General features: G+C 66.4%; 113 protein-coding genes, 1 tRNA gene, 1 pseudogene and 1 riboswitch (1 of these 116 cut by a window edge). Of the genes and pseudogenes, 61 read left to right on the plus strand and 54 right to left on the minus strand.

Translation table 11 applies throughout. From position 1 onward, the window contains the following. Positions 1 to 122: 122 nt before the first annotated feature. Positions 123 to 1934, plus strand: coding sequence for a peptidoglycan L,D-endopeptidase MepK (locus VGV58_RS19640; protein WP_326875710.1), 1812 nt, complete (start codon positions 123 to 125; stop codon positions 1932 to 1934). 13 nt (positions 1935 to 1947) lie between these two features. Here VGV58_RS19640 and VGV58_RS19645 read toward each other — a convergent pair whose 3' ends face one another. Both VGV58_RS19645 and VGV58_RS19650 read right to left on the minus strand, forming a co-directional pair. Next, positions 1948 to 2556: a glutathione S-transferase family protein gene (locus VGV58_RS19645; protein ID WP_326875711.1), complete on the minus strand. Its 609-nt coding sequence runs from the start codon at positions 2554 to 2556 to the stop codon at positions 1948 to 1950. A 78-nt stretch (positions 2557 to 2634) separates the two neighbouring features. Continuing rightward, positions 2635 to 3615 carry a LysR family transcriptional regulator gene (locus VGV58_RS19650; protein ID WP_326875712.1) on the minus strand — a complete coding sequence of 327 codons (981 nt, stop codon included), beginning with the start codon at positions 3613 to 3615 and terminating at the stop codon, positions 2635 to 2637. Positions 3616 to 3812: 197 nt separating this feature from the next. Between VGV58_RS19650 and VGV58_RS19655 the strand changes: the two genes are divergently transcribed. The 3 genes from VGV58_RS19655 (at position 3813) to VGV58_RS19665 (ending at position 7727) form a co-directional block, all read left to right on the plus strand. Next, positions 3813 to 4400, plus strand: a complete 588-nt coding sequence (locus VGV58_RS19655) for a nitroreductase family protein (RefSeq protein ID WP_326875713.1) — start codon at positions 3813 to 3815, stop codon at positions 4398 to 4400. A 308-nt stretch (positions 4401 to 4708) separates the two neighbouring features. Further along, positions 4709 to 6283 carry a Re/Si-specific NAD(P)(+) transhydrogenase subunit alpha gene (locus VGV58_RS19660; protein ID WP_326875714.1) on the plus strand — a complete coding sequence of 525 codons (1575 nt, stop codon included), beginning with the start codon at positions 4709 to 4711 and terminating at the stop codon, positions 6281 to 6283. A 10-nt stretch (positions 6284 to 6293) separates the two neighbouring features. Further along, entirely contained in the window at positions 6294 to 7727 is a 1434-nt protein-coding gene (locus VGV58_RS19665; RefSeq protein ID WP_091836415.1) for an NAD(P)(+) transhydrogenase (Re/Si-specific) subunit beta, read from the plus strand. 112 nt (positions 7728 to 7839) lie between these two features. On the opposite strand, the gene VGV58_RS19670 is transcribed toward VGV58_RS19665, so the two are convergent. From VGV58_RS19670 to pcaF, 3 genes are read right to left on the minus strand one after another with little or no spacing between them, the layout of a single operon-like run. Further along, the gene (locus VGV58_RS19670; protein WP_326875715.1) at positions 7840 to 8502 is read right to left on the minus strand and encodes a 3-oxoacid CoA-transferase subunit B; all 663 of its coding nucleotides are present in this window, start codon (positions 8500 to 8502) and stop codon (positions 7840 to 7842) included. Continuing rightward, positions 8502 to 9212 (minus strand): CoA transferase subunit A, encoded by a 711-nt coding sequence (locus VGV58_RS19675; RefSeq protein ID WP_326875716.1) that lies wholly within the window; start codon positions 9210 to 9212, stop codon positions 8502 to 8504. Before VGV58_RS19675 ends, VGV58_RS19670 begins: the two co-directional genes overlap by 1 nt. 46 nt (positions 9213 to 9258) lie before the next feature. After that, entirely contained in the window at positions 9259 to 10467 is a 1209-nt protein-coding gene (pcaF, locus tag VGV58_RS19680) for a 3-oxoadipyl-CoA thiolase (protein ID WP_326875717.1), read from the minus strand. A gap of 171 nt (positions 10468 to 10638) precedes the next feature. On the opposite strand from pcaF, the gene pcaQ reads away from it, so the two are divergent. Continuing rightward, on the plus strand, positions 10639 to 11604 hold the full coding sequence (gene pcaQ / locus VGV58_RS19685; RefSeq protein WP_326875718.1) for a pca operon transcription factor PcaQ: 966 nt from the start codon (positions 10639 to 10641) through the stop codon (positions 11602 to 11604). A gap of 145 nt (positions 11605 to 11749) precedes the next feature. Continuing rightward, positions 11750 to 12052, plus strand: coding sequence for a hypothetical protein (locus VGV58_RS19690; protein ID WP_326875719.1), 303 nt, complete (start codon positions 11750 to 11752; stop codon positions 12050 to 12052). Between the two features lie 137 nt (positions 12053 to 12189). Here the strand turns inward: VGV58_RS19690 and VGV58_RS19695 are convergent, their stop codons facing one another. Further along, positions 12190 to 12432 carry a DUF2312 domain-containing protein gene (locus VGV58_RS19695; protein WP_152011935.1) on the minus strand — a complete coding sequence of 81 codons (243 nt, stop codon included), beginning with the start codon at positions 12430 to 12432 and terminating at the stop codon, positions 12190 to 12192. Positions 12433 to 12511: 79 nt separating this feature from the next. Then, the gene (locus VGV58_RS19700) at positions 12512 to 13297 is read right to left on the minus strand and encodes an N-formylglutamate amidohydrolase (protein ID WP_414644046.1); all 786 of its coding nucleotides are present in this window, start codon (positions 13295 to 13297) and stop codon (positions 12512 to 12514) included. Between the two features lie 235 nt (positions 13298 to 13532). Here VGV58_RS19700 and VGV58_RS19705 point away from each other — a divergent pair, with 235 nt between their 5' ends. The 4 genes from VGV58_RS19705 to pncB all read left to right on the plus strand — a co-directional run bounded on the left by VGV58_RS19705 (position 13533) and on the right by pncB (position 18321). Next, a complete protein-coding gene (locus VGV58_RS19705; RefSeq protein WP_414644026.1) occupies positions 13533 to 14840 on the plus strand; it encodes a glycerate kinase type-2 family protein in 1308 nt (435 codons plus the stop codon). A gap of 8 nt (positions 14841 to 14848) precedes the next feature. Further along, the gene (locus VGV58_RS19710; RefSeq protein ID WP_326875722.1) at positions 14849 to 15283 is read left to right on the plus strand and encodes a DUF1036 domain-containing protein; all 435 of its coding nucleotides are present in this window, start codon (positions 14849 to 14851) and stop codon (positions 15281 to 15283) included. A 92-nt stretch (positions 15284 to 15375) separates the two neighbouring features. Continuing rightward, positions 15376 to 16815: a pyruvate kinase gene (pyk, locus tag VGV58_RS19715; RefSeq protein WP_326875723.1), complete on the plus strand. Its 1440-nt coding sequence runs from the start codon at positions 15376 to 15378 to the stop codon at positions 16813 to 16815. A gap of 201 nt (positions 16816 to 17016) precedes the next feature. Continuing rightward, the gene (gene pncB / locus VGV58_RS19720; RefSeq protein ID WP_326875724.1) at positions 17017 to 18321 is read left to right on the plus strand and encodes a nicotinate phosphoribosyltransferase; all 1305 of its coding nucleotides are present in this window, start codon (positions 17017 to 17019) and stop codon (positions 18319 to 18321) included. Between the two features lie 150 nt (positions 18322 to 18471). On the opposite strand, the gene VGV58_RS19725 is transcribed toward pncB, so the two are convergent. Continuing rightward, the gene (locus tag VGV58_RS19725; RefSeq protein WP_326875725.1) at positions 18472 to 18894 is read right to left on the minus strand and encodes a putative quinol monooxygenase; all 423 of its coding nucleotides are present in this window, start codon (positions 18892 to 18894) and stop codon (positions 18472 to 18474) included. Between the two features lie 17 nt (positions 18895 to 18911). Next, positions 18912 to 19757 carry a VOC family protein gene (locus tag VGV58_RS19730; protein WP_326875726.1) on the minus strand — a complete coding sequence of 282 codons (846 nt, stop codon included), beginning with the start codon at positions 19755 to 19757 and terminating at the stop codon, positions 18912 to 18914. A 340-nt stretch (positions 19758 to 20097) separates the two neighbouring features. Between VGV58_RS19730 and VGV58_RS19735 the strand changes: the two genes are divergently transcribed. Continuing rightward, complete coding sequence (locus VGV58_RS19735; RefSeq protein WP_326875727.1) at positions 20098 to 21036, plus strand: AraC family transcriptional regulator; 939 nt, start codon at positions 20098 to 20100, stop codon at positions 21034 to 21036. A 203-nt stretch (positions 21037 to 21239) separates the two neighbouring features. On the opposite strand, the gene VGV58_RS19740 is transcribed toward VGV58_RS19735, so the two are convergent. Next, the gene (locus tag VGV58_RS19740; protein WP_326875728.1) at positions 21240 to 21770 is read right to left on the minus strand and encodes a dihydrofolate reductase family protein; all 531 of its coding nucleotides are present in this window, start codon (positions 21768 to 21770) and stop codon (positions 21240 to 21242) included. 221 nt (positions 21771 to 21991) lie between these two features. Further along, positions 21992 to 22136, plus strand: a riboswitch (FMN riboswitch). Positions 22137 to 22212: 76 nt separating this feature from the next. Here VGV58_RS19740 and VGV58_RS19745 point away from each other — a divergent pair. Further along, positions 22213 to 22647 (plus strand): 6,7-dimethyl-8-ribityllumazine synthase, encoded by a 435-nt coding sequence (locus tag VGV58_RS19745; RefSeq protein ID WP_326875729.1) that lies wholly within the window; start codon positions 22213 to 22215, stop codon positions 22645 to 22647. A gap of 56 nt (positions 22648 to 22703) precedes the next feature. Here VGV58_RS19745 and VGV58_RS19750 read toward each other — a convergent pair whose 3' ends face one another. The 5 genes from VGV58_RS19750 to ykgO all read right to left on the minus strand — a co-directional run bounded on the left by VGV58_RS19750 (position 22704) and on the right by ykgO (position 25760). After that, a complete protein-coding gene (locus VGV58_RS19750) occupies positions 22704 to 23504 on the minus strand; it encodes an endonuclease/exonuclease/phosphatase family protein (protein WP_326875730.1) in 801 nt (266 codons plus the stop codon). 19 nt (positions 23505 to 23523) lie between these two features. After that, complete coding sequence (locus VGV58_RS19755; protein ID WP_326875731.1) at positions 23524 to 24234, minus strand: RES family NAD+ phosphorylase; 711 nt, start codon at positions 24232 to 24234, stop codon at positions 23524 to 23526. After that, complete coding sequence (locus VGV58_RS19760; protein ID WP_326875732.1) at positions 24231 to 24644, minus strand: MbcA/ParS/Xre antitoxin family protein; 414 nt, start codon at positions 24642 to 24644, stop codon at positions 24231 to 24233. Before VGV58_RS19760 ends, VGV58_RS19755 begins: the two co-directional genes overlap by 4 nt. A 181-nt stretch (positions 24645 to 24825) precedes the next feature. Further along, the gene (locus VGV58_RS19765) at positions 24826 to 25467 is read right to left on the minus strand and encodes a tetratricopeptide repeat protein (protein ID WP_326875733.1); all 642 of its coding nucleotides are present in this window, start codon (positions 25465 to 25467) and stop codon (positions 24826 to 24828) included. Positions 25468 to 25634: 167 nt separating this feature from the next. Then, entirely contained in the window at positions 25635 to 25760 is a 126-nt protein-coding gene (gene ykgO, locus VGV58_RS19770; protein ID WP_038363015.1) for a type B 50S ribosomal protein L36, read from the minus strand. Positions 25761 to 25991: 231 nt separating this feature from the next. On the opposite strand from ykgO, the gene VGV58_RS19775 reads away from it, so the two are divergent. Beyond that, positions 25992 to 26921 carry a tellurite resistance TerB family protein gene (locus VGV58_RS19775; protein WP_326875734.1) on the plus strand — a complete coding sequence of 310 codons (930 nt, stop codon included), beginning with the start codon at positions 25992 to 25994 and terminating at the stop codon, positions 26919 to 26921. 70 nt (positions 26922 to 26991) lie between these two features. Then, positions 26992 to 28305, plus strand: a complete 1314-nt coding sequence (locus tag VGV58_RS19780; RefSeq protein ID WP_326875735.1) for an MFS transporter — start codon at positions 26992 to 26994, stop codon at positions 28303 to 28305. On the opposite strand, the gene VGV58_RS19785 is transcribed toward VGV58_RS19780, so the two are convergent. Together VGV58_RS19785 and VGV58_RS19790 are read right to left on the minus strand one after the other, a co-directional pair. Next, positions 28289 to 28624 (minus strand): NIPSNAP family protein, encoded by a 336-nt coding sequence (locus VGV58_RS19785; RefSeq protein WP_326875736.1) that lies wholly within the window; start codon positions 28622 to 28624, stop codon positions 28289 to 28291. The two genes, VGV58_RS19780 and VGV58_RS19785, sit on opposite strands and share 17 nt — an antisense overlap. A 2-nt stretch (positions 28625 to 28626) precedes the next feature. Further along, the gene (locus VGV58_RS19790) at positions 28627 to 29811 is read right to left on the minus strand and encodes a pyridoxal phosphate-dependent aminotransferase (protein WP_326875737.1); all 1185 of its coding nucleotides are present in this window, start codon (positions 29809 to 29811) and stop codon (positions 28627 to 28629) included. 228 nt (positions 29812 to 30039) lie between these two features. Between VGV58_RS19790 and VGV58_RS19795 the strand changes: the two genes are divergently transcribed. The 11 genes from VGV58_RS19795 (at position 30040) to denD (VGV58_RS19845) (ending at position 40004) form a co-directional block, all read left to right on the plus strand. Further along, positions 30040 to 32100 carry a C1 family peptidase gene (locus VGV58_RS19795; protein ID WP_326875738.1) on the plus strand — a complete coding sequence of 687 codons (2061 nt, stop codon included), beginning with the start codon at positions 30040 to 30042 and terminating at the stop codon, positions 32098 to 32100. A gap of 342 nt (positions 32101 to 32442) precedes the next feature. Continuing rightward, on the plus strand, positions 32443 to 34266 hold the full coding sequence (locus VGV58_RS19800; RefSeq protein WP_326875739.1) for an IlvD/Edd family dehydratase: 1824 nt from the start codon (positions 32443 to 32445) through the stop codon (positions 34264 to 34266). A 22-nt stretch (positions 34267 to 34288) separates the two neighbouring features. Continuing rightward, positions 34289 to 34504 carry a hypothetical protein gene (locus VGV58_RS19805; RefSeq protein ID WP_326875740.1) on the plus strand — a complete coding sequence of 72 codons (216 nt, stop codon included), beginning with the start codon at positions 34289 to 34291 and terminating at the stop codon, positions 34502 to 34504. Between the two features lie 29 nt (positions 34505 to 34533). Beyond that, positions 34534 to 34791, plus strand: coding sequence for a hypothetical protein (locus VGV58_RS19810; protein ID WP_326875741.1), 258 nt, complete (start codon positions 34534 to 34536; stop codon positions 34789 to 34791). A gap of 122 nt (positions 34792 to 34913) precedes the next feature. Next, positions 34914 to 35753, plus strand: a complete 840-nt coding sequence (locus tag VGV58_RS19815; RefSeq protein ID WP_326875742.1) for an isocitrate lyase/PEP mutase family protein — start codon at positions 34914 to 34916, stop codon at positions 35751 to 35753. Then, entirely contained in the window at positions 35750 to 36076 is a 327-nt protein-coding gene (locus VGV58_RS19820) for a hypothetical protein (protein WP_326875743.1), read from the plus strand. Before VGV58_RS19815 ends, VGV58_RS19820 begins: the two co-directional genes overlap by 4 nt. After that, on the plus strand, positions 36073 to 36747 hold the full coding sequence (locus VGV58_RS19825; RefSeq protein ID WP_326875744.1) for a GNAT family N-acetyltransferase: 675 nt from the start codon (positions 36073 to 36075) through the stop codon (positions 36745 to 36747). Before VGV58_RS19820 ends, VGV58_RS19825 begins: the two co-directional genes overlap by 4 nt. Position 36748: 1 nt before the next feature. After that, entirely contained in the window at positions 36749 to 37195 is a 447-nt protein-coding gene (locus VGV58_RS19830; RefSeq protein ID WP_326875745.1) for a GNAT family N-acetyltransferase, read from the plus strand. A gap of 38 nt (positions 37196 to 37233) precedes the next feature. Further along, on the plus strand, positions 37234 to 37980 hold the full coding sequence (locus VGV58_RS19835) for an SDR family oxidoreductase (protein ID WP_326875746.1): 747 nt from the start codon (positions 37234 to 37236) through the stop codon (positions 37978 to 37980). 19 nt (positions 37981 to 37999) lie between these two features. Beyond that, entirely contained in the window at positions 38000 to 38992 is a 993-nt protein-coding gene (gene denD, locus VGV58_RS19840) for a D-erythronate dehydrogenase (protein WP_326875747.1), read from the plus strand. A gap of 28 nt (positions 38993 to 39020) precedes the next feature. Further along, the gene (denD, locus tag VGV58_RS19845) at positions 39021 to 40004 is read left to right on the plus strand and encodes a D-erythronate dehydrogenase (RefSeq protein WP_326875748.1); all 984 of its coding nucleotides are present in this window, start codon (positions 39021 to 39023) and stop codon (positions 40002 to 40004) included. 46 nt (positions 40005 to 40050) lie between these two features. Here denD (VGV58_RS19845) and VGV58_RS19850 read toward each other — a convergent pair whose 3' ends face one another. The 3 genes from VGV58_RS19850 to VGV58_RS19860 all read right to left on the minus strand — a co-directional run bounded on the left by VGV58_RS19850 (position 40051) and on the right by VGV58_RS19860 (position 42797). Then, positions 40051 to 40866 (minus strand): AprI/Inh family metalloprotease inhibitor, encoded by an 816-nt coding sequence (locus tag VGV58_RS19850; protein WP_326875749.1) that lies wholly within the window; start codon positions 40864 to 40866, stop codon positions 40051 to 40053. Then, entirely contained in the window at positions 40851 to 41825 is a 975-nt protein-coding gene (locus VGV58_RS19855; protein WP_326875750.1) for a 2-hydroxyacid dehydrogenase, read from the minus strand. Before VGV58_RS19855 ends, VGV58_RS19850 begins: the two co-directional genes overlap by 16 nt. A gap of 177 nt (positions 41826 to 42002) precedes the next feature. Next, positions 42003 to 42797, minus strand: a complete 795-nt coding sequence (locus VGV58_RS19860; RefSeq protein WP_326875751.1) for a FadR/GntR family transcriptional regulator — start codon at positions 42795 to 42797, stop codon at positions 42003 to 42005. Positions 42798 to 43008: 211 nt separating this feature from the next. Here VGV58_RS19860 and VGV58_RS19865 point away from each other — a divergent pair, with 211 nt between their 5' ends. The 5 genes and pseudogenes from VGV58_RS19865 to VGV58_RS19885 form a co-directional block, all read left to right on the plus strand. Further along, a complete protein-coding gene (locus VGV58_RS19865; RefSeq protein ID WP_326875752.1) occupies positions 43009 to 44061 on the plus strand; it encodes an ABC transporter ATP-binding protein in 1053 nt (350 codons plus the stop codon). 106 nt (positions 44062 to 44167) lie between these two features. Next, positions 44168 to 45475 (plus strand): ABC transporter substrate-binding protein, encoded by a 1308-nt coding sequence (locus VGV58_RS19870; protein WP_326875753.1) that lies wholly within the window; start codon positions 44168 to 44170, stop codon positions 45473 to 45475. A 59-nt stretch (positions 45476 to 45534) separates the two neighbouring features. Continuing rightward, positions 45535 to 46488 carry a carbohydrate ABC transporter permease gene (locus VGV58_RS19875; protein ID WP_326875754.1) on the plus strand — a complete coding sequence of 318 codons (954 nt, stop codon included), beginning with the start codon at positions 45535 to 45537 and terminating at the stop codon, positions 46486 to 46488. Next, a complete protein-coding gene (locus VGV58_RS19880; RefSeq protein WP_326875755.1) occupies positions 46481 to 47386 on the plus strand; it encodes a carbohydrate ABC transporter permease in 906 nt (301 codons plus the stop codon). The genes VGV58_RS19875 and VGV58_RS19880 overlap by 8 nt, the downstream gene beginning before the upstream one ends. 13 nt (positions 47387 to 47399) lie before the next feature. Then, a pseudogene (locus tag VGV58_RS19885) lies at positions 47400 to 48326 on the plus strand (NAD(P)-dependent oxidoreductase); the annotation flags it as partial. A gap of 7 nt (positions 48327 to 48333) precedes the next feature. Here the strand turns inward: VGV58_RS19885 and VGV58_RS19890 are convergent. Continuing rightward, a complete protein-coding gene (locus VGV58_RS19890; RefSeq protein ID WP_326875756.1) occupies positions 48334 to 49419 on the minus strand; it encodes a LacI family DNA-binding transcriptional regulator in 1086 nt (361 codons plus the stop codon). Positions 49420 to 49523: 104 nt separating this feature from the next. Here VGV58_RS19890 and VGV58_RS19895 point away from each other — a divergent pair, with 104 nt between their 5' ends. Further along, complete coding sequence (locus VGV58_RS19895; RefSeq protein WP_326875757.1) at positions 49524 to 50426, plus strand: NAD(P)-dependent oxidoreductase; 903 nt, start codon at positions 49524 to 49526, stop codon at positions 50424 to 50426. 143 nt (positions 50427 to 50569) lie between these two features. Here VGV58_RS19895 and VGV58_RS19900 read toward each other — a convergent pair whose 3' ends face one another. From VGV58_RS19900 to VGV58_RS19920, 5 genes are all read right to left on the minus strand, one after another. Beyond that, a complete protein-coding gene (locus tag VGV58_RS19900) occupies positions 50570 to 51487 on the minus strand; it encodes a DMT family transporter (protein WP_326875758.1) in 918 nt (305 codons plus the stop codon). A gap of 104 nt (positions 51488 to 51591) precedes the next feature. Next, positions 51592 to 52065, minus strand: a complete 474-nt coding sequence (locus VGV58_RS19905; protein WP_326875759.1) for a MarR family winged helix-turn-helix transcriptional regulator — start codon at positions 52063 to 52065, stop codon at positions 51592 to 51594. An 81-nt stretch (positions 52066 to 52146) separates the two neighbouring features. Continuing rightward, positions 52147 to 52740: an NAD(P)H-dependent oxidoreductase gene (locus VGV58_RS19910; protein ID WP_326875760.1), complete on the minus strand. Its 594-nt coding sequence runs from the start codon at positions 52738 to 52740 to the stop codon at positions 52147 to 52149. A gap of 8 nt (positions 52741 to 52748) precedes the next feature. Continuing rightward, a complete protein-coding gene (locus VGV58_RS19915) occupies positions 52749 to 54176 on the minus strand; it encodes an FAD-binding oxidoreductase (protein WP_326875761.1) in 1428 nt (475 codons plus the stop codon). Continuing rightward, positions 54173 to 55501, minus strand: a complete 1329-nt coding sequence (locus tag VGV58_RS19920) for a cytosine deaminase (protein ID WP_326875762.1) — start codon at positions 55499 to 55501, stop codon at positions 54173 to 54175. The genes VGV58_RS19915 and VGV58_RS19920 overlap by 4 nt, the downstream gene beginning before the upstream one ends. 223 nt (positions 55502 to 55724) lie before the next feature. Between VGV58_RS19920 and folD the strand changes: the two genes are divergently transcribed. Both folD and VGV58_RS19930 read left to right on the plus strand, forming a co-directional pair. Beyond that, complete coding sequence (folD, locus tag VGV58_RS19925) at positions 55725 to 56579, plus strand: bifunctional methylenetetrahydrofolate dehydrogenase/methenyltetrahydrofolate cyclohydrolase FolD (RefSeq protein WP_326875763.1); 855 nt, start codon at positions 55725 to 55727, stop codon at positions 56577 to 56579. Between the two features lie 101 nt (positions 56580 to 56680). After that, positions 56681 to 57472, plus strand: coding sequence for a class I SAM-dependent DNA methyltransferase (locus tag VGV58_RS19930; protein ID WP_326875764.1), 792 nt, complete (start codon positions 56681 to 56683; stop codon positions 57470 to 57472). 47 nt (positions 57473 to 57519) lie between these two features. Here the strand turns inward: VGV58_RS19930 and lpdA are convergent, their stop codons facing one another. The 11 genes from lpdA to VGV58_RS19985 all read right to left on the minus strand — a co-directional run bounded on the left by lpdA (position 57520) and on the right by VGV58_RS19985 (position 70268). Beyond that, entirely contained in the window at positions 57520 to 58920 is a 1401-nt protein-coding gene (lpdA, locus tag VGV58_RS19935) for a dihydrolipoyl dehydrogenase (RefSeq protein WP_326875765.1), read from the minus strand. Between the two features lie 21 nt (positions 58921 to 58941). Then, positions 58942 to 59373: a VOC family protein gene (locus VGV58_RS19940; protein ID WP_326875766.1), complete on the minus strand. Its 432-nt coding sequence runs from the start codon at positions 59371 to 59373 to the stop codon at positions 58942 to 58944. A gap of 20 nt (positions 59374 to 59393) precedes the next feature. Beyond that, positions 59394 to 59777, minus strand: a complete 384-nt coding sequence (locus VGV58_RS19945; RefSeq protein WP_326875767.1) for an MAPEG family protein — start codon at positions 59775 to 59777, stop codon at positions 59394 to 59396. A gap of 9 nt (positions 59778 to 59786) precedes the next feature. Beyond that, positions 59787 to 61016: a 2-oxoglutarate dehydrogenase complex dihydrolipoyllysine-residue succinyltransferase gene (odhB, locus tag VGV58_RS19950; RefSeq protein WP_326875768.1), complete on the minus strand. Its 1230-nt coding sequence runs from the start codon at positions 61014 to 61016 to the stop codon at positions 59787 to 59789. Between the two features lie 39 nt (positions 61017 to 61055). Further along, positions 61056 to 64013 (minus strand): 2-oxoglutarate dehydrogenase E1 component, encoded by a 2958-nt coding sequence (locus tag VGV58_RS19955; RefSeq protein WP_326875769.1) that lies wholly within the window; start codon positions 64011 to 64013, stop codon positions 61056 to 61058. 129 nt (positions 64014 to 64142) lie between these two features. Then, on the minus strand, positions 64143 to 65027 hold the full coding sequence (gene sucD / locus VGV58_RS19960) for a succinate--CoA ligase subunit alpha (RefSeq protein WP_092156813.1): 885 nt from the start codon (positions 65025 to 65027) through the stop codon (positions 64143 to 64145). 9 nt (positions 65028 to 65036) lie between these two features. Further along, entirely contained in the window at positions 65037 to 66233 is a 1197-nt protein-coding gene (sucC, locus tag VGV58_RS19965; RefSeq protein WP_326875770.1) for an ADP-forming succinate--CoA ligase subunit beta, read from the minus strand. Between the two features lie 82 nt (positions 66234 to 66315). Further along, positions 66316 to 67278 (minus strand): malate dehydrogenase, encoded by a 963-nt coding sequence (gene mdh, locus VGV58_RS19970; RefSeq protein ID WP_291680556.1) that lies wholly within the window; start codon positions 67276 to 67278, stop codon positions 66316 to 66318. Between the two features lie 245 nt (positions 67279 to 67523). Further along, positions 67524 to 68126: a TetR/AcrR family transcriptional regulator gene (locus VGV58_RS19975; RefSeq protein WP_326875771.1), complete on the minus strand. Its 603-nt coding sequence runs from the start codon at positions 68124 to 68126 to the stop codon at positions 67524 to 67526. A 2-nt stretch (positions 68127 to 68128) separates the two neighbouring features. Beyond that, a complete protein-coding gene (gene zapE, locus VGV58_RS19980; protein ID WP_326875772.1) occupies positions 68129 to 69307 on the minus strand; it encodes a cell division protein ZapE in 1179 nt (392 codons plus the stop codon). A gap of 88 nt (positions 69308 to 69395) precedes the next feature. Beyond that, positions 69396 to 70268 carry a LysR family transcriptional regulator gene (locus VGV58_RS19985; RefSeq protein ID WP_326875773.1) on the minus strand — a complete coding sequence of 291 codons (873 nt, stop codon included), beginning with the start codon at positions 70266 to 70268 and terminating at the stop codon, positions 69396 to 69398. An 88-nt stretch (positions 70269 to 70356) separates the two neighbouring features. On the opposite strand from VGV58_RS19985, the gene VGV58_RS19990 reads away from it, so the two are divergent. Continuing rightward, a complete protein-coding gene (locus tag VGV58_RS19990; protein ID WP_326875774.1) occupies positions 70357 to 70953 on the plus strand; it encodes a LysE family translocator in 597 nt (198 codons plus the stop codon). A 162-nt stretch (positions 70954 to 71115) separates the two neighbouring features. Then, positions 71116 to 71733 (plus strand): GNAT family N-acetyltransferase, encoded by a 618-nt coding sequence (locus tag VGV58_RS19995; protein WP_326875775.1) that lies wholly within the window; start codon positions 71116 to 71118, stop codon positions 71731 to 71733. A 157-nt stretch (positions 71734 to 71890) separates the two neighbouring features. On the opposite strand, the gene VGV58_RS20000 is transcribed toward VGV58_RS19995, so the two are convergent. Continuing rightward, positions 71891 to 72625, minus strand: coding sequence for an AprI/Inh family metalloprotease inhibitor (locus tag VGV58_RS20000; RefSeq protein ID WP_326875776.1), 735 nt, complete (start codon positions 72623 to 72625; stop codon positions 71891 to 71893). A gap of 176 nt (positions 72626 to 72801) precedes the next feature. On the opposite strand from VGV58_RS20000, the gene VGV58_RS20005 reads away from it, so the two are divergent. Then, complete coding sequence (locus VGV58_RS20005; RefSeq protein WP_326875777.1) at positions 72802 to 73230, plus strand: RidA family protein; 429 nt, start codon at positions 72802 to 72804, stop codon at positions 73228 to 73230. 10 nt (positions 73231 to 73240) lie between these two features. Here the strand turns inward: VGV58_RS20005 and VGV58_RS20010 are convergent, their stop codons facing one another. Further along, positions 73241 to 74818: an OpgD/OpgG family glucan biosynthesis protein gene (locus tag VGV58_RS20010; RefSeq protein WP_326875778.1), complete on the minus strand. Its 1578-nt coding sequence runs from the start codon at positions 74816 to 74818 to the stop codon at positions 73241 to 73243. 662 nt (positions 74819 to 75480) lie between these two features. Here VGV58_RS20010 and VGV58_RS20015 point away from each other — a divergent pair. From VGV58_RS20015 to VGV58_RS20045, 7 genes are all read left to right on the plus strand, one after another. Next, positions 75481 to 76626, plus strand: coding sequence for a type III PLP-dependent enzyme (locus tag VGV58_RS20015; RefSeq protein ID WP_326875779.1), 1146 nt, complete (start codon positions 75481 to 75483; stop codon positions 76624 to 76626). A 228-nt stretch (positions 76627 to 76854) separates the two neighbouring features. Continuing rightward, entirely contained in the window at positions 76855 to 77391 is a 537-nt protein-coding gene (locus tag VGV58_RS20020; protein WP_326875780.1) for a GNAT family N-acetyltransferase, read from the plus strand. Positions 77392 to 77550: 159 nt separating this feature from the next. After that, positions 77551 to 78492, plus strand: a complete 942-nt coding sequence (locus VGV58_RS20025; protein ID WP_326875781.1) for a carbohydrate ABC transporter permease — start codon at positions 77551 to 77553, stop codon at positions 78490 to 78492. Beyond that, positions 78489 to 79340 (plus strand): carbohydrate ABC transporter permease, encoded by an 852-nt coding sequence (locus tag VGV58_RS20030; RefSeq protein WP_326875782.1) that lies wholly within the window; start codon positions 78489 to 78491, stop codon positions 79338 to 79340. The genes VGV58_RS20025 and VGV58_RS20030 overlap by 4 nt, the downstream gene beginning before the upstream one ends. A 13-nt stretch (positions 79341 to 79353) precedes the next feature. Next, complete coding sequence (locus VGV58_RS20035; RefSeq protein WP_326875783.1) at positions 79354 to 80688, plus strand: ABC transporter substrate-binding protein; 1335 nt, start codon at positions 79354 to 79356, stop codon at positions 80686 to 80688. Between the two features lie 107 nt (positions 80689 to 80795). Continuing rightward, positions 80796 to 81626, plus strand: coding sequence for a phosphodiesterase (locus VGV58_RS20040; protein ID WP_326875784.1), 831 nt, complete (start codon positions 80796 to 80798; stop codon positions 81624 to 81626). Positions 81627 to 81723: 97 nt separating this feature from the next. Further along, a complete protein-coding gene (locus VGV58_RS20045) occupies positions 81724 to 83160 on the plus strand; it encodes a homospermidine synthase (protein ID WP_326875785.1) in 1437 nt (478 codons plus the stop codon). 57 nt (positions 83161 to 83217) lie between these two features. Here VGV58_RS20045 and VGV58_RS20050 read toward each other — a convergent pair whose 3' ends face one another. Both VGV58_RS20050 and VGV58_RS20055 read right to left on the minus strand, forming a co-directional pair. Further along, entirely contained in the window at positions 83218 to 83523 is a 306-nt protein-coding gene (locus VGV58_RS20050) for a hypothetical protein (RefSeq protein ID WP_326875786.1), read from the minus strand. A gap of 122 nt (positions 83524 to 83645) precedes the next feature. Beyond that, positions 83646 to 84725, minus strand: a complete 1080-nt coding sequence (locus tag VGV58_RS20055; protein ID WP_326875787.1) for a hypothetical protein — start codon at positions 84723 to 84725, stop codon at positions 83646 to 83648. 448 nt (positions 84726 to 85173) lie between these two features. Between VGV58_RS20055 and VGV58_RS20060 the strand changes: the two genes are divergently transcribed. From VGV58_RS20060 to VGV58_RS20070, 3 genes are all read left to right on the plus strand, one after another. Next, positions 85174 to 86208 carry an aspartate-semialdehyde dehydrogenase gene (locus tag VGV58_RS20060; RefSeq protein WP_326875788.1) on the plus strand — a complete coding sequence of 345 codons (1035 nt, stop codon included), beginning with the start codon at positions 85174 to 85176 and terminating at the stop codon, positions 86206 to 86208. 172 nt (positions 86209 to 86380) lie between these two features. After that, entirely contained in the window at positions 86381 to 87307 is a 927-nt protein-coding gene (locus tag VGV58_RS20065) for a DMT family transporter (protein WP_326876175.1), read from the plus strand. A 70-nt stretch (positions 87308 to 87377) separates the two neighbouring features. Continuing rightward, positions 87378 to 88265: an alpha/beta hydrolase gene (locus VGV58_RS20070; protein WP_326875789.1), complete on the plus strand. Its 888-nt coding sequence runs from the start codon at positions 87378 to 87380 to the stop codon at positions 88263 to 88265. Here the strand turns inward: VGV58_RS20070 and VGV58_RS20075 are convergent. After that, on the minus strand, positions 88238 to 88912 hold the full coding sequence (locus VGV58_RS20075) for a TetR/AcrR family transcriptional regulator (RefSeq protein ID WP_326875790.1): 675 nt from the start codon (positions 88910 to 88912) through the stop codon (positions 88238 to 88240). The genes VGV58_RS20070 and VGV58_RS20075 overlap by 28 nt on opposite strands. Before the next feature lie 149 nt (positions 88913 to 89061). On the opposite strand from VGV58_RS20075, the gene VGV58_RS20080 reads away from it, so the two are divergent. The 6 genes from VGV58_RS20080 (at position 89062) to VGV58_RS20105 (ending at position 94385) form a co-directional block, all read left to right on the plus strand. Next, positions 89062 to 90267 carry an HlyD family secretion protein gene (locus VGV58_RS20080; RefSeq protein WP_326875791.1) on the plus strand — a complete coding sequence of 402 codons (1206 nt, stop codon included), beginning with the start codon at positions 89062 to 89064 and terminating at the stop codon, positions 90265 to 90267. A gap of 276 nt (positions 90268 to 90543) precedes the next feature. Continuing rightward, positions 90544 to 92130 (plus strand): DHA2 family efflux MFS transporter permease subunit, encoded by a 1587-nt coding sequence (locus tag VGV58_RS20085; RefSeq protein WP_326875792.1) that lies wholly within the window; start codon positions 90544 to 90546, stop codon positions 92128 to 92130. 169 nt (positions 92131 to 92299) lie between these two features. Beyond that, the gene (gene irrA, locus VGV58_RS20090) at positions 92300 to 92833 is read left to right on the plus strand and encodes an iron response transcriptional regulator IrrA (protein ID WP_326875793.1); all 534 of its coding nucleotides are present in this window, start codon (positions 92300 to 92302) and stop codon (positions 92831 to 92833) included. Next, positions 92830 to 93117 (plus strand): (2Fe-2S)-binding protein, encoded by a 288-nt coding sequence (locus VGV58_RS20095; protein ID WP_091836568.1) that lies wholly within the window; start codon positions 92830 to 92832, stop codon positions 93115 to 93117. Before irrA ends, VGV58_RS20095 begins: the two co-directional genes overlap by 4 nt. A 108-nt stretch (positions 93118 to 93225) precedes the next feature. Next, positions 93226 to 93714, plus strand: a complete 489-nt coding sequence (gene bfr / locus VGV58_RS20100; protein WP_057191938.1) for a bacterioferritin — start codon at positions 93226 to 93228, stop codon at positions 93712 to 93714. Between the two features lie 131 nt (positions 93715 to 93845). Beyond that, positions 93846 to 94385, plus strand: coding sequence for an MOSC domain-containing protein (locus VGV58_RS20105; protein WP_326875794.1), 540 nt, complete (start codon positions 93846 to 93848; stop codon positions 94383 to 94385). Positions 94386 to 94487: 102 nt separating this feature from the next. On the opposite strand, the gene VGV58_RS20110 is transcribed toward VGV58_RS20105, so the two are convergent. The 4 genes from VGV58_RS20110 to VGV58_RS20125 form a co-directional block, all read right to left on the minus strand. Next, positions 94488 to 95162 carry a cold-shock protein gene (locus tag VGV58_RS20110; RefSeq protein ID WP_326875795.1) on the minus strand — a complete coding sequence of 225 codons (675 nt, stop codon included), beginning with the start codon at positions 95160 to 95162 and terminating at the stop codon, positions 94488 to 94490. A 179-nt stretch (positions 95163 to 95341) separates the two neighbouring features. Continuing rightward, positions 95342 to 96061: a carbonic anhydrase gene (locus VGV58_RS20115; RefSeq protein ID WP_326875796.1), complete on the minus strand. Its 720-nt coding sequence runs from the start codon at positions 96059 to 96061 to the stop codon at positions 95342 to 95344. Positions 96062 to 96133: 72 nt separating this feature from the next. After that, positions 96134 to 96448: a DUF167 family protein gene (locus tag VGV58_RS20120; RefSeq protein ID WP_326875797.1), complete on the minus strand. Its 315-nt coding sequence runs from the start codon at positions 96446 to 96448 to the stop codon at positions 96134 to 96136. A 4-nt stretch (positions 96449 to 96452) separates the two neighbouring features. Further along, the gene (locus VGV58_RS20125) at positions 96453 to 96743 is read right to left on the minus strand and encodes a YggT family protein (protein ID WP_091836582.1); all 291 of its coding nucleotides are present in this window, start codon (positions 96741 to 96743) and stop codon (positions 96453 to 96455) included. Positions 96744 to 96852: 109 nt separating this feature from the next. Here VGV58_RS20125 and VGV58_RS20130 point away from each other — a divergent pair. The 3 genes from VGV58_RS20130 (at position 96853) to VGV58_RS20140 (ending at position 99461) form a co-directional block, all read left to right on the plus strand. Then, positions 96853 to 96928 (plus strand) — tRNA-Ala (locus VGV58_RS20130). 132 nt (positions 96929 to 97060) lie between these two features. Then, a complete protein-coding gene (locus tag VGV58_RS20135; RefSeq protein ID WP_326875798.1) occupies positions 97061 to 97918 on the plus strand; it encodes a LysR family transcriptional regulator in 858 nt (285 codons plus the stop codon). A 187-nt stretch (positions 97919 to 98105) separates the two neighbouring features. Continuing rightward, the gene (locus tag VGV58_RS20140) at positions 98106 to 99461 is read left to right on the plus strand and encodes an amidohydrolase family protein (RefSeq protein WP_326875799.1); all 1356 of its coding nucleotides are present in this window, start codon (positions 98106 to 98108) and stop codon (positions 99459 to 99461) included. A gap of 66 nt (positions 99462 to 99527) precedes the next feature. On the opposite strand, the gene VGV58_RS20145 is transcribed toward VGV58_RS20140, so the two are convergent. Further along, the gene (locus VGV58_RS20145; RefSeq protein ID WP_326875800.1) at positions 99528 to 99983 is read right to left on the minus strand and encodes a hypothetical protein; all 456 of its coding nucleotides are present in this window, start codon (positions 99981 to 99983) and stop codon (positions 99528 to 99530) included. Positions 99984 to 100229: 246 nt separating this feature from the next. Here VGV58_RS20145 and VGV58_RS20150 point away from each other — a divergent pair, with 246 nt between their 5' ends. Together VGV58_RS20150 and VGV58_RS20155 are read left to right on the plus strand one after the other, a co-directional pair. Then, the gene (locus VGV58_RS20150; protein WP_326875801.1) at positions 100230 to 100430 is read left to right on the plus strand and encodes a hypothetical protein; all 201 of its coding nucleotides are present in this window, start codon (positions 100230 to 100232) and stop codon (positions 100428 to 100430) included. Between the two features lie 76 nt (positions 100431 to 100506). Continuing rightward, positions 100507 to 101157, plus strand: a complete 651-nt coding sequence (locus VGV58_RS20155) for a hypothetical protein (protein ID WP_326875802.1) — start codon at positions 100507 to 100509, stop codon at positions 101155 to 101157. A 14-nt stretch (positions 101158 to 101171) separates the two neighbouring features. On the opposite strand, the gene VGV58_RS20160 is transcribed toward VGV58_RS20155, so the two are convergent. The 7 genes from VGV58_RS20160 to VGV58_RS20190 all read right to left on the minus strand — a co-directional run bounded on the left by VGV58_RS20160 (position 101172) and on the right by VGV58_RS20190 (position 108683). Then, on the minus strand, positions 101172 to 101447 hold the full coding sequence (locus VGV58_RS20160) for a hypothetical protein (RefSeq protein ID WP_326875803.1): 276 nt from the start codon (positions 101445 to 101447) through the stop codon (positions 101172 to 101174). Positions 101448 to 101604: 157 nt separating this feature from the next. Then, on the minus strand, positions 101605 to 102357 hold the full coding sequence (locus tag VGV58_RS20165) for a hypothetical protein (protein WP_326875804.1): 753 nt from the start codon (positions 102355 to 102357) through the stop codon (positions 101605 to 101607). Continuing rightward, on the minus strand, positions 102354 to 103157 hold the full coding sequence (iolB, locus tag VGV58_RS20170) for a 5-deoxy-glucuronate isomerase (RefSeq protein WP_326875805.1): 804 nt from the start codon (positions 103155 to 103157) through the stop codon (positions 102354 to 102356). The genes VGV58_RS20165 and iolB overlap by 4 nt, the downstream gene beginning before the upstream one ends. Before the next feature lie 13 nt (positions 103158 to 103170). Next, complete coding sequence (gene iolE / locus VGV58_RS20175) at positions 103171 to 104070, minus strand: myo-inosose-2 dehydratase (protein WP_326875806.1); 900 nt, start codon at positions 104068 to 104070, stop codon at positions 103171 to 103173. 15 nt (positions 104071 to 104085) lie between these two features. Continuing rightward, positions 104086 to 105927, minus strand: coding sequence for a 3D-(3,5/4)-trihydroxycyclohexane-1,2-dione acylhydrolase (decyclizing) (gene iolD / locus VGV58_RS20180; RefSeq protein WP_326875807.1), 1842 nt, complete (start codon positions 105925 to 105927; stop codon positions 104086 to 104088). 13 nt (positions 105928 to 105940) lie between these two features. Beyond that, on the minus strand, positions 105941 to 107842 hold the full coding sequence (locus VGV58_RS20185) for a bifunctional 5-dehydro-2-deoxygluconokinase/5-dehydro-2-deoxyphosphogluconate aldolase (protein ID WP_326875808.1): 1902 nt from the start codon (positions 107840 to 107842) through the stop codon (positions 105941 to 105943). After that, positions 107835 to 108683, minus strand: coding sequence for a MurR/RpiR family transcriptional regulator (locus VGV58_RS20190; protein ID WP_326875809.1), 849 nt, complete (start codon positions 108681 to 108683; stop codon positions 107835 to 107837). The genes VGV58_RS20185 and VGV58_RS20190 overlap by 8 nt, the downstream gene beginning before the upstream one ends. A 122-nt stretch (positions 108684 to 108805) precedes the next feature. Between VGV58_RS20190 and VGV58_RS20195 the strand changes: the two genes are divergently transcribed. The 4 genes from VGV58_RS20195 to VGV58_RS20210 all read left to right on the plus strand — a co-directional run. Further along, positions 108806 to 109606: an SDR family oxidoreductase gene (locus VGV58_RS20195; protein WP_326875810.1), complete on the plus strand. Its 801-nt coding sequence runs from the start codon at positions 108806 to 108808 to the stop codon at positions 109604 to 109606. Between the two features lie 35 nt (positions 109607 to 109641). Beyond that, positions 109642 to 110643: an inositol 2-dehydrogenase gene (gene iolG / locus VGV58_RS20200; RefSeq protein WP_326875811.1), complete on the plus strand. Its 1002-nt coding sequence runs from the start codon at positions 109642 to 109644 to the stop codon at positions 110641 to 110643. Continuing rightward, positions 110643 to 111443 (plus strand): inositol monophosphatase family protein, encoded by an 801-nt coding sequence (locus tag VGV58_RS20205; RefSeq protein WP_326875812.1) that lies wholly within the window; start codon positions 110643 to 110645, stop codon positions 111441 to 111443. The genes iolG and VGV58_RS20205 overlap by 1 nt, the downstream gene beginning before the upstream one ends. Before the next feature lie 68 nt (positions 111444 to 111511). Further along, positions 111512 to 111693, plus strand: partial view of an ABC transporter substrate-binding protein gene (locus VGV58_RS20210; protein ID WP_414644028.1) — the start only. 856 nt of this gene lie beyond the right edge of the window; the window shows 182 of its 1038 coding nt (coding positions 1–182); the start codon lies at positions 111512 to 111514; its stop codon lies off the right edge, out of view.

Raw genomic sequence — 111693 nt, forward strand, 5'->3', positions numbered from 1 at the left:
TTGCTTGCCGGATTCCGGCGGGGAGTTGTCTCGCCGGTAACCTCCCGTTAAGCCTTCTCGGCAACTGTTCCTTCACGTTTACCGCTCCGGCTTGCCCGGCGCTTCGAGACGGGTCTGGCAGAGTGAGCAGGTCGAAAGCCGAGATCGCAGCACGGCTCCCGCGGTTTTTGCGGCTGAGCGCGCGTGCCGGCTTCCTGCTCGCCACGAGCGCAAGCGTCCTGGTGCTTGGCGTACGCGGCACGCAGAACGCCGTCGCCAACGGCGACACCCGCACGATCACGATCAAGCATATGCACACCAAGGAGGAGACGACCGTCACCTTCAAGCGTGACGGCCGCTACGATTCCTCGGCGCTGGAGAAGTTGAACTGGGCGCTGCGCGACTGGCGCATCGACGAGCCGATCCGGATGGATCCGCGCCTGTTCGACATAGCCTGGGAAGTCCATCGCAAGGTCGGCTCCGACCAGCCTTTCCACGTCGTCTCCGCCTATCGCTCGCCCGGCACCAACTCGATGCTGCGTCGGCGCTCGCGTGGCGTCGCCAAGCACAGCCAGCACATGCTCGGCAAGGCGATGGACTTCTACCTGCCGGACACCCCGACCGCCCGCATGCGCGAGGTCGCGATGCGGATGCAGCGCGGCGGCGTCGGCTTCTATCCCGGCGCCCATACCCCCTTCGTCCATCTCGATGCCGGCTCCGTCCGCTCCTGGCCGCGCATGACCCGCGACCAGCTCGTCCGCCTCTTCCCCGACGAGAAGACCGTGCACCTGCCGGCCGACGGCAAGCCGCTGGGCGGCTACGAGGTCGCCAAGGCCGAGATCCTCTCCAGCGGCGGCTCGGTGATGGGCTACGCCGCCGGGGATTACGACGAGGGCGCGATCATGGCGTCCAGCGGCGGCGGCAAGAGCTTCTGGGCCGCGCTGTTCGGCGGCGACGACGAGGAGGCAGATGCCCGCCCGACCCGCGGCCGTACGGCCGCAGCGCGTCGCGCGCCGACGCCGCAGCCGACCGTCATGGCCTATGCCGGCGACAGCAACAGCGGCGATGGCGGCCGCTTCGCCGTGTTCAACCCACAGCCGGCCCAGCCCGAGCCGAGCGGCCGCGCCGTTCTCCGCGAGCGCTCGAACCGCGCGACGACCACCACCGCGCCGCCGCCTGAGGAGACGCAGGTCGCTGCCTTGGCTCCTGCCCAGGTTGCGCCGCCCGAGCCGCCGAAGCCCGCCCCGATCGCAACCGCGCTTCCCGTGGCGCGCCCGAGCGGCCTGACGCCGCCGGTGCCAAACCCGCCGGCCGGTTCGCCGCAGCTCGCCGCGCTGGCGGCCGAGGCGACGGCCCTGCCGCTGCCCGCCTCCGAGCAGAAGCTCATCCTCGCCTCGCTACCGCCGCGTAGGCCGACCGACCTGCCGGGCCCGTCGCTTGAAACCATCCTGACCGGCAAGGCCGTCTCGGCCCCGCTGCCGCCGTCGCGCCCGGTCGCGCTGGCCAGCCTGTCGACCGAGGGACTGCGTCTCAACGACGACGCCGAGGACACCGAGAGCGCCGTTCCCGCCGGCGCCAAGCTGGTCGCGATCAATCATCCGATGCCGCCGGTCCGGCCGCGTCCGCCTGGCGCCCCGCCGGAGCAGGCCGGCACGACGCAGATCGCCGCGCGGCCGCGCAGCACCCCGATCGCCGCGGAATACAACGCCGACCGAGCCGGCCTCGACTCGCTCTTCGCCGCCGTCTCGGCGCCGGAGGCACCTGCCGCACGCCGCGCCACCGTCGCGACCGCCAAGGCGAAGGCCGGTTCGGAGGCTCGGGCCAAGGGCTGGGTCGCCGGCGCGAACCCCGCCGCTGCGCTCGGCTTCTCGGCCGCCGAGCCCAGCGATGTCGGCACCAGCGGCTTCACCGGCCCGGCGGTCAAGCCGCTGCCGACCACCTTCGTCCAGAACTGAGCGAGACCTCGGCCTATTCCTTGTCGATCGGCCAGGCCTTGAAGACGTCGAGCGCCTCGCAGGCCGCAGCCTGACGCGCCAGCGCCGGCCAACGTTCCTCCGGAACGAATTCCGGGATGACGAAGCGGCAGAAGCCCCAGGCGATCGCGGCGGCGATATCGCCCGGCCTGAGTTCGGGTCCAGCGCCGATCTCGCCGCGCTGGGCGGCCTGATCCAGCAAGTCCAGAGCCGTGTGGAGCTGCGAGAGGATGCGTTCCTGCCAGTTGTCGTAGCGCTTCTCTTCCGGCCGCTTGCGCTCGTATTCGACCGAAACCGCCTTGTCTGCGGCGACGATGCCGATGCCGGTCAGGCTGAGATCCCTGACCCGCGCCGCCTTGTCGGCCGGTCGCAGCGAGCGCCCGGCGACATCCTCCATATGCTGGATGATCAGCAGGGATTCGCTGAGCACCGTGCCGTCATCGGCGACCAGGCTCGGCGCCTTGATCAGCGGGTTGATCTTGCGGAACTCCGGCATGTGCCGGAACACCGAGACCGAGCGGTGTTCGAATTCGAGGCCAAGCAGGGTCCCGGTGATGGCGGCGCGCCGCACATAGGGGCTGTCGAGCATTCCAACCAGCAGCATCGTGATCTCCCATTGTCGTGGTGGGAACACTGGCCGCTTGCGGACGCCTTGCCACGCAAATTCGGGTGAAGCTCGACTTCACACCATTTGATGCTCGTCGGCGGGATAGTCCTCGGGCGCCAATTCACCGGCCGCGATCTTCGCCTGAACCGCTGCCTGGCAGGGATCCCAGGCGGGGGTGTTGCCAAAGCGTTCCAGCATCAGGTCGATCAACACCCGCACCTTGCCGGGCACATAGGAGCCCGGTGGGCGCACGACATGCAGCGCGCTCTCGCGCATCGGATAGCGCCAGAGGATATGCTCGACCCCCCCGGCCCGGATCGCGTCGCTGGCGATGAAGGTCGGCAGCACGACGATGCCGAGCCCGGCCTCGGCCCATTTCAACAGGGTGTCGCCATTGTCCGAGCGCAGCCGCCCGGAAGGGCGAACAGAGACCCAGCGCCGGCCCATGCGGAAGCCCCAGTCGACGACGCTGTTGCCGGAATAGACCAGGCATTCGTGCCGGGCGAGGTCGAGCGGCGTCTCGGGCCGGCCATGGCGGGCGAAATAATCGGGGCTGCCTAGCACCGCCGCCTTCACCGGCGCGATGCGTCGCGCCACCAGACTCGAATCCTTGAGCGAACCGATCCGGATCGCGGCATCGAAGCGCTCGCCGATCAGATCGACCTGGCGATCGCTGGCTTCGACGTCGAGCTCCAGCTTCGGGTGCCGCTGGGCGAGTTCCGCCAGCACCGGCGCGAGATGCCGGTAGCCGAAGGAGAGCGGCATCGACAGCCTCAGGCGCCCGGCGACACCTTCGGATTGCTGCGCCACCGCCTCGCGCGCCTCGGCGAGCTCGGACAGGATGCGCTCGCCGCGCGCCTTGAACTCCAGCCCCGCCTCCGTGGCGGCGACGCCGCGGGTCGTGCGGCTGAGCAGGCGCGTGCCGAGATCGGCCTCCAGACGGGTGATACGGCGGCTGACGATCGACTTCGCCAGGCCGAGATTATGCGCGGCCCGGCCGAAGCCGCCGGCATCGACGACGGCGACGAAGCTCCTGATATCGTCGATCTCGGACATGAGGCGCTCCGCAAGCGTTCCTGGATGAGCAACAGATTGGTGCCCAATATGGGCATTCTGGTGCGGCAAGTGAACCGCTACCTCTCCCTCATCAAATCCCGCTTTCGCAGGAAGGCCGCCCCGAGGCGCGCTCCGAGACAAACAGCCCCCGTTTCATCGGCCTGCCGGCGTCACACGCGTTCACAGATGAGGAAGCCATGCTCGACAAGCTCAAGAAGCGCCGCACGCAATATGCCCTCGGCAAGAACCTGCCGATCTCCGAAACGCAGGTCGATGCCCTGATCAGGGAAGCGATCCGCCTCTCCCCCTCCAGCTTCAATTCGCAGAGCTCGCGCGCCGTGATTCTCTTCGGCCGGGAGAGCGACAAGTTCTGGAGCATCGCCAAGGAAGCCCTTCAGGCGATCGTGCCGGCGGCCGATTTCGCCGGGACAGCCAAGAAGATCGAAGGCTTCGCCAGCGGCGCCGGGACCGTGCTGTTCTACGAGGATCAGGAGCCAGTGAAGGCGCTCCAGGCCAATTTCCCGCTCTATGCGCACAACTTCCCGGTCTGGTCGGAGCATTCCACCGGCATGGCGCAGCTGGCAGTGTGGACCGCGCTTGCCGATGTCGGTATCGGCGCGAGCCTCCAGCACTACCATCCGCTCGTCGACGCCGAGGTCGCCAAGACCTGGAACATCCCCGCGTCCTGGAAGCTCACCGCGCAGATGCCCTTCGGTTCCAATGAGGCGGGCTTTGCGGAGAAGACCTTCATCGACGATGAGCTCCGCTTCCGCACCCATCGTTGACCGGACGCGGCTCAGGCTGATTGCCTGAAGCAACACAGTGAAGAATAAAGCGCCGCCGGGGGAGCACCCCCAGGCGGCGTTTTTTTGTGCAATGCACACTGATTCCCGCTGAAATGGGCTGTTCCTGCCGGGATTGAGCTCCCCAACATTGGTTTCAAGGCCGCCAGCCGGGCGGCTCGAGCCGTCCAGCGCGCGCCTCGGCGCTTGCAAAGACGCCGCTCCTGTCGGATGCCATAGGGAAATGTCTGCAGGTTTCGCAGTTGCTCGCTAGGCTGAACGGCCGGGCTCACAGCAGGAGGGGGAGCGTAGTGAAGATCGGTTCGCCTAAGGAACTCTTCGCGGGTGAGGCGCGTGTCGCCATGACCCCCGACAGTGCGCAGCAGCTGCAGAAACTCGGCTATGACTGCCTCATCGAGACCGGAGCGGGCCTCGCCGCCGGCTTCACCGATGACGCCTACCGGGCGGCCGGCGTGACAGTCGTCGAGACGGCCGCCGCGCTCTGGGACGAAGCCGACATCATCGCCAAGGTACGTCCGCCCGAGACCGCGGAAGTCGAGCGCCTCAAGGCCGGCAAGACGCTGATCTCGTTCTTCTATCCCGCGCAGAACAAGGAGCTCCTCGAGCTCTGCAAGGGCAAGGACGCCAACGTCATCGCCATGGACATGGTGCCGCGCATCTCGCGCGCCCAGAAGATGGACGCGCTCTCGTCCATGGCCAACATCGCCGGCTATCGCGCCGTGATCGAGGCCGGCAACAATTTCGGCCGCTTCTTCACCGGCCAGATCACCGCTGCCGGCAAGGTGCCCCCCGCCAAGGTGCTGGTGGTCGGTGCCGGCGTCGCCGGCCTTGCTGCGATCGGTACCGCGACCTCGCTCGGCGCCATCACCTACGCCTTCGACGTCCGCCCGGAAGTGGCCGAGCAGATCGAATCGATGGGCGCCGAGTTCGTCTTCCTCGACTTCAAGGGCCAGCAGCAGGACGGCGCCGCGACCGGCGGCTATGCCGCGCCGTCGAGCCCCGAGTTCCGCGAGGCCCAGCTCAAGAGGTTCCGCGAGCTCGCCCCGCAGATCGACATCGTCATCACCACGGCGCTGATCCCCGGCCGCGATGCGCCGGTGCTGTGGACCAAGGACATGGTTGAGGCGATGAAGCCCGGCTCGGTCATCGTCGACCTCGCCGCCGAACGCGGCGGCAATTGCGAGCTGACCAAGCCGGACGAGAAGATCGTCACCCCGAACGGGGTCACGATCGTCGGCTACACCGACTTCCCGAGCCGGATGGCGGCCCAGTCCTCGACGCTCTACGCCACCAATATCCGCCACATGATGACGGACCTGACGCCGGCCAAGGACGGCAAGCCCGTCCACAACATGGAGGACGACGTCATCCGCGGCGCGACGGTGACCTTCGAGGGCGCCATCACCTTCCCGCCGCCGCCGCCCAAGGTCGCCGCGATCGCGGCCCAGAAGCCGAAGGAGAAGGCCAAGGAGCTGACGCCCGAGGAGAAGCGGGCGAAGGAAGCGGCCGCCTTCAAGGCGCAGACCCAGTCTCAACTGATGCTGCTCGGCGTCGGCACCGTGCTGATGCTGATCGTCGGCGCCTATGCGCCGGTGAGCTTCATGAGTCACTTCATCGTCTTCGCCCTCGCCTGCTTCGTCGGCTTCCAGGTGATCTGGAACGTCTCGCATTCGCTGCATACGCCGCTGATGGCCGTCACCAACGCGATCTCCGGCATCATCGTGCTCGGTGCCTTGCTGCAGATCGGCTCGTCCAGCTGGCTCGTCACCTTCCTGGCGATGATCTCGGTGCTGATCGCCTCCATCAACATCGTCGGCGGCTTCCTGGTCACGCGCCGGATGCTCGCCATGTTCCAGAAGTCCTGAGGGGGCCGCAGTGAGCATCGGTATCGTTTCTGCGGCTTACATCTCCGCCGCCATCCTGTTCATCCTCTCCCTCGGTGGCCTCTCGAACCAGGAAAGCGCCAAGCGTGCGGTCTGGTACGGCATCGTCGGCATGGCGCTCGCCGTCATCGCCACGGTCTTCGGCCCCGGCAGCGGCAAGCTCTGGCTCGTCATCGTCATGTTCGCCATCGCGGCCGCCATCGGCTGGCAGGTGGCGATGAAGGTCCAGATGACGGAAATGCCGCAGCTGGTCGCGGCGCTGCACTCCTTCGTCGGCCTCGCAGCGGTCCTGATCGGCTTCAACGCCCATATCGAGCTCGCCTCGGTGATGAAGCTCGATGCGGTGGCCCGCGAGGCGCTGACCGGCTTTGCCGGCGTGCTCGCGCACAAGACCGGGGTCGAGATCTCGATCCTGAAGGTCGAGGTCTTCCTCGGCGTCTTCATCGGCGCGGTCACCTTCACCGGCTCGATCATCGCCTTCGGCAAGCTCGCCGGAAAGGTCGACGGCAAGGCCAAGAAGCTGCCCGGCGGCCATATGCTGAACGCCGGCGCCGCAGCGCTCTCGCTGCTGCTGCTGATCCTCTACGTGCAGGGAGCGGGCTTCTGGGCCCTCTTCCTGATGACGCTGCTCGCCTTCTTCATCGGCTACCACCTGATCATGGGCATCGGCGGCGCCGACATGCCGGTCGTGGTCTCGATGCTGAACAGCTATTCGGGCTGGGCCGCGGCTGCGATCGGCTTCACGCTCGGCAACGATCTCTTGATCGTCGTCGGCGCGCTGGTCGGCTCGTCGGGCGCGATCCTCAGCTACATCATGTGCAAGGCGATGAACCGCTCCTTCATCTCGGTCATCCTCGGCGGCTTCGGCAACACCACCGGACCGGCGCAGGCGATCGAGGGCGAGCAGATCGCGATCGATGTCGACGGCGTCGCCACCGCGCTGAACGACGCCGACAGCGTCATCATCGTGCCGGGCTACGGCATGGCGGTGGCGCAGGCGCAGCAATCGGTCTCGGAGCTGACCCGCAAACTGCGCGCCGCCGGCAAGGAGGTGCGCTTCGCCATCCACCCGGTGGCCGGGCGCCTGCCGGGCCATATGAACGTGCTGCTCGCCGAGGCGAAGGTGCCCTACGACATCGTGCTGGAGATGGACGAGATCAACGAGGACTTCCCGAATACGGACGTCGCGATCGTCATCGGCTCGAACGACATCGTCAATCCGGCGGCGCAGGAGGACCCGAACTCGCCGATCGCCGGCATGCCGGTGCTCGAGGTCTGGAAGGCGAAGCAGGTCTTCGTCTCCAAACGCGGCCAGGGCACGGGCTATTCCGGCATCGAGAACCCGCTCTTCTACAAGGAGAACACGCGGATGTTCTACGGCGACGCCAAGAAGAGCCTCGACGAACTGCTGCCCAAAATCGCCTGATCGCACAGGCCGTGCAGCCCGGGCACCGGGCTGCACGAGCGACTGGCAGAAACAGAAAAGCCCGCCCAGCGACATCGCCGGGTGGGCTGTTTTTTTTTGCGAAGGCGCTGGTTCAGGCGGCTTTCGCCAGCTCCGGCGCAACCGTAAAGGGCGCAGCCGTCTTGGCCTTGACCTCGTCGAGCGTCACGTCAGGCGCCAGCTCGATCAGGGTCAGTCCGCCGCCCTTGGCCTTGTCGCAGGCCATGACGCAGAGATCGGTAATGATCAGGTCGACCACGCCCGCGCCGGTCAGCGGCAGCGAGCAGCGCTCCAGCACCTTGGATTCGCCCGCCTTGTTGGCGTGATCCATCACCACGATCACCTTCTTGACGCCGGCGACGAGATCCATCGCGCCGCCCATGCCCTTCACCATCTTGCCGGGAATGGTCCAGTTGGCGATGTCGCCATTGGCCGCGACTTCCATGGCGCCGAGGATGGTCAGGTCGATATGGCCGCCACGGATCATCGCGAACGAGTCGGCCGAGGAGAAGAAGCTCGAGCTCGGCAGGATCGTGATCGTCTGCTTGCCGGCATTGATCAGGTCGGGGTCGGCCTCGCCCTCATAGGGGAAGGGACCGATGCCGAGCAGGCCGTTCTCGGATTGCAGCGTTACGTCGACGCCCTCGGGGATGTAATTCGCCACCAGCGTCGGGATGCCGATGCCGAGATTGACGTAGAAGCCGTCCTGCAGCTCCTTGGCGGCGCGGGCGGCCACCTGTTCACGGGTCCAGGCCATCAGGCGGTCTCCCTCTTGCGCTCGGTGAGCTTCTCGATCTTCTTCTCGTTGATCGTGCTCTTGATCAGGCGGTCGACATAGATGCCGGGCGTATGGATCGCCTCGGGATCGAGCGAACCGACCGGCACGATCTCCTCGACCTCGGCGACGGTGACCTTGCCGGCGGTCGCCATGTTCGGGTTGAAGTTGCGCGCGGTGCGCCGATAGACGAGGTTGCCGGCCGTGTCGGCCTTCCAGGCCTTGACGATGGCGAGATCGGCGCGGAGCCAGGTCTCGCGAACGTAAAGCTGGCCCTCGAACTCCTCGACCGGCTTGCCCTCGGCCACCACCGTGCCGACGCCGGTACGGGTGTAGAAGGCGGGGATGCCGGCGCCGCCGGCGCGGATACGCTCGGCCAGCGTGCCCTGCGGGTTGAGCTCCAGTTCGAGCTCGCCGGAGAGATATTGCTGCTCGAACAGCTTGTTCTCGCCGACATAGGACGCGATCATCTTCTTGATCTGCCGGGTCTGCAGCAGCATCCACAGGCCGAAGCCGTCGGCGCCGGCATTGTTCGAGATCACGGTGAGGTTCTTCACGCCGGCATCGCGGATCTGCGGGATCAGGCTCTCCGGGTTGCCCGACAGGCCGAAACCGCCGGACATGATCGTCATCCCGTCGAACAGCAGCCCCTCCAGGGCCGCCGCCGGGCTGTCATAGACCTTCTGCGTCATTCAGTTTCACTCCCGTTGTCCTTGGATCGCCTTGGGCGGCTTGCCGTCAGGCGCGTTCGAGTCCGATGGCGATGCCCTGGCCGACACCGATGCACATGGTGGCGAGCGCGCGGCGCTTGCCAGTGAGCGACAGCTCCAGTGCGGCGGTGCCGGCGATGCGGGCGCCCGACATGCCGAGCGGATGGCCGAGCGCGATCGCCCCACCGTTCGGGTTAACATGGGCGCCGTCTTCGGCGATGCCGAGCTCGCGCAGCACGGCGATGCCCTGGCTGGCGAAAGCCTCGTTGAGCTCGACGATGTCGAAGTCCGTCGGCTTGATGCCCAGCCGTTCGCAGAGCTTGCGCGTGGCCGGGACAGGCCCGAGACCCATGACGCGCGGCGCGACGCCGCCGGTGGCGCCGCCAAGGACACGCGCCAGCGGGGTCAGGCCGTATTTCGCCGCCGCCTTCTCGGAGGCGACAATCAGCGCCGCGGCGCCGTCATTGACGCCTGAGGCGTTGCCGGCGGTGACCGTGCCGCCTTCCTTCCTGAAGGGCGTCGGCAGCTTGGCGAGCTTCTCCAGCGTGGTGTCGCCGCGCGGGTGCTCATCGCTCTCGACGCGGACGGGTTCGCCCTTGCGCTGCGGGATGACGACCGGAACGATCTCCTTGCCGAGCCGTCCGTTCTGCTGGGCCGCGACAGCCTTGAGCTGCGAGCGCAGCGCAAAGGCGTCCTGGTCGGCACGGCTGATCTTGCAGTCGGCCGCGACGTTCTCGCCGGTCTCCGGCATGGAATCGACGCCGTATTGCGCCTTCATCAGCGGATTGATGAAGCGCCAGCCGATAGTGGTGTCGTGGATCTCGGCATGGCGCGAGAAGGCGCTGTCGGCCTTCGGCAGGACGAAGGGCGCGCGCGACATGCTCTCGACGCCGCCGGCAATCATCAGTTCGGCCTCGCCGGCCTTGATCGCGCGGGCGGCGGCGATCACCGCATCCATGCCCGAGCCGCAGAGCCGGTTCATCGTCGTGCCGGGCACCTCCTTCGGCAGGCCGGCCAGCAGCAGCGACATGCGCGCGACGTTGCGGTTGTCCTCGCCCGCCTGGTTGGCGCAGCCGAAGATCACATCGTCGACAGCGCCGAAATCGACGCCCGGATTGCGCTCGACCAAGGCCTTCAGCGGCACGGCGCCGAGATCATCCGCCCGCACCGAAGACAGGGAGCCGCCAAAACGGCCGATCGGCGTGCGGACATAGGCGCAGATGAAGGCTTCGCTCATGCGGGGCAACCCTTGTTGTTTCCTCGGATGTCATGCGCCGCCGGACGCGACAGATGCAAATTGTCTTTCGTCCGGACTGCCGGCGCCTGCTTGCAGGGGAATATGCAGCAGCGAAACTCTTATGTTAAATGAAATCACTGCCCGAGATAATAAGCGTGAGGTTATCGAACTATGGCCGAGCCGCTCCTGTCGACCATGGATCGGCGCATCAAGTTTCGCCATCTCCGTTGCTTCATCGAGGTCGCGCGGCTGAAGAGCGTCGTCAAGGCGGCTTCGGTGCTCCATGTCAGCCAGCCCGCGATCTCCAAGACCGTGCAGGAGCTCGAAGAGCTGCTGGGCGTAGTGCTGTTCGAGCCCAACCGCCGCACCATGCTGCTCACCGGCGCTGGCGAGATCTTCCTGCGCTATGCCAGCGCCAGCGTCACGGCGCTGAAGCAGGGCATGCGGATGGTCGGCGGCGACGAGATGTCGCCGGAGCATGCCTTCACCGTCGGGGCGCTGCCGACGGCATCGGCCCGGATCCTGCCGGCCGCCATCGCCCATGTGACGCAGCGCTATGAGCGCCTGAGGCCGCGGGTCGTGACCGGGGCGAACGACGTGCTGATGGCGCAGCTCCGGCTCGGCGACGTCGATCTCGTCATCGGCCGCATGGCCGCGCCGGAGACGATGACGGGCTTCACCTTCGAGCATCTCTATTCAGAGCGGATCGGGCTGGTCGTCCGGCCGGAGCATCCCCTGCTGCACGCGGGCGACTTCGCCCCTGCCGCGATCGCACAATATCAGCTGCTGATGCCGCCGCCGGGCTCCGTCATCAGCTCGACGGTCGAGCGCTACATGATCGCCCATTCGATCCAGCCGCGCTCGGGCGTGATCGAGACCGTCTCGGACTCCTTTGCCCGCGGCTATCTCAGGCAGACCGATGCGATCTGGTTCATTTCCGAAGGTGTGGTCACCGAGGATGCCGCCCGGGGCCAACTCGCCCTGCTGCCGGCCCATACGGAAGACACGCTGGGTCCGGTCGGCCTGACGACGCGCGCCGATGCCGTGCTGTCCCTGTCGGCCCAGATCTTCATCACGGCGCTGAGGGAGATCGCCGCCAGCTGGCGCGTGGAAGCCCGGCCCACACTGCGGTTATAGCCTCGAGGCCAGCATCAGGCCTGGAAATCGCCAGAGACCCTATACGATCGCGCTATCCGTCTACCCGCATAGCTAATTGCTGGTGGCAGGCGCTCGGCGTCACTCTCTCCCATGCCCGGCTTCACAAGACGCAAGCGAGGGATCCATGTCTGCATCAGCAAGCGCTGCCATCATCATGTCGACCGCTCTGTCGATTATCGTCCTGGGACTGACGATCTCCACGACGGCGATCCTCCCATCGCCAGCCCGTGCCGCTAGCCTCATCGCGTTGCCGGCGGCAAGGCCGGCCGTCGGCGACTACATCCCCCGATCGATGCACATCATCGGCGTCGATGGCGAAAGCTATCCGCGCGCCTACGGGATGCTGATCTTCGACGGCAAGATCATCGCCATGGTCGACGCGAAAACCCGGAAGATCATGCAGATCGTTTCGGACGAGCCGCTCTGACGCCATACCGATAGGGTGCGCCCCAAAAAGCAGAACCCAGCCGCGAGGCGGCTGGGTTCTGAAAGCTCTCATGTGAAGCCGACCAGTGCCGGCCTATGGGCGATGCGCAGGTTATGGGTCCCTGTACAGCACCTATCTCAGGCGCTCTCGCCGACCGCCTGCAGATAGAGGTCGAGGATCGCCTCTTCCTCCTTGCGCTCATCCAGGTCGCGCTTGCGCAGCGCGATCACCTTGCGCAGCACCTTGACGTCATAGCCATTGGCCTTGGCCTCGGAATAGACCTCCTTGATATCGTCGGAGATCGTCTTCTTCTCTTCCTCAAGGCGCTCGATGCGCTGCACGATGCTCTTGAGCTGATCGCCTGCAACCGGATCGTCCATTCTCAAAACCCTTCTTCGGAATTCGGCCGCAGGGGTTCGCAAGGATGGGCGGCGAGGTCAAGCAAGAACGGCTCTGTGTTCACATCTCTCGCGCCGCAGCCAGCGCTCCCGGCAGCAATCTGACCAGCCTGAGACCCCAGGCGCGGGCCGCATGCGGTTCGCCGATCAGGTCCTGCCTGATCTCGATCAGCGCGTCGAGCAGGCCGCGACGCGTCGCATGGCGGTCGATCGTGTCGCCCGGCAGCCCACCATTATAGGGCTCGTTGTCGCCGACGATCAGGTCGCCCTCCGCCTGCAGCGCCGCGATCAGCGCCTGCGCGAGGCGCCCTTCCCTGTCCCAGAGCACGCCGGCATGCCAGGGCCGCGGCACGCCCTTCCAGAACGGCGTGAAGGAATGCAGCGAAACGATCGCCGGCGGATGCCCGGCAGCGAGCGCCGCCTCGACAGCGGCGTCGATGGCTGCATCGTAAGGCGCGTAATAGCGCGCGACCCGTTCGGCGATGCCAGCCTCGTCGATGCGGGCATTGCCCGGCACGATCGCGCCGTCGGAAATCCGCATCACCAGGGTCGGATCGTCGCGGCCGCGATTGGGATCGATCAGCAGGCGCGAGAAATTGCTGAGCACGGCGGGCGCGCCGAGCGCCTGCGCCATCGCCCGCGTCATCTCGGCCGCACCGATATCATAGGCGATGTGGCGCTCGAGCTGCTGCGGCGGCAGGCCGAGCAGGTTCAGTTCGGGCGGGATCGCATTGGTCGCATGGTCGCAAAGCAGCAGGATGCCCGTCGCCGGATCCCCCGCAATGATCTCGACATCGCCGGGCTGGCGAACCGAAGCACCGCCCTGCAAGCCCTCGTCCGCACGCATCATGACCTCGGACCATCCGTCACATCGCGAGCTGCACCCGCGCCGGCGCGACATAGCGCGCTTTCGCCTCGCCCGGAACGGCAGAGTGGCAAGAATCCACGCTGCCGCGACGTCCTGGAACATGTCCTGATCCCAAATGCAGTATCCACTTTTCCGGGACATGCTCTAGTAACAGGCCGATAAGAGGCTAAGACGAAAGTCGATTGCCACCAGCAGATTCGCACGGGGAAGGCGCTTGGAGCAGCGGCAGGACGCAATCGCGGAGCGGCACCGTATCGCCCGCCGGATTTTCGACACTGCCGTGGACAGGGCCCATCCGCGCAGCTGGCTCGCCGCGCATCTGCCTCCCCCGCCGCCTGACGGGCGCCTGATCCTCCTCGCTGCCGGCAAGGCTGCGGGCAGCATGACCCTGCTCGCCGAAGCCCATTATCTCGACACGCTGAAGCTCTCGCCCGACCGCTTCCTCGGCCATGCCGTGGCGCGCCATGGCTACGAGGCGCAGACCCGCCACATCCCGATGCTGGCCGCCGGCCATCCCGTGCCCGACGAGGGCAGCATCGCCAGCGCGACGCGGGCGCTCGAACTCGCTGCCTCCGCCACCGCCGACGATCTCGTCCTGGTGCTGCTCTCCGGCGGCGGCTCGGCCAACTGGGTCGCGCCCGCCGGCACGCTTGCGCTCGCCGAGAAGCAGGCGGTCAACAAGGCGCTGCTGCGCTCCGGCGCGCCGATCGGCGAGATGAACATCGTCCGCAAGCGGCTCTCGCGCATCAAGGGCGGCCGGCTCGCGCTCGCCGCGGCGCCGGGCAAGCTGCTCACCCTCGCCGTCTCCGACGTGCCGCATGACGATCCCGCCGCGATCGCCTCCGGGCCGACCGTGCCCGATCCGAGCAGCATGGCCGACGCCCGCGCCATCGTCGCCCGTTACGGGCTGACGCTGCCACCGGCGGCGCAGGCCCTGCTCGCCGACGACGCCAGCGAGACGCCCAAGCCCGGCGATCCCGCCTTCGCCGGCAGCGAATACCGCATCGTCGCCCGCCCGGCCGATGCCATCGCCGCGGCGGTGAAGACCGCCGCCGAGGCCGGTTACGAGCCGATCGATCTCGGCCCCGATCTCGAAGGCGAGGCACGCGACGTCGCCGCCGCCCAGGCCGCCCGCGCGAAGGAACTCAAGGCTGCCGGCCGCCGCGCCGCGCTGATCTCCGGCGGCGAGCTCACCGTCACCATCGCCGGCAATGGCCGCGGTGGGCCGAACCAGGAATTCGCGCTGGCGCTGGCGATCGCGCTCGCTGGCGAGCCCGGCATCGTCGCGCTCTCCGGCGACACCGACGGCACTGATGGCGGCGGCGGCGAGGCGACCGACCCGGCCGGCGCGGTCATCGACGAGACGACGCTGGCGCGCGCCCGCGCTCTCGGCCTCGATCCCGCCCAATCGCTGGCCCAGAACGACTCGACCGGTTTCTTCTCGGCTCTCGGCGACCTGTTGCAGACCGGCCCGACCCTGACCAATGTCAACGACTGCCGCGTGATTCTGATCGACCCATGAAACGGGCCATGAGCCGAAGCCGATTTCTCCTTCCAGCGCTTGCCGCCGGGCTGTTCATGGCCGGCGTCGGTCCGGCGCTTGCGGACTTGCGCATGTGCAACACGACCGGCAGCCGCGTCGGCATTGCGCTCGGCTATCGCGATGCGCAAGGCTGGGTCACCGAAGGCTGGTGGAACCTGGCTCCGCGCGCCTGCGAGACCCTGCTGCGCGGCACGCTCGCTGCGCGCTTCTACTACGTCCACGCCGTCGACTACGACAAAGGCGGCGAGTGGACCGGCAAATCCGTCATGTGCACGCGCAACAAGGAATTCACCATCCGCGGCATCGAGGACTGCCTGGCGCGCGGCTATGAGCGCTCCGGCTTCTTCGAGGTCGACACGGGCGAGCAGAAGGGCTGGACGATCCAGCTCACCGATACGGCCGGCACCGCGCCGCGCCCGTGATGCGGCGCAGCAAATCGCTTGCCCTAATCGTTTGAATCGGCGAGGCCTGCCGGAAGCGGGCCCAGATGGTTTCTTTAAGGGGGAGTGACGTGATGAGGCGGGAACGGCGGATCAAGATCATCGCCACGCTGGGGCCGGCCTCGTCCACCTCGGAGATGTGCGCCGCCCTGTTCAAGGCCGGCGTCGACGTCTTCCGCATCAATATGAGCCACACCCAGCGCGAGGATCTACCGGCCAGGATCGCGATGCTGCGCGGGCTGGAGAAGCAGTTCCGCCGCCCGGTCGGCATCCTTGCCGACCTGCAGGGGCCGAAGCTGCGCGTCGGCCAGTTCGGCGGCGATGGCGGCGTGATGCTGGAGAAGGATGCCCGCTTCATCCTCGACGCCGACCCGGCGCCCGGCACCGTCAAGCGCGTGCACCTGCCGCATCCCGAGATCCTCACGGCGCTGGAGCCCGGCCATCACCTCATCCTCGACGACGGCAAGATCCGGCTGGTCGTCGAGAAGGCCTCGCCGAAGCAGGCGGTGACCAAGGTCGTCATCGGCGGCCGTCTCTCCTCGCGCAAGGGCGTCAGCCTGCCCGACACCACGATCCCGGTCTCGGCCATGACCGACAAGGATCGCTCCGACGCCGAGGCCGCGGCCGAGGCCGGCGTCGACTGGATCGCCCTCTCCTTCGTGCAGCGGCCGGAGGACATGGCGGAACTCCGCAAGATCGTCCAGGGCCGGGCGCTTGCCCTCGCCAAGATCGAGAAGCCGCAGGCAGTGCTGCGCCTGCAGGAGATCATCGAGGCCTCCGACGCGATCATGGTGGCGCGCGGCGATCTCGGCGTCGAGATGCCGCTCGAAAAGGTGCCCGGCACCCAGAAGCGCATCACCCGCATGGCCCGCCGCATGGGCAAGCCTGTCGTCGTCGCGACGCAGATGCTGGAGAGCATGATCACTGCCCCGGTCCCGACCCGCGCCGAGGTCTCCGACGTCGCGACCGCCGTGTTCGAGGGCGCCGACGCCGTCATGCTCTCGGCCGAGAGCGCCGCCGGCCAATACCCGATCGAAGCGGTCGCGATGATGAACCGCATCGCCGAGGAAGTTGAGAGCGACTCCGTCTACCGCTCCATCCTCGAATCGCAGAAGGCCGAGCCTGAAGCGACCGGTGCCGACGCCATCGCCAAGGCTTCGCACGAGATCGCCGACGCGCTCAATCTCAAGGCGATCGCCGCCTGGACCTCCTCGGGCTCGACCGCCTTCCGCATCGCCCGCGAACGGCCGAATTCTACCGTAGTCGCGCTGACGCCGAACGCCGCCACCGCGCGCCGGCTCACCCTCGTCTGGGGCGTGCATTCGGTCGTGACCAAGGACGCCAGCGACATCGACGACATGGCCTTCCGCGCCTGCAAGTTCGCAGTGCGCGAGGGCTTCGCCAAGGAAGGCGACCGGCTCATCGTCGTCGCCGGCGTTCCGTTCGGCACGCCGGGCGCGACCAACATGGTCCGCATCGCCTTCGTCGCGAAGGAGCATGTCGAGCAGGCGTGAGCCTACCTTATGCCGGAGGCGTCATTCTCGGGCGAAGCGAAGCGCAGACCCGAGAATCTCAGGACCACATGGCACAGATTGGAGTCTCTTCCGGCCTGAGATGCTCGGGTCAAGCCCGAGCATGACGGACCGCTTGCCATTCCCCTGCGGCCGCCTCTGCTCTACTGCTTGAGTTCCCGCTTTCGGCAGCCAGCGACGCCCATGGCCCTCACCGACATCGCCACCCGGACCTATAACCACAGCTGGCGGCTCGACCCGATCATCCGCAGCCTGCTCGACACCGATTTCTACAAGCTGCTGATGCTGCAGATGATCAGGAGCTTCCATCCGGAGGTGCAGGTCACCTTCGGCCTGATCAATCGCTCCAGGCAGATCCGCCTCGCCGACGTGATCGATGAAGCCGAGCTGCGCGCCCAGCTCGACCATGCCCGTGAGCTGCGCTTCACCAAGAAGGAGCTGATCTGGCTCGCCGGCAACAGCTTCTACGGCAAGACCCAGATGTTCACGCCGGACTTCATCGCCTGGCTCGCCGAGTTCCGCTTGCCCGAATACGAGCTGCGCAAGGTCGACGGCCAGTATGAGCTGACCTTCGCCGGCCCCTGGACCCACTCGATGATGTGGGAGATCCCGGCCCTCGCCATCGTCAACGAACTGCGCTCGCGCCAGGCGCTCAAGACCTGGGATCGCTTCGCCCTCGACGTGCTCTATGCCCGCGCCAAGTCGAAGCTCTGGGACAAGGTCGAGCGGCTGAAGAAGCTGCCCGACCTGCGCATCTCCGATTTCGGCACCCGCCGCCGCCATGGCCATCTCTGGCAGCGCTGGTGCGTCGAGGCGCTGAAGGAGGGCCTGGGGCCGACCTTCACCGGCACGTCCAACGTCCTGCTCGCCATGGAGAACGATCTCGAGGCGATCGGCACCAACGCCCATGAACTGCCGATGGTGCTCGCCGCACTCGCCGACAGCGACGAGGAACTGAAGCGCGCGCCCTATCGCGTGCTCGACGAATGGCGCCAGGTCTATGGCGGCAACCTCCTGATCGTGCTGCCCGACGCCTTCGGCACCACCGCCTTCCTGCGCGATGCGCCCGCCTGGCTCGCCGACTGGACGGGCTTCCGCCCCGACAGCGCCCCGCCGATCGAGGCCGGCGAGCAGATCATCGCCTGGTGGCAAGCCCAGGGCCGCGATCCCAAGAGCAAGCTGATCGTCTTCTCCGACGGCATGGACATCGACTCGATCGAGCAGTCCTACCATCATTTCCACGGGCGGGTCCGCACCAGCTTCGGCTGGGGCACCAACCTGACCAACGACTTCGTCGGCTGCTCGCCAGTCGGCACCCCCGATCTCGACCCGATCTCGCTGGTCTGCAAGGTCGTCAGCGCCAATGGCCGTCCGGCGGTAAAACTCTCCGACAACCCGAACAAGGCGACCGGCGATCCGGCCGAGATCGCGAGGTATCTACGGGTGTTCGGCGGGGCGGACCGGAAGGCGAAGGCGGTGAGGGTTTGAGGCGGGCTTCTGCGCCTCTGCTTTCGACCCAAGTCGATCATTCAGGCAGGATCAAAATGATCAGGGCTCCGTCGCGCCATTTCCGGACATCGGGGCCTGCCTGAAAGCTGACGTTCCCAAAGGGTGAGCAGGCCCTCAAGCCACTTTTCGTCAGCGCTCCGAGACCGTGTTCCCGAGGATGTTCATGCGGATCACGGTGACCCCGCCATCGGCGAGTTCTGGCAGGCGCGCGAACCAGGACTGAACATGCGGGGTTTGATTATGTGCCTCGAAATCGGCCTGACTGGCGAAAATCTCGGTAAAGATGAAATGCCCGGGGGCCTCCCGGCTCTCCTGGAGGAAGTAGAGCAGGTTGTTCGACTCGGCGCGCACCTGCGCCACGAGCGGTAGCGTGATCGCACGCAGGGCGTCTTCCTTCCCCGGCTTGGCGCGAACCTGGGCCACGACGGCATAAGCGTCGGCGGGAATATCGGAATAACGCACGCCGTCGGCGTCTCGGGCGATCGCGCCTCCGGAAAGCGCGGCCGTAGCCAATGCCGCCGACACGGCGCGGAGCGGGAATTTGCGGGGCATTACCGACCTCCTTGCGCTCAACGCGATGACAGGACCAGCTTGCGCCTCGCCTCGAGCGCGCTGTCGAAGACCTGCTTGACCGGCCCCAGAGCCTGCACGAACTCGAGCTGCTCGCCTTCCGGGCCGGTGCAGTAGATCAAGCGCCACCCGTCCGACTTGCCTTCGGTGATGCCGTTGGAATTGGTATCGAGCGGGGCCGCGCGACGCTCGGCCTCGTTCGCCACGGTCACGATGCGGTTCGCGCGGACGTTCGTCATGTCGCGCCGGCCTGATTCCGCCTCGAGGTCGGCGATGAACTGGTTGAAATCGACATCGTCGCGGATGTGAAAGCAGATATGCATCATCCGCGGGAATGCCGGGCTCATGTGGTCGAGCGGCTCGGCGAATGCCCGTGGCCCGCCCATCGGCTGGTCGGCATCGCGATATTGCAGGAGCTCGATCACGACATTGTCGAACTGGACGAAGCGCACGTCGAGCCGCTGCGCACCGCCGCGAAGGTCGGGAATACCCATCGTGCGTGGGTTGACGCCGCGTGCGCGGGCTTCGATTTCCTGGCCGGTCAGCAGTGTATTGTGGATCCGCTCGCCCTGGAAATCGCCATCGCGCATCACCTCGGTTCCACCCAGCACCTCCGTATAGAAGGTGAAGGCACGCTCCATGTTCTGGACCGTGAGGCCGAAATGTTGAACGCCTTGCAGCCGCTGGCCGATCGATCGCTCGCCAGACCTGGCCGATGCTGCGCGCTGTCCCTGCGCGGCGGCTGGCGCGGCCACTCCGGTGACCGATGCTGCCAGCACCGTACCCGCGGTTTTCAGCGCGTCCCGGCGATCCAGCCCCCCTGGAAGCTGTCCATGATTTTCCATCGTCCCTCTCCCTGGCCTTGCACGGGTGCTCGATTGCCGTTCTGAGAGCGGCCATGCGCTCTCGCCACTGCATCGCGCTGCAACTCCCCGCGCCGAACGGTGCGAACCTTGACTTCAGACGCCTACGGCACCGCGGCTGACGCGTATTACAGAATCTTGCTCTTTTGCCGCGCCGAGCGCTCCGATGGGGACCGGATTTCCCGGATCCCGCCGGTCGTTCCGGCAACGCATCGGTGGCCGGCAGCGTAGGCGGAGCCGTCCTGGCTCGGCCTTTCTGACATTCTGCGGATGGTGTAGTTTCGGGCCGCGAAATGCGTCACGGCAGCCTGGAGCACAGGCGTTGAAATTCGAAGACGCCTGGAAGGGGATCGACGGCCAGACAGGCGATGATGGAGGCACCGGCCTCGCGCCCTATAGGTCGATCCATTCCCCACATGTGCCGCGTTACTGGAGCGACCATCTGATCGCACCGGTCCGCACGATCGGTGCCGCTACGGCGACGTCGCTCAAGATGAGCTACTGGTTCTCGACCATCGAGGATTCGCCGCAGGAGGGCGACCCGACATTCGTCAGCGCTTCACTGCGAACGAGCCCTGCCACGGCCTGGCGTGACGCCGCACCGTCGGGCCTGGTGTCGATGTTGCCGTTCGAGGGCGCGCAATGGCGCTTCGAGCAGCCCGTGAGCTTCGTGCAGTTCCACCTTCCTTTCGATCTGATGGGCATGGTCAGCGCTTCGCTGTTCGGCAGGGAGCTCACCCATGATCATCTGCGGATGCCCGCCGACGTGCCGGATGCCCAGCTATCCCGTCAGCTGGATCGCCTTCGGCATAGGGCCTCCCTGATCGAGCCGACAAACCTCCTTCTCGACAGCTGGGCGTTGATCCTCGCCGAGACGTTCCTCCGGCGGCTATCGAGCCACGGCGAGCGAAGCGGGCATGGACCGTTCGGCAAGCTCCCCGCCAGGGGCGTCGCGCGCGTCGTCGATTATATCGAAGATGGCATCGACCAAGACCTGCGGCTGTCGTCACTGGCCGCTATTGCTGGAATGAGCGTCTATCATTTTGCTCGCCGCTTCCAGGAAACGGTCGGCATATCACCCTATACTTATGTGCTGGTGCGGCGCGTCGACCGCGCACGCGCGCTGCTGCGCCGGAGCGACGAGCAGCTCGTCGACATAGCGCTAGCCTGCGGCTTCTCAAGTCAATCTCATTTGACGACGGTCTTCCGCCAATGCCTCGGCGTCACTCCGGGAGAATATCGCCGGCGTGTTCGGGAATGAATGGGTTGGTGTCCTGCGCTCGACAAGCCCGATTGCTCGGGATGATGGATGATCATTCGCGGACCCAGAGCTTCCGGCGAGTTCATGCTGTCCGGCTGCGTTGCACCATAAGTGGACATTCCCGAGGGAGGATACGGGGGGTCAGCTCCCGACCCGAAGCAGGCGTGCCACACAAGCATGCATCGGCAGGCGAGCTTGTGTGACTAGGCAGGAACATACGTCAACCTGATCACGCTCTCGCCAATGCGATCGCTGGCGACGAGGCGGAGCGGCGGCCGGGAGCCTGCGAAGAACGGCGTGCCGCGGCCCAGTACATGCGGGTGGTAGTAGAGCCGATATTCGTCGATCAGACCAAGCTCGGTCACGCTTTGCGCCAGCTTCGGCCCGGACACCGTGATCTCGCCCGCCAGCTCATCCTTCAGCCTGCGGATCGCCGTCGCCAGGTCATCCGCGATAAGCGTTGCGTTGGGTCCGACCGACGCCAGCGAGCGCGACACCACCCATTTCGGCAGGCGCCGCCATGCCGCCGCGAAGTCGCGATGATCCGCAGTCCATTCGGGATGGTCCTCGTCCCAATAGCGCATGATCTCGTACATGCGACGACCATAGACGCTGCCCGCCAGGCCCTGCACATGCTCAATCCAATGGCGGAAGAGCACGGCATCGGGCGCGAAGGCCTCGTGATCGACATAGCCGTCGAGGGACAGGTTCATTCCGAAGATGAGCTTGGCCACGTCGCAACAACCTCCGCCCCCAGGTCTTTAGGAACAGCTCGAGCCGCAGTGAGCTTTGATATGACCCTTGCATGGTTGGCGGCACCAGGATGACAGCAGCGAAGGCCCAGGCCACGGCGAATTCAAGCCTCACTCGCGCAGAGACTGCTTTCGCAGCGCCGCACCCGCTTCCAGCGCATGGCGGCTGTTCCTTGCCGCGCCGTGCAGGTCGGCTATCGTCGTCGCGTTCTCAGGGCGGGGCGAAACTCCCCACCGGCGGTATGCGGCCTCGGCCGTGAGCCCGCGAGCGCCTTTCGCGAGGAAGGGTCAGCAGATCAGGTGCGATGCCTGAGCCGACGGTCACAGTCCGGATGAAAGAGAACGTGCCGTCGTCCGCGCTTTCCGGCGCGGCGCGCGGCCGTGATCGCCTTGGGTGACGTGTCTGTCGCGAAAGGAGATCACTGTGACACTCGCCCGTTTTGCCTTCATCAAAGCCGCCTGGCATGCCGATATCGTCGACCAGGCCCTCAAGGGTTTCCTCGAGGTCATCCCTCCCGCTCAGGTCGATGTGTTCGACGTGCCGGGAGCATTCGAGATGCCGCTGCTCGCGCGCGACCTCGCCGCGACCGGTCGCTACGCCGCCGTTGCCGCCGCAGCCCTGGTCGTGGACGGCGGCATCTACCGCCACGAGTTCGTCGCGCAGGCCGTTGTCGACGGATTGATGCGAGCCGGGCTCGATACGGGCGTGCCGGTGCTCTCGGTCTCGCTGACTCCGCACCATTACCGGGAGGGCGCGCATCACGCCGAAATCTTCAGGGCGCATTTCGTGACCAAGGGCCGGGAAGCGGCGGAGGCGGCTCTGATGATCGTGCGCACCCGCGCCCGCCTCGCGGCCTGACCGCGCCAACGCACGAGGCTGCCTCCCGCGCGATCGGGAGGCAGCCTCGAAGGTCGCTAGACCTCGAGCAGCAGCGGCCTGTGATCGGAAACCTCGGGCTGCTGGACGACCTCGAAGGCGAGAACCTCGACAGCCTCGTTCACCAGCATGTAGTCGGCATAGCGGCCGGGCTTCTTGTAATGGGACGTCCGTGTATCAGTGTGGCCGCGGCCGACGACGAGGTCCTCCAAATCCAGGCCGGCCAGAATCCCGAAGGTCTGGCTGCCGGGCTCGACATTGAAATCGCCGCAGACGACGAGGCGATCTCCCGGTTCCGCCACCGCCTGGACCAAGCCGACCAAGCGACGCGCCTGCTCGAGACGTTCCGGCGTGTCGATCTTGCCGTTTAGATCTCTCAACCCGTGCATATGCGCGATGGTGATCGACCAGCCGCGGTCGAAATCATGGAGCCGGATGACATGAGCGCTGCGTGAGCGCGGATGCTCGCCATAACCGTCGGGAGAAAAGCCCTTGTGCACGAAGCCCTGCATCTGACCGATGATGGGAAACCGGCGGTGGACGAAGGTCGCGAGTCCCCATTGCGAGGGCACGGTCTCCTCGCCATCCCAGAGAATGCCCTGTGCCGCCGGGCAGAAGATCGCGACATGCTCCGGCAGCGCCTCCGACACATCGCGGAAGAAGTTGGCTCGCTGCGGCAGAACATGGTCTCCGTCGCGATAGTCCAGCCACTCCTTCGACGTCGCCGGCGTATGGACGACCTCCTGGAGGCAGAGGACATCCGGCGCTTCCCGGGCGAGATAGGCGCGGACCGCCTCGTGCAGCGTCCCGCCCCAGCCATTCAGGCAGATGATGCGCAATGCGGTAGCCCTCGCCAGCCTAGCCGATCCGGAACACCTTGCCGGTCCCGGCCTCGCGGTAGAGATCGACCCGCTCGCCGTTCCAGTGATAGTCGAGATGTCGGCCCTGCACGGGATTGCCGGCAAGATCGGGCCAGAACAGGCCGGCGCACTCCCCGCCTGGCCGACGCACGCTCGGATAGGCGACGCCATCCGAGCCGGCGGCACGCAGCCTCAAGCCCAGCGCCTGGCTTTCGGCATAGTCGTCCGGCCGCAGCAGCGCGCTCTCCCCCGCCCGCTCGCCGCGCAGATCGTGCAGGCTGGCGTCGATCGACAGCACCAGCTCGCGGAACTGCGAGGTCCAGCCGGGTGCTTCCTTGGTCCGCGCCATGAAGCGACCATGGTGATGGATCGTCTCGAACAGCGCCGTCTCGAAGCCCTCGGCGACATAGAGCACGCCGTAGCTGCCATCGCTGAACCGGCTCGGCCGATCGCGGCTGATATGGGTGAAGGGCGCCATCAGCCAGCTTGCGCCAACCCCGGAGACGCGGCGCGACGGTGGCACCAGGTCGAGATTGCCGATCGTCTCCATCAGGCGCGGATTGGTCTTCATCTCCGCCAGGATCAGCAACGGCCAGTCGGCGGGGTCGGCGATGTCCTCGAACAGGTCGATCGGCGGGAAGGCGCTGCGGATGATACGGACCGCACCAGGCCAAGCGACCAGTGCGATCGGAAACTCGCCCGTGCTCACCAGAGCCCGCGCTCCGCATCGAGATAGCGCCGCACACGCATCAGATCGGTGAGCTCGCCGCCGAGCATGACCTCCAGCGCCGACCTGCCGGCGAAGGCCTCGTTGCCCGCCTTGATCCAGGCATAGCCGCGCTGCGGTTCGCGGAAGATCAGGCGCAACGCCTTGTGGATGCCCATCAGATTGGAGAGCCGCGCTTTGGCATCGCGGTCGATGCGGCCGATCTCGCCCGCCTTCCAGCGCCGATAGCTGCGCACCGGCTGGTCGAGCAGCACGGCGGCCTCGTCGTCGGTCAGGCCCCAGAGCCGGAACAGGTTCACCGACGCGCGGAACATCGCCGCTGCCTCCGTTTCGGTGATCACAGCGGGCGAAAAGGCATCGGGCGAGGTCGGAACCGGCGAGAGCTGGCTCATCGGATAATCTCCATTTGGCAGAAGATAAGTAAAATGCTGCCAAATGGCAAGAGTAGGTGCATGCGTCATTCTCGGGCGGAGCGAAGCGGAAATCCGAGGATCTCAGGCCGAGAAGGCGCTACTGGAGTTCCCCCCGGGCTGAGATGCTCGGGTCAGGCCCGAGCATGACACGCGGGACGCCTCAAGCGTCGCGGCCATCGACCTCGAGCTTGAGCGATTCGACGGCGTCCTTCACCGCGTCGAGTTGCGGATAGATGACGAGCGCCCGCCGATAGGCGACCATCGCGCGCTTGTCGTCGCCTTGCTGGCGCAGGATCGTGCCGAGCCCCATCATCGCGCCGTAATGGCGCGGCTCGCGCTTCAGCGTCTCGGCGATGTCGAGCATGGAGCGAATCGGATCACCCGAAAGGAACAGCGCATTGGCCCGCTGATTCCACCCTTCCGCCCAGTCGGGCTCCAGGGTGACGACCCGGTCGAGCAGTTCGATCGCCAGCGGCAATTCGCGCGCCTTCAGTGCATCCTGCGCCCGGGTCATCAGCAGATCAGCCGTATCCGAGCCTGACCTGGCCCAGCGCCGCTGGATCAGATTGGCGATTCCCTTCGCCTCTTCCGGCGTCTTCGCCGTGGCGAGCCGCTCGAACAGCCGATCGAGCGTGACGGGGCCGCGCGGCGCCGGAGGCTCCGGCAGGTTGGGCTTGTCGTCGCGATCGGCGTGCGGCACAGCGCCGTCGCGCAGCGGTTTGTCTTGCGCAAGGGCTCCGGGAGCAGCCACGAGCAGCAGCCCCGGAATCAGCGCAAGGTGGGCAAGACGAGCGAGTCTCATGCCCTCAAGGTGGGCCTGACGAAGCCCGGCGTCAATTCACGGCCCAGCGAGATCGCTCAGGAAGCGAGGTCGCGCACAAGCCAAAAAAGCGGGCCGCACACTGTGCAGCCCGCTCTTTCAATCTCGACAAGGAAGCTTCCAGCGCGGCCTGACGGCTGCGCGAAACCTCAGCCCTGACGCGCCTTGAAGCGCTTCTGGACCTTGTTGATGATGTAGACGCGGCCCTTGCGGCGCACGAGCTGGTTGTCGCGATGGCGCGCGCGCAGCGACTTCAGCGAATTGCGGATCTTCATAGCCCGTACTCCCATCGGCCCGCCCTGCGGCAGAACCGGTCAAAAACTGAAGGCGACGCGAACCGGACCCCGGTCCTCATCGAGCAAACGACATGCGCGCCTGATGCGATGGCCGGCTGTATAAGGATTTTGCCGGGATTGGCAAGGCCCCGGCGCGTTTTTCCGCAGCGCGATCGCGTGCGTCATGCTCTCGTCGCAATCACATGGCCGCCCTAGCATCCCGGCGGATGCATGCCTAGATTGCAGCCGCAGCAGACCTATCAGGGAGCTTTCTCGATGTTCAACGCCAAGTCCCTCCTCGACGCCCTCGTCAATGCGGGCAGCCAGGCCGGCGCCCAGGGCGGTCAGGCCGGCGGGCTGGGCGGCGTGCTCGGCAATCTCGCCCAGCAGGCCGGCGGCGCCGGCGGCCTTGCCGGCATGGCGGGCCAGATCTTCGGGCAGGCCAGCCAGGGCGTGCAGGACGCCGCCCGCAATACCGGCCTGCAGCAAGGCGCGACCGACATCGTCGGCCAGCTCTCCGGCGGCAAGACACCCGAGCAGTTGATCGAACAGGCCAAGGGCATGCTTGGCGGCAACCAGCTCGCCGCCGGCGCCGTGCTCGGCGGCCTCGGCGCGCTGATCTTCGGCACCTCGGCTGGCCGCTCGATCGCCGGTTCCGCCGCCAAGCTCGGCGGCCTCGCACTGGTCGGTGGCCTCGCCTACAAGGCCTATCAGAACTATCAGGCCGGCAAGCCGCTGCTCGGTGCCGACCAGCAGCCCGCTTTGCCGGCGCCGGCCGGCTCCGGCTTCGAGCCGGAAGCGGCGAAGAACGAGCATGCTCAGCTCTTCATCCGCGCAATGATCGCCGCTGCGGCAGCCGACGGCAAGATCGATGCGACCGAGCGCACCGCCATCCTCGGCGGGCTGCGCGAAGCCGGGCTCGATGCCGAGGCCAATGAGTGGCTTGCGAATGAAATGGCCAACCCCGCGAGCGTCGATGCGCTGGTCGAAGGCGCCGAGACGCCCGAGCTCGCCGCGCAGATCTATACGGCGGCCCGGATCGCCATCAATCCGGACACCCCGGCCGAGAAGGACTTCCTCGCCGGCCTCGCCGGCTCGCTCGGCCTCGATGCCGAGCTGGTCGCCAACATCGACGCCGCCGCGAGCGCCGCGAAGGCCTGACCTGTAACGCAGGTCTGCAGTGCGCCGGGCGCGGATTGACCGCCCGGCGCCCCCAGCCATCCAATGCGGCATGCAATCATCGTCCCCGCATTGGTCGGCGCGCCTGCCGTTCTATTATGGCTGGCTCGTCATCGGCATCGCCTTCGTCACCATGGCGGTGGCCGTCAACGCGCGCACGGCGTTCTCGCTGCTGCTGCCGCCGCTGATCGACGAGTTCGGCTGGGATCGCGGCCTCGCCTCGGGCGCCTTCTCCTTCGGTTTCCTGCTCTCGGCCGTGACCAGTACCTTCGTCGGCCGCATGATGGACAAGCACGGCCCGCGCGTGGTGATCGAGACCGGCGTGGCGATGCTGGCGGCGGGCATGCTGATCGCACCCGCGATCGGCGCAGCCTGGCACCTCTATCTGACGCTTGGCGTCCTCGTCGGCTGCGGCGCCAATCTGATGAGCTTTTCGGCGCAGTCGCTGTTCCTGCCGAACTGGTTCGTGCGCCGCCGGGCGTTTGCGATCAGCATCGCCTTTTCCGGCGTCGGCGTCGGCGCGTTGCTGCTGCTGCCCTGGCTGCAATCGATCATCAGCCGGGAGGGCTGGCGTGCCGCCTGCTGGATCATGGGCCTGCTCGTCCTGTTCCTCCTCGGCCCGCTCAACCTGCTGGTGAGACGCCGGCCGCAGGATCTCGGCCTGCAGCCGGATGGCGAGACTGGCCCGGCGGCCGCCGTCGCCGCGCAGCGCAAGGCGGCTGTGGTCGATCCGGCCTGGGTCGCGGTCGAATGGACGCTGGGACGAGCGCTGCGCACGGCGCGCCTCTGGTGGATCATGATCGGCTATTTCTGCGCGCTGGTCGCCTGGTATGCCGTCCAGGTCCACCAGACCAAATACCTGATCGAGGTCGGCTTCACGCCGCTCATGGCGGCCTGGGCGCTGGGGCTGGTCAGCGCCGTTGCCATTCCCGGCCAGATCGCTCTCGGCGCCCTGTCGGACCGTATCGGCCGCGAATGGATCTGGATGATCGGCTGCCTGGGCTTCGCCATCTGCTACGCCGCGCTGATCGCGCTGGAGCACGCGCCTTCGCCTGCCCTGCTCTACCTGATGGTGATCACGCAGGGCTTCCTGGGCTATGCGATCACCTCGGTGTTGGGCCCGATCGTCTTCGAGATTTTCGAAGGGCCCCATTTCGGCGCGATCTTCGGAACGGTCACCGTGGCGCTGCTCGGCGGCGGCGCGGCCGGGCCGTGGCTCGCCGGCACGATCCACGATGCCACCGGCAGCTATCGCCTCGCCTTCCTGCTGGTCATCGCCTGCTGCTTCGTCTCGGCGGCGGCGATCTGGCTGGCGGCACCGCGCAAGGTCCGGCTGGTGCCGGGGCGGGTCAGGGCGCCCGCTTGACGCCCTGATCGTCCTCGAACACCGGCCGGAAGAAGCTGCGCTCATAGCTGACGATGAAGCGGTGCTTCTCGTTCTCGGCGACCACGGCAAGGCATTCGGCATCCTTGAACGAGGCCTCGCGATAGGCCTCGTATTCCGCGAAGGACGGGAAGCTGAACATCGCCAGAGCGACGTTGGAGGTCCCTTCCGACGGCATGAAATAGCCGTGATGCTTGCCGCCGAACCGCTCGACCAACCGAATCCAGGCCTTGCCATAGGCTTCGAAGGCCGGGAGCTGGTAGGGGTCGACGACGTAGCGCAGATGGCAGGTGATCGCCATGGTCAGGCCGCCTTGGCGTTCTTGAGGAACTCGCCCATCCGCCCGAGCGCCCGCTCGATGTTCTCCAGCGAGTTCGCATAGGAGAGGCGAATGTAGCCCTCGCCATGCACGCCGAAATCCGGCCCGCCGATCGTGGCGACACCGGCCTCGTCCAGCAGCGCCGAGGCCAGCTTCTTCGCCTTCCAGCCGGTCTGCGACACGTTCGGGAAGGCGTAGAAGGCGCCCTTCGGCACGATGCAGGAGACGCCCGGCAGGCCGTTCAGCCCGGCAACCACCGCCTTCCGGCGCCGGTCGAACTCCGCCAGCATCATCGCAACCGCATCCTGTGGGCCGGTCAGCGCGGCGAGCCCTGCCCATTGCGCCGGCGCGTTGACACAGGAATGCGAGTTCACCGCGAGCTTGCGGGCATTGTCGTAGAGCGGCTTCGGCCAGACCGAGAAGCCCATGCGCCAGCCGGTCATGGCATAGGTCTTCGACCAGCCATTGAGCAGGATCAGCCGGTCGCGGATCTCCGGATAGCTCAAGAGGCAGACATGCTTTTCGCCGTCATAGAGCATCTGGTCGTAGATCTCGTCCGACATCACGGCGACATCGGGGAAGCGGGCGAGGCCGGCGACGAGCTTGTCGACCTCGGCCTTGGGCGTGACGCCGCCGGTCGGATTCGCCGGCGAGTTGACGATCAGCAGCCTTGTCTTCGGCGTGATCAGCGCCAGCGTCTCCTCGGCCGAGAAGGCAAAACCGTTCTCCTCGCGGATCGGCACCGGCACCGGCGTCGCGCCGGTGTACTCGATCATCGAGCGATAGATCGGGAAGCCGGGATCAGGATAGAGGATCTCGGCACCGGGCTCGCCGAACATCAGGATCGCCATGAACATGGTGACCTTGCCGCCCGGCACGATCATCACCTCCTCCGGCGAGACCTCGACCGAAAAGCGCTTGTGCAGGTCGGCGGCGACGGCCTCGCGCAAAGGCAGGATGCCGTTGGCCGGCGTGTAGCCGTGATGACCGTCGCGCAGCGCCTTCACGGCAGCCTCGACGATGTGTTCCGGCGTCGGGAAATCCGGCTGGCCGATGCCGAGATTGATGATGTCCTTGCCCTGGCGCTGCAATTCGGTGGCACGGGCGAGCACTGCGAAGGCGTTCTCCTCGCCGATCCGGCCGAAGGATGGGACGACGTGTAGCGTCATGGCGGTTTCCTCTTCGCTTGCAGCGCCACCGGGCGCGTCTTTCACACTCTCTTCCGTGCAAAGCGCCGACCTGGCAAGAGGACCGCGTCCACCGTCACCACGGCGCGCCAAGCCCTGCGGCGCATCTCGACATGAGAGATCCGCGATGCAATCCTGACGTTCATAAGAACGGCCGGATACGCGGCTTCGCCATTGCTTGCCTCGACCGCGACCGTTTGGGGGAGAGACATGGCAAAAGCGACGACACCGGGAAAGCCGCCAGTCGGCCGCACCAGCAAGGCTCCGAAGCCGATCGAGCCAGTGCCTCCGGCGGAAGCAGCGGCCAAGATCGGAGTGGAGCTTGCCCCGGCCCCGGTCGAGATGCCGTCCGACACGGTTTCCGACACCGATGTCCCCGAGATCCGGATCGCCAATCGCTCGTTCAGCGCGGTTCCCAAAGCGCTCTCGGGACGCAGGCTGGATGTCCTGCCGGACCTGCCGGACATCCGTGACCGCATCTACCAGCCCCATTTGCGGGCGTTGAGACCCAGCAGGTACCCGTCGATCCCCTTCAAGATCCGCGATCAGGGCAGCAGCAACAGCTGTACGGGCTATGCGCTCGCCCATGCGGTGGACATGCTGCTGCACCGCGCCGGGCTCGACGCACCCGCGATCAGCGTCAGCGCCCGCATGCTGTACGAAATGGCCAAGCTCAACGACGAGTGGACCGGCACCCGCTATGAAGGGTCGAGCATTCGCGGCGCGATCAGCGGCTTCTACCGCAACGGCGTCTGCACTCAGGCACTGGTCGACGATGACGCGACCGACCCGTGGGTCCTGACCTACGAGATCGGCAAGGAGGCGCGCCAGAACCGGATCGGCGCCTACTACAGACTGATGCCGGACCTGGCCGACTATCATGCCGCCATCGACGAGATCGGCGTCATCGTCGCCTCCGCACAGATTCACTCCGGCTGGGCCAGGCCGGAGAAGAACCGAATCGTGCCGAGCGGCGTGTCCGCCGGCGGCCACGCCTTCGCCATCGTCGGCTATGATGCGACCGGCTTCTGGGTGCTGAACTCCTGGGGCAGTTCCTGGGGCGATGACGGCATTGCCCACTGGTCCTATGAGGACTGGGCCGCGACCGTCATGGATGCCTGGGTGTTGCAGCTCGGCGTCCACGCTCCAACCGCCTTCAGCGCCTTGCCGCGGCGCACGCTCGCCGATGCCGGCATGCTCAAGGAGACAGCACCGTCCCCTGTCAGGACGGATATCGTCGGCCATTTCATCAATATCGATGACGGCGCCTACGTCACCGGCGGCCGCTACTATTCGCCGACGCCGGCTGAAATGAATGAAACCGTCAAACGCCTCGTCGATCCGCAGTCGAACGACGGGCAGGGTTACCAGCATCTCGTCATCTACGCACATGGCGGCCTGAACAGCACCAACGACGAAGCCAATCGGATCGCCACCTGGAAGCGCAATGCGGTCTTCAGCCGCAACGGGATCTACAACTTCCATCTGATGTGGAACACCGAGGCCATCGGCGAGGTCTTCGGCAAGATGTCCGAAGCGCAGGATGGGCGCGCCGCCGGCTTTCTCGGCGACCTCGCGCTCGAGACGCTGTTGCGTCCTCTCGGTCTGCGGGCCTGGCGAAACATGAAGCAGGATGCCGCGATGTCCTTCGCCAAGGGCACGACCTATGACGGCGGCTTCTACGGGCTGAAGCCGCTGCTCCAGGGCCTGGACAAGGCCGGTAAACGGCCATTGCTGCATCTGGTCGGACATAGTGCCGGCGCGATCATGCTGGGAGAATTGCTTGCAGCGATGCCCCGCTTCGGTCTGTCGCAGCTCGAATTCGGCTCGATCCACCTGATGGCGCCGGCCTGCACCGCCGAGTTCTTCCAGGCAACCTACGCACGCTATCTCGCCAAACCCGGCGGACCGGCGCTGAAAGACAAGATCCATCTCTACAATCTCGATGACGAACGCGAGCGGAGCGATGTCGTCGGCTGGGGTGGACCATTCGGCTACAGCCGTTCGCTTCTCTATCTCGTCTCTCGCGCTTATGAGGAGAAAGCCGACATGCCTTTGGCTGGCATGCAGCGCTTTCGCGACGAGCTGCGCCCCTCGGACAAGATTCGGATCGACTATTCGTCGAACGCGAACGACAAGCTCAACCTGACCCGCTCGACCAGCCATGGCGGCTTCGACAACGATGCTGCGACGCTGACCACCATCATGACGCGAATTCTTGGCAAGGCCCCTAAAAAGCCTCCGACCAGCGACGAACTGACGGGCTATTGAAAGCCGGCCACCGGTCTCCGGATAGGGCCCGCCCCCCATCAATGCAGTGCGGCGCGCGAAGGCGAGGCGGCAATTTTCCTGCTTTCGCAGCGCGCGGTTGCGCTGTCTGGGAGGCAGGGGCGCATTTGGAACACTTGCAAACTGCGCCGCGGCGACTTTTGCTGGCGAAGGGGCCGACCAAGCGATTGGCACGGCGCCTCAAGTCGTTGTATGCAGCATACAGCAACTGCGGCAAGTGTTCTTGCCACTTCGCTTGCGATCGGCATGACCTGTCGATCAAATCGATTTAAGACGGTGCCGAAGCGGCGTGAAGGCCGCCTGGCCGTGAGAGGGAATGACGGGATGGCCAAGACGCCTAGTGGGAAGAAGCCGGTCCGCAAGATCAAGCCGGAGCAGTTGCGCTCGAAAGCCTGGTTCGACAATCCCGCCAATGCCGACATGACCGCGCTCTATATCGAGCGCACCATGAACTTCGGCCTGTCGCGCGAAGAATTGCAGTCCGGCCGCCCGATCATCGGCATCGCCCAGACCGGCTCCGACATCGCCCCCTGCAACCGCCATCACCTCGAGCTCGCCTCCCGCGTCCGCGACGGCATCCGCGAGATGGGCGGCGTACCCTTCGAATTCCCGATCCATCCGATCCAGGAAACCTGCAAGCGGCCGACCGCCTCGCTCGACCGCAACCTGCAATATCTCAGCCTGGTCGAGATCCTCTACGGCTACCCGATCGACGGCGTCGTGCTGACCACCGGCTGCGACAAGACCACCCCGGCCCAGATCATGGCGGCCGCCACCGTCGACATCCCGGCGATCGCCTTGCCGGGCGGGCCGATGCTGAACGGTGACTTCCGCGGCGAGCGCACGGGTTCGGGCACGATCGTCTGGAAGGCGCGCCAGATGATGGCGGCTGGCGAGATCGACTATCGCGGCTTCGTCGACCTCGTCGCCTCCTCGGCGCCATCGGCCGGCCACTGCAACACCATGGGCACGGCCTCGACCATGAACGCGCTCGCCGAGGCGATGGGCATGACCCTGCCCGGCGCCGCCGCGATCCCCGCTCCCTATCGCGACCGCTACGAGATGGCCTATCTCACCGGCCGGCGCATCGTCGAGATGGTCTGGGAGAACCTGATCCCCTCGAAGATCCTGACGCGCGAGGCCTTCGAGAACACCATCGTCATCAACTCGGCGATCGGCGGCTCGACCAATGCGCCGATCCACGTCAACGCCATCGCCAAGCATATCGGCGTCAAGCTCGACAATGAGGACTGGACCAAGATCGGCTACGACACGCCGCTGCTGGTCAACATGCAGCCGGCTGGCGAATACCTCGGCGAGGACTACTACCGCGCCGGTGGCCTGCCTGCCGTGATCGCCGAGCTGCTCGAGAAGGGCAAGCTCAAGCCGGCGATCACCGCCAATGGCCGCACCCATGAGGAGAACTGCAAGGGCTTCTTCGCGATCAACCGCAAAGTCATCAAGAGCTACGACGAGCCGATGAAGAAGGAGGCCGGGTTCCTCAACCTCTCCGGCAACCTGTTCGACTCGGCGATCATGAAGACTTCGGTGATCACGCCGGAATTCCGCAAGCGCTATCTCGAGAACCCGAAGGACCCGATGGCCTTCGAGGGCCGGGCGATCGTTTTCGACGGACCGGAGGACTACCACCACCGCATCGACGATCCCGCGCTCAAGATCGACGAGCACTGCGTCCTGTTCATCCGCGGCGTCGGCCCGGTCGGATATCCCGGCGCGGCCGAGGTCGTGAACATGCGGCCGCCGGATTACCTGATCAAGAAGGGCGTCACGGCGCTGGCCTGCGTCGGCGACGGCCGCCAGTCCGGCACTTCGGGCTCGCCTTCGATCCTCAACGCCTCGCCGGAAGCGGCGACCGGCGGCGGGCTGGCCTTGCTCAAGACCGGCGACAAGGTCCGCATCGACCTGAAGAAGCGCACTGCCAACATCCTGATCTCGGACGAGGAACTGGCGCAGCGCCGGGCCGAGTTCAAGGCCAATGGCGGCTACAAGTATCCGAAGAGCCAGACGCCCTGGCAGGAAATCCAGCGCAAGATCGTCGACGAGCTCTCCGAGGGCATGGTTCTGAAGCCGGCGGTCAAGTACCAGAAGATTCACAAGAAGTTCGGCGTACCGCGCGACAACCACTGAGCGGCGCCACCGCCCTCTCCAGATGCCGTTCGGCGTCTTCGACATCGCCCTGGCAGCGCTTGCCGCGCTGCTGGGAGGCCTGGCCGGCAGGCAGGTCGCGCTGCGCCGGCGCTATCCGCTCGTCCTGGTCACAGCTCTCGGCGCCATTGCCAGTCTTGCGATCACGCTGCTGCTCGGCCGCTATTTCGGTTCGGTCTTCGTCGGGCTTGTCGTTCTGGGGACTGTCATAGTCTTCTGATCGGGCAACCGCCCACCACGGAGAGCGCGATGACCTGGCTTGCCGAGCTGACCGGACTCGATCCGCAGACGACCATGCTGCTGGTCCTGCTGGCCGGGCTCGGCGCCCTGCTTGGCGGCGCCATCGGCCATTGGCGCGGCGGTTCCGGCCGCATCGTCTCGGGCGCGATCATCGGCGCCATCTTGTTGCCCGTCGCCGGCCTCGCCTTCCTGCTCCATCTCGGCATGATGGCCGTGGTTGCGGTGATTGCCGCGGTCGCGGCCATGTTTGCCGGTATTCTCGGCTGATCCCCTGTCGCAGCATGCCCGTCACGCATCAGGGGCCGCACGCCGATGCGTGCAAACGGGGCTGACAAACCGGTGCGACGACGACAATATGGCTCCCCTGAACCTATCTGAAACGATTTAAAATGGCTCAGAGCCCGCAAGTCGACGCGTTTCGCAAACTCCACGAATCCGGCTGCTTCGTTATGCCGAACCCTTGGGACGAGGGCTCGGCCCGCTGGCTGCGCGGCCAGGGCTTCAAGGCTCTCGCCTCGACCAGCGCCGGCTTCGCCTTCACGCAAGGGCGAGCCGACCAGGACGTGCCGCGCGACATGATGCTGGCCCATCTCGCCGAGCTGGTGAAGGCGGTGCCGGACCTGCCGATCAATGCCGATTTCGAGAACGGCTATGCCGACACGCCCGACGGCGTCGCGGCCAACGTCAAGCTCTGCATCGCGACCGGCGTTGCCGGCCTCTCGATCGAGGATGCGACCGGCCGCAGCGACGAGCCGCTCTATCCCTTCGAGTTCGCCGTCGAGCGCATCAAGGCCGCCCGCCGCGCCGTCGACGAGACCGGTACCGGGGTCGTGCTGACCGCCCGGGCCGAATGCTTCCTCACCGGCCATCCCGATGCGCTGAACGAGTCGGTGCGGCGCATCAAGGCTTATGCCGAAGCCGGCGCCGACGTGCTCTACGCCCCCGGCCCGAAGACTGTGGCTGACATCGGCGCCATCGTCGCAGCCGCCGGCGGCAAGCCGGTCAACACGCTGGTCTATGGCGATGTCGGCCTCAGCGTCGCCGATGTCGCCGCCGCTGGCACGCGCCGCATCTCGATCGGGGCGGCGCTCGCCCGCGCCGCCTGGGCCGCTTTCATCGAGGCGACGCGGCTGATCAAGGACGAAGGCAGCTTCAAGGGCTTCGCCGGCAACGGCGCCTCAGCCCCGCTCAACCCGTTCTTCCACGGCGATCTCAAGGCGCGCTCGTGAGCGGGCGGCTTCTCATCGCCCCGCAATGGCTCGGCAAGAGCGGGCTCTGGCAGATCGACGCCAAGGGCACGCGCAAGCCGGTCGATGCCGACGATATCGGCCTGTCCGACGATATCGCCGACCGGCTGGAAAGCTGGATGGACGCCTTCGACGCGATCTATGACGAGGCGAACGAAGCCGCCTCCGACTTTGCCAGCGAGGCTGAGCGGGCCGCCTGGGAGGCGGAAGGCGCGGCGCTCGCCGCCGCCATCGCTGCCGATCTCGGCCCTGACTGGCAGATCGCACACGACTTCACCGCCTGGCGCAGGACGATCAAGGCATGACGACGCTGAACTGGACGCCCCGCCCCTTCCCGCCGGCCAAGGTGCTGCAGGGCCGTTATTGCCGGCTCGAGCCGCTCGACCCGGCCCGGCATCTCGACGACATCTGGCAAGCCATGGACGGCCATCCTTCCGTCTGGGACTGGCTGCCCTCGACGCTTCCGCCGAACCGCGAGGCCTATCGCGAACTGCTGACGATGATGGCGGGCAAGGCCGGGATCATTGCCTTCGCCGTGATCGACGAGGCCGACGGCAAGGCCAAGGGGCATCTCTGGATGATGGAGATCCGGCCCGAGCACGGCGTCTTCGAAGTCGGCTGGATCACCTATTCGCCGTCGATGCAGCGCACGCGCATGGCGACGGAGGCGGTCTATCTCGTCGGCGAATACGGCTTCTCGCTCGGCTATCGCCGCTATGAGTGGAAGTGCAACAACCGTAACGAGCCCTCCAAGCGCGCCGCACTGCGCTTCGGCTTCAAGTACGAAGGCCTCTTTCGCCAGCATCAGGTGGTCAAGGGCGAAAACCGCGACACCGCCTGGTTCTCGACCCTCGACGGCGAATGGCCCAAGGTCGGCCAGGCCTTCCGCAACTGGCTCGCGCCGGAGAATTTCGATGCGCAGGGCCAGCAGAAGACCGCGCTGGGCGACTTCATGAAGACGGCAGGAGCCGCCTGAGATGGCCCTGCGGCGCGCTACGACCGAGGATATTCCGGCGATCGTCGCGCTGACTGAGGCCGCCTATCTGCCGAACGAGAGCATCATCGGCGTGCCGTCGCTGCCGCGCATCGCCGATTATCGTGAGGTGCTGGCGGAGCACGAGATCTGGCTCGCCGAGAGCGAGGGGGCGCTCGACGGCGTCCTCGTGCTCGAGGAGGAGCCGGCGAAGTTCACGCTCTGGAGCATCGCCGTCTCGCCCGCCGCCACCGGCAGGAAGATCGGCTCGCAACTGATGGATTTCACCGAGGAGCGGGCCAGGGCGCTCGGCCACGACGCCGTCCATCTCTACACCCACGAGAAGCTCGCCGACCGCATCGGCTGGTATGAGCGACTCGGCTACCAGACCACCCATTACGAGGATCTGCCGGATCGCCGGCTGATCCATATGCGCAAGAGCCTTCGATAAACCAGCCTCCGATAAGCGGACAAAAGGGAAGAAACGACATGGCAGGACGTTTGAAGGGCAAGGTCGCGGTCGTCACCGCCGCCGGCCAGGGCATCGGCCGGGCGATCGCCGAGGCCTTCGTTGCCGAGGGCGCCACCGTCTGGGCGACCGACAAGGACGTCGCCTTGCTCGAGGGCATCCCGAAGGCGAAGAAGCGCAAGCTCGACGTGCTCTCGACCAAGGCGGTCGAGGCCTTCGCCGAGAAGGTCGGCACCATCGACATCCTCGTCAACGCCGCCGGCTACGTCCATCACGGCACGATCCTGGAATGCGACGACAAGGCCTGGGAGTTCTCCTTCGACCTCAACGTCAAGTCGATGCACCGCACGATCAAGGCCTTCGTCCCCGGCATGCTCGCCGCCGGCAAGGGCTCGATCGTCAACATCGCCTCGGGCGCCGGCTCGGTGCGCGGCATTCCGAACCGCTATGTCTACGGCGCCACCAAGGCGGCGGTGATCGGCCTGACCAAGGCGGTCGCGGCCGACTACATCAAGAAGGGCATCCGCTCGAACGCGATCTGCCCCGGCACGATCCAGTCGCCCTCGCTCGACCAGCGCATCGTCGACCTCGCCAAGGTGACCAAGACGACCGAGGCCCAGGCCCGCCAGGCCTTCATCGATCGCCAGCCCATGGGCCGGCTCGGCACCGCCGAGGAGATCGCCTGGCTCGCGGTCTATCTCGGTTCGGACGAAGCGAGCTACACCACTGGCCAGATCCATCTCGCCGATGGCGGCTTCGCGCTCTGATTGGCGCAGGGGAAACGCCATGCATGTCCTGATCAGCGGCGCCGCCGGCATGATCGGCTCGCGGCTAGCCGCGCGCATCGCCCGCGAGGGCGCCTGCGCCGGCAAGCCGCTTACCCGGCTGACGCTGACCGACGTCGTGGCGCCGCCGCGTCCGGCCGGCTTTGACGGGCCGATCGAGAGCCGCACCGAGGATTCGAGTTCGGCAGCGGTTGCGGCCGAGCTCACGGCCTTGCGGCCCGACATCATCTTCCACCTCGCCGCGATCATCTCCGGCGAGGCGGAGCGCGATTTCGAAAAGGGCTACCGAATCAATCTCGACGGTATGCGGAACCTGCTGGAGGCGATCAGGCAGGAGAGTGCCAGGAACGGGCCTTATGTCCCCAAACTGGTTTTCTCCTCGTCGAGCGGCATCTTCGGTGCGCCCTTCCCGCCGGCGATCTCCGACGAATTCCATGTCACGCCGCTGACCAGCTACGGCGCGCAGAAGGCGATCGGCGAATTGCTGCTCGCCGACTATTCGCGGCGTGGCTTCGTCGAGGGCGTCGGCATCCGCTTCCCGTCGATCGTGATCCGGCCGGGTAAGCCCAACGCCTCGGCCGGCGGCTTCTTCTCCGGCATAATCCGTGAGCCGCTGCAGGGGCTGGAGGCGCTGCTTCCGGTCGAGGATAGCGTCATCTTCACCCATGCCTCGCCGCGCTCGGCCGTCGGCTTCCTGCTGCACGGCGCCTCGCTGACACGCGAGCAGCTCGGCCCGCGCATCAATCTCAGCATGCCCGGCGTCTGTGTCACCGTCGGCGAGCAGATCGAGGCTTTGCGCCGCATTGCCGGCGACAAGGCGGTGAAGCTGATCCGGCGCGCGCCCGACAAGGCCTCTGCCGAGATCGTCAAGGGCTGGCCGACCCGCTTCGACGCAAAGCGCGCGCTGTCGCTCGGCTTCCGGGCCGAACAGGATTTCGACGAGATCATCCGCGTCCATATCGAGGACGACCTCGGCGGCCGCCTACCCAACTGAACGCAGACATAGAGATCGGATAGAAGACATGCATATCCTCGTCATCGGCGGCGCCGGCATGGTCGGCCGCAAGTTCATCGAGCGCCTGGCGCGCGACGGCGGCCTCGGCGGCAAGGCAGTCGACAAGGTGACGGCGCAGGACGTCTTCCCGGCTGCGGCGCCGGCGAACGCGCCCTTCGCCTTCGAGTCGCTGACCTCGGATCTCTCGCAGCCCGGCGAAGCCGAAAAGCTGATCGCCTCGCGTCCCGAACTGATCGTCCATCTCGCCGCGATCGTCTCCGGCGAGGCCGAGGCCGATTTCGACAAGGGCTACCGCATCAATCTCGACGGCACGCGCTATCTCTTCGACGCGATCCGCCTCACCGGCGACGGCTACAAGCCACGCGTGATCTTCACCTCCTCGATCGCCGTCTTCGGCGCCCCCTTCCATGACAAGATCGAGGACGAGTTCTTCACCACGCCGCTGACCAGCTACGGCACCCAGAAGGCGATCGGCGAATTGCTGCTCAGCGACTACAGCCGCCGTGGCTTCTTCGACGGCGTCGGCATCCGCCTGCCGACGATCTGCGTGCGCCCGGGCGCACCGAACAAGGCGGCCTCCGGCTTCTTCTCCAACATCATCCGCGAGCCGCTCAACGGCCAAGACGCGGTTCTGCCGGTCTCCGACCAGGTCCGCCACTGGCACGCCTCGCCGCGCTCGGCCGTCGGCTTCCTCGTCCACGCCGCGACGATGGACACGAACGCGATCGGCCCGCGCCGGGCGCTGACCATGCCGGGCTATTCCGCCACCGTCGCCGAGCAGATCGAGGCGCTGCGCAAGGTCGCCGGCGAGAACGTCGTCAAGCGCATCAAGCGCGTTCCGGATCCGGTCATCGACGCCATCGTCGCCGGCTGGCCGCGCAATTTCGATGCGAAACGCGCGCCAGCGCTCGGCTTCAAGGCGGAATCGAGCTTCGAGGAGATCATCCGCGCCCATATCGACGACGAGCTCGGCGGCACCTTCGTCGCGTGACGTAAGGCGTGATGCTCGGGTCAAGCCCGAGCATCACGACCCGGCCTTAAGGCAGCTTCTTCAGCATCAATGGCGCGCCGACCGCCGGGTCCTTGCGCCATTGCCCGCCTTCGAAGACCAGCTCTACCTTGTGGCCCTTGCGGGCGATCAATTCGAGGCGGCCCGCCTCATACCGCCACGCGACGGGCGAGAAGATCGTCAACCCGGTATCGGGACAGAGCCCGTCGAAGCTCGTCGTGAACGCGCCCGCATTGGCCGAGGGGCTCGTCGACAGAGCAAGCTTGCAGACCTCGCGCCCGACCTGCCGCATCACCGCATAGCGTCCGGGTACCGTCGCCGGAGCTGGCGCGCTCGCCGGATCAACCGTGGTCGGGCGCGCCGCCTCCGTTGCAGCCAATTCCGCCCGGCCGGGCGCCGGACGCTGCTGCGCCCGCACATAACCGGCGGGATCGAGCCCATATTCCGCGCCATCGCTGCCTTTGCCGCGCCGTCCTGGGTCAGCCTTTTGGCTGAAGACGATCACCGCCTTGCCGTGGCCGTCGAGCAGCCTGGGAGCGCCGTCCGCCACGTCCCAGGCGACGACCCCGGTGAGGATCGGCAGAGCACGCCGGCACGTCGCCGGGAACCTGACCTGCCGCCCCTGCCCGGCCGCCTCGGTGCCGAAGGTGACCGTGCATTCGCGCGCCGCTCCGAGCTTCTCGAGGTCCCAGGCGCCGATGAACGGCTTCAACGCCTCGGGAGCCCGCTCGGCGCCGCGGGGCAGCGCTTGCGTCTGCGCCGCCGCCGGCGAGCCAATGAGCAGCACCAGAGCGGCGATTGCCGCCCCGCGCCGCATTCCCGTCGTGATCAGGCTTTTGTCCATGGCGTCTCGGCAACCGGTGTCAGAGGACCCTTGCCATCGAACCATGAAACAAGATTGTCGACCAGCAGCTGGCCCATCTGTTCGCGTGTATGCACGGATGCCGAGCCGACATGCGGCAGCAGGACAATATGATCCATCGCGATCAGCTCGGCCGGCACGCGTGGCTCGTCCTCGAACACGTCGAGGCCGGCGGAGAGGATCGTCTTGGACTTCAACGCCTCGATCAGCGCCTGCTCGTCGATCACCGTGCCGCGGCCGACATTAACGACGATGCCGTTCGGCCCGAGCGCCTTCAGCACCTCGGCATTGATGATGTGGTAGGTCGAGTCGCCGCCCGGCGCGACCGAGACCAGCGTATCGACATCCTGGGCCATCTCGACCAGCGAGGGATAGTAGCGATAGGCGACATCGGCCTGGCGCGAGCGGCCATGATAGGCGATCGGCACGTCGAAGGCTTCGAGCCGGCGCGCCACCGCCTTGCCGATCCGGCCGAGGCCGACGATGCCGATCTTGCGCTTGCGCAGCGAGGTGGTGAGCGGATAGGCGCCCTGCAGCCACTTGCCGGCGCGCAGATAGCGATCGACCTGCGGCAGCTGGCGCACGGTCGACAGGAGAAGGCCGATGGCGAGGTCGGCAACCTCGTCGGTCAACACATCCGGCGTGTTGGTGACGACGAGGCCGCGCTTGCCGGCCGCCTTGGCGTCGACATTGTCGTAGCCGACGCCGAAATTCGAGACGACCTCCAGCTTGGGCAGCGCATCGAACAGCGCGTCGTCGATCCGCACATGCGCGCCGCCGCCGGCGACGCCGCGCACCCGGTCCTTCACCGCAGCCAGCGCCGCCGGGCGGTCCTGCTCCTTCCAGAGCTCGTGCACGATGAAGCGCGCCTTCAGCTGATCGGCGGCATAGGCCATCAGCGGCCCGGTCATGATGATCTCGATCTTGTTCTGCGCGGTCATGGCCCTGCTTTCGTGGAACGCCTGCTGGCTTGATTTCAAATTCTTAAAACGATTAAATCAATCTAGCTGCGCGGACGCCGCCGGGGAATTCCCATAGCCGCAGACAGGGGCTGCTTGCAAAGCCGGTCATGCCATCCCGGCTCGGCTGTCGATTCAGCCCGATATAGTATGATTTAATCACGCCGTTTTGCTCGTATTTGCGTCAGCTCGACCGGCGAGCAGGCGCAAGGTGCTGTTCAGGCTGTCGATCACCAGCCCGCTCATCCGCGCCGCCGCGAGGTCGCCATCGCGCTGCACGATCGCGTCGAGAACGCGTTCGTGATCGATCAAGGACGCGGTGAAGAAGAACTGGTCGTCCGGAGCCTTGAGAAAGAGCGACCACTGGATCGTCGCGCAGACGACGGGCGCGAGGCATTGCAGCGGCGGATTGCGGGTCGCGGCAAAGATCGCCTCATGGAAGGCGAGGTCGGCATTGACGGTCGGCTCGGCATAGGGCGGGTTTTCCGCCATGCCACGAAAGGCCGCCTCGATCCGGCTGAGATCGGCATCGCTGCGCCGCTGCGCCGCCAGCCGCGCGGCGCTCGGCTCGACGAAGAGCCGAAGCTCGAACAGATCGCGGATGAATTTCTCGTTGGGATCGGCCTTGAAATGCCAGGCGAGCACATCGGGATCGAGCAGGTTCCAGGCCTCGCGCGGCGCCACCCTCGTGCCGCTCTTCGGCTTGGCCTCGACCAGTCCCTTGCCGCTCAGGAACTTCACCGCCTCGCGATAAGCTGTACGCGAGACCGAGATTTCGTCCTTCAGATCGTCCTCGTTCGGCAGCAGCGACCCTGCAGGCGAAGCGCCGGTGATGATCGCCACCGCGAGCCTGTGCGCCACCTGGCCGAACAATCGGTCGGGGTTGAGCCTCGTCGCGCGCGCTTTGACATGAAGCTGCATCGAACCGCGCTTCTCCTCCGTGATCGCCAGCATGCGAGAGCTCGCCCGCTGCCTGTCCAGCGCTTGACACGCCTGTTTCTATCGTATGACTTTATCCGGGAACGGGGTTGACGCAACAGGCGGCTCGCCTGGGTTGCGCGGCTTCGTCTCGATCGGCCATCAGAAGCCGATGTTCTGCAACGCCGCCGGCGGGGATTGTGTCAGGCACCCCGGGGTAACCTGAAGAGCGGGAGAAACAACCAAGATGGCATCCGTCCAGATTGCCGACGTGCGCAAGGCCTATGGCTCGACGCAGGTCATTCACGGCGTCGACATCGACATCAACGATGGCGAATTCGTCATCCTCGTCGGCCCGTCGGGCTGCGGAAAGTCAACCTTGCTGCGCATGATCGCCGGCCTCGAGAACATCTCGGGCGGCGAGATCCGCATCGGTCAGCGCGTCGTCAACGACGTGCCGCCGAAGGAGCGCGACATTGCCATGGTCTTCCAGAACTATGCGCTCTATCCGCATATGACGGTGGCCGACAACATGGCCTTCTCGATGAAGCTGCGGAAGGCGCCGAAGGCCGAGATCGACGAGCGCGTCAACAAGGCAGCCGGCATTCTCGGCCTCGACAAGCTGCTTGACCGTTATCCGCGCCAGCTCTCGGGCGGCCAGCGCCAGCGCGTCGCCATGGGCCGCGCCATCGTGCGCGATCCGCAGGTCTTCCTGTTCGACGAGCCGCTCTCGAACCTCGACGCCAAGCTGCGCGTGCAGATGCGCACCGAGATCAAGGAGCTGCACCAGCGCCTGAAGACCACCACGGTCTACGTCACCCACGACCAGATCGAGGCCATGACCATGGCCGACAAGATCGTCGTGATGCATGACGGCATCGTCGAGCAGATGGGCGCCCCGCTCGATCTCTACGACAACCCGGCGAACCTCTTCGTCGCAGCCTTCATCGGTTCGCCCTCGATGAACCTGCTGAAGGGCACGATCCGCGCCAACGGCTTCGAGACGCAAGGCGGCGTGATCTGGCCGATCGGCAAGCATCCCGCGGATTCGAACGATCGGGCTGCCGTGCTGGGCATCCGTCCGGAACATCTCATTCTCGATCCGAGCGGGCTTCCCGCAGAGGTCGTGGTCATCGAGCCGATGGGCTCGGAAACCCAGGTCGTCGTTCGCTGCGGCGGGCAGGACCTGACCTGCGTCTTCCGCGAACGCATCACCGCCAGGCCCGGCGAGACGATCAATATCCGTCCCGACACCTCGGTGACGCATCTCTTCGACGCCGCCAGCGGCAAGCGTATCTGAAACTTACGGGCCGCTGCACGGAGAACACTCCGGCAGCGGCACCGTCCCGACAAATCGCGACGAGGCTCCCATGCAGGGCCTCGCGGCAACCCGGAGGAGACAACCGATGAGCATTTCCAGACGTGACGTATTGATCGGCGGCGCAGGGCTCGCAGCCGGCGCTACCCTTGCCGCACCATCGATCGCCCAGACCGCCAATATCGAGAAGGGCGCGACACTGCGCGTGCTGCGCCCGACCAAATTCGTCGATCCCGACCAGACCATCTTCAACGAGAACACCGAAGCATTCACCAAGGCGACCGGCGTCCAGGTCCGCGTCGATTACGCGAGCTGGGAGGATCTGCGCCCGCAGACCGCCGTCACCGCCAACACCGGCGCCGGCCCTGACGTCGTCGTCGGCTGGGCCGACGATCCGCACATCTTCGCCGACAAGCTGATCGACCTGACGGCGGTCGCCGAAGACCTCGGCAAGAAATATGGCGGCTGGTACCCGGTCGCCGAGAAATACGGCAAGAAGGACAAGACCAACCAGTGGATCTCGATCCCGATGGGCGGCTCCGGCGGCCCGGCGGTCTATCGCGAATCCTGGGTCAAGGAAGCGGGCTTCGACAAGTTCCCGACCGACCATGCCGGTTTCCTCGACCTCTGCCGCAAGCTCAAGGCCAATGGCCACCCGGCCGGCTTCGCGCTCGGCAATGCGGTCGGCGACGGCAACGCCTTCTGCAACTGGCTGGTCTGGTCGCATGGCGGCTACATGGTCGACGAGAACAACAAGGTCGCGATCAACAGCAAGGAGACGATCGAGGCGCTGAAATACGCCAAGGCGCTCTACGAGACCTTCATCCCTGGCACGCTCTCCTGGCTCGACATCAGCAACAACAAGGCGCTGACGGCGGGCGAAGTCGGTCTGACCCAGAACGGTGTCTCGCTCTACTTCTCGATCAAGAACTCCAAGGACGAGAAGACCGCCGCGATCGGCAAGGACCTCAACCACGCGCCGATGCCGGTCGGCGCGGGCGTGGGACGGCCGACGGAGACGGCGCTGGTGATCAACGCCATGGTGTTCAAGCACACCAAGTTCCCGAACGCGGCCAAGGAATATCTCCGCTTCATGATGGAGAAGGAACAGTATGACAAGTGGCTGACCGGCTGCTTCGGCTACTGGACCCAGCCGCTGAAAGGCTATGCGCAGAGCAAGGTCTGGGAGAGCGATCCCAAGATCCTGGTCTATCGCGACACCTGGGAGCGGGCTCTGTGGAGCGGCTACAAGGGCGCGATCACCGAGGCGGCCGGCACCGTCAACGCCGAATACGTCATGGTCCAGATGGTCGCTTCCGTCTGCGCCGGCCAGGCGACGCCCGAGCAGGCGGCAGCCGAGGCCGAGCGCCGCGCCAAGCGCTACTACCGCACCTGATCATCCGTCGACACCGCGCCGCCTACCGGCGGCGCGGCTCCATCACGGGATAAAGCGCCATGACGATTGCGGCGGAGGCCCGGCCGACTCCCCAGCCCGAACAGGGCTGGCTGGTCAGGCTGTTCGACTACAAGCCATTCCTGATCTTCATCTGCCTGCTGCCGGCACTCGGCCTGCTGCTGGTCTTCCTGAGCTATCCGCTCGGCCTCGGCATCTGGCTCGCCTTTACCGATACGCGTATCGGTCGCAGCGGCATCTTCATCGGCTTCGAGAATTTCGAGTCGCTCTGGCACGACCCGGTCTTCATCACCTCGGTCTGGAACACGCTGCTCTATACCGGCGTCGCGACCGTCGGGAAGTTCGGGCTCGGCCTCTGGCTGGCGCTGCTGCTCAACAACCACCTGCCGTTCAAGTCGCTGCTGCGCGCGCTGATCCTGGTGCCCTGGATCGTGCCGACCGTGCTCTCGGCCATCGCCTTCTGGTGGATCTACGATCCGCAGTTCTCGATCATCTCCTATGTGCTGGTCGACGTGCTCGGTTGGCGCGACACCTATATCGACTTCCTCGGCTCGCCCTGGCCGGCCCGCTGGTCGCTGATCGCCGCCAATGTCTGGCGCGGCATCCCCTTCGTCGCGATCTCGCTGCTCGCCGGTCTGCAGACGATCTCGCCGGCGCTCTACGAGGCGGCGATGCTCGACGGAGCCAATGCCTGGCAGCGCTTCCGGCATGTCACTTTGCCGATGCTGATGCCGATCCTGGCGATCGTGCTGACCTTCTCGGTGCTGTTCACCTTCACCGACTTCCAGCTCGTCTACGCCATCACCCGCGGCGGCCCGATCAACTCGACCCACCTCATGGCCACCCTCGCCTTCCAGCGCGGCATCCCCGGCGGCCAGCTCGGCGAGGGCGCGGCGATCGCGGTGGCGATGATCCCCTTCCTCGTGATGGCGACGCTGTTCAGCTACTTCGCGCTCGCCCGCCGCAAATGGCAGCAGGGAGAAGACAATGACTGACCAGGCCTCCCCTGCCCCGCGTCCGCATCTCGTCGACAAGGAGCGGACCGGCGTGATCGACTGGTCCTCGGGACCACGCCGCTTCATAACGCTCTATCTGCCGCTCTCGATCTTCGTGATCGTGCTGCTGTTCCCGTTCTATTGGATGGCGATCACGGCGATCAAACCGAATGGCGAATTGCTCGACTACAAGAACAACAATCCGTTCTGGGTGAAGTCGCCGACACTGGAGAACATCAACAAGCTGCTCTTCCAGACCGACTACCCGCAATGGCTGCTGACCACGATGACGGTCGCGACAGTCGCGACCGCCCTCTCGCTCTTCGCCAGCGTGCTCGCCGCCTACGCGATCCAGCGCCTGAAGTTCAAGGGTTCGAACTATGTCGGCCTTGCCATCTACCTGGCCTATCTGGTGCCGCCCTCGATCCTGTTCATCCCGCTGGCGACGCTGATCTTCCAGTTCGGGCTGTACGACTCGCAGCTCGCGCTGATCCTGACCTATCCGACCTTCCTGATCCCGTTCTGCACCTGGCTCCTGATCGGCTACTTCAAGTCGATCCCCTACGAGCTCGAGGAATGCGCCATGATCGACGGCGCGACCCGGTTGCAGACGCTCTGGAAGATCACTCTGCCGCTGGCACTGCCCGGGCTGATCTCGGCCGGCATCTTCGCCTTCACCCTGTCCTGGAACGAGTTCATCTACGCGCTCGCCTTCATCCAGTCGGCCGAGAAGAAGACGGTGCCGGTCGCGGTGCTGACCCAGCTCGTCGAGGGCGACGTCTACCATTGGGGCTCGCTGATGGCCGGCGCCCTGCTCGGCTCGATCCCTGTCGCGATCCTCTATTCGTTCTTCGTCGACTACTACGTCGCCTCGATGACGGGTGCGGTGAAGGAGTAGCTCCGGGCGGGCGGCCTGGCCGCCCGTCTTCCAACCAAGGCAAATAATTGTGACTTCAATCGCCTTCGTCGGGCTCGGCGCCATGGGCGCGCCGATGGCCGAGAATCTCGTCAAGCGCCAGTTCCGCGTCACAGGTTTCGACATGAGGGAGAGCGCCCGGGCCGCGCTCGTCGCGGCCGGCGGCCACGCCGCCGACAGCGCGGCAAAGGCCGCGGAGGGCGCCGATACGCTCGTCCTGATGGTGGTCAACGCCGCGCAGGCCCGCTCGGTCCTGTTCGATGCCGGCGCGCTCGATACGCTGGCTCCGGGCGCTACCGTCATCCTGATGGCGACCTGTCCGCCGGGCGAGGTCGAGGCCATAGCCGACGCCGTGACCAAGACCGGCCGGCATTTCGTCGATGCGCCGGTCTCGGGCGGTGTGAAGGGCGCCGAAGGAGGCACGCTCACCATCATGGTCGGCGCCTCCGCCGACAGCTTCGCCAGGGCCAAACCAGTGCTCGATGCGATGGGAGACAAGGTCTTCCATGTCGGCGGGAAGCCGGGCCAGGGCGCGACGGTGAAGACTGTCAATCAGTTGCTCTGCGGCGTCCATATCGCAGTCGCGGCGGAGGCGTTGTCGCTGGCGCAGAAAGCCGGCATCGATGGCAAGGTACTGTTCGAGATCATGGGCGGCTCGGCCGCCTCGTCCTGGATGCTCAGGGATCGCGGCCCACGCATGCTCGAAGACGAGCCGCCGGTGGCCAGCGCAGTCGACATCTTCGTCAAGGACCTCGGCATCGTCCTCGACGCCGGCCGTGCCGCCAAGGCGGCCTTGCCGCTCGCAGCGGCCGCGCACCAGATGTTCCTCGCCGCCTCGGGCCTTGGCCATGGCGGACGCGACGACTCGCATGTGGTCCGCGCTTACCGGGCGCTGAACCGCAAGCCGGACAACGATGCCTGATCCAGCTTCAGCGCGCGGTCTTCGGCGGCGCCGTGGTCCCGCGCACCACCAGCTCAGGGGTCAGCACGGCGCGCTGCGGTGGCGCTGCGGGATCGGCGATACGGCGGAGCAGCATCTCGGCGGTCTTGCGGCCCATCTCGTCCTGAAAGTTCTTGACCGTGGTCAAGGCGGGGTACCATTGCGAGGCTTCCTGAACATCGTCGCAGCCGATGATCGAGAAGTCCGCACCGGCCTCCAGGCCGCGATGACGCAGGCCGAGCATCGCGCCGAAGGCCGTGAGATCGTTGAAGCAGACTGCAGCGGTGGGCCGGTTCGCCGCGTCGAGCACCTTCTGGACACCCTTCAGCCCGTTCTCGCGCGTCCCATAGGCCGAGTAGACGATCGTCGGGTCGAGCGGCAGCCCGTGCTTGGCCAGGGTCTCGCAATAGCCGCGATAGCGGTTGCGTCCGGTCGAGATCAGCGGGCTTTCGCCGAGAAAGGCGATGCGGGTGTGGCCGAGGCCGAGCAGGTGCTCGACCGCCAGCACCGTGCCGTGCCGGTCGTCCGAGCCGACGAAATCGAGCCCGATGCCGGGAATTTCGCGGGAGAGCTGAACCAGCGGCACTTGCGCCGCCATCAGATGCTGCAGCGTCTCCGCCGTGGTGCCGCCGGCCGGGCAGATGATCATGCCGTCGGGGCGATATTCCTTGAGCGTGGTGAGGACACGGTCCTGCCGCTGGAGGTTCTCGGCATAGGTGCCGAGCAAGATCGAGCGGCCATGCGCCGCCGCCGTCTCCTCGATCGCCGCAAGCAGCTCGGCGAAATAGGGATTGGTGATGTCGTGGAAGCCGACGCCGAGGATATTGGTCCGATCGGTCCTGAGCGAGGCCGCGCTGCGGTTGTAGCTATAGCCCATCTCGCGCGCGATCTGCTGCACCCGCAGGCGCGTGCCATCGGCAACCAGCGGACTTTCACGCAGAGCGAGCGAAACCGTCGCGGTCGAGACCTCCAGCCGGTCGGCGATGATCTGCAAGGTAACGCGACCCCGGCCACCGGGTTTGACGCCCGCCTTCCCCGCCCCCGAAGGGTCGCGCGAGTGTCCGTCATTCGCCATCGATCGCTTCTCCTGAAGCCGGTACGCCGATGCATTCAACCAGTTCTTGGCCAAATCGTTCCGCATTGCATTGTTCCATCTCATAGAATTCGGAGAAACTGAAGATGAGCGCGACTAAAGAATCGATCGGCTTCATCGGCGTCGGTTACATGGGTCAGGGCATGGCGAGTTGCATTCTCGCCAAGGGCTTCCCCCTCACCGTCATGGGCCACCGCAATCGTCGGCCCGTCGAGGAGCTGAAGGCCGAAGGCGCCACGGAGGCCGCCACGCCCAGGGAGCTTGCCGAGAAGGCGAGCATCATCTTCCTCTGCGTTACCGGCTCGCCGCAGGTCGAGCAGGTCGTCAATGGCCCCGACGGCATCGCCGCCGGCGCCAGGCCCGGCACGGTCATCGTCGACTGCTCGACTTCCGACCCGGTCTCGACGATCGCTCTGGCGGAGCGGCTCGCTGCCATCGGCCTGCACCTCTGCGACGCTCCGCTGGGCGGAACACCCGCCCAGGCGAAGCTCGGTCAACTCTCCACGATGATTGGCGCCGACAGCGCGGTTTTCGAGCGCATCCGCCCGGTCTGCGAAGCCTGGGCCCAGAAGATCGTCCATCTCGGCCCGGTCGGCGACGGTCATAAGATGAAGTTGCTCAACAACTTCCTCTCTCTCGGCTATGGCGCGATTTATGCGGAGGCGCTGACCCTGGCGCAGAAGGTCGGCATCACCCCGCAGACCTTCGACAGTGTCATCACCGGCGGGCGCATGGAGTGCGGCTTCTACCGGACCTTCATGCAATATGTGCTGGAGCGTGACCGCGACGCCCACAAGTTCACGCTCTCCAACGCGCTGAAGGACGTCCGCTATCTGGAGAGCCTCGCCAATGCCGCCGGCGTCCCGAACCCGGTCGGCGGCGCCGTCAAGAACGTCTATGCGGCGGCCGTCGCCAGCGGCAAGGGCGAGGACTACGTGCCGATGCTCTCGGACTTCGTCGCCGGCCAGAGCAAGGTCTCGCTCGGCTGAATCCGGCGATCGTGCCATAGCGGGACGCGCCCGGAGCACATCTGTGCCGAACGCGGTAGCCGGTAGCCCGGTGCGGTGCAAAACCGTCATCATGGCCTCCATCCACGGATGGAGGCTTCAAGAGCTGTGCCAGCCCTGCCGGATCAATCGAGCCGGGCTGAGCCCTCGGGCACATGCCGAACGCGCTCGCGATAGAGCAGATAGAGCCCCGATGCGATGACGATGCCCGAACCGATGAAGGTGAAGCGGTCGGGAATCTGGCCGAAGACGAACCAACCGAGCAGGATCATCCAGACGATCTGGGAATAGATGAACGGCGCCAGGATCGTCGCCGGCGCCCGCTGATGCGCCAGGATCAGCAGCCAGTGGCCGACCGCGCCGAAGAAACCGGTGCCGCACATCAGCAGCCAGCTTTGCCAATCCGCCGGCCACGACCAGTACAATGGCACCAGCGGTAGCATGATCACCACCCCGCCGATGCCGGAGTAGAACATCGTCGTCTGCGGCGAATCGCTCGACGCCAGCATCCGCGTCGACAGGGCATAGAAGGCGTAGCAGAAGCAGCCGCAGACACTGAGCAGGGCCGCCGGATGCAGGCCGCCCAGTCCCGGCCGCGTCACCACGAGGACACCGAGGAAGCCGACGCCGATCGCGATCAGCCGGCGCGGCCCGGCCCATTCGCCGAGCAAGGGCCCGGCGATCAATGCGACCAGCAAGGGTGCTGCGAACATGATCGAGACCGTCTCGGCCAGTTGCAGATATTGCAGGGCAACGAAGTTGAGAGCGGTCGAGCCGAGCAGCAGCAGCGAGCGGAAGCCCTGTAGCCAGGGCCGCTTGGTCCGGGTAATGCCCGGATGGCTCCAGGGATTGAGCAGCAGTGAGACCAGCGCGACGCTGATCACGTAGCGCGCCAGCACGACCTGCATCGGATGCATCGTGCCGCCGAGCCATTTCGCACAGGTGTCGAGCAGGGAGAAGCAGACGATCGCCCCGCTCATCAGGGCGATGGCGGTCAGGCGTGTCCGGCGCGTATCCGGAAGCGGAGCGGGAGCGGCCGACACGATCTCGTCATGCTCTGGAGGAATGACGAGACATAGATGAACCGATTTAAGGCTTGAAACCAGCCCGCCAGCGCATGAGAGTCATGTCACTGGCGCGTTCAACCTCAAGCTGCGTCTTCGGCCTCGTCATCGACCTCGTCGACATCGGCGCCGGCCTTGGACAGGCCCTTCGACGCCTTGCGCAGCAATTTGCGCAATTGCTTGCGCTCCTTGGCGTCGAGCTTTTCGAGCAGTTCTTCCTCGACCTGGTTCCAGACCGCATCGAGCGCCGCCGCGGTCTTCTGGCCGTTCTCGGTCAGCGCCACCTGCACCAGCCGGCCATCGCGACCGCCCCCCTCGCGCGTCACCAACCCCTGCAGCGAGAGCCGGCCGATCGTCTTGGACACTGTCGGGGGCTTGACCCGCAGCAGGGTAGCAAGCTCGCCCATCGTCATCGGGGCGCCTTGCAGGGATTTCAGCGCCTGTTCCTGGCCCGGGAAGAGCCCAAGCGCATTGAGGCGCTCGCCCATCCGTGCCCTGTGAAGTCGCGCCGTCACCAACAAGGCACGGCCGACGCTTTTTTCGAGGGACTTGGTCATGAGCCGGCCCTTGGAAAAGGTTGCGGATACTTTTCGCCGGCTGTGCAATCGCCCGCCTTCATGACAGGCCGATGACAATTGTCAGACAGGCTTTTGAATCCGTGCGATTTCCTGTTCGACCCTGGCGAGAAAAGCTGCCCGGCTCTGCGGCGTCGAGCGGTTCATGTCGTAATGGGCGAGATAGGAGACCCGCGCCGCCGGATGGCATACCGCCCGCAGGCCCCGCTTGATCTGCCGGCGCGGCGGGTCGCCCATCAGGAAAGTCCGCCAGCGCGAGCCGCCATAGCTCGTCACCGTCGTCAGCCGGCGAATATTCCAGAGATTCGGGCGGATCGAACCATCGACCAGCTTGAACGAGACGCCGGGCAGGAAGACGCGATCGAAATAACCCTTCATGATCGCAGGATAGCCGTAGTTCCAGACCGGGAAGCACAGGAACAGCGCTTCCGCCTGCTGCAAGCGCTCGACATAGCCGGCTACATTCTTCTGATTGCTGGCGAGATCATGATAGCCGACCCGCTCCTCGCGGCTCAGCACCGGATCGAAGCCCTCGGCATAGAGATCGCAATCATCGACTTCGTGCCCGGCCCGGCGCAGGCCGGAGACGAGTGTCTCATGCACCGCCGCCCCGAAGCTCTGGGGGTCGGGGTGGGCATAGAGGACGAGCGCCCGCATCGCTCGGCTCAGTTGCCGACGCCGGCTTCGCCGAGCGCCTTGAACAGGAAGGTCTTGCCCGAGCGGTAGTCGTAGTTCGGGTCTTCCCAGGCGATCATCTTGCCGGGATTGAGCAGCCCCTGCGGATCGGCCTCGCGCTTGAAGGCGAGCTGGACCTCGTCGGTCTGCTTCATCCCGCCCTCCTCCAGCGTATAGCGGTGCGGGTTGAAGATCGGCGCGCCCATCTCCTCATGGATCGCCATGATCTCCTCCAGCCGCTCCTCACTGGTGAAGCGCACCAGCGGCAGGCCGAAGCAGGTGATCTTGCCGTCGAAGCGAACGAATTCGAGATGGCAGGTGACCTCGTCACCGAAGCGGGTATGAATCTTGTCGACGAGATCAACCTGGTTCGGGAAAGGATAGAGCACCTGCAGATAGGTGATCGACGGATCGACGCGCAGCGCCCGCAAGGTGGTGTGGTTCCAGCCGAGCTCGAAGGTCGGCGGCAGGCCCTTGGCCTCCTCCGCTGACAGCTTGTCGGAGCGCATCAGCACTTGCGAGCTGCCGAAGCGGCGGGCGAAGGCCAGCATCGACTCGACCGCGAAGTCGGCGACCATGATCATGACGCAGTGGCTGTCGCGCGGCAGGAACTTCCTGTGGCGCAGGAAATAGTCGTGCGGCGCCGGGGCGGCGACCACGGCGAGGTTCTTCAGCGCCAGCCCGTCCTGCTCGCCGAGCGCATTGGCGAATTCGGTCGCACCCCGCAAATCGCCGAAGCCGAGGATGACATCGACCCAGGCATAGGCCGGGCCGAGCGGCATCTCGACCTGCGTGATGATGCCGTTGGTGCCGTAGGCATGCGCGACCTTGTGCAGGTCCTCGCCCTGGAGCTCGAGGATGCGCGGGGTGCCTTCCATGGTCGCGACGCGCAGCGAGATGATGTTGCCCCAGTCGCGCAGGCCGCCCCATTTGATCGAGCCGACGCCACCGGAGCCGCCGGCAATGAAGCCGCCGACCGAAGCCGTGTGATAGGTCGACGGGTGCAGCCGGATCTCCTGGCGGGAGTGGGCGCGCGTCTCCTGGTCGATCTTGGCCAACACCGCGCCGGGCTCGGCGACGTAGCGCCCGGCCTCGATGCTCGTCACCTTGTTGAAGCCGGAAAGATCGAGCACGATCCCGCCCGAAAGCGGCATGGCCTGGCCGTAATTGCCGGTGCCGGTGCCGCGCGGCGTCACGGGAATGCCGAGCGCATGCGCCGCCGAGAGCGTCTCCAGCACCTGCGCTTCACTGGTCGGCGAGACGATGATGTCGGCGACGACATGGTCGAGCTGGCGCTTCAGCTTCGGCGAATACCAGAAGAAGTCACGGCTCTTCTGCTTGACCAGCGCCGGATTGTCCTCGGTGCGGATGCCGTTCAGGCGGCACTTCAGGGCATCGATATCGTAGCGTACGGTCATGCGGAGCGGCTCATCAGGAAATCGAGTTCGCGATAATCGGGCAAAGTACGGTCGATGGCGCGACCATTGACCAGAACGGTCCGGTCAGCCTGCGGCCTGGCGAAGAATTCCGTCCAGTCGCGGGCGCGGGTCAGGACCAGGTCGGCAGGGCCGCCCACCGCGATGCGGCCGGCGCTCGACAGTCCCATGATCTCGGCCGGCGTCGCAGCAACCGCCCTCGCCCAACCCCGGTCGGAATGGTCGAGCTGGAGGATGCGGGTGCCTTCGCGCAGCGTCTCGACGAGGTCGAGATCGCCATAGGCGTAGAACGGGTCTCGCGTATTGTCGGAGGCGATCGTCACCGGCACGCCGGCGGCCTTCAGCTCGTGCAGCGCCGTGACGCCGCGCCAGCGTGGCGTGCGTCCGCGCTGGCGGTCCTGCAAATACATGTTGCACATCGGCAGCGAGACCACGGCGATGCCGGCCTCCCTGACCTTGGCGATGATGCGCCCCTCGTCCTGCGGTGTCTGCAGCGAAAGCGAGCAGCAATGCCCCGCCAGGATCTTGCCCGCGAAGCGATGGCGCAGCGCCGCATCGGCGATGTGCTCGAGCGAGCGCGCCGCGGGATCATTGGTCTCGTCGACATGAAAGTCGAGATCGAAGCCGTGTTCGATCGCGGTCCGGAACAGCGTGTCGAGCCCGGCGTCGAGCTCCGGCACCATATAGGTGACGGCGCCGAGGAGGCGGTCGCCATGATCGGTCACGGCCTTCGTGATCGCCTGCATATGCGCGGGATCGACGGCGGCATCGACACCGAACAGCGGCGACGCCTGCAGCACGATCCGCCCGGCCCATTCGGCCCTGAGCTCGGCATAAACCGGCCAGGAGATGCCGATCTGCTTGCCGAGCGAGTCGAGATGGGTGCGGATCGCCGCCGTGCCATGGGCGTAGGCGCAGCGCAGGCCAAACTCCATGCGCGCCCGCACGTCCCCGGCCGACCAGTTCGCCTCGCGATCGGCCGCGACCGCGCCCAGCGCGCCCATGAAGCTGCCGTCCGGATTGGGTCGGCGCGGCCAGATATGGCCCTTGTCGAGATGAGTGTGGACGTCGACCAGCCGCGGCAGCGCGATACCGCCATCGAGATCGAGCGCCGGCACTGCATCGAGCGCAGGCGTGCCCGCCGGCAGGAGCGAGGCGATGACGCCGTCCTCGATGGCGATGTCGAGCAGCGCCAGGCCGTCGCGATCGCTTGCCAGGCTGCCGGCCTCGACCAGGCAGGCAGGCGCCCTGGCATTGCGCAGCACATAGCTGCCGGAAGCCGGGATTGCTGCAAAGCCGGTGGCCACGTCAGTCGTCTCCGGCTTGCAAGCCGCCCTCTGAATCACTTGCGGACCATGCTGGCAAGGCGCGCTCCGATCAAGCGGCGCGAGCGGCACCCCCACCCGCCGGAGATTCAACGCAAGGCGGCCCTTGTCCGTTCTGTCGCGATGCAGCAAGAGAACGGCGCAGGGCATCAAACCGGAAACGGGAATCCGCTTTTCGATCCGATGCCTCACCAAGGAGCTGGTCATGACGGCACGCATCATCGACGGCAAAGCGGCGGCGGCGGAACTGCGGGCCGAGATCGGTCGCGAGGTCACAGCGCTCAAGGCGGGCGGCAAGCCTGTGCCGGGCCTGCATGTCGTGCTCGTCGGCGAGGACCCGGCCAGCAAGGTCTATGTCGCCTCCAAGGAAAAGCTCGCGGCCGAGATCGGCATGAACTCGGTCGCTCATCGCCTGCCTGCGGAGACGACCGAAGCGGCGCTGCTCGCCAAGATCGCAGAGCTCAACGCCGATGACGGCGTCGACGGCATCCTCGTCCAGCTGCCGCTGCCCAGGCATATCGACACCGGCCGCATCATCGATGCCATCGACCCGGCCAAGGATGTCGACGGCCTCCACCCGATCAATGCCGGCCTGCTAGCTGGCGGCAAGAACGGCCTCGTCCCCTGCACGCCGCTCGGTTGCATGCTGCTATTGAAGCAGGCGCTGCCATCGCTGTCCGGGCTGGAAGCGGTCGTCATCGGCCGCTCGGAACTCGTTGGACGTCCGGTGGCGCAGCTCCTCCTCCAGGCGGACTGCACTGTCACCATCGCCCATTCGCGCACGCGCGACCTGCCGGCCGTGGTGAAGCGCGCCGACATCGTCGTCGCTGCCGTCGGCCGGCCGCGCATGGTCAAGGGTGACTGGATCAAGCCGGGCGCAACGGTGATCGATGTCGGCATCAACCGCATGCCCGACGGCAAGCTCGCCGGCGATGTCGATTATGCCGAGGCTGTCGAGGTCGCCGGTGCGATCACGCCTGTCCCCGGCGGCGTCGGCCCGATGACGATCGCCTGCCTGCTGCGCAACACGCTGACCGCCTATCGCGCCCGGCGCGGATAGCCCGAAAGCCGATGCCGGCGTTAACTATACATTAACCAAGAATTTGTGCGCCGCCGCGGACGGGAGCATGGTCGGGCTCTCGACTGAAGCGGAGGCGCGCCATGCACGCCACGACGATCGACATCGCCCGGCACAATGCCGACCTGTTCGACCGAACCGAGATCGCCGAATGGTACGGCGGGCAGAGCCTGTTTGCCTCCGAGGCGGTGATCCTCGAGCGCTTCCACGACGCCTATGCCGGCAAGCGCCTGCTCGACCTCGGCGTCGGCTCCGGCCGCACCACGGGAGCGCTGTTGCCTGACGTCGCCGACTATGTCGGGATCGACAAGGCCGATGCGATGCTCGCCGTCGCGCGGCGTCGCTTTCCGGGCGCGACCTTCCTCGACATGGATGTCCGCGCGATCAGCGAGTTCGGGCCGGGCCGCTTCGACTTCGTGCTCGGCGCCCTCGCCATCCTCAGCGCCTTCGACCACGCCGAGCGCCTCGCGGTCATCGCGAGCGTGCACGAGATCCTGGCACCTGGCGGCGTCTTCGCCTTCTCGTTCCACAATCGCGCCTGGCACCGCGCCGGCGGCATGCCGCTGCATGCGCGCTCGTGGCATCCGCGCGAGATCGTGAACTCGGTGCATCCGCAGAGCTGGATCAACTATCTGCGCCTGCGGCCCTTCGCGCATGAGGAGGCCGACTACGCCATCCATGTCGACCCGGCCCATCGCTGGAGCGGGCTGTTCTATTTCGTCGACCTGGCGACGCAGGAACGCCAGCTCGAGGCGGCCGGTTTCGAGGTCCTGGCTCGCTTCGGCGAGGACGGCCGTCCGCTCGCGGCGGATGACGACACCAGCCGCGACGGTCTCCTGAACCTCGTCTGCAAAAAAGCCGGCGCGCCACACTGACGCGCCGGCCCCGAAACTGAAAGCATGGCCGCCGGAGCGGCCTCGCCTCACATATGGATCGGGCGCTTGTCGACGGCGAGCGCCGCTTCCTTGACCGCCTCGGCCAGCGTCGGATGGGCATGGCAGGTGCGGGCCAGATCCTCGGCCGAGCCGCCGAACTCCATCAGCACCGTCACCTCGGCGATCAGGTCGCCGGCATGCGGGCCGATGATGTGGCAGCCGAGCACCTTGTCGGTCGCCGCATCGGCGAGGAATTTGACGAAGCCGTCGGTGTGCCGCATCGCCCGCGCCCGGCCATTGGCCGTGAACGGGAACTTGCCGACCTTGTAGGCGACGCCCGCGGCCTTGAGCTCCTCTTCGGTCTTGCCGATCGCGGCGACCTCGGGGGCGGTGTAGACGATGCCGGGAATGGCGTCGTAGTTCACATGGCCGTGCTTGCCCGCGAGGATCTCGGCGACGGCGACGCCTTCATCCTCGGCCTTGTGCGCCAGCATCGGCCCGCGCACGACATCGCCGATCGCGTAGATGCCGTCGACATTGGTCTTGAAGTGATCGTCGATGATGACGCGGCCGCGCTCGGTAGCGACGCCGGCCTTATCGAGCCCGAGGCCGTCCGTGTTCGGACGACGGCCGATCGCGACCAGGACGATATCAGCGTTCAGCGTCTTGGCCTCGCCGCCCGCGGCCGGCTCGACGGTGACGGTGGCGCCGCCCTTCTTGGCCACGTCGACCTTGGTCACCTTCGAGCCGAGATGGAAGGTAAAGCCCTGCTTCTGCAGGATGCGCTGGAACTGCTTGGCGATCTCGTCGTCCATGCCCGGCAGGATACGGTCGAGATATTCGACCACCGTGACCTTGGCGCCGAGCCGGGCCCAGACCGAGCCGATCTCCAGGCCGATCACGCCGGCGCCGACCACCAGCAGCTCCTTCGGCACGGAGGTGAGCTCCAGGGCGCCGGTCGAGGTCACCACCGTCTTCTCGTCGGTCGTGACGCCAGGCAGCGCCGCCGATTCCGAGCCGGTGGCGATGACGATGTTCTTGGTCGTGAGCTCCTGCGTCTTGCCGTCCTCGGCGGTGACGACGACCTTGCCGGCGGCCGGGATCGAGGCCGTGCCGTGGAACGGATCGATCTTGTTCTTCTTCAGCAGGAAGGCGACGCCATTGACGTTGGCATCGATGGTCTCCTGCTTGTGGACCAGCATCTGCTTGAGATCGAGCTTGGGCTTGCCGACGCTGATGCCGAGGCTCGGGAAGGTGTGGCTCACCTCGTCGAACATCTCGGAGGCATGCAGCAGCGCCTTGGAGGGGATGCAGCCGACATTCAGGCAGGTGCCGCCATGCGTCTTGCGCTTCTCGACCACCGCGACCTTGAGGCCGAGCTGGGCGGCGCGGATGGCGCAGACATAGCCGCCGGGGCCGGTTCCGATGACGACGAGATCGTAGGACATGGTCTCTCTTCCGTTCAGACTTTACGATTGCTGTTGCGCCAGAGGCGCGTTGAAGGCCCAGACATGGCCGAAGGGATCGCGCAGGCGGCCATAGCGGGCGCCCCAGAACACGTCGCTCGCCGGCATGACGACATCCGCGCCGGCAGAAGCGGCCCTGGCGATGGCGGCATCGACATCGGCCGGCGCCGGCAGGTTGATGCTGATCGTCATGCTGGCGCCGCTGCGCGAATGCGGCGCCAACACATCGCCGCCGAATTCGGGGAATTCGTCATGCAGCATCACCTCGCTGCCGAACATGGCGAGGTTGGCATGCATGACGCGCTCGCCATCCTCGGCCATCGCCTTGAAGGCGCACTGCGCCCCAAAAGCCTTCTCGTAGAAGGCGATCGCCGCTTCGCCGCCCTTGACGCAGAGATGCGCCTGGATCGGTGGCGGGTTGGGTCCGAAGGCCATGCTCCCTCCTCCTTCCGGGATCAGACCAGCAGGCGGGCCGCCATCAGCGCCAGGCCGACGACAGCGGCCAGCCAGACCAGGCTGCGCCAATATGGGATGCCGGTGAGATAGAGCGGGATGTAGACGATGCGGGCGATCAGCCAGACCACAGCCCCCATGAAGCCGATACCGTCGGCGCGGCCACTTGCGACCAATGCCGCGGCCAGTGCCACGAAGGCCGGATAGGTCTCCAGATAGTTGCGCAGCGCCCGCTCGGCCCGCCCGGCGACGACGCCTTTCGGTCTCACGCCTTCGTCGCGCGGTCCGGCATTCCAGGCCGAGCCGAGCTCGCTGGTCGCCGCGATCGCCTGCGCTCCGATATGGACGAAGAGCAGGGCGACGCTCGCGACGATCAGCGAGAGCATGGTTTCGCCTCAGAGGTCGAGGACGAGGCGCGCCGGGTCTTCCAGGCCTTCCTTGATCCGGACGAGGAAGGTCACGGCTTCCTTGCCGTCGATGATGCGGTGGTCATAGGAGACCGCCAGATACATCATCGGCCGGATCACGATCTGGCCGCCGACCACCATCGGACGCTCCTGGATCTTGTGCATGCCCAGGATCGCCGACTGCGGCGCGTTCAGGATCGGCGTCGACATCAGCGAGCCGTAGACGCCACCATTCGAGATGGTGAAGGTGCCGCCCTGCATGTCCTCGATCTTGAGCGAACCGTCACGCGCCTTCTTGCCGAGGGCGCCGATCTCCTTCTCGACACCGGCGATCGAGAGCTGGTCGGCATCGCGCACCACAGGCACGACCAGGCCCTTGTCGGTGCCGACGGCGACCGCGACATGATAGTAGTTCTTGTAGACGATGTCGGTGCCGTCGATCTCGGCGTTGACCGAGGGAATTTCCTTCAGCGCCTGCACGCAGGCTTTCACGAAGAAGCCCATGAAGCCGAGCTTCACGCCGTGCTTCTTCTCGAACACGTCCTTGTACTGGTTGCGCAGCGCCATGACGTTGGTCATGTCCACCTCGTTGAAGGTGGTCAGCATTGCGGCGTTGGTCTGCGCTTCCTTGAGGCGGCGCGCGATGGTCTGGCGCAGCTTGGTCATCTTCACGCGCTCTTCGCGCGAAGCGTCGTCCGGAGCCGACGGGGCGCGGACCTGAACCGGAGCCGCAGGCGCAGCAGCGGCGACGGCCGGGCCGGCCGCGATCGCCGCGAGCATGTCGCCCTTGGTGACGCGGCCATCCTTGCCGGAGGCGGCGACCTTTGAGGGGTCGACACCGCTCTCGGCGGCAAGACGCGAAACGGCCGGGCCGGAATCGGCCGCCTTGGTGGCAGCTCCCGTAGCCACCGGAGCCGGAGCGGCGGCAGCGGGCTTCGGCGCTTCGGCGGCTTTGGCCGGAGCGGCAGCCGCCTTGCCGTCGCCGGCCGCGATCGTGCCGAGCAGCGCGCTGACGCCGACCGTCTCGCCTTCCTTGGCGACGATCTCGCCGAGCACGCCGGCGGCCGGAGCGTTGACCTCCAGCGTCACCTTGTCGGTCTCGAGCTCGACCAAAGGCTCGTCCGCCTTCACCGCGTCGCCGGGCTTCTTGAACCACTTGCCGATAGTGGCCTCGGAAACGGATTCGCCGAGGGTCGGAACGCGGATTTCGGTCGCCATGTCAGGCCTCTTCTCGTGTCTTTTAGATCAGGCGTAGGGTCAGACCGCGAAGGTCTCATCCATGAAAGCGTTGAGCTGGGCGAGGTGCTTCGACATCAGGCCGGTCGCAGTCGCGGCCGAGGCCGGGCGGCCGACATAGCGCGGCCGCTTCGACTTCGAGCCGGCATGGCCCAGCACCCACTCCAGATAGGGCTCGACGAAGGTCCAGGCGCCCTGGTTCTTCGGCTCCTCCTGGCACCAGACGACGTCGGCGCCCTTGAAGCGAGCCAGCTCCTGCGCCAGCGACTTCAGCGGGAACGGATAGAGCTGCTCGACGCGCATCAGGTAGACATCGTCCAGCCCACGCTTCTCGCGCTCCTCCAGCAGGTCGAAATAGACCTTGCCCGAGCAGAGCACGACGCGGCGGATCTTCGAATCCTTGACCAGCTTGGTGGTTGACTTGCCGCGCTCGGCATCGTCGTGCAGCACGCGGTGGAAGGTCGAGCCTTCGGCCAGCTCGCTGAGATCGGAGACGCAGCGCTTGTGGCGCAGCAACGACTTCGGCGTCATCAGGATCAGCGGCTTGCGGAAGTCGCGCTTCAGCTGCCTGCGCAGGATGTGGAAATAGCTCGCCGGAGTCGAGCAGTTCGCCACCTGCATGTTGTCCTCGGCGCACATCTGCAGGAAGCGCTCGAGACGGGCCGAGGAGTGCTCCGGACCCTGCCCCTCATAGCCGTGCGGCAGCAGGCAGACGAGGCCCGACATGCGCAGCCACTTGCGCTCGCCCGAGGAGATGAACTGGTCGAACACGACCTGCGCGCCATTGGCGAAGTCGCCGAACTGCGCCTCCCACATCGTCAGCGCATTCGGCTCCGACAGGGTGTAGCCGTATTCGAAGCCGAGCACCGCCTCTTCCGAGAGCATCGAGTTGATGACCTCGTAGCGCGACTGGCCCTCGCGGATATGGTTCAGCGAGGTGTGGCGGGCTTCGGTCTCCTGGTCGATCAGCACAGAATGGCGCTGCGAGAAGGTGCCGCGCTCGCAATCCTGGCCGGAGAGGCGCACCGGATTGCCGTCGAGCAGCAGCGAACCGAAGGCCAGCGCTTCGGCCGTCGCCCAGTCGATGCCCTGCCCGCTCTCGACCGCCTTGCGGCGGTTGTCGAGGAAGCGCTGGATCGTCTTGTGGACGTTGAAGCCTTCCGGGACCTCGGTGATCTTCTGCGTGATCTCCTTCAGCACCGCTTCAGGCACGCCGGTCGCGCCGCGGCGCGGATCATCCTCGTCGGCGCGGATCGCCTTCATGCCGGCCCAGCGGCCGTCGAGCCAGTCGGCCTTGTTCGGCTTGAAGGCCTGGCCAGCTTCGAACTCGACCTCGAGCTTCTCCTTCCAGGCAGCGCGCATCTGGTCGAGCTCGCCCGGCTGGATCACGCCCTCGGCCTCGAGCTTGGTGCTGTAGAGCTCCAGCGTCGACTTGTGGCCGCGGATCTTGCGGTACATCAGCGGCTGGGTGAAGCCCGGCTCGTCGCCTTCGTTATGGCCGAAGCGGCGATAGCAGAACATGTCGATGACGACCGGCTTGTGGAACTTCTGCCGGAACTCAATCGCGATCTTGGCGGCGAAGACGACCGCTTCCGGATCGTCGCCGTTCACATGGAAGACCGGTGCCTCGACCATCTTCGCCACGTCGGACGGATAGGGCGAGGAGCGCGAATAGCGCGGATAGGTGGTGAAGCCGATCTGGTTGTTGATGATGAAGTGCAGCGAGCCGCCGGTGCGGTGGCCCTTCAGCCCGGACAGGCCGAGGCATTCGGCCACGACGCCCTGGCCGGCGAAGGCGGCATCGCCATGGATCAGCAGCGGCAGCACCTTCGAGCGCTCGACGATGTCGCCGAACTGGTCCTGCTTGGCGCGCACCTTGCCGAGCACGACGGGGTCGACGATCTCGAGATGCGAGGGGTTGGCGGTCAGCGAGACGTGGACATTGTTGCCGTCGAACTCGCGATCGCTGGAGGCGCCGAGATGGTACTTGACGTCGCCCGAGCCCTCGACGTCGTCAGGCGCGAAGGAGCCGCCCTTGAACTCGTGGAACAGCGCGCGATGCGGCTTGCCCAGAACCTGGGTCAGCACGTTGAGGCGGCCGCGATGGGCCATGCCGAAGACGATATCGCGCACGCCGAGCGCGCCGCCGCGCTTGATGATCTGCTCCAGCGCCGGAACTAGCGACTCGCCGCCATCGAGGCCGAAGCGCTTGGTGCCGGTGAACTTGAGGTCGAGGAACTTCTCGAAGCCTTCCGCCTCGACCAGCTTGTTCAGGATCGCGCGCTTGCCCTCGCGGGTGAAGGCGATCTCCTTGTCCGGCCCCTCGATCCGCTCCTGCAGCCAGGCCTTCTGCTCAGGGTCGGAGATGTGCATGAACTCGATGCCGACCGTGCCGCAATAGGTCCGCTGCAGGATCGCCGTCATCTCGCGGATGGTGGCGAACTCCAGGCCGAGCACGTTGTCGATGAAGATCTTGCGGTCGAGATCGGCCTCGGTGAAGCCGAAGGCGGCCGGCGACAGCTCCTCCGGATCCTTCTGGCTCTCGATACCCAGCGGATCGAGCTGGGCGTGGAGATGGCCGCGCATGCGGTAGGCGCGGATCAGCATGATCGCGCGGACCGAGTCGCGGGTCGCCTGTTGGACGTCAGCGGCGGACAGGGTCGCGCCGGCAGCCTTGGCCTTGGCGCCGAGCTTCTCGCCGACAGCCTTCTCGACCGCGGCCCAGTTGCCGTCGAGCGCCGAGACCAGCTCGCCACCGGCCGGGATCGGCCAGTTCGGCCTCTTCCAGGACGCGCCCTTGGCGTTGTCGACAACGACCTGCCTGTCGTCGTTCAGCGCGGAGAAGAAACCCTGCCACTCCGGATCGACCGACTTGGGATCGGCCTGATAGCGGGCGTAGAGGTCCTCGATATAGGCCGCGTTGCCGCCATAGAGGAAACCCGTCTGCGCGAGAGCCTCGTTGATGTCCTGGCGAGCCATGGTGCTGTCGTCCTGTCCTGACTTACCGCGTCGTGCCCGGATGAATCCGGTAGCCGTCTAGAAATGTTCAATTGCAGCATCGGGGCGGCATGGCCGGGAAAGCCCGATCATGCCGCGCTCCGAAGCGCATCAGCCCTTCAATACTTCGACCAAGGTCTTTCCAAGGCGCGCCGGCGACGGCGAGACCCGGATACCGGCCGCTTCCATCGCCGCGATCTTGTCCTCGGCGCCGCCCTTGCCGCCCGAGATGATCGCGCCGGCATGGCCCATGCGGCGGCCGGGAGGAGCCGTGCGGCCGGCGATGAAGCCGACCATCGGCTTCTTGCGCCCGCGCTTGGCCTCGTCCTTGATGAACTGAGCCGCGTCTTCCTCGGCCGAGCCGCCGATCTCGCCGATCATCACGATCGAGGTGGTCTTCTCGTCCGCGAGGAACATCTCGAGCATGTCGATGAACTCGGTGCCCTTGACCGGGTCGCCGCCGATGCCGACGGCCGTGGTCTGGCCGAGGCCCTCGTTGGTGGTCTGGAACACCGCCTCATAGGTCAGCGTGCCCGACCGCGAGACGATACCGACCGAGCCGGGCTTGAAGATGTTGGCCGGCATGATGCCGATCTTCGACTCTCCGGCGGTGACGACGCCGGGGCAGTTCGGCCCGATCAGGCGGGTCTTCGAGCCCGAGAGCGAGCGCTTGACGCGGACCATGTCGAGCACCGGGATGCCCTCGGTGATGCAGATCACCAGCGGAATCTCGGCGTCGATCGCCTCGCAGATCGCGTCGGCCGCGCCCGGCGGCGGCACGTAGACGACCGAGGCGGTCGCGCCGGTCTTCTCGCGCGCCTCGGCGACGGTGTCGAAGACGGGCAGGCCGAGATGGAGCGAGCCGCCCTTACCGGGCGAGGTGCCGCCGACCATCTGCGTGCCATAAGCGATCGCCTGCTCGGAGTGGAAGGTGCCGTTCTTGCCGGTGAAGCCCTGGCAGATGACCTTGGTGTTCTTGTCGATCAGGATGGACATCGGTTTACCTCAAGCCTTCTTGATCGCAGCCACGATCTTCTGGGCGGCGTCGTCGAGATCATCGGCCGGGATGACGTTCAGGCCCGAGGTCCGGATGATCTCCTTGCCTTCCTCGACATTGGTGCCTTCGAGGCGCACCACCAGCGGCACTTCGAGGCCGACCGCCTTCACCGCCGCGATCACGCCGCGAGCGATGACGTCGCACTTCATGATGCCGCCGAAGATGTTGACCAGGATGCCCTTCACCTTCGGGTCGGCGGTGATGATCTTGAAGGCCGCGGTGACCTTCTCCTCGGAAGCGCCGCCGCCGACGTCGAGGAAGTTCGCCGGGCTCTCGCCGTAGAGCTGGATGATGTCGAGCGTCGCCATGGCGAGGCCGGCGCCGTTGACCATGCAGCCGATCGTGCCGTCGAGCGCGATATAGGCGAGGTCGTACTTGGACGCTTCGATCTCCTTGGCGTCTTCTTCGGTCTCGTCACGCAGCGCCATCAGCTCGGGATGGCGGTAGAGCGAGTTCGAGTCGAACGAGACCTTGGCGTCGAGGCACTTGACCTGACCCTGCGTCGTCACGATCAGCGGGTTGATCTCGAGCATCGCCATGTCCTTGCCGACGAAGGCGGCATAGATCTGGCCGAGGACGCTCGCAGCCTGCTTGGCCTGGTCGCCGCTGAGGCCCAGCGCCTTGGCGACGGTGCGGCCGTGATGCGGCATGATGCCGGTCGCAGGATCGACCGAGAAGGTCAGGATCTTCTCGGGCGTGTCATGGGCGACCGCCTCGATGTCCATGCCGCCCTCGGTCGAGACCACGAAGGCGACGCGCGAGGTCTCGCGATCGACCAGCGCCGAGAGGTAGAACTCCTTGGCGATGTCCGAGCCGTCCTCGATATAGAGGCGGTTGACCTGCTTGCCGGCCGGGCCGGTCTGCAGCGTCACCAGGGTGTTGCCGAGCATCTCCTTGGCGTGGCTCTCGACCTCTGCGATCGACTTGGCGAGCCGCACGCCACCCTTGGCGTCGGCCGGCAGTTCCTTGAACTTGCCCTTGCCGCGCCCACCGGCATGGATCTGGCTCTTCACCACATAGAGCGGTCCGGGCAGCTTCTTCGCGGCCTCGACGGCCTCCGCCACCGATAGCGCCGGGAAGCCGGCGGAGACGGGCGCGCCGTACTCCTTGAGAACCGCCTTGCCCTGATATTCGTGGATGTTCATGCCTGATGTCCTGTGCCGGTAAAGGGAGAGGCGACAGCCTGACGACCGACGTTGCCGCCGGCCATCACGCCATCCGTCTGTCTCACGCCAATGACGCGTCGATGCTCTTGCAGGCGTCGATCAGGCTCTGGACCGAGGCGACCGACTTGGCCAGCATCTCCTTCTCGGCGCCGTTGAGGCGGATCTTGACGACCCGCTCGACGCCCTTGGCGCCGATCACCACCGGCACGCCGACGAACATGTCCTTGACGCCGTACTGGCCCTTGAGCGCGGCAGCCGCCGGCAGCACGCGCTTCTGGTCCTTGAGATAGCTCTCGGCCATGGCGATCGCCGAGGCGGCCGGGGCGTAGAAGGCCGAGCCGGTCTTCAGCAGGTTGACGATCTCGCCGCCGCCCTTGCGGGTACGCTCGACGATGGCGTCGAGGCGCTCCTGCGTCGTCCACTTCATCTTGACGAGGTCGGGCAGCGGGATGCCGGCGACGCCCGAGTAGCGGACCAGCGGCACCATGTCGTCGCCATGGCCGCCGAGCACGAAGGCCGAGACGTCCTTCACCGAGACCTTGAACTCGTCGGCGAGGAAGTGACGGAAGCGGGCGGAGTCGAGCACGCCGGCCATGCCGCAGATCATGTTGGGCTTCAGGCCCGAGAACTTCTGCAGGGCCCAGACCATCGCGTCGAGCGGGTTGGTGATGCAGATCACGAAGGCCTTGGGAGCATACTGCTTGATGCCCTCGCCGACCGACTTCATCACCTTGAGGTTGATGCCGATCAGGTCGTCGCGGCTCATGCCGGGCTTACGCGGCACACCGGCGGTGACGATGATCACGTCGGCGCCCTTGATGTCCTCGTAGGAGTTCGTGCCCTTGTAGCCGGCGTCGAAGCCGTCAACCGGAGCGGACTCGGCGATATCCAGGCCTTTGCCCTGGGGAATGCCCTCGGCGATGTCGAACAGGACGACGTCGCCCAGTTCCTTGAGGCCCGCGAGGTGCGCGAGCGTGCCGCCGATCTGTCCGGCGCCGATGAGGGCGATCTTCTTGCGGGCCATTGCCGAATCCTTGTTGTTGGATGCGAGAGCAGTTGAAGCCGAAAAGCCGACGGTTCTTTGACGCAAGCCGCTTCCGGGCTCAACCCCGCGCGTAAAGGGACATTGGAACAGTCCGAAATGGCCGTTACGACAGTCCTGGCGGAGAATGCCGAAAGAAAACAACTCGTTAGAAGCTAGCCGCCCGTGATGAGCCGTCAAGCTGCCTCACAATAGGGCAGTTACAATTTACAAAATCTGTCATTTTTTTAGATCACGCCGGTCGCAAGCGTGCGAAGCGCCACCCTGATCAGGGTCGCGAGCCTGGCATCGACCGATTCCTGCGGGACATCCGCCTCCAGTTCCAGCGCGGCAGGATGAATGAAACGGTGGGTGGCGTCGATCACGAAGGCGATAGCGCGGTCGCGGTCACGCGGCTCGAAGGCACCGGTCGCGATGCCGTCGTCGATGACGCGCTCGAACAGCGCTCGTACCCGCGTGCGGTTGCGCCGGCTGATCGCATGGCGCTTTGCCACGGCCTGCGACAGCGCCGCGAACAGATGCGGCTCCTCATGCAGCAGGGTGCGGTTCGCCTTGGCCAGCGCCAGGATCAGGCGCTCGAGCTTGTCCTCCGCCGGGTCAGGCCCGTCAGCGATGTCGGCGAGCGAGCGCTCGGCCGCCTTCAGCCAGACATCGACCACCGCATCGATCAGCGCCGTGCGGGAGGGGAAGTAGCGGTAGACATTGGCATGGGTCATGCCCGCCTCTTCCGCCACCGCGACCACGGTGAAGCGGCGCAGGCCGTGCTGGCGTAAGTGCTCGCCGGCGACCGAGAGGATACGCATCTCGCTCGGTTCGCGCGGGGTCGCCACGCTCAGGTCTCCACCAGCCCGGTCGCGTCGCCGCTCGCAGCCGAGTCGGCCCGGCCATGCGGCAAAGCGAGATACTCTTCCGAGCGCATCTCGATCAGACGCGACACCGTCCGGTCGAACTCGAAGGCCTCGCGACCGGCGTGAGCGACATAGAGGCCGGTCGGCTCCGCCGCCGCCGAGGCGACGAGCTTCACATGGCTCTCATAGAGCGTGTCGATCAGGATGATGAAGCGCTTGGCCTCGTTGCGCCGCTCGATGTCCATGATCGGGATGCAGTCGAGGATCAGCGTGTGGAAATGCTGCGCGAGCGCGAGATAGTCCGAGGCGCCATAAGCCTGGGCGCAGAGATCGGAAAAGCTCGCCCGCGCCACACCGCCCGCCGCCTGCGGCAGCTTCAATTCATGGCCCTTGATCGCGATCATGGTGGGGGAACCTTGCGCCACGCCGGTGAGCTGGCTGAAGGCCTTGTCGAGCGCGGCCTTGGCCTTGTCGTCGGCGGGCACGTGATAGGTCGGCGCGCCGCCGAGCTTCTCCAGCCGGAAATCGGTGCGTGCATCCAGCTTGATCACATCGACCTTGCTGGCCAGCAATTCGATGAAGGGCAGGAAGAGCGCCCGGTTGAGCCCACCCTCGTAAAGCCGCGACGGCTCGACATTCGAGGTCGCGACCACGGTGACACCGTCGGCGAACAGCTTGGTGAACAGCCGACCCAAAATCATCGCGTCAGCGATATCGGTGACGGTGAACTCGTCGAAGCAGAGCAGGCTCGCTTCTTCAGCCAGTTCCGCCGCAACCGGCCCGATCGGGTCCGGCTCCTTGACCGTCCCGGCCTTGAGCGCCTGGCGGTAGGCGTGAATGCGCTCATGCACATCAGCCATGAAGGCGTGGAAATGCACGCGCCGCCGTGCCGCGACCGGAACCGTCTCGTAGAACAGGTCCATCAGCATGGTCTTGCCGCGGCCGACAGAGCCCCAGATATAGAGCCCCTTGACGGCGTCCGCAGCCGGTTGCTTGCGCCCGAACAGCCAGCCGAGCGCGCTGCTCTTCTTCGCCAGCTTGCGGCTGGCGAGGGTTTCGGACAGCGCCTGGAGCCGCCTGACGACGGCGACCTGCGCCGGATCGCGCTCGATCGCGCCCGAGGCGACCAGGGCGTCATAACGTTCGGGGAGCGTGGCGGACATGGCCTGGAGGCGGGACAGCAAGAAGGGACGTCGGCTTCCGGGTTACGGCAGGGCGGGCCGCCCCGCAACCCTCGGCGAGACCGACGGGCTATGCGGCCTGCCGCGGGCGTTGCCAGCCGGCGCGCAGATGGCGGGCGAGCTCGCGCGCTGCTTCCGAGGGCTGCGAGCGCGAGAGGTGCAGCGTGATCGCGAAGGGCGGCAGCTCCGGCAATCCTTCTGATGACCCGAGAATATCGAGGTCGGGCGGCACCGTGCAGGCGAGCCAGGCGGTGATGGCAAGGTCGGTCCTGACCGTCGCTGTGGTCGCATCGATATTGCCGTTCTCGAAGACACTGCGCCAAGCCTTCCCCTGGCCATCGAGTGCCGTCGTCACTGCCGGGCGGAAGGCGCAGCTGTCCGCAACCAGCGAGAGCGGCAAAGGCTGCTTCAGATGGGCCATGCCGGCCCTGGCGCCGACCCAGACCAACCGCTCGATGCCGAGGCATTCGCCGCCCGCCGCCGCAAGCGGCTCCTCGACCAGAGCAAGATCGACCTCGCCCTTGCCGAGCGCCTCCAGCAATTGCGGCGAGGAGGCACAGACCAGCGAGATCTCGACCAGCGGGCTCGCCTCGGCAAAGCCTTTCAGGATCGGCGCGAGCGCGGTACCGACGAGATCATAGGGGACGCCTAGCCTGACCGTACCGGCGCAGCCCGTCGTCATCTCGGCCCAGATCTCGTCATTGAGACCGATCAACCGGCGCGCCTTGGCGAGCAGGCGTTGCCCCGCTGCGGTCAACTTCAACCCGCGCCGCTCGCGCAGGAACAGGCCCTGCCCGAGCCGCCGCTCCAGTCGCATGATCTGCTGGCTGACGGCGCTCTGCGTCAGATGCAGCGCATTGCCGGCCACCGTCATGCTGCCATGGTCGGCGACGGCGACGAAGGCCCGGATCAGTTCGAGGTCGAGATTGCGCATATCCAGCATTATGGATCGTGATGCTGGATCGCTTCAACATTCGTTTTCATCATCCAACTGACACGCCTAATCCCATGGCTCCCGCCCGGAGCCATCCATGTCGCCAGACCAGATCCTGCCACTTATCGCCTTCGCTGCCGTCGCGATGGTGACGCCGGGCGCCACCACCACGCTCGCTACCGCCTCGGGCGCCCATTTCGGCTTTCGCCGCTCCTTGCCCTTCATGATCGGCGTCGCGATCGGTGTGGCCGGGATGGCAGTCGCGGCCGCTGCCGGCCTCGCGAGCCTGCTTCTGGCAATGCCTTCGCTCGAATTGGCGATGAAACTCGTCGGCTCGGCCTATCTGCTCTGGCTCGCCGTCAAGATCGGGCGCAGCGGCCCGCCGCATCTCGACCGGAGCATCGCCAATCCGACCAGCTTTCTCGGCGCTGTCTGGATCCAACTGCAGAATCCCAAGGGCTGGGCCGTCACGCTCGGCGCCGCGGCCTCCTTCAGCGAGCTTGCCCGCGGCGCAGGTGAACTCGCCGCCTTGCTCGGAACCGTCTTCGGCGTTCTCGCCTTGCTGTCACTGATGCTCTGGTGCGTCGCAGGCCTGCTTCTGGCGCGGCTCCTGCGGCAGGTCTGGCAATGGCGCGTCCTCAACATTGCGTTGGCTCTGGCGCTCGCCACCTCGATCCTCACCATGTGGCGTTAGCGCGCAGTCTTAACCATTCCGGCCATTTTTACAGGCATTTAGCCGTAAATTGCCGCAATCGTGCCTCTTGTATTCCCAGATCGGAAGCGCATCTTGCTCACCGAGTTAGGGAAGACACGCCTCCTTTGGGCAGCGCCATCCGCGCTTTCACAGGAGCTGCAATTGAATCGTTCGATCAAGTCTGGCGCCAAGGCCAGGCACGGCGAGGTCAGGCGTCTCTGGCCTGCCGAGCGCGATCTCTTCACCGCCCATCTGCTTCGCCTCGACGCCAACACTAGGCGCGAGCGTTTCGGCACGGCGGTCACGGATGATTTCCTCCGGAACTACGCCGAGACCACCTTCGGCGTCGGCGGGCTCGTCTACGCCTATGTCGAAGCCGGCGAGGTCCGCGGCGCCGCCGAATTGCGCGGGCTGGAGGACATCGTCATCCAGACCGGCGAAGCCGCGTTCAGCGTCGAGCGCGACTGGCGCCGGCGCGGCATCGGCGGGGAGCTGTTCGGCCGCCTGATCACGGCGGCGCGCAACCGCAACATCCGCACGCTCTACATGACCTGCCTGCCCGAGAATGCGGCGATGCGGAATCTCGCGCGCAAGTTCGAGGCCGAGATGGTCGGCGGCTACGCTGATGTCGAGGGCCGGATCGCCACAGGCGCGCCGACGCCGTTCACCTTGCTGGACGAGGCCCTGGACAACGCCCGCAGCTTCGCGACCCTGTCGCTCTCGCTGCAGCGCAAGTTCTGGCCGCAGGGCTTGTTCAGCCGGAGTGCCTCGCGGCACTGACTGGTGATCTAAATCACCATCTCGTCATGGTCGGGCTTGTCCCGACCATCCACGTCTTGGCGTTGCCGATCGAATGCGGTGTTCAAGACATGGGTGCTCGCCACAAGGGCGAGCATGACGCGTTGGGAGCGCCTCGCAATGACGCTCGATCCCGCCCTCAGCGGTTCATCGAGAGCCCGGCGCCCGATTTCGTGATCGCGCCGTTCATCGCGCCGCCGCTGCCAACGCGCAGGCGCGCCACCACCGAACCGCCCCGCTGGTAGAGGTAGACCTCGCCGTCGCGGTAGTCCCAGGCATTGACCTGCTGCAGGTCGCGATTGCTGCAGCCCGTGGCGTTGGCGCGGTAGAGGTCGAGCGAGGGCGAGCTCGACAGCTGCACCCGACAGGAACCGCCGGTCGCTTCCTGCGCCGTCCAGTTGCCGATAACGCCGTCGCGGTTCGAGACCGCGCCGCCGCGCGTCGAGCCGCCACCGGGCGTTGCACCTGGATTGGCGTTGGCGACCTGGTTGCTCGGTGGCGCTGGCTCGACCGGGCGCTGCTGCTGCACCGGCGGCTGCTGCCCCGGCTGCGCCGCCTGCGGATCGAAGAACGGATCGTTCTGGGGCGGCATGCCGCCCGCGCCCGGCGCGGAACCGCCAGGGGGATAGCCGCCCGCCTGCGGCGGCTGCCCGCTCGGATAGCCGCCCGGCGGCGGCAAGGGCTCGGAAGTGATCGGAGCCGACTGGATCGGCGGCGCCGATTGCACAGGCTCGCTATAGACCGGCGCACGCGCCACGGCCTGGCCCGAACCCGAGCCATATCCACCGAAGCGCTGCGATCCCGCGCAGGCGGTCAGCAGCATGAGAGGCAGCAGGCTCGCAGCCCGCAGCAGCGCAGAAGTCCTCAAGCTCATCCCCGTCGTCTCGCGCAGTCGCCGTCCGAAGGCATTGTGCCCACCCTGCCTGAACGCGGCATGAAATCTGGCATGCGCGTTCAAGGCTGCAAAAGATGCGATGGTCAAGTCTCAACATGGTTTTGCAGCACGCATATGGCGTGGCAGAACGGTGCCCCCGCCATCCGGACCATCAGATGAAGCCGCTCGCCCCCTCCTCGATCCGCGCCCCCTTCGCCCGCTACAGCCATGGCATCGAACTGCCGGCCGGCCAGCGGCTCGCCTTCTGCTCCGGCCAGCTCGGTATCGCCGCCGACGGCACGATTCCGGAAGGTGCCAGGGAACAGGCCGATCTCTGCTTTTCCAACATCGCCGCGATCCTGGGCGAGGCCGGGATGACGCTGAAGGACATCGTCCGCATCAACGCCTACGTCACCGACCGTGCCCATATGAAAGGCTATATGGACTCGCGCGACGCCCATGTCGGCTCCCCGCCGCCGGCCTCGACCCTGGTGATCGTCTCCGGCTTCACCCTGCCGGAGTTCAAGGTCGAGATCGAGGTGGTCGCAGCCGCGCCCGAGAAGCGGCGCAAGCCGGTGCGCAGCAAGAGCGCGCCGCAGTTCTAGCCGGTCACCGTCAGCTCGCGTCGGGCGCCCGCCAGGGGAAGCTCCAGGTCTCCGTCAGGGTCTTGCTGCCGCTCTTCAGGAAGGCACGCATCTCGGCGAGCTGGCCCGGCTCGACCACGATGTCGATGAAGGCGCGGAAGCCCTCCGTCTTCGGATTCGGCACCAGGAAGGCACGGTTGATCCGGCCATAGGCGATCGAGGGCACGATCTCGACTTTTTCCGGCTGCTTCAGATAGTAGCCGAGATCGCCGCCGGCAAAGTCGACGATGAAGCGCCGCGTGTTGTCGGTCACGGCCTCGCCCGAGCCGAGCGCCTTCGGCTTGGCCTGGTAGGTGTTGATCGCCCGCCCACCGGGATGCAGGTCGCTGGAATCCAGCATCGCGGTCAGCTTGTAGCCGAAGCGGAATTCGCGCCCCGGTTCGAGCACCGTCTTGGGCGCCCAGAGCGCAACGATGTTGTCGTTGGTCTCGTCCGTGGTCGGCAATTCGATCAGCTCGACCACGCCCTCGCCCCAATCGCCCTGCGGCTCGATCCAGTAGGACGGCCTGAGCTCATAATTGAGATCGAGGTCCTGGTAATGCTCGAACACCCGGTCGCGCTGCATCAGGCCGAAGCCGCGGACATTGCGCTCGACGAAGGAGGAGGCTGCCGGGACGCGGGCGTTGCGCAAGGGGCGCCAGATCCACTCGCCGGTGCTGGAATGGATCAGCAGCCCGTCGGAATCGTGCAGCTCGCTGCGGAAATCGTCGTGGAAGCGCCGGTCGTTCTCGCCGGTGAAGAACATCGAGGTCAGCGGCGCCAGGCCGAGCTTCTCGATCGGCTTGCGCGGGAACAGCGCCGCGCCGACATCGACCACGCTGTCGCCATCGGGATAGATGTGGAAGCGATAGGCTCCGGCGACGGAGGGCGAATCGAGCAGCGCATAGACCGTGATGCGGTCGGCATCGGCTGCCGGCGTCTCCACCCAGAACTCGCGGAAGATCGGAAACTCCTCGCCGCCCGGCACGCCTGCGCCGATCGAAAGGCCACGCGCCGAGAGGCCATAGCGCTGCCCGCGCCCGAGCACGCGGAAATAGCTCGCGCCGATGAAGGAGATCAGCTCGTCGAAGACCCTGGGATCGTTGAGCGGGTAGTGCAGCCGGAAGCCGGCGAAGCCGAGATTGACCGGCAGCGGTTTGTCGAACTTGGTCCGCCCGTAATCGAAGAGGTTGGCGGCATAGGGCACCGGCGTCGGCACGCCGTCGCGGATCACGTTCACCGTCACCGGCCGGGTGAACAGGAAGCCGGGATGGAACATCTGCATGCGGAAGCCGGAATTCGACTGGGCGAGCAGCGCCCGCTCCGGCCGGAAGCGGACCTCGCGCCAGGCGTCGAAATCGAGCCGCGTCAGCGCTTCCGGCAAGGCCGGCCCGGCTTCATAGGGCACGGCCGCGATCTCGCGAGCCCGTCGCACCATCTCGTCGAAGCCGAATCGCGGCTGCGGCGGCGCCTGCTCGGGCTGCTGCGCCAGCAAAGCCTGCGGCGCGGCGGTAGCGCACAATGCGGCGCTCAGCCCGGCCAGAACCCGGCGGCGATCGGTAACCGTCATGATCGAAGCTTGCCCCTTGGATATAAGCGCGCGAAGGCGCGCTGCGCCAACGACTTAGGCGATGAAATGGGGCTGGTCTAGGGCACTGACATGGCCTGCGCGAGCCAGCGTTAAAAGGAAATGAGAGCAGCGCCCGGCCACCCTGCTCCTGTCCTGTAAAAAATCCGGTCCCGGCCGTCAGAAAAAACTTGAAGCACCCGTCCCTCGCCCGTATATGCAGCTCACCCAATTCGCACGTGCCTGTGGCCGCGTGCTGGTCGGTGGGCATCCGGACAAGAGGCCGGACAGCCGCCAGGGATGGGAAACGGATGGAGGGGGATGGATATCCCCTCAAATCACGCTCCCGGTTCTCGCAAGAGAGCCGCTCCCGAACAGCGACCAGCAGCCGGAGGCAAAACCGGCGAACCCCGAATCTCCACGGGGGACGCAGCTTAAAGCAACGACGGAGCGGGCTTTTTTGGTCTCGCCGGCTTTCCACAGGCCGGCACCGAAGAGGCTTGTCCTTCATTGCCGGCCGTGCGGGGTCTCCCCAATCGACGGTGTTTCGGGTCCGGACGTTTCGTCCGCAGTCCGTAGGCGTCTCCACAGCGCCTCGGGTCGCGGTCGTTTCAACCGGCTACACGTCGTATCGGCGCCGCTTGCGCCGAAGGGAGCTGCGTCTCATGACCGAGCGCATCCGTGAATTTCTGCGTGACCGCCGCGAGGACGGCCCCTGCGTCGTGATCGACCTCGAGGTCGTTCGCGAGAACTATGTCGCCTTCTCCCGGGCGCTGCCGGACACCCGCGTCTTCTACGCGGTCAAGGCGAACCCGGCGCCGGAAGTGCTGCGCCTGCTGGCCAAGCTCGGCTCCTGCTTCGATTGCGCCTCGGTCGTCGAGATCGAGCTGGCGCTTTCGGCCGGCGCCACCGCTGACCGCATCTCCTACGGCAACACCATCAAGAAGGAGCGCGACGTCGCCCGCGCCATGGAGCTCGGCGTGCGCCTGTTCGCCGTCGACTGCGAGGCCGAGGTCGAGAAGATCGCCCGTGCCGCCACGGCCACCAAGGCCGAAGGCGCGCGCATCTTCTGCCGCATCCTCTGCGACGGCGCCGGCGCCGACTGGCCGCTCTCGCGCAAGTTCGGCTGCGTGCCCGAAATGGCCGCGGACGTGCTTGAGCACGGCCATCGCCTCGGCCTGCAGGCCTACGGTATCTCGTTCCATGTCGGCTCGCAGCAGGCGAACGTGAACGCTTGGGATTCGGCCCTGGCCTCGGCCTCGGCCGTGTTCAAGGAGTGCGCCACCCGCGGCCTGTCGCTGTCGATGGTCAACCTCGGCGGCGGCTTCCCGGCGCGCTACCTGAAGCCGATCCCGGGCGTCCCGGCCTATGGCGATGCGATCTTCCAGGCGCTGTCGAAGCATTTCGGCAACCGTCTGCCCGAGACCATCATCGAGCCGGGCCGCGGCATGGTCGGCGAAGCCGGCCTGATCGAGGCTGAGGTCGTGCTGATCTCGAAGAAGAGCGAGGACGACCAGGTTCGCTGGGTCTATCTCGACATCGGCAAGTTCAACGGTCTCGCCGAGACGATGGACGAGGCGATCCGCTACCCGATCCGAACGATCCGGGACGGCGACGCCACGGTTCCCTGCGTGCTCGCCGGCCCGACCTGCGATTCGGTCGACGTCATGTACGAGAAGACCCCGTACATGCTGCCGTTCAGCCTGGAGATCGGCGACAAGGTCCTGATCGAGGGCACCGGCGCCTATACGACGACCTATGCGGCCGTCGCCTTCAACGGCTTCCCGCCGCTGAAGCAGTACGTCATCTGACGAATAGGAGCGCGCCACCGCGCTCCTGACCAATCGGGTCCGGCGAAGCGCCCTGCCACCTATCGGCAGGCTGCCCGGGAAACCGGGTGGAGCGTTCGTGCCTCCAAGAATGGAGCGCGGGCGTGGCTCCCGCCGGACCCTCTTCCACACAATCCCTTGTTTGTGGCCGCGTCCGCGCGGCGCCGGGAAGGTCCGCGTGATGGCGGGCGCTCCGGCAGGAGGTGCGTCATGATCACGATCCGCGACGAGATCGAGACCGATATTCCGGCCCGCGAGGCCCTGCTCGACCGCTGCCTCGGCGAGCGCCGTACGGTGAAGTCGAGCGAGCGGCTGCGCGAAGGCCGCCTGCCGGCCGACGGCCTGGCCCTGACCGCGGAGCGCGACGGCGCCGTCGTCGCGACGGTGCGCCTCTGGCATGTCGAGGCCAATGGCAAGCCAGCGCTGCTGCTCGGCCCGCTCGCGGTCTCGCCGGACCTGCAGGGCGAGGGCCTTGGCAAGGCGATGATGCGCGAGGCGATCTGGCGCGCCGCCTGCCGCGGCCATGGCGCGATCCTGCTCGTCGGCGATGCGCCCTATTACCAGCGCTTCGGCTTCACGCCCGAGCCGATGGCCGAGCTTGCCATGCCCGGCCCGTTCGAGCGCGAGCGCTTCCTCGGCCTGGAACTGCGCGAGGGCGCGCTCCGGGACGCGAGCGGCGTGCTCAAGGCCACGGGGGCGCTCGCCCCGGCCGAGCGAATGGACGGTCTCCGACGTCGCGCAGCCTGAGCTTCCGGACACCACACCATCCTTGACGGGCAGGCCTTAGGGTCTGCCCGTTCTGCGTTCTGAAGCCCGCCATTTCACCGGCCTCGTCGTCGAAACGTCATCCGAGGTTCACCAGACCGTCGTCCGGCACCGCCATCACCCCCCGCGAAGGCAGGGACAATGGCAGACACGGTTCTGGCAAACGGATTGGCAAGGCCGCAGGCGCTGCAGCTCGCTTCCTGGCGACCGCACCGGTCGACGCTGCTCGCTTTCGGTTTGCTGGCCCCCTCGCTCATCCTGCTGACGCTGTTCACCTACTGGCCGGTGGCGCAGGTCTTCTGGCAATCGCTGCACAACCAGCAGAAGGTCGGCGGCCCGCAAGCCTTTGTCGGGCTCGCAAACTTCGCGGCGCTCTTCGCCGATGCCGCCTTCCGCAAGGCCCTCGCCAACAACCTGCTCTACGCATTCGGCACGGTGATCCCGAGCCTTGTGCTGGCGCTCGGCTTCGCCATGGCGCTGGCCCGGTCGAGCCGCGTCAACGCGCTGTTCCGCTCGCTCTTCTTCCTGCCGGTGTTGATCCCGCTCGTCGCAGCCGCCTCGGTCTTCCTGTTCGTCTTCCTGCCCAATGCCGGGCTGCTCGACTACCACCTCGCCAAACTCGCGATCTCCGGGCCGAACTGGCTGGGCGATCCGGATATCGCCCTCTGGTCGATCATGGGCCTGACGATCTGGAAGAACGCCGGCTACTACATGCTGTTCTTCCTCGCCGGCCTGCAGGCGGTTCCAGCCGACGCCTATGAAGCGGCGATCCTCGACGGCGCCAATCCCTGGCAGCGCCTGCGCTACGTCACCCTGCCCTATCTCAAGCCGACGATCGGCTTCGTGCTGGTGATCGGGTTGATCAATGTCGTCACGCAGGTCGACCACGTCTTCGTGCTGACCAAGGGCGGCCCGTCCGACTCCACCAACCTCCTGCTGTTCTACGTCTACCAGCAGGCGGTTGAGAGCTACGACGCCGGCCGGGCGGCCGCGGGCACGCTGGTCATGCTCGCGCTGCTGCTCATCATCTCTGCGGGTTCGCTGCGCACGCTCGAGCGCTCCTTCGGGGAGCGCGGCCAATGATCGATGCCTCGACCGGTGTCGCCAATCGCGAGATCACGCCTCGGCTCGGCTACGCCGCGACCTTGCTGCTCGCCGCGCTCTGGATGGTGCCCTTCCTCTGGATGCTCGTCGCCGCCTTCAACCCGCATACCTATGGCGGCTCGGGCATGGCCTCGCTGGTGCCGTCCTATCTCCCGACGCTCGGCAACTTCGCCGAGGCCTGGGCTTCGGCCGACTTCCCGCGCTACGGCCTCAACACCGCGATCATCAGCTTCGGCATCCTCGCCGTGCAGATCGTCACCATCACGCTGGCGGGCTATGTCTTCGCCCGCATCGACTTTCCCGGCCGGACGCTCTGCTTCTACCTCTTCCTGCTGCAGCTGATGCTGGCACCGGTCGTGCTCATCGTCCCCAATCTGGCGATGATCGCCAGGCTCGGCCTCTATGACAGCCTGCTCGGCGTGATGGCGCCCTATTTCGCCTCAGCCTTCGGCACTTTCCTGATGCGCCAGGCCTTTCTGGCGATCCCGCGCGAGCTCGAAGACGCCGCGCTGATCGACGGAGCCAGCGTCTGGCAGCGCATCGGTTTCATCTATCTGCCTCTGGCGAAGCCCTCGCTGATCGCCTTCTCGATCGTCTCCGTCACCAGCCACTGGAACGAGTTCCTCTGGCCGCTGATGGTGATCAATTCGCCGGACCTGCGTCCGCTCACTGTCGGCCTCGCCTCGTTCACGCGCGGCGCCGAGGGCGCGCAGGCCTGGGGCGTCATCGCCGCCGGCACCCTGATGGTCAGCGCACCGCTGCTGATCGCCTTCGCGCTGTTCCAGCGCGCCTTCGTCAGTTCCTTCGTCTCGTCAGGCATCAAGTAACGGGGTCCAGACAATGACCAGCACCACCCGCAGATCGGTTCTCGCCGGCGCAGCCCTGGCTGCCTCCTTCGCCATCGCGCCCGCCTTCGCGCAGGCGCCGACGGAGATCGACCTGTTCTTCCCCGTCCCGGTCGACGGCCAGCTCGCCCGTGACATGACCGCCCTGATCAAGGAGTTCAACGAGAAGAACCCGACGATCAAGGCGACCCCGGTCTACACCGGCTCCTATGACGAGACCCTGATCAAGACCCGCGCCGCGATGAAGGCCGGCAAGCCGCCGGCCGCGGCGATCATGTCGGCGAACTTCCTGCTCGACCTCAAGATCGAGGGCGAGGTCCAGAAGCTCGACGACCTGATCAAGGCCGACGGCAAGAACAATGACGGCTTCATGGGCCAGTTCTTCCCGGCGCTCTATGGCAATGCCGTGATCGAGCGCTCGGTCTACGGCGTGCCCTTCCACAATTCGACGCCGCTGCTCTACATCAATGCCGAGCACTTCAAGGAAGCCGGGCTCGACCCCGAAAACCCGCCGAAGACCTGGGACGAGTTCGCCGCCGCAGCCAAGAAGCTGACCAGGCGGGAAGGCGACCGCGTTACCCGCTGGGGCATCTCGATCCCCTCGCAATACGACACCGGCGGCTGGATCCTGCAGGCGCTGACCTATTCGAACGGCGGCCGCTGGTTCAATCTCGATTACGCCGGAGAGGTCTATTACGACGCGCCCTCGACCCTCGGCGCCCTGACTTTCTGGAATGACCTGATCGTCAAGCAGAAGGCTCTGCAGCCTGGCGTCCAGCAGGGCGGCGCGGTCACCACCGCCTTCCTCTCGGGCCAGGCCTCGATGATGCTGACCTCGACAGGATCGCTGACGCATGTCCGCAACAACGCCAAGTTCCCGCTGAAGGTCGCCTTCGTGCCGAGGAACCTGCAGAATCAGGTGCCGATCGGCGGCGCCTCGCTGGTGATTCCGACCGGTGTCGATGGCGAGCGCAGGAAGGCTGCCTGGACGCTGATCAACTGGATGACCTCGCCGGAGAAATCCGGCTGGTGGAGCCGCGCCACCGGCTACTTCGCCCCGAATATGAGCGCTTACGACCTGCCGGAGATGAAGGCCTTCCTCGAGAAGAACCCCGACGCCAAGGTCGCGGTCGACCAGCTCGCCTACGCCAAGCCCTGGTTCGCCACCTACAAGACCGTCGTCGTTCGCAAGGCGATCGAGGACGAGCTTCAGGCCGTGCTCTCCGGCAAGAAGCAGCCGAAGGAGGCGCTCGCCTCGGCCCAGAAGACCGCCGACGAGATCATGAAGCCCTATGTCGAGCAGACCGCGCTCAAGCTGCCGACGCAGTGACCTGACAAGAGAGCCGTATCCGGATCCAGGCCCGGATACGGCTTTTTCCCTCCCGAAATGGCTGGGTTGAGCCCGGCCATGACGCCTTCCTCCCGGACAAGACGACCATGCTGATCGCCCACCTCACCGACCTGCACATCCGCCCGCTCGGCAAGCCGGCTTACCGCGTCTCCGAGACCAACGCCCTGACCGAGCGCGCGCTCGACGTCGTCGCAGCCCTGCGCCCGCAGCCGGATGCGCTGGTGATCACCGGCGATCTCACCGATTGCGGTCTCGCCGAGGAGTACGGGCTGCTGGCGAACCTGCTGGAGCGCATCGAGGTGCCGGTCCTGCTGCTGCCGGGCAATCACGATCGCCGCGAGACCCTGACGGCGGGCCTGACGCTCGGACCGCACGCCGTGCTCGACGACGGCTTCGTCCAGTTCAGCGCCGATCTCGGCGATATCAGGCTGATCGGCCTTGACACGCTGCTGCCCGGCCAGAGCGCCGGCGCGCTCTGCGACAAGCGCCTCGCTTTCCTGGAGAAGGAACTCGCCGGCGCGAACGGCAAGCCGGTGGTCATTTTCATGCACCACCCGCCTTTCGATTGCGGCATCATCCACATGGACCGCATCCGCCTCATCGAAGGCGCCGAGGGCTTCCGCGAGATCGTCGCCCGCTACCCGAACGTCGAGCGCATTCTCTGCGGCCACCATCACCGGCCGATCACGACGCGCTTCGCCGGCACGACCGCGCAGATCGCGCCGAGCGTGACGCATCAGGTCACGCTCGATCTTGCTCCGGAGGGGCCGGCGACCTTCCATATGGAGCCGCCCGCCTATTACCTGCACAGCTATCGCGCCGGCACCGGCCTCATCAGCCACATGGCCTATGTCGAGCGCTATCCCGGCCCCTACCCCTTCGTGCTCGACGCCGACTATCCAGGCGCGCAGGCCTGACATCACCCGTCCGGCGCCCCTCCCGGTTGACCCTGGGGGCGCCAGGCCATACCAGCGTCCGCTTATCCTCAACCAGACCACCCAGGAGTGAAAAAGAATGACGGATTGGCCCGTATACGGCGAGATCAGCGGCCCGATCGTGATGATCGGCTTCGGTTCGATCGGCCGCGGGACACTGCCGCTGATCGAGCGGCATCTCAAATTCGACAAGAGCCGGTTCGTTGTGATCGCACCCGACGACGACAACCGCGCCCTTCTGGACGAGCGCGGTATCCGCTTCATCCAGGAAGCCGTGACGCTCGAGAACTACAAGACCATGCTGGAGCCGCTGCTGACCGCGGGCGGTGGCCAGGGCTTCTGCGTCAACCTGTCCTGCGACACCGGCTCGCGCGACCTGATGGAATTCTGCTCCAGCCTCGGAGCCCTCTATATCGACACGGTCAACGAGCCCTGGCTCGGCTTCTATTTCGACGAGACGAAGGGCCCGGGCGAGCGCTCGAACTATGCGCTGCGCGAGATGACTCTCGCTGCCAAGCGCGCCCGCGCGCCGGGCTCGACCACGGCCGTCTCCTGCTGCGGCGCCAACCCCGGCATGGCCTCCTGGCTGGCCAAGAAGGCTCTGCTCAACATCGCCTCCGACATGCGCCTCAACGTGCCGCAGCCGACCACCCGCGAGGAATGGGCCGGGCTGATGAAGCAGGTCGGCGTCAAGGGCATCCACATCGCCGAACGCGACACACAGCGCTCGAAGAACCCCAAGCCGCCGGGCGTCTTCGTCAACACCTGGTCCGTCGAGGGCTTCATCTCCGAGGGTGTCCAGCCGGCCGAGCTGGGCTGGGGCACCCATGAGAAGTGGATGCCGGACAACGCCCGCACCCACGAGACCGGCTCGCAGGCAGCGATCTACCTGATGCAGCCCGGCGCCGAGACCAAGGTGCGCAGCTGGTGCCCGACCCCGGGCCCCCAATACGGCTTCCTGGTAACGCATAACGAGTCGATCTCGATCGCCGACTACTTCACCGTACGCGACGAGGCCGGCAAGGCGATCTACCGGCCGACCTGCCACTACGCCTATCACCCGGCCAACGACGCGGTACTCTCGCTGCACGAGATGTTCGGCAATGCCGGCCGGCCACAGGAAGAGCACCACATCCTCGAGGAGAACGAGGTCATCGACGGCATCGACGAGCTCGGCGTGCTGCTCTACGGCCACGACAAGGGCGCCTACTGGTTCGGCTCACAGCTCTCGACGGACGAAGCGCGCAAGCTCGCCCCCTACCAGACCGCGACCGGCCTGCAGGTCACGTCCGCCGTGCTCGCCGGCATGGTCTGGGCGCTGGAGAACCCCAAGGCCGGCATCGTCGAGGTCGAGGAGATGGATCTCGACCGCTGCCTTTCGATCCAGATGCCCTATCTCGGCCCAGTGAAGGGCTACTACACCGACTGGACGCCGCTCGATGGCCGCCCGGGACTGTTCCCGGAGGACATCGATACCAGCGATCCCTGGCAGTTCAGGAACATCCTGGTGCGCTGACGCCAAAGCAAAAGGCCCGCCTCACGGCGGGCCTTTTCAGTTCATGCGTGCCGCCGCTCAGAAACGCGGCGTCGAGAAGCTGTTGGCGAAGGGGTTGGCGCCCGAGCCGATGCGCGAAGGCAGCGTGCCTTCGCCATAGAGCTCGCCGGACGAAAAGTAGACCGGGCTCGCGACGATGTTCTGCGTCGCATAGCGGTTCATGCTGCCGACGGGCACGACCTTGCCGGCGTCGAAATAGCTGCGCTTCTGGACGGTGACACGCAGCGGACGGCGCTGCTGCTGCGCCTCGGCCACAGACGCAGCAAAGGTAACGGCTGCGACCGACAAAGCGAGGCCGGCGGCGAGACGGGAAAGCGAACGCATGACGATCTCCTGAAGCGGTTGCCCCCGCCGAGATTGCGGCGAACCGGCTATCGCCGACGATACAAGTCCAGAGTTAATGCTTTTATTGCGCCTCGCCAGTGCACGGCCGCAACACGAGGCCGTTACCGCGTCTGCGCATGCTTGGCGCTGGTCGGCCGCAGTGCCGGGGCCTTGCCGTCGGCATCGAGCCAGGAGCCCTTGCGGCCGGTTGCCGCCAGCCGCGGCACCGAGCAGCCCTGCCGGCGGTTGAGTTCGGTGCGGGCGAAACTGGCGCGCAGCTCGGGATCGTCGCCGGCGCTCAGAAGATCGATCCGGTCGATCAGGCAGATCAATTGCGCCCGGTCGGCCGGCCGTGCCTCGCTGCCGCACCACCAGCCGGAAAAGGAGAGATGCGCCGATGCGTCGAGATGGCGGAAGGCGATGCAGGCCCGCCCTGCCGCGCCGTCGCTCAGGCCGATATCGGCAGTCTCGACAGTGCCGAACTTGGTCTCGATCATGGTCGCCGCGCCGCTGCGCCCGACCGAGAGCCCGCGCGCCGCGCTTTCGCGCACCAGCGTGATCACGAAGGGTTGCGCCAGCCCGGCGAGCGCCTTCTGCACCTGCGCATCGCGATTGACCTGGAACTTGAGCGACAGGAAGGACTTGCTGTCGGCGAATTCACCGAAGCTCAGCACGTCCTCGCGGCGTTGACTGTCCTGGCTCCGCCGCGCCTCATAGGTGCTGCGCTTGTCGAGCTCGGGCGATTCCAGGCCGAACAGCGCGATCGGGCGGCCGATCATCACCCAGCCCTCCTGCCCGGCGGCGATCGGGAGCGCCTGCAGGCGAACGTCGCGGATCAGGGGAGCTGCCGAAGCTTCGGCCGGCGAAGCGAGGCTCGCCAGTGCCGGGTCCGAGGAGCCCGACGAAAGACCGGCGACGAGCACCGCGGTCAGGCTGACTCCGGTCAGGGCCGCCAGGCCGCGCCAGACAAGGCCGCCGGTCAGGCCGATCGCGCCGGAACGGAGGGCGCGCCGGACCGGCCGCATGATCCGTGCAAGGCCGGTCTCGGCTGCGTCGGCGACATCCACCAGCCGCGCTGCAAGATCGAAGCGGCTCGGTGCGGCGTTCGCCAGGTCCTGCAGACGCGGCTGAAGGCGTTGCCCGCTTTCCTGCAGGCGCAGCTTGAAACGCTGCCAGATGGCGCTGATCTCGTCCCCGGACACGACAATACCCAACCCGTTGGACGGCCCACACCCCTGCAAGCCGCTTCGTCCCACTCGCAGGTGAGCTTTCACTGGCTGCCATGAGCAGGCCGTTACCGGGCGCGATCCATCGCGAAACAGGGTCAATGGCCGGTAAGGAGGCAGGGTTAATGGCGAAGCGCCAGCAGGACGATTGACTTTTTACGGCAGCTTGTGTTTGGGATTGCGCGCCGGACACTTATCTCCCGGCTTCGCGATGATGCTCAGGTTGGCTCAGTGACGTTCCGTCTGACGACGAAAACCACGACCAAAACGACGGCCGGGAAAACCCGGACGTCGCACTGACACGTCGCCTCGATTCCGGGTTCTCCCCCCCGGCCGGGGTCAACCGGCCGAACCCGCAAGCGAGATGAGCGGCGACGGCCTCCCCGGGGAGACTGAACCGGTTTCGCCAGAAGGAATTACCAGCATGAGCTTCAAGGTCGCGATCGTCGGCGCCACAGGCAATGTCGGCCATGAGATGCTCGACATCCTCGCCGAGCGCGCTTTCCCCGTCAGCGAGGTGGTGGCCCTTGCCTCCTCCCGCTCGGTCGGCACCGAGGTCTCCTTCGGCGACAAGACGCTGAAGGTGAAGGCGCTCGAGCATTACGACTTCTCCGACACTGACATCTGCCTGATGTCGGCCGGCGGCGCGGTCTCGAAGGAATGGTCGCCGAAGATCGGCGCGCAGGGCGCCGTCGTGATCGACAACTCGTCGACCTGGCGCATGCACCCTGACGTGCCGCTGATCGTGCCCGAAGTGAACGCCGCCGCCGCGGCCGGCTTCAGCAAGATGAACATCATCGCCAACCCGAACTGCTCGACCGCGCAGCTCGTCGTGGCCCTGAAGCCGCTGCATGAACGCTTCGGCGTCAAGCGCGTCGTCGTCTCGACCTATCAGTCGGTCTCCGGCGCCGGCAAGGAGGCGATGGACGAGCTCTTCAACCAGACCCGCTCGGTCTTCGCCGCCGGCGAGGTCGAAGCGAAGAAGTTCTCCAAGCGCATCGCCTTCAACGTCATTCCGCACATCGACGTCTTCATGGAAGACGGCTTCACCAAGGAAGAGTGGAAGATGATGGCGGAGACCAAGAAGATCCTCGATCCGAAGATCAAGCTGACCGCCACCTGCGTGCGCGTGCCGGTCTTCATCGGCCATTCCGAGAGCGTCAACATCGAGTGCGAGAAGCCGATCACTGCCGAGGAGGCGCGCGAGGTGCTGCGCACCGCCCCCGGCATCCTCGTCATCGACAAGCACGAGCCCGGTGGCTACATCACCCCGCACGAGGCGGCCGGCGAGGATGCAACCTATATCTCGCGCATCCGCGAGGACGCCACGGTCGAGAACGGCCTCGCCTTCTGGTGCGTTTCGGACAATCTGCGCAAGGGCGCCGCGCTCAACGCGGTCCAGATCGCCGAGGTGCTGGTCAACCGCAAGCTGATCCAGCCACGCAAGCAGGCGGCCTGAATCGAGCCGGCTGATTTAAAGAAAATTTCAAGGCGGGCCTCGTGCCCGCCTTTTTCTTGCGCGGACGCATGGCGGCCGTGCCGGATTTGCGCGAGGGATCGCCCGGATCATCGGCTAGGGTCAGCCGGCCCATCGAGATTCGCCAAAGCCCTTGCCCGACACCTTGACCAGAGTGCCTCTGCCGGTCGAACCAGCTCCGGCCGAGCCGCCGCAACGCCCTGCGCCGCGGCGCGACAACAGCCTGCGTGGCATCGGCCTGATGCTGCTCGGCAGCGTTTTCCTCTCCGCTGCCGACGTCGCCTCGAAATACCTGACCGCCACGACACCGGCGATCCAGGTCGTCTGGCTGCGCTATGCCGCCTTCGCCCTGATCATGCTGGCGGTCGCCGCCCCCGGCGGCTTCGCGCAGCTGAAGCCGCGACGAGCGAGCATGCAGATCCTGCGCGGCGTCGCCGTCACGGTCTCCTCGATCCTGTTCGTCTCGTCGCTGCGCTATCTGCCGATCGCCGATGCGACCGCGACCAGTTTCGTCTCGCCGCTCTTCGTCACGGCGCTTTCGATCCCGATCCTCGGCGAGAAGATCGGCTGGCGGCGCTGGACCGCGACCGCCGTCGGCCTGATCGGCGTGCTGATCGTCGTTCGTCCCGGGGGCAGCGATTTCCAGGCGGCCTCGATGCTGCCGGTACTCTCGGCCGCGACCTGGGCTTTCGCCCTGATCGTCACCCGGATGATGAGCGCCACCGAAAACCCGGTCACGACGCTCGCCTGGTCGGCGGTCGTCGGCTGCATCCTGCTCTCGGCGCTCCAGCCCCTGACCTGGCAGCCGCTGTCGACGGAGGCGCTGCTGGTCGGCCTCTTCATCGGCGTCTCCTCGACGGTCGGGCACTGGTTCGTGATCCAGGCCTTCCGGCATGCCGACGCTTCGCTGCTGGCGCCGTTCTCCTATGTCCAGCTGCTCTGGGCTTCGGCTTTCGGCTTCATCCTGTTTTCGGTGCTACCCGATGCCTTCACCTGGTTCGGCTCGGCGATCATCATCGCGTCGGGCCTCTACACCGCCCATCGCGAACGGATCAGGGCCCGGAAGGTCACCGGGAGATAGGCGAAGCTGCATCCAGGCGAAGGTTGGCGCTCTATCCAGAGCATCGTCCTCATCCTAGCCTCGCATCGTAATGACCTCTTTCATTCGGCTCGGTCGCCGAGCCTTCCTCACCGCCGGCTCGGCCTTGCTATCGGCCTGCTCGCCGCTCGGCTTGCTCAATGCGTTCACCCCGGCCGATTCGGGCGGCCGCCTCGCTGCGGGCGGCCTCGCCTACGGCCCGGACGAGCGCCACAAGCTCGATGTCTATGTGCCCCAGCAAGGCGCAAGCCCCATGCCGGTCATGGTCTTTCTCTATGGCGGGGGCTGGAACAGCGGCGAGCGGTCGGACTACGGCTTCGTCGGCCGTGCCTTCGCGGCGCAAGGCTTCGTCACCGTCGTCCCCGACTATCGCCTGGTCCCGCAGGTCCTCTTCCCTGCTTTCGTCGACGACGGCGCGCTGGTCCTGCGCTGGGTCCGCGACCACATCGCGCCCTATGGCGGCGATCCCACCGGGATCGCGCTGAGCGGTCATTCGGCCGGCGCGTACAATGCGATGATGCTGTCGCTCGACGGGCGTTTCCTCGCCCGAGCAGGATTGCCACCCCGCTTCATTCGCAGCGTCGCCGGCCTAGCTGGGCCCTATGATTTCCTGCCGCTCGACGACCCGCGCAGCATCGCCGCCTTCGGCGAATTCCCGCGTCTCGCCGAGACACAGCCGATCAGCTTCGCCAGCGCCCTTGCGCCGCGCATCTTCCTCGCCACCGGCGATGGGGACGAGACGGTCAGGCCGCGCAACAGCGTCGCGCTCGCCGCGAAACTTCGGGCTACCGGGGCAACGGTCGAGCTGAAGAGCTATCCCGGTCTCGGCCACGCCGGCATCCTGCTCGCGCTGAACGCCGGCTTCCGCAGCCGCGCTCCGGTTCTCGCCGATATCGTTCGCTTTACCCGCGCTCAGCCCCGTTTGTCCGCGACGCCATAGCGGGTCATGAACATCGTCACCGCCTCGCCGACGACGCGCGCGATCTCGTCCTCGCTCGGCGGCGTGCGCACCGCATTGAACAGGCGCGGGCGCATCAGGGTCGATTGCGCGAGGTCGACGAACTGCGCCGCCGCCAGGGCCGTGTCCGCGATCGCCAATTCGCCCTTGGCGACGCGCTGATCAAGAAATGCCGCCAGATGCCGCGCGCCCTGCATCGGGCCGCGCTCGTAGAATTCACGGCCGAGATCGGGCATGCGCTCGGCGACCCCGAGCACGATCCGGTGTGCGCTCATCGCGAAGGGGCCGGTCAGCAGCCGCACCAGACCGGCACCGAAATTCGTCAGCGCAAGGGCAAGATCAGGCTCTTCGGCGAGGGCCTCATACATGCCCTGCTTCTGCTTCTCGCGCTCGCGTTCGATCAGCGCGACGAAGAGATGCTCCTTGTCTTCGAAATAGACATAGAGCGTGCCCTTGGAGACGTTCGCCGCCGCGGCGATGTCGTTCATGCTGGCTGCATCGAAACCACGCGCCGCGAACACGGCATGCGCCCCTTCCAGAATCTGGTGGCGCTTCTCGGGATCGGCGCCCGCGACCCGCCGGTTGCGGGAGATCGCCTTGACATGTCGCGGCTCGAGCGTCGCGCTCATTCTGTTCCATCCGTCCCGCGCATAGTCGCGCTTGCAAAAATAATCGAACCGATCGGTTCGAATTCCTCTTGATATGCACCCCATACGGCGCTATTTCAAGCGCAATCGAACCGAGTGGTTCGAAACCAGATTGTCAGGGCATTGTCACCATGACTGCCGAAACCACCCTTGAAAAGCGCCTTGAGCCACGCCGCGACCGTTTGAAGCTGGTCGACCCGGCGCTGGAACAGACTCCCGCGCCCCTCGAAAACCGCAAGCCGAGCGAGGACGTCGCCGCCCCACCCCAGGCCGGCGAGAAGCCGGCGCGCAAGCGCAGCGGCGTCAAGCGTGTCGCGCTGATCCTGGTCGCCGGAACGGCCCTCGCCGCCGGCCTCTGGTATGGCATCGACTGGTGGCGCAATGGCCGCTTCATCGTCTCGACCGACGACGCCTATGTCGGCGCCGAGATGGCGACGATCTCGGCCAAGCTGCCCGCCAACATCGCCACGATCGCGGTGACGCAGAACCAGGAGATCAAGGCCGGCCAGCCCCTCGTCAAGCTCGACGATGGCGACCAGCGCATCGCGCTGGAGAGCGCCCAGGCCAAGAGCGCGACTGCCAAGGCGACGCTCTCACGCATCGACGCGCAGATCGAAGCCGCTCGTGCCAGCCTCCAGCAGGCGCAGGCGCAGCAGATTTCGGCCGAGGCCGCCGTCACCCGCACCACCGCCGATTTCGACCGCGCCCACAACCTCGCCGCCAAGTCCTATGGTTCGCAGGCGACCCTGGACGCCGCCACCGCAGCACGCGACCAGGCCGTCGCCTCGCTCGCCAGCGCCAAGGCCGGCGTCGTGCAAGCGCAGGCCAATATCGAGGTGCTGAAGGCACAGCGCGTCGAGGCCGCCCGCCAGATCGACGAGCTTAAGGTCGCCGAGGACAAGGCCGCGCGCGATCTCTCCTTCATGTCGATCTCGGCGCCGATCGACGGCCTCGTCGCCAACACCAACATGCAGCTTGGCGATCTCGTCAGCGCCGGCAAGCGCCTGATGTCGATCGTGCCGCTCGACAAGGTCTATGTCGACGCCAACTTCAAGGAGACGCAGGTCGGCCCGCTGAAGATCGGCGACAGGGCGAAGATCACCGTCGACGCCCTGCCCGGCCAGGTCTTCGACGGCACGGTCAGCGGCATCGCCGGCGGCACCGGCTCGGTCTTCACCTTGCTGCCGCCCGACAACGCCACCGGCAACTTCACCAAGATCGTGCAGCGCGTGCCGGTTCGCATCGCCCTGTCACCTGAATCCGCCGGCAAGCACATTCTGCGCCCGGGCATGTCGGTCGTGGTCTCGATCGACCCGCGCCCGAATGCGGCCAGGTAATCGGAGCCCGTTCCGACCGGCTTGCGCGCCAACCGGTCGGCAAAACGGTCTCATACTGAAAGTGAGAGACGGATTCACCGATCAGATCGATCCCAGCTGATCGGATCCGGCTCTCGCCGGGCCCTCGACCCGAGGAGCCGTTCCTGACCGGGGAACGGCGATGCGCCAAGGCTCAACCGCCCCTTCTGGGCCAAAGCGCACCGCGCCTCACGGCGCTCCTCGGGCCGAGGGCCCGGCTTCGTAAACCAGACAGAAATCTCCTGTCGAGGAGGCCGCATGGCCACCGCCACGACCGCCATCCCGGCCGCCGCACCGGCTGCCGACGCCATTCCGCTGCGCCGGATCTTCGCCTTCCTGGCGATGGTCTTCGGCATGTTCATGGCGATCCTCGACATCCAGATCGTCTCGGCCTCGCTCGCCGAGATCCAGGCCGGCCTGTCCGCGTCCAGCGACGAGATCGCCTGGGTCCAGACCGCCTATCTGATCGCCGAAGTCATCATGATCCCCTTGTCCGGCTATCTCAGCCGGGCGCTGTCGACCCGCGTCTTCTTCTCGATCGCCGCCGCCGGCTTCACGGTCTCGAGCATCCTCTGCGCCACCTCCAGCTCGATCAACGAGATGATTCTCTGGCGCGCGATCCAGGGCTTCATCGGCGGCGGCATGATTCCCGGCGTCTTCGCCGCGGCCTTCACCATCTTCCCGGCCTCCAAGCGACCGATCGTCTCGCCGCTGATCGGCCTGATCGCGACGCTCGCCCCGACGATCGGGCCGACGGTCGGCGGCTATCTCAGCCACGCCTTCTCCTGGCACTGGCTCTTCCTGGTCAATGTCGTCCCCGGCATCGCCGTCACCATCGCGGCCTGGAACCTGATCGACTTCGACAAGCCCGATCACAGCCTGCTCAAGCGCTTCGACTGGATCGGCCTCGGCGCCATGGCCGCCTTCCTCGGCAGCATGGAATACGTGCTCGAGGAAGGCACGCGGCTCGACTGGTTCGAGAGCCACGAGATCGTCCTGTTCTCCTTCGTGATGGTCGTCGGCGCCGTCCTGTTCTTCTGGCGGGCGCTGACGCGCGACGATCCGCTGGTCGATCTCTACGCCTTCAGGAACCGCAACTTCGCCTTCGGCTCGCTGTTCTCCTTCACCATGGGCATCGGCCTTTACGGCCTGACCTATCTCTATCCGGTCTATCTCGGGCGCATTCGCGGCTATGACGCGCTGATGATCGGCGAGACCATGTTCGTCACCGGCCTCGCCATGTTCCTGACGGCGCCGATCGCGGGACGCCTCTCGGCCAAGCTCGACCCGCGCATCATGATGATGATCGGCTTCGGCGGCTTCGCGCTCGGCACCTACATCGCCTCTGGGATCACCGCCGACTGGGACTTCTATGAGCTCCTGGTGCCGCAGATCCTGCGCGGTTGCTCGCTGATGCTGTGCATGGTGCCGATCAACAATCTCGCCCTCGGCACCTTGCCGCCGCAGCAGCTCAAGAATGCCTCCGGTCTCTACAACCTCACCCGAAATCTCGGCGGCGCGGTCGGGCTCGCCGTCATCAACACCCTGCTCAACAGCCGCACCGACCTGCACATCACGCGCCTGCACGAGGCTGTCGCCGCCGGCCGTCAGATCGCCGAAGAGAACCTCGCCTCGATGACGCAGCGCTTCATCGAATATGGCGACGCCGCCCAGTCGATGGCGCTGAAGCTGCTGACCCAGCGGGCTCACAAGCAGGCGCTGGTCATGGCCTTCGGCGACGTCTTTCTCGGCCTGACCGTGATCTTCGGCGCCCTGGTGCTGCTGTCCCTCTTTATGACCAAGCCGCCGGCGGCCAAGCCTGGAGCCGGGGGCGGCGGGCACTAGGAGGCTCGCCAAATGGGTCGCCTGCACCGTGGACAACCCCCTGATGCGTCTTGCCGCAGGTGCGAAGAGATTGACAGTCGGCTTCGGAGACGGCAAAAATACTAACAATATCAGTAGTTTAGATAAATTCTAAACTACAGCACGGCGATTTTCGAGTTGGAAGGCGTTCATGAGCATTCTGTCCCTCAAGGATGGCAGCCCGGCGCGAGCCCAGGCGGAGCAGATCCCCTGGCCGCAGAAGGCCCCCGCCGCCTGCCCGATCAGCGCGGTCAAGGCGCGCCTGCGCAGCGTCGGCCTGCGTCCGACCCGCCAGCGCATGGCGCTGGGCTGGCTGCTCTTTGCCAAGGGCGACCGCCATGTCAGCGCCGAGATGCTCTACGAGGAGGCGCTGCGTGCCCGCGAGCCGCTCTCGCTCGCGACCGTCTACAACACGCTGCGTCAGTTCTCCGAGGCCGGCCTGCTGCGCCAGGTCTCGGTCTCCGGGCCGAAGACCTTCTTCGACACCAATGTCTCGGAGCACCACCACTTCTACAACGAGGACGACGAGACCGTCGTCGACATCCCGGGTTCCGAGATTCACGTCTCGGGCCTGCCGGTCGCGCCGGAAGGCATGATGATCTCCTCGGTCGAGGTGATCGTGCGCCTGCGTCGCGCCGATGGCGAGGAGACGGTGACGAAGGTCGCCGGGGGCCACCGGGCGTGATCGTCTGCTCCTGCAACGTTCTTTCCTGCCGTCAGATCAAGGGCACCATTGCTCCTGACGGCAGCGGTCCGCGCACTGCGGGCGAGGCCTATGATTGCCTCGGCTGCAGCCCGGACTGCGGACGTTGTGCCCGCGAAGTCCGTTCCCTGCTCGTTGAGGCGCGCGCCGCCTGCGCCAGCCAGTGCCATAGCTGCGCCAGCCACGATGTCGAATGTGCCGTGCATGTCTCGGTCGGCCTGATGATGGCCGGCATCGAGGAGAACGACGACCGCGTCGCCGCTTGAGGGCGCCGCGGTTTTTCTCCTCCGTGGGCGTTTTTCCGCCCTTCCCTTTTCGCTCCAGCCGCTCTACATTAGGATCATTCTAATGTAGTCGATTGCGAGGAGAGCGGCATGAAGGGCGACAAGAAGGTCATCGAATACCTCAACAAGGGCCTGCGCTCCGAGCTCACGGCCATCAACCAGTATTGGCTGCACTACCGGATGCTCGACAATTGGGGGCTGAAGGACATGGCCAAGACCTGGAAGAAGGAATCGATCGAGGAGATGGTCCACGCCGACCGTTTCGTCGACCGTATCCTCTTCCTCGAAGGCTTCCCGAACCTCCAGACGCTTGACGCGCTGCGCATCGGCGAGAACGTCAAGGAAGTGATCGAGTGCGACCTCAAGGCCGAGGTCGAGGCGCGCTCCCTCTATCAGGAAGCTGCGAAGTACTGCCGCGATGTTGGCGACTACCCCTCCGAGGACCTGTTCAAGGCGCTGATGAAGGACGAGGAAGGCCATATCGACTTCTTGGAGACCCAGCTCGACCTGATCGGCCGCATCGGCCTCGAGCTCTACACCCAGAAGCATGTCGGCGGGCTCGAGGGCGACGAGCACTGACCTTCGGCAGCAGTTTCAAAGGGGCGATCGACCGGGCCTGGTGACAGGCCCGGTTTTTTTGTTGCACAAGCGCCTCCCCAAACGCTGCAACGCGTGCCAGAAAGCGGCCCTCGGCATGAAGGGGTGGGCGAATGGGTACGATCGTCGCAGTCGCGCGGGACGAAGGCCACCGCTTCAGCAAACCGCTCCTGCCGGCGATTCGCCTGCTCGCCGGTCTCGGTGTCGAAGGAGATGCCCATTGCGGCGAGACGGTGAAACACCGCTCGCGCGTCGCCGTCGATCCGACGCAGCCGAATTTGCGTCAGGTCCACCTGATCCATGCAGAGCTGTTCGAAGAGCTCGCAGCTGGCGGTTTTGCGCTCCGGCCCGGCGATATGGGCGAGAACGTCACCACGCGCGGGATCGACCTGCTTGCCTTGCCCACCGGCGCCCGCTTGCGGCTCGGCTCCGACGCTCTCGTCGAAGTCACCGGCCTGCGCAATCCATGCGTTCAGATCGAGGCCTTCCGGCCCGGCCTGCTCAAGGCCGTGCTCGGCCGCGACACCGACGGAAACCTGATCCGCAAGGCCGGCGTCATGGGAATCGTGCTGGAGGGCGGCGAGGTCCGCCCCGGCGATTCGATCGAGATCGGCTTGCCCGCCTTGCCGCATCGGGCCCTCGAACGCGTTTGAGGCGGCGGAGCCTTCCGGCCCGCCGCCTCATCGAAGCGTCAAGAACACAGGCCGGTCAGGCCGATACAGCCTGACCGAAGGGATGCGCTCGCGAACAGCTACTCAGAGGAAGCTGATGTTCGCAGCCTCCGGGCCCTTCTTGCCGGCGCGGATCGAGAAGCGCACGCGCTGCCCGTCCATCGGCGGCTGCAGGCCGCTGCGGCTCAGCGACGAGACGTGCAAGAACACGTCCGGCCCACCCTTGTCGGGGGCGATGAAGCCGAAGCCACGATCGGTGTTGAAGAATTTGACGGCGCCGTCGAACGGGCCTTCCATCGGGGCGCTCGCGCCACGATCGAAGCCGCCGCGATCGCCGCGGTCGAAGCCTCCGCGGTCAAAGCCGCCACGGTCGCCGCGGTCATAACCGCCGCCACCGCCATAGCCACCGCCGAAATCGTCACGCGGCGGGCGCGGCGAGAACGGACGGCCACCGCCACCCGGGCCGCCGGCGCCACGCGGCGCGGCAGGGGCTGCGGTCGAGGCATCGATCTCGTGGACGGAGACGACCTGCAGGCCGCGCCGGCCTTCGCCGAGATCACAGATGATGGTCGCACCGGGCTGCAGATCCTGCGGATCCTGCGGGCCGATGGCCGAGATGTGGAGAAACACGTCGCCGGAACCGTCCGCCGGAGAGGCAAAGCCGAAGCCTTTCTCCGGATCGAACCACTTGACCTTGGCTTCGATATTCTCGTGGGTGACGAAGGGCGCCGGGGCGGCGGGCTTACGACGATCGAACATGCAGCTTCAACGATAGTGACCGGGAGCACGCAATCTAGCGCAAGCTTCCGGGTTCGTCATCGGTGCGGCGCAGCAAAAATGCTTGTCCGGCGAAATCGTGCCGGATCGCAAATTTTTTCCCCAACGACCGCCGTTTCAAGCGGCGGATTGCTTAAAACTCACCCGTTCCGGAGCAGACGTCAACTGTCCTGTCCGGGCTCCGCTTCCGAGCAGCGGATCATTTGCACCTTTTTCGGCATTTCGCCGACGGCCGGGATGAACTGCCCGGTCTGTGGATCGAGCAGCATGAGCATGCCAGTCGCGACCGCGAAGTACGCGCCGTGCAGATGCAGCCTGCCCTTGCCCTCAAGAATGCTGATGCAAGGGAAGGTGCGCAGGTTCGCGAGCGACTGCTGGACCGAAAGCAGAGCGAGGCGCTCGACATAATCGTCCAGGGTCTCGTTCCGGCCGCGACCGCCTGAGCGCCTGGCCGCGGGCTCGACCAGCGTGATCCAGCGGCCGATGAAATCGCCGGACGACAGCGGTCCCTGCGTATCGTCGGCGAAGGCCTTGATGCCACCGCAGCGGCCGTGGCCGAGTACGACGATATGCTCGACCTTCAGCGCCTGGACACCGTATTCGAGCGCGGCCGAGGTGCCGTGCAGCTGATCGTCCGGCGAGAAGGGCGGGATCAGGTTGGCGATGTTGCGGATCACGAACATCTCGCCAGGGCTCGCATCGAAGATCACCTCCGGCGAGACGCGCGAATCGCAGCAGCCGATCAGCATGATCTTCGGCGTCTGCCCGCTCTCGGCGAGCTTTTCGTAGCGGCTCTGCTCCCGGACGAAGCGGTCGTCGAGGAAGGCGCGATAGCCTTCCGTCAGGCGCTGCGGGAACGGCTGAGGAGTTGGCTGGTCCATGGCGCAAGTAAGGGCCAGAAGGCGAGTGCCTTCGTCAAGAGCCGCCGGTGATGATTCTGCTGCAGCGCAGCATCAAATCTCGCAAAGCCGCTTCTGCAATCGCGCCGCCAGCACCTCGCCCTCGCCCTGGATCAGGATGCGCTTCAAGCGCGCGCTCGCACCGGCCGTCAGCGAAACGTGCGAGCGGGGGACCGAAAATTCCTTGGCCAGCAGCGCGATCAGCGCGGCATTGGCCTCGCCCTCGCTGGGCGCAGCCCTGACCCTGGCTTTGAGCACCTGGCGCCCGTCGGCCAGCGTTTCGACGCCGTCGAGACCATCGCGCCCGCCGCGCGGCGTCAGGCGAATCGAGAGCGCCAGCCCATCGGGCGTGGCGGACCAGGCAGCCAACCGGCTAGAAGACGTTGGGATAGATGTAGCGGGTGATCACGCTCTGGATGAAGAAGATCAGCAGCAGCAGGATGATCGGCGAGATGTCGATGCCGCCGAGATTGGGCAGCATGTTACGGATCGGCCGCAGCGCCGGCTCGGTGATGCGGTAAAGGAAATCCCAGACCGTCGAGACGAACTGGTTGCGGGTGTTGACGACGTTGAACGCGATCAGCCAGCTCAGCACCGCCGAGGCGATCAGGATCCAGACATAGAGGTTCAGCGCCAGCATCACGACGTCGAGAACGGCACGCATCGAGCAGCATCTCCGAGAAGGCCGGGCGCTCTGCGACGAGCCCCCACAAAACTCCTGCCGCAAGCGATTGACAGGAGCGCAACGCAAGGCCTAGAAGGCCAGCGCCCTGGGGGCTGTAGCTCAGATGGGAGAGCGCTGCAATCGCACTGCAGAGGTCAGGGGTTCGAATCCCCTCAGCTCCACCAGGCCCAACGACTGATCGTTGATCTCCCAAAATCATGCCGCTGAAGCAGCTCGAGCGATAGCGTCGCCTTGGCTGCCAGCGCTTGCGGTGCCTAGTATCGGAGCCCCGCCTCGAGCCGCCCGGCAGCGCGACGATGACCCGCTACCCCATGTTCAACCCGCAGCTGCTGCAGAGCTTCGTCGCGGTCTGCGAGAGCATGAGCTTCACCCGCGCCGCCGAGCGGGTCTCGCTGTCGCAATCGACCGTCAGCCAGCAGGTCCGGCGGCTGGAGGAGATGCTGGGCAGGCCTCTGTTCGAGCGCAACCCTCATCAGGTCCAGCTCACCGAGGAGGGCAGCCGGCTGCTGAGCTATGCAAGGCGCATCCTGGCTCTGCACGAAGAGGCCCATGACGCACTGACCGGCTTCTGGCGCGACGGCGTCCTGAGGCTCGGCATGCCCGAGGATTTCACCGTCCCGACCGCCGGCCTGCTCGCCGGGTTCAGCCTGGCGGAGCCGCATCTGCGGCTCGACGTCACCAGCGGACTCAGCGCCGATCTCTACAGCGCCTATGAGCGTGAGGAACTGGACCTGATCCTGGTCAAGCAGCGCCGCCGCCAGCCACCGCGCGCCGCGCGGCCCGAGCCATTGCTCTGGCTCGACAGCCTGGCCCACCCCGCCATTGAGCGAGCGCCGGTGCCGCTGGCGGTGTTCCCGCTCAACGGGCTCTACCGCGAGGAACTGTGCGAGGCGCTGGACGGTCTCGGCATACGCTGGCGCGTCAGCTACGCCAGCACGAGCCTGGCTGCTCTCATCGCCGCCTCCGCCGCTGGTCTCGGCCTGACCCTGCTTCCGGCGAGTTGCCGACAGCAGAGCCACCGTGTGCTTGGGGCGGCGGAAGGCCTGCCGGACGTGACCGGCTTCGAACTGGCGCTCTACTACCGCGACAATGCTCCGGACGCGGCCATAGCGCTCGCCGGACAACTCAGCGCCTTCTGCGGGCTGGAGCCATAGGCGGTTTTTTTGAGGCTCGCTTCCGGCTATCGGCCTGGACACATTGATCATTGTCAAATCGAATGATCATCATGGGCAAACATCGCTGCCACCGCGGACGCCTCTCCCGTAGATGGAGCGGCACCAACATCCAGTCCGGGGAAACGACATGGGCAGCGTGCAGCACCAGAGCCGCAGGGGCTTTCTCATGCAGACGGGTCAGCTTACCACAGCCGCCGCGGTCATCGGCCTTGCCGGTGGCGGCGCCGAAGCGGCTCCGAGCAAGCCCGAGAAAGACACCGGCAAGACCAATGTCACGACACTGACGGCTCCCCACTACTATCTTGGCGGCGTCCGGCTCGAAGACGGCTTCGATTATGACGGCGACATCGTGGTCGGCACCCGCACCAGCCTCTACACGCTGGAGATCAAGGACGGGATAATCGCCGCCCTGCATCCGGCCGGCGCCGCCCTCTCCGCCACCTTGCCGCGCTACGATGCCGGCGGCCAGCTCGCGCTCCCGGCGATGCGCGACATGCACATCCATCTCGACAAGACCTTCTATGGCGGCCCCTGGCAGGCGCCACGCCCGCGCCAGGGCAAGACGATCATGGACATGATCGCGCTGGAGGAGAAGCTGATCCCGACGCTGCTGCCGACCTCGCAGGAGCGTGCCGAAGGCCTGATCGCTCTCCTGCAGTCAAAGGGCACCACCACCGCCCGCAGCCATTGCAACATCGATCCGGTCAGCGGCCTGAAGAGCCTGGAGCACCTGCTGCTCGCGCTCGAAAAGCACCGCGATGATTTCAGCTGCGAGATCGTCGCCTTCCCGCAGCACGGCCTGCTGCACTCCAAGGTCGACGGGCTGATGCGCGAGGCCATGAAGATGGGCGTGCAGTATGTCGGCGGCCTCGATCCGACCAATATCGACAAGGCTATGGAGAAGTCGCTCGACGCGATGTTCCAGATCGCGCTCGACACCGGCAAGGGCGTCGACATCCACCTGCACGAAACCGGCCCGTCCGGCGCTGCCGCGGTCACCTACATGATCGACACCGTCGAGAAGAACCCGGCCCTGCGCGGCAAGGTGACGATCAGCCATGGCTTTGCCCTGGCGACCATGGCGCCCGGCCTGCAGGCCGAGACGATCCAGCGCCTTTCGGCCCAGAAGATGACGATCGCCTCGACCGTGCCGCTCGGCGCCCTGACGATGCCGCTGCCGCAATTGCAGGACAAGGGCGTCTTCGTGATGACGGGGACCGACAGCGTGATCGACCACTGGTCGCCCTTCGGCAGCGGCGACATGCTGGAGCGGTCCTATTTCTACGCGCAGGTCTACCGCAACTCCGACGAGTTCCGTCTGTCGCGCTCGCTCGCCATCGCCACCGGCGGCGTCCTGCCGCTCGACGACGAAGGCAAGCGCGCCTGGCCGAAGGTCGGCGATACCGCCGGCTTCACCCTGGTCGGCGCCAGCTGCTCGGCCGAGGCCGTCGCCCGCGTTCCGGCACGCAGCGCCACCTTCCACAAGGGGCGGATGGTCTATGGCAGCGTAGCCAAGGCTTGACGCTCATAAGGCCGAGACGAGATTGCCGGCGCGCCCGAGGTCCGGGCGCGCCGCACCTGTTCCTGCTCAGCCCTTGAGCCTGGTATTGCACTGGCTCCAGTAGCCGCCACCCTTCTCGATCCACTTCAGCTCGCCATTGGCATTGGCGGCCTTGTTGGCGTTGTACTGATCGACGCAGGTCTTGAGGCGCGCCTTGCCGGCCGTCTCGTCGGAGTACTTCGGCGACACTGCCTTCGGGAAGACCGCGGCCTTGGCCTTGCCGGCGGGCTTGGCCGGAGTGGTCGCAGCCGGCGTCGCCGCCGGGGCCTCCGTCACCGCCGCCGCCGCATCGTTGTCCGAGGCGTCGTCATCGGCGCAGTTGGCCTTGCGGAAATCGTTCCACTTCTGGCCCTTCAGCGTGTTCGCCTTCTTGGCGTCCTGATATTTGGTGCTGCACTCCTTCATGGTCAGGGCCGAGGCCGGCGCGCCGGCGAGGCCCATGGTCATCAGAGCAAGAGCGGTGGAGAACAGAAGCGTCTTCATGTGCAGTCTCCCTAGATCACGATGATTTTGGGTCGAACCGATCCAAAATCATGAACGTGATCGATTCTAGAGCTTAGAGCAGGATTCCTGCGAAAAACCGGTTCCCACTTTTTCGCATCCTGCTCTAGGCGATGAGTCGAGCTCGCCGCAGCGAGCTTAACCAACGATGGAAATCTCTGCCATCGCCCTGCGGCAACTTCTGGGCTAGTTGCGGGTTCCATCAGACCGCTCACAAGGGATTCCCCGATGAAGATCGCTTTTGCCTGCGCCATCCTTACTCTCGGCCTCACCGCCTGCACGACGCTGGAACAGCGCGTCAGCGGCGCGGCGGTCGGCGCCGGTACCGGGGCCGTCGTCGCGGGACCGGTCGGCGCCGTGGTCGGTGGGGCTGCCGGCGCGGTCAGCGCTCCGGCCGTGGTCCGCACCACGCGCCGTGCGACGCGCTAATCCGGACTGACGGCGGAACTCCGCCGCCGCTCCCTCGTTTCGACCATGAAGCCATTCGAGCCCACGGAGTCGAACGATGGACAACGACAAGCGCCTGCCGCCGGACGTGCCCTCCAGCGAGGATGAGATCGACCGTGCGACAGGCAGCGTCGCGGCCCGGGCCGCGGACCTCGCCAACCGCACCGCCGAGACCGTCAAGGACGGCTATGGCCGGGCAAAGGAAAAACTCGCCGAGATCGATCCGCGCGACACGCTGCGCGATGCAAGCCGCTATGCCCAGGAAACCGGCGAGGCCGCGGTCGAGACCGTCAACCGCCATCCGCTCGCAGCTTTCGCTGTCGGCGCCCTCAGCGTTGGCCTGATCGCCTGGGCGATGACGCCGCGTCGCTCCAGCTGGTCGAGTTGGCAGCCCGACACATCGGGCTGGAGCCGCATGCTGCGCGATTATGGCGACCAGGCGCTCCGCGCCGGGCGTGATTTCGTCGGCAGCGGCCGCGAGCAGCTCGAGCGCAGCCGCGATTATGCCGCCCGTGGCCAGGACTATCTCGACATGGGCCGCGACTATGCTCGCGAGGGCGGGCAGATGCTGATGAAGCGCGGCGAACGCGAGCCGCTCGCCGCCGTGGTCGGCGTCGGGCTTGCGCTCTATGTGATCGGCTCGCTGCTGAGTAGCGGCGGTACTAGCGGCCAGTCGCAGCCCGCAGCTCGCCGCCGCGCCAAGCGATAATCGAGCAGCAGGCGTCAGCCCCGCCGGGAGGCCTTCTCCGCCTGGCGAGCCGCCTGCTTCTCGGCCTCGCCGGCACGCACCAGGCTCTTGATCGCGAGCGGGCGCTTGCCCGACCTCTCGGCGATGACGCGATCCTGTTCCTGGATGGCGTCCAGCGCGGGATCGTCGCCATCGATCCCGCCGAGCAATTCGCTCGGCACGCGGCGGTTGGAGCTGCGCGAGCCGTCTTCGTAGAACACGTCGAACAGCACGAAGGCGGCATCGAGCGGCTTTGATTTCTTGCGAGCCATGGTTTGGATCCTGTCGGTTGGGCGATCCACCCGGCCGCTGCGCTGATGGCGGGCCGAAAGATCGCGAGGCCGCGCGAGGCAGCAGAATGCGATGGGGGCGAGGTAGACCCGTCCGGCTGGCAAGGCAAGCGGAACGGAGCATTGGCGGTGGCGCGGCCTAGGTCAGGCTCAGCGTCTCGGCGATCTCGGAATCGAGCACGAGGTCGTCGCTGGCGCCCATCAGCCAGAGCTTATTGGCTGTGAAGCGCAGAATCGGCCTGTCCCACCAGTGCCCGACTAAAGCGGCGAGCGCGGCTGCCTCGGCAACGTCGAGATCGTCGCTGAGGTTCCAGATGCCGACGACATAGAGATCGCTGGTCGGCCGCCCGAGCGCGCGCTGGAGGAGATGGAGCGCGTTCTGCCCGTCGCGGCGCTCCGGATAGAGCCGGAGATACAGCCGGCCGCGATTGACATTGCCCGAGAACAGGCCGCGCAGCTCCATGGCGACCGGCCCGATGCGCGACAGCGCCTCTCGCGCCGCAGGATCGATCACGGGCGGCGCACCGATCGAGAGGGAGCCGCACACCGTCGCATGCAGCTTCGCCTGCCGCCTGCTGACGATATCCCAGGCGATCTTGCTCGCGAACGGAGCCTCGCGCAGCTCCTGCTCGAGCTCCCGGTAGGCCGGCGCCTCCTGCAGGCCGAGCGTCGGCACGACCAGCGAATAGATCGGCGGGTGCCGGCCATTGTCGTAGTGGGTGCCGTCCTTGCGCGCGATCGCCTTGGGATGGGCCGGATCGATCAGCGGCAGATGCGCCAGGCGATAGCTGCCGTCGAGCGTCATCCCGGCACCGGCAGCGAAGGCCGTGCGGCTGCGGAGATAGGCGAGGTCTTCGTCGCCGATCAGGTCGATCCCGGCCGCCTCGCTCACGCCTTCAGCATCCACTCATGCGCGGGATCGTTGTGGAACTTCCAGATCCGCTTCGGCCCGGCCATGACGTTGAGATAATAGAGCTCGTAGCCATGCGGCGCGCCGACCGGGTGATAGCCCCTCGGTACCAGCACGACGTCGCCATCCGAGAACGCCATGGTCTCGTCGAGCGAGCGATCGTCGGTATAGACGCGCTGGAAGCCAAAACCCTGCGGCGGGTTGAGGCGGTGATAATAGGTCTCTTCCAGCAGCGATTCCGCCGGCAGATTGTCCTGGTCGTGCTTGTGCGGCGGATAGCTCGACCAGCAGCCCGAGGGCGTGATCACCTCGACGACGAGGAGTCCGTCGGCGGCTTCCGTCTCCGGCAGGATATTGCGGACATGGCGGGTATTGCTGCCCTCCCCGCGGGTCAGCGAGCCGACATCCGCAGGGCCGATGACTCGGGCCGGCCGCGCTCCGGCCTTGCCCGGCGCCGAGCAGATCGCGATTTCGCACGGCCCTTGCGCGGTGACGCTCCACTCCGAACCCGCCGGCACATAGAGCGACCACGGATCGGGCTCGAACGGCGAGGAACGCCCGCCGATCACGCCGAAGTCCTCACCCGCAGCACTGGCCGCAACCTTGCCGGAGAGCAGGACGAGGCAGTGCTCCCTGTCGCCGGTCTGGCGCGACAGGCTCTGCCCGGCGGCGAGCTTGTGCACGGTGAAGCCAACATGCTCCCAACCGGCCGTTTCGGGCGTGACCTCGTGGATGCGCCCCTCGGCATCGGGCGCCTGCGGCTTGACCAGCAGCTTCGACATGACCGTTCCGGGCTCAGGCGAGCCCGGCCTCCTTCAGGCTCTGCTTGAGATGGGCAACGCCCTTCTTGGCATAGGTCAGCGGATGCGCCTTCTCGGGATCCTGCTCGGCCTCGACCACGACCCAGCCGGAATAGCCCGGCAGCGCCTTGAACACAGCGGGGTAGTCGACCATGCCGTCGCCCGGCACGGTATAGACGCCGAGTTCGCTGCCCTTGCCGAGGATGGCGTCGAGGAAGCTCCAATCCTCGCGGCGCGCCTGCTCCATCACGCCCTTGCGCACATCCTTGGCATGAAAGTGGCTGATGCGGGCGCGGTAGCGCTCGGCAAGCTTCACCGGATCGGCCCCGCCCCAGGTCGCATGACCGGTGTCGAGCAGGAGATGCACCGCCTCGCCCGTCGCCGCCATGAAGGCGTCGATATCGGCCTCGCTCTCGACGATCGTGCCCATATGATGGTGGTAGACCAGCCGGACGCCCTCGGCGAGCGTGCGCTCGGCAACCTCAGTGATCCTGCGACCGAACTGCGCCCAGTCGCCCGCCGCCATCACCGGCCGCTGCGACAGAGGCTTGCTGCGGTCGCCATGGATCGCGTTCGAGGTCTCGGCGAAGACCAGCACGGTCGAGCCCATCGCCTTCAGCAGGTCGAGATGGGCACGCAGATGCTTCATCTCCTCATCGGCATCGCGCTTCAGCAGCTCCGCCGAATACCAGCCGGAGATGCAGGCCATGCCGAAGGGATCGAGCGCCGCCTTCAACGCGTTCGGCTCGCGCGGGAATTTGTGGCCGAGCTCCATCCCGACGAAGCCGGCTTCGCGAGCCTCGGCCAGGCAGGTTTCGAGCGGAGTCGCGCCGCCAATGTCCTGGAGATCGTCATTCGACCAGCCGATGGGGTTGGCGCCGATACGGATAGGCATGTCGTCCTCTTCGATTCAGTTGTCGCGCGCGGCGAGCGCGCCGTCATAGCGCTTGCGCGCCGCCTTGACCTCGTCGCGCACCGAAACCTCCGGCACCGCGACCTCCCACCAGTGCCCACCGGCATCGGTCGAGATCAGCGGGTCGGTGTCGATGACGATGACGCTGGTACGGTCATGCCCGCGCGCCTCGGCGAGCGCAGATTCCAGCTCGGCCAGACCAGCGACCTTGCGCGCGATCGCGCCCATCGAGCCGGCATGCGCGGCAAAGTCGATCTCCGGCAGAACCTCGTGTCTGCTGTCGCGCAGGAGATTGTTGAAGGATGCGCCGCCGGTCGCGTTCTGCAGGCGGTTGATGCAGCCGAAGCCTCTGTTGTCGAGCACGACGATGGTGAGCTTGATGCCGAGCATCACCGAGGTCGCGATCTCCGAATTCATCATCAGATAGGAGCCATCGCCGACCATGACGAAGACCTCGCGGGCAGGATCGGCGAGCTTCGCACCGAGGCCGCCGGCGATCTCGTAGCCCATGCAGGAATAACCGTATTCCATATGGTAGCCGCCGGGCGCGCCCGGCTGCCAGAGCTTGTGCAATTCGCCCGGCAGGCCGCCGGCTGCGCAGAGCACGACATCGCTCGCCCGGCTCTGGCGCTGCACCGCACCGATCACCTGCGCATCGCTGGGGAGCGTCTGGTTGCTCATCGCCGTGTAACGCGCGGCGGTTTCGAGCCAGGCATCGCGGGATGCCTGCACCTGCGCGCTCCAGCCGGCCGGCGCCTTCCAGCCCGACAGCGCGGCTTCCAGCTCGGCGAGGCCGGCCTTGGCATCGGCCACGAGCGGCCGTCCGCCATGCTTGGCCGCGTCGAAGGCTTGGGTGTTCAGCCCGATGATCTTGCACTCCGGATCGGCGAAGAGCGCGCGCGAGCCGGTGGTGAAATCCTGCAGGCGCGTGCCGACCGCGAGCACGACATCGGCATGCTTCGCGGCGTCGTTGGCGGCGCCGGTGCCGGTGACGCCGATCGCGCCGAGATTGAGCGGATGATCATGCGGTAGGGCACTCTTGCCGGCCTGCGTCTCGGCGCTCGGAATGCCATGCGCCAGGCAGAAACGGGCGAGCTCGCTTTCGGCCTCGCTGTAGAGCGTGCCACCGCCGGCGACGACCAGCGGCCGCTTCGCACCCTTCAGCAGCGCCACCGCCTGCCCCAGCTCCTGCTCGTCCGGACGCGTCCGGCGTGGCTGCCAGATCCGCTCGGCGAAGAAGCTTTCGGGATAATCATAGGCTTCCGTCTGCACGTCCTGGCACAAAGCCAGCGTCACCGGTCCGCATTCCGAGGGATCGGTCAGCACCTGCATCGCCCGCTCGAAGGCGGGGATCAGTTGCTCTGGCCGGGTGATGCGGTCGAAATAGCGCGAGACCGGCCTGAAGCAGTCATTGGCCGAGACGGTGCCGTCGCCGAAATCCTCGATCTGCTGCAGCACCGGATCAGGCCGGCGCCCGGCGAAGACGTCGCCGGGCAGCAGGAGCAGCGGCAAGCGATTGACATGCGCGACTGCGGCGGCTGTGACCATATTGGTCGCGCCCGGTCCGATCGAGCTGGTCACCGCCATCATCCGGCGCCGGCGCGAGGCCTTGGCGAAGGCGATCGCCGAGTGCGCCATCGCCTGCTCGTTATGGGCGCGCAATGTCGGCAGGATGTCGCGGGCGCCATGCAGCGCCTCGCCGAGCCCGGCGACATTGCCATGGCCGAAGATCGCCCAAACGCCGGCGAAGAGCGGCAGCGTGCGGCCACCGACGACGGCCTTCTGCGCCGCCATCGCTGCCACCAACGCCTGCGCCATGGTGAGCCTGATCGTGCTCATGCTCGCAATCTCCTCAGCGGCCTTGCCAGGCGTCGACCAGCCGGCCGAAGCGCTCGGCCATCATCGCGGTCGCGGCCTCGTCGTCGAGCTTGCCGGCGAGCCAGCCGCGCGCCGCCTCGCCAAAAATGCTGCGCCCGACCGCGAAACCTTTCACCGTCCTGGCAGTCTGCGCCAGCCGGAACGCCGCCTCCAGCTCCGGCAGCGGCGCATCGAGCCCGAGCAGCACGACACCGCGGCAATAAGGATCGTTTTCGGCAATCGCGGCGTCGACCACGGCCCAGGCCGCCGCGCTCGGCTGCCCCTCCAGCTTCCACCAATCGGGCCTGATGCCGATCGCGTACAGCCGGCGCATAACCGAGGCCATGGTGTCATCGCCGACCGGCCCGTTCTTCGAGCAGATGATCTCGACCAGGAGCTCGCGGCCGACCTGCCGGCAGGCGAGCGCGACGCGCTTCAAGGTCGCCTCCTGCTCGGCCTTCAGCGCCGGATCGTCATCCGGGTGATAGAAGGCCAGCACCTTGGCGACATGGTCGACCGGCCATTCGTTCAGGGCCGCGCCGAGCGAACCGTCCGCATCGGTTTCGAGCCGCAGCGGCCGCGAGCCCGGCACCTCCAGCGGCCGCGCCACCCAGAAGCCGTGATCGCCGGCGCGGAATAGCGCCTCGCGGCCATGGCGACCGTCGAGCAGCATGCCGAAGCCGTCGCTGCCCTTTGCGATCCGCGCCGCGGCATCGACGGCGAGCCGCTTGAAAAGCTGGATGCGCTCGCGCGGCACGCCAGCCTCGTCCGCCATCGCCTCGATCTGGGAGCGGTGATCGATGGCAAGAGCCATCAAAGTCGCGGCCTGCGGCCGGCGCGTCGTCGCCCAATGGACATGATTGATCGCCACGTCATGGCGCAGCGCGCGATGGGGCGAGCCATGCTTCAGGAAGAACTGCAGCTCCGCGAAAGTCGGGCTCTCCGGCGAGCAGAGCAGTCGCGAGACGGCGAAGGCGCCGCAGGCATTGGCCCAGGTGCAGCAGGTCTCGATCGGCTCGTCACGGAGATAGCCGCGCAGGAAGCCGGACATGAAGGCATCGCCGGCGCCCAGGACATTGTAGACCTCGACCGGGAAGCCCGGCCCCTTGATCCCGTCCTCGATCGAAGCGGGGATGGCACCCGGAAAGACCACGCAGCCCATCGGGCCGCGCTTGCAGACGATGGTCGCCTTGCTCAGGGCGCGGATGTTGCGGATCGCGGCGAGCGTGTCCTCCGAGCCGCCGGCGGCGTGCAGTTCCTCCTCGGTGCCGACGATCAGGTCGCAGTCCGGCAGGATCGCCTGGAGATGCTGGGTGACGCTGTCGGAACGGATATAGCGCTCCTCGCCCGCGCCATGCCCGGCGAGGCCCCAGAGATTGGGCCGGTAGTCGACATCGAACACGACCTTGCGGCCATGTTTGCGGGCAAGCGCGATCGCCTTGCGCTGCGCCTTGGCGGCGTTCGGAATGGCGAAATGCGTGCCGGTGACGACGACAGCCTTGGCCGAGGCGATGAAGGCCTCGTCGATCTCGCTTTCGTCGAGCGCCGCATCGGCACAGTCGGTGCGGTAGAAGATCAGCGGGAAGGTCTTCTCATCGCGCACGCCGAGAATCACCAGCGAGGTCAGGCGCTTGGGATCGACGACGACGCCCCTGGTCTCGACGCCCTCGCGCTGCAGCTGCTCCAGGATGAAGCGGCCCATCTGCTCGTCGCCGACGCGGGTGATCACCGCCGATTTCAGGCCGAGCCGGGCAGTGCCGATCGCGATATTGGTCGGGCAGCCGCCGACCGCCTTGGAGAACGAGGCCATGTCCTCCAGCCGGCCACCGATCTGCTGGCCGTAGAGGTCGACCGAGGAGCGGCCGATCGAGATCAGGTCGAGCACGGCTTCAGGCATCGGGGCGGGCTTTCTCGGCGGTGCCGACGGCGAGCGTCATGGCGAGTGCGAAGGTGGCGGACATCGAGCGGAAGGCACCGTAATCGGCCTCCTCGACCTCGAGCCAGAGCGAGCAATGCTGGGCGAGCGGGCTGAGCGCGCTGTCGGTGATCGCGATCACCGGAATGCCCTTGGCATGAGCCTGCGCTGCGATTCCGACCGTCGCCGGCGTGTAAGGCGCGCAGCTGACGGCGACGACGACGTCGCCTTCGCGCGCGATCGCCGCCTGCTCCGGCCCGAGCGAAGCGATATTGTCGACCAGCACCGCCCGGATGCCGAGCTTGCCGAAGGCGTAGGCGAGATAGGACACCACCGTGAACATCCGGCGCGCGCCAACCAGGATGATCGTCTCTGCCCCGGCGAGCAGGTCGGTCGCCCGATCGACATCACGATAGCGGACGGTCGCCTGCAGCCGTGTCAGCGAGCTGCGACTGGCCTCGACGAAACCGTCGAGCAGCACCTGCGCCATGTTCGGGCCGGCGGCGCCCTCATCACGCAAGGCCGCGAGGCGCTCGCGATAATCGGGGAATTGCTGGCGCAGCCGCGAGCGGAAGAGCTGCTGCAATTCGCTGAAGCCGGAATAGTCGAGCGCCTGGGCGAAGCGCACCAGGGTCGAGGCCTGCACGCCGGCCTGCTGCGCCACCTGCGCCGCGGTGCTGAGCGCCATGTCATCGGGGTTGGCGAGCGCATAGTCGGCGACCTGCCGCAAGCGTTTCGGCAGGTTCGGCCCGCGCTCGCGCAGCAGGGCGACGAAGCCGTCGAAATCGTCCTTTGGCGTTTCCTGCTGCACTTGCGACGACATGGGGAACGGGGCTCTCATGGCCTTGACTTGCGCCGGCAGAGAATGGAATGTTTGTTCCATTAGTCAAGCGCAATAAAAATAATGTGCCATTGTGACAATGGCGCTCCCAGGGAGAAACCGAGGTGCCCGAGCCAACCCACTTTCGCCGCGACCTCGACGGCAAGGTCGCCGTCGTCACCGGCGGCAGCCAGGGCCTTGGCGAGGCGATCGCCCGGGAATTCGCCGCGCGCGGCGCCACCGGCCTTGTCCTCACCGGCCGCAATCGCGAGCGCGGCGAAAAGGTCGCCAACAGCCTGAAGGCGGCCGGCTGCAACGCCCTGTTCCACGCCGCGGACCTTGCCGATCTCGACGCCGTCCGCGGGATCGTCCCGGCCGCCGAGCAAGCTTTCGGCCGGCTCGACATCCTCGTCAACGCTGCCGGCGACACCGATCGCGGTACGATCTTCGATACCAGCCCTGAGCTCTATGCCCGCATCATGGCGGTTAACCTGACCGCGCCCTTCTTCCTGATCCAGGACGCCGCGACCCTGATGCGCAAGCAGGGCATCCAGGGCGCCATCGTCAACATCCAGTCGATGTCGGCCCATGGCGGCCAGCCCTTCCTCTCCGCCTACAGCGTCTCGAAGGGCGCACTGGCGACTCTGACGAAGAACGCCGCCTACGGGCTGCTTTCCGACCGCATCCGCGTCAACGGCCTCAATATCGGCTGGATGGCGACGCCCGGCGAGGACGCGATCATGCGCCTGCGCCATGATGCGCAGGATGGCTGGCTGGAGAAAGCAGAGGCCGGCCGTCCCTTCGGCCGCCTGATCGATCCGCGCGAGGTCGCCAAGGCCGTCGCCTATCTGGCGTCATCCGAATCGGGGCTGATGACAGGCGCCAATGTCGACTTCGACCAGACCATTCTCGGCGCGCACGACTGAGCGCCGGAGCACTCTCGAACCGCAGGACCACGGACGTGATGAGATTTGGATTGCTGGGCGCCGGCCGGATCGGGCGCATTCACGGGCTCAATGTGGCGGCGCGCTCCGATGCGCAGCTGGTCGCGCTCTCCGACGCTTCCGCCGAGGCCGCCGCCTCGCTCGCTCAGGCGTCCGGCGCCAAGGTCGCCAGCACCGAGGCGATCCTCGCCGATAGCGGCATCGACGCCGTGGTGATCTGCACGCCGACCGACACCCATGCAGACCTGATCGAGGCCGCCGTCTCGGCCGGCAAGGCCGTGTTCTGCGAGAAGCCGGTCGATCTCGACGCCGGCCGCATCCGCCGCTGCCTCGAGGTGGTCTCGAAATCCGGCAAGCCGCTGATGATCGGCTTCAACCGCCGCTTCGACCCGAACTTCGCCGCTCTGGAAGGCCGCCTGCGCGCCGGCGAGGCCGGTGCGATCGAGATCGTCAGCGTGATCTCGCGCGACCCCGGCCCGCCGCCGGTCGAGTACGTCAAGCGCTCGGGCGGGCTCTTCCGCGACATGATGATCCATGATTTCGACATGGCCCGCTTCCTCCTCGCCGAGGAGCCGGTCGAGGTCTTCGCGCTCGGCTCGGCGCTGGTCGATCCGGCGATCGGCCAGGCCGGCGACGTCGACACCGCCGCCGTGCTGATGCGCACCGCCAGCGGGCGTATCGCCCAGATCTCCAATTCGCGCCGCGCAACTTACGGTTACGACCAGCGCATCGAGGTGCATGGCTCCAAGGGCATGCTGCGCGCCGGCAACATCCACGAGACCACGGTGGAGATCGCGACCGGCGCCGGCTTCCGCGCCGACCCCGTGCAGAACTTCTTCCTGGAGCGCTATGCCGCCGCCTACCGCACCGAGCTCGACGCCTTCGTCAGCGCCTGCCGCGACAAGCGCGCGCCCTCGCCGTCGGGCCTCGATGGGCTGAAGGCCCAGATCCTGGCCGATGCCGCTACCGAATCGCGCCGCACTGGCAAGCCGGTCGCCGTCTCGCTGGAATCGCTGTGATGACGCCTGCCGAACTCGATCTGCGCCAATACGCCGTGCTCGGCCTCGTCGATGAGGCGAGCCGGCTGGCGCTCGATTATTTCGGGCGCAAGGACAGTCTCGGCATCAGCATGAAAGGCGCGCAGGACTGGCTCACCGTCGCCGACGGCGCGGTCGAGACTTTCTTGCGCGAGCGTCTCGCCGTACTCTTCCCCAATGACGCCGTGATCGGCGAGGAAGGCGGCGGCGAAGCGGCCGATGCGGTCTGGATCATCGATCCGATCGACGGCACCTCGAACTTCGCCCGCGGCGACCGCACCTGGTGCATCTCGATCGGCCTCTTGCTCAACGGCGTGCCCGAGATCGGCATCATCTCGGCGCCGGCACTGGGTGAGGTCTATTTCGGCCGCCGTGGCCGCGGCGCGACCATGAACGGCGAACCGATCAAGGTCTCCGGCACCGCCGACATCCGCCGCGCCTATCTCGAATTCGGCTGGTCGACGCGCGTGCCCACCGAGGAATACCTCGCGACTGTCGGCCGCGGCTTCGCTGCCGGCGCCTCGGTCAAGCGCTCCGGTTCCGGCGCGCTCGGCCTCTGCCATGTCGCGATCGGCCGCACCGAAGCCTATGCCGAACTGCACATCAACGCCTGGGACGTCGCCGCCGGCTTGGTGATCGCGACCGAGGCCGGCGCCGACGTCAACGACTTCTTCGCGGGCGATGCGATCAAGGCCGGAAATCCAGTGCTGTGCTGCACCCCGGAGCTGACTGCCGAACTGGAACGCATCACCGGAATAGTAAGCCGGCACAATAGCCGTTGATCTTTGCCGACGACCGGTCACTATCGACCCAACAAGAACAGACAGAACCAGATATCGGGAGGAAGACCATGCAGAAACACCACTGGCTTCGCGCCGGGCTTTTTGCGGCCGCCACGAGCGCGGCCTTCGCCGCGGCTCCGGCCCAGGCCCAGGGCTCGCTCGTCATGTATTGCGGCGTGCAGGAGGAATGGTGCCGCGCCATGAGCGGCGCCTTCGAAAAGGAAACCGGCATCAAGGTCGCGATGACCCG

Source organism: Allobosea sp. (genome assembly GCF_035944895.1).
Classification (GTDB): Bacteria; Pseudomonadota; Alphaproteobacteria; order Rhizobiales; family Beijerinckiaceae; genus Allobosea.

Bases quoted from the DNA above. Each gene is read 5' to 3' on its own strand.
- VGV58_RS19805 (WP_326875740.1), top strand. From the start codon at position 34,289: ATGCCGTTCGGCGTCTTCGACATCGCCCTGGCAGCGCTTGCCGCGCTG.
- VGV58_RS19850 (WP_326875749.1), bottom strand. From the start codon at position 40,866: ATGGACAAAAGCCTGATCACGACGGGAATGCGGCGCGGGGCGGCAATC.
- VGV58_RS20025 (WP_326875781.1), top strand. From the start codon at position 77,551: ATGGCAGACACGGTTCTGGCAAACGGATTGGCAAGGCCGCAGGCGCTG.
- VGV58_RS20015 (WP_326875779.1), top strand. From the start codon at position 75,481: ATGACCGAGCGCATCCGTGAATTTCTGCGTGACCGCCGCGAGGACGGC.
- VGV58_RS19695 (WP_152011935.1), bottom strand. From the start codon at position 12,432: ATGGACGATCCGGTTGCAGGCGATCAGCTCAAGAGCATCGTGCAGCGC.
- VGV58_RS20205 (WP_326875812.1), top strand. From the start codon at position 110,643: ATGACGCCTGCCGAACTCGATCTGCGCCAATACGCCGTGCTCGGCCTC.
- VGV58_RS19895 (WP_326875757.1), top strand. From the start codon at position 49,524: ATGAGCGCGACTAAAGAATCGATCGGCTTCATCGGCGTCGGTTACATG.
- VGV58_RS19835 (WP_326875746.1), top strand. From the start codon at position 37,234: ATGGCAGGACGTTTGAAGGGCAAGGTCGCGGTCGTCACCGCCGCCGGC.
- VGV58_RS19645 (WP_326875711.1), bottom strand. From the start codon at position 2,556: ATGCTGCTGGTTGGAATGCTCGACAGCCCCTATGTGCGGCGCGCCGCC.
- VGV58_RS19795 (WP_326875738.1), top strand. From the start codon at position 30,040: ATGGCAAAAGCGACGACACCGGGAAAGCCGCCAGTCGGCCGCACCAGC.
- VGV58_RS20140 (WP_326875799.1), top strand. From the start codon at position 98,106: ATGCAGACGGGTCAGCTTACCACAGCCGCCGCGGTCATCGGCCTTGCC.
- VGV58_RS19880 (WP_326875755.1), top strand. From the start codon at position 46,481: ATGACTGACCAGGCCTCCCCTGCCCCGCGTCCGCATCTCGTCGACAAG.
- VGV58_RS19790 (WP_326875737.1), bottom strand. From the start codon at position 29,811: ATGACGCTACACGTCGTCCCATCCTTCGGCCGGATCGGCGAGGAGAAC.
- VGV58_RS20035 (WP_326875783.1), top strand. From the start codon at position 79,354: ATGACCAGCACCACCCGCAGATCGGTTCTCGCCGGCGCAGCCCTGGCT.
- VGV58_RS20075 (WP_326875790.1), bottom strand. From the start codon at position 88,912: ATGAGCGCGACGCTCGAGCCGCGACATGTCAAGGCGATCTCCCGCAAC.
- VGV58_RS19860 (WP_326875751.1), bottom strand. From the start codon at position 42,797: ATGCTGGCGATCACGGAGGAGAAGCGCGGTTCGATGCAGCTTCATGTC.
- VGV58_RS19830 (WP_326875745.1), top strand. From the start codon at position 36,749: ATGGCCCTGCGGCGCGCTACGACCGAGGATATTCCGGCGATCGTCGCG.
- VGV58_RS19825 (WP_326875744.1), top strand. From the start codon at position 36,073: ATGACGACGCTGAACTGGACGCCCCGCCCCTTCCCGCCGGCCAAGGTG.
- VGV58_RS20080 (WP_326875791.1), top strand. From the start codon at position 89,062: ATGACTGCCGAAACCACCCTTGAAAAGCGCCTTGAGCCACGCCGCGAC.
- VGV58_RS19915 (WP_326875761.1), bottom strand. From the start codon at position 54,176: ATGACCGTACGCTACGATATCGATGCCCTGAAGTGCCGCCTGAACGGC.
- VGV58_RS19765 (WP_326875733.1), bottom strand. From the start codon at position 25,467: ATGAGACTCGCTCGTCTTGCCCACCTTGCGCTGATTCCGGGGCTGCTG.
- VGV58_RS19785 (WP_326875736.1), bottom strand. From the start codon at position 28,624: ATGGCGATCACCTGCCATCTGCGCTACGTCGTCGACCCCTACCAGCTC.
- VGV58_RS19700 (WP_414644046.1), bottom strand. From the start codon at position 13,297: ATGCGTGCGGACGAGGGCTTGCAGGGCGGTGCTTCGGTTCGCCAGCCC.
- iolD (WP_326875807.1), bottom strand. From the start codon at position 105,927: ATGAGCACGATCAGGCTCACCATGGCGCAGGCGTTGGTGGCAGCGATG.
- VGV58_RS19675 (WP_326875716.1), bottom strand. From the start codon at position 9,212: ATGACGCAGAAGGTCTATGACAGCCCGGCGGCGGCCCTGGAGGGGCTG.
- VGV58_RS20185 (WP_326875808.1), bottom strand. From the start codon at position 107,842: ATGCCTGAAGCCGTGCTCGACCTGATCTCGATCGGCCGCTCCTCGGTC.
- pcaF (WP_326875717.1), bottom strand. From the start codon at position 10,467: ATGAGCGAAGCCTTCATCTGCGCCTATGTCCGCACGCCGATCGGCCGT.
- VGV58_RS20135 (WP_326875798.1), top strand. From the start codon at position 97,061: ATGACCCGCTACCCCATGTTCAACCCGCAGCTGCTGCAGAGCTTCGTC.
- VGV58_RS19800 (WP_326875739.1), top strand. From the start codon at position 32,443: ATGGCCAAGACGCCTAGTGGGAAGAAGCCGGTCCGCAAGATCAAGCCG.
- VGV58_RS20115 (WP_326875796.1), bottom strand. From the start codon at position 96,061: ATGGACCAGCCAACTCCTCAGCCGTTCCCGCAGCGCCTGACGGAAGGC.
- VGV58_RS20125 (WP_091836582.1), bottom strand. From the start codon at position 96,743: ATGCGTGCCGTTCTCGACGTCGTGATGCTGGCGCTGAACCTCTATGTC.
- VGV58_RS19855 (WP_326875750.1), bottom strand. From the start codon at position 41,825: ATGACCGCGCAGAACAAGATCGAGATCATCATGACCGGGCCGCTGATG.
- VGV58_RS19945 (WP_326875767.1), bottom strand. From the start codon at position 59,777: ATGCTCTCGCTGATCGTCGCGAGCGTCGCCCTGCTCTTCGTCCATATC.
- folD (WP_326875763.1), top strand. From the start codon at position 55,725: ATGACGGCACGCATCATCGACGGCAAAGCGGCGGCGGCGGAACTGCGG.
- pncB (WP_326875724.1), top strand. From the start codon at position 17,017: ATGGCCCTCACCGACATCGCCACCCGGACCTATAACCACAGCTGGCGG.
- VGV58_RS20155 (WP_326875802.1), top strand. From the start codon at position 100,507: ATGGACAACGACAAGCGCCTGCCGCCGGACGTGCCCTCCAGCGAGGAT.
- odhB (WP_326875768.1), bottom strand. From the start codon at position 61,016: ATGGCGACCGAAATCCGCGTTCCGACCCTCGGCGAATCCGTTTCCGAG.
- VGV58_RS19810 (WP_326875741.1), top strand. From the start codon at position 34,534: ATGACCTGGCTTGCCGAGCTGACCGGACTCGATCCGCAGACGACCATG.
- denD (WP_326875748.1), top strand. From the start codon at position 39,021: ATGCATATCCTCGTCATCGGCGGCGCCGGCATGGTCGGCCGCAAGTTC.
- VGV58_RS19875 (WP_326875754.1), top strand. From the start codon at position 45,535: ATGACGATTGCGGCGGAGGCCCGGCCGACTCCCCAGCCCGAACAGGGC.
- VGV58_RS20105 (WP_326875794.1), top strand. From the start codon at position 93,846: ATGGGTACGATCGTCGCAGTCGCGCGGGACGAAGGCCACCGCTTCAGC.
- VGV58_RS19780 (WP_326875735.1), top strand. From the start codon at position 26,992: ATGCAATCATCGTCCCCGCATTGGTCGGCGCGCCTGCCGTTCTATTAT.
- VGV58_RS20060 (WP_326875788.1), top strand. From the start codon at position 85,174: ATGAGCTTCAAGGTCGCGATCGTCGGCGCCACAGGCAATGTCGGCCAT.
- VGV58_RS19775 (WP_326875734.1), top strand. From the start codon at position 25,992: ATGCCTAGATTGCAGCCGCAGCAGACCTATCAGGGAGCTTTCTCGATG.
- irrA (WP_326875793.1), top strand. From the start codon at position 92,300: ATGAGCATTCTGTCCCTCAAGGATGGCAGCCCGGCGCGAGCCCAGGCG.
- pyk (WP_326875723.1), top strand. From the start codon at position 15,376: ATGAGGCGGGAACGGCGGATCAAGATCATCGCCACGCTGGGGCCGGCC.
- VGV58_RS20050 (WP_326875786.1), bottom strand. From the start codon at position 83,523: ATGCGTTCGCTTTCCCGTCTCGCCGCCGGCCTCGCTTTGTCGGTCGCA.
- VGV58_RS19990 (WP_326875774.1), top strand. From the start codon at position 70,357: ATGTCGCCAGACCAGATCCTGCCACTTATCGCCTTCGCTGCCGTCGCG.
- VGV58_RS20145 (WP_326875800.1), bottom strand. From the start codon at position 99,983: ATGAAGACGCTTCTGTTCTCCACCGCTCTTGCTCTGATGACCATGGGC.
- VGV58_RS20005 (WP_326875777.1), top strand. From the start codon at position 72,802: ATGAAGCCGCTCGCCCCCTCCTCGATCCGCGCCCCCTTCGCCCGCTAC.
- iolB (WP_326875805.1), bottom strand. From the start codon at position 103,157: ATGTCGAAGCTGCTGGTCAAGCCGCAGGCGCCCGATGCCGAGGGGCGC.
- VGV58_RS19890 (WP_326875756.1), bottom strand. From the start codon at position 49,419: ATGGCGAATGACGGACACTCGCGCGACCCTTCGGGGGCGGGGAAGGCG.
- VGV58_RS19725 (WP_326875725.1), bottom strand. From the start codon at position 18,894: ATGCCCCGCAAATTCCCGCTCCGCGCCGTGTCGGCGGCATTGGCTACG.
- VGV58_RS20010 (WP_326875778.1), bottom strand. From the start codon at position 74,818: ATGACGGTTACCGATCGCCGCCGGGTTCTGGCCGGGCTGAGCGCCGCA.
- VGV58_RS19760 (WP_326875732.1), bottom strand. From the start codon at position 24,644: ATGAGCCAGCTCTCGCCGGTTCCGACCTCGCCCGATGCCTTTTCGCCC.
- denD (WP_326875747.1), top strand. From the start codon at position 38,000: ATGCATGTCCTGATCAGCGGCGCCGCCGGCATGATCGGCTCGCGGCTA.
- VGV58_RS19940 (WP_326875766.1), bottom strand. From the start codon at position 59,373: ATGGCCTTCGGACCCAACCCGCCACCGATCCAGGCGCATCTCTGCGTC.
- VGV58_RS19650 (WP_326875712.1), bottom strand. From the start codon at position 3,615: ATGTCCGAGATCGACGATATCAGGAGCTTCGTCGCCGTCGTCGATGCC.
- VGV58_RS19955 (WP_326875769.1), bottom strand. From the start codon at position 64,013: ATGGCTCGCCAGGACATCAACGAGGCTCTCGCGCAGACGGGTTTCCTC.
- VGV58_RS20085 (WP_326875792.1), top strand. From the start codon at position 90,544: ATGGCCACCGCCACGACCGCCATCCCGGCCGCCGCACCGGCTGCCGAC.
- VGV58_RS19865 (WP_326875752.1), top strand. From the start codon at position 43,009: ATGGCATCCGTCCAGATTGCCGACGTGCGCAAGGCCTATGGCTCGACG.
- VGV58_RS20020 (WP_326875780.1), top strand. From the start codon at position 76,855: ATGATCACGATCCGCGACGAGATCGAGACCGATATTCCGGCCCGCGAG.
- VGV58_RS19710 (WP_326875722.1), top strand. From the start codon at position 14,849: ATGAGCCGAAGCCGATTTCTCCTTCCAGCGCTTGCCGCCGGGCTGTTC.
- VGV58_RS19870 (WP_326875753.1), top strand. From the start codon at position 44,168: ATGAGCATTTCCAGACGTGACGTATTGATCGGCGGCGCAGGGCTCGCA.
- VGV58_RS20000 (WP_326875776.1), bottom strand. From the start codon at position 72,625: ATGAGCTTGAGGACTTCTGCGCTGCTGCGGGCTGCGAGCCTGCTGCCT.
- VGV58_RS19655 (WP_326875713.1), top strand. From the start codon at position 3,813: ATGCTCGACAAGCTCAAGAAGCGCCGCACGCAATATGCCCTCGGCAAG.
- VGV58_RS19815 (WP_326875742.1), top strand. From the start codon at position 34,914: ATGGCTCAGAGCCCGCAAGTCGACGCGTTTCGCAAACTCCACGAATCC.
- iolE (WP_326875806.1), bottom strand. From the start codon at position 104,070: ATGCCTATCCGTATCGGCGCCAACCCCATCGGCTGGTCGAATGACGAT.
- VGV58_RS20070 (WP_326875789.1), top strand. From the start codon at position 87,378: ATGACCTCTTTCATTCGGCTCGGTCGCCGAGCCTTCCTCACCGCCGGC.
- VGV58_RS20045 (WP_326875785.1), top strand. From the start codon at position 81,724: ATGACGGATTGGCCCGTATACGGCGAGATCAGCGGCCCGATCGTGATG.
- lpdA (WP_326875765.1), bottom strand. From the start codon at position 58,920: ATGTCCTACGATCTCGTCGTCATCGGAACCGGCCCCGGCGGCTATGTC.
- sucC (WP_326875770.1), bottom strand. From the start codon at position 66,233: ATGAACATCCACGAATATCAGGGCAAGGCGGTTCTCAAGGAGTACGGC.
- VGV58_RS20030 (WP_326875782.1), top strand. From the start codon at position 78,489: ATGATCGATGCCTCGACCGGTGTCGCCAATCGCGAGATCACGCCTCGG.
- VGV58_RS19985 (WP_326875773.1), bottom strand. From the start codon at position 70,268: ATGCTGGATATGCGCAATCTCGACCTCGAACTGATCCGGGCCTTCGTC.
- VGV58_RS20190 (WP_326875809.1), bottom strand. From the start codon at position 108,683: ATGTCGTCGCAAGTGCAGCAGGAAACGCCAAAGGACGATTTCGACGGC.
- VGV58_RS20110 (WP_326875795.1), bottom strand. From the start codon at position 95,162: ATGTTCGATCGTCGTAAGCCCGCCGCCCCGGCGCCCTTCGTCACCCAC.
- VGV58_RS19730 (WP_326875726.1), bottom strand. From the start codon at position 19,757: ATGGAAAATCATGGACAGCTTCCAGGGGGGCTGGATCGCCGGGACGCG.
- zapE (WP_326875772.1), bottom strand. From the start codon at position 69,307: ATGTCCGCCACGCTCCCCGAACGTTATGACGCCCTGGTCGCCTCGGGC.
- VGV58_RS19930 (WP_326875764.1), top strand. From the start codon at position 56,681: ATGCACGCCACGACGATCGACATCGCCCGGCACAATGCCGACCTGTTC.
- VGV58_RS20160 (WP_326875803.1), bottom strand. From the start codon at position 101,447: ATGGCTCGCAAGAAATCAAAGCCGCTCGATGCCGCCTTCGTGCTGTTC.
- sucD (WP_092156813.1), bottom strand. From the start codon at position 65,027: ATGTCCATCCTGATCGACAAGAACACCAAGGTCATCTGCCAGGGCTTC.
- VGV58_RS19905 (WP_326875759.1), bottom strand. From the start codon at position 52,065: ATGACCAAGTCCCTCGAAAAAAGCGTCGGCCGTGCCTTGTTGGTGACG.
- VGV58_RS19910 (WP_326875760.1), bottom strand. From the start codon at position 52,740: ATGCGGGCGCTCGTCCTCTATGCCCACCCCGACCCCCAGAGCTTCGGG.
- VGV58_RS19690 (WP_326875719.1), top strand. From the start codon at position 11,750: ATGTCTGCATCAGCAAGCGCTGCCATCATCATGTCGACCGCTCTGTCG.
- pcaQ (WP_326875718.1), top strand. From the start codon at position 10,639: ATGGCCGAGCCGCTCCTGTCGACCATGGATCGGCGCATCAAGTTTCGC.
- VGV58_RS19670 (WP_326875715.1), bottom strand. From the start codon at position 8,502: ATGGCCTGGACCCGTGAACAGGTGGCCGCCCGCGCCGCCAAGGAGCTG.
- VGV58_RS20040 (WP_326875784.1), top strand. From the start codon at position 80,796: ATGCTGATCGCCCACCTCACCGACCTGCACATCCGCCCGCTCGGCAAG.
- VGV58_RS20150 (WP_326875801.1), top strand. From the start codon at position 100,230: ATGAAGATCGCTTTTGCCTGCGCCATCCTTACTCTCGGCCTCACCGCC.
- bfr (WP_057191938.1), top strand. From the start codon at position 93,226: ATGAAGGGCGACAAGAAGGTCATCGAATACCTCAACAAGGGCCTGCGC.
- mdh (WP_291680556.1), bottom strand. From the start codon at position 67,278: ATGGCCCGCAAGAAGATCGCCCTCATCGGCGCCGGACAGATCGGCGGC.
- ykgO (WP_038363015.1), bottom strand. From the start codon at position 25,760: ATGAAGATCCGCAATTCGCTGAAGTCGCTGCGCGCGCGCCATCGCGAC.